99 protein-coding genes, 1 tRNA gene, 1 other RNA gene and 1 pseudogene are annotated in these 112,477 nt (G+C 70.3%); 66 read left to right on the top strand and 36 right to left on the bottom strand.

Annotation, left to right across the window (positions count from 1 at the left end; all coding sequences use genetic code 11):
• Positions 1-32: 32 nt before the first annotated feature.
• From V5F75_RS00770 to V5F75_RS00755, 4 genes are all read left to right on the top strand, one after another.
• Positions 33-107, top strand: a tRNA-Gly gene (locus V5F75_RS00770).
• Between the two features lie 345 nt (positions 108-452).
• A complete protein-coding gene (locus tag V5F75_RS00765) occupies positions 453-1,442 on the top strand; it encodes an aldo/keto reductase (protein ID WP_394034284.1) in 990 nt (329 codons plus the stop codon).
• Between the two features lie 76 nt (positions 1,443-1,518).
• On the top strand, positions 1,519-2,259 hold the full coding sequence (locus V5F75_RS00760; protein ID WP_394034283.1) for an SDR family oxidoreductase: 741 nt from the start codon (positions 1,519-1,521) through the stop codon (positions 2,257-2,259).
• Between the two features lie 397 nt (positions 2,260-2,656).
• On the top strand, positions 2,657-3,874 hold the full coding sequence (locus V5F75_RS00755) for a (R)-mandelonitrile lyase (RefSeq protein ID WP_394034407.1): 1,218 nt from the start codon (positions 2,657-2,659) through the stop codon (positions 3,872-3,874).
• A 130-nt stretch (positions 3,875-4,004) separates the two neighbouring features.
• On the opposite strand, the gene V5F75_RS00750 is transcribed toward V5F75_RS00755, so the two are convergent.
• Together V5F75_RS00750 and V5F75_RS00745 are read right to left on the bottom strand one after the other, a co-directional pair.
• Positions 4,005-4,703, bottom strand: a complete 699-nt coding sequence (locus tag V5F75_RS00750; protein WP_394034282.1) for a RibD family protein — start codon at positions 4,701-4,703, stop codon at positions 4,005-4,007.
• Between the two features lie 68 nt (positions 4,704-4,771).
• Positions 4,772-5,842 carry an NAD(P)-dependent alcohol dehydrogenase gene (locus V5F75_RS00745; RefSeq protein WP_394034281.1) on the bottom strand — a complete coding sequence of 357 codons (1,071 nt, stop codon included), beginning with the start codon at positions 5,840-5,842 and terminating at the stop codon, positions 4,772-4,774.
• A gap of 116 nt (positions 5,843-5,958) precedes the next feature.
• On the opposite strand from V5F75_RS00745, the gene V5F75_RS00740 reads away from it, so the two are divergent.
• The gene (locus V5F75_RS00740) at positions 5,959-6,852 is read left to right on the top strand and encodes a LysR family transcriptional regulator (RefSeq protein ID WP_394034280.1); all 894 of its coding nucleotides are present in this window, start codon (positions 5,959-5,961) and stop codon (positions 6,850-6,852) included.
• A gap of 114 nt (positions 6,853-6,966) precedes the next feature.
• Positions 6,967-7,496, top strand: a pseudogene (locus tag V5F75_RS00735) (molybdopterin cofactor-binding domain-containing protein); the annotation flags it as partial.
• A 53-nt stretch (positions 7,497-7,549) separates the two neighbouring features.
• Here the strand turns inward: V5F75_RS00735 and V5F75_RS00730 are convergent.
• Positions 7,550-8,128 carry a TetR/AcrR family transcriptional regulator gene (locus V5F75_RS00730; RefSeq protein ID WP_394034279.1) on the bottom strand — a complete coding sequence of 193 codons (579 nt, stop codon included), beginning with the start codon at positions 8,126-8,128 and terminating at the stop codon, positions 7,550-7,552.
• A gap of 110 nt (positions 8,129-8,238) precedes the next feature.
• Between V5F75_RS00730 and V5F75_RS00725 the strand changes: the two genes are divergently transcribed.
• Both V5F75_RS00725 and V5F75_RS00720 read left to right on the top strand, forming a co-directional pair.
• Positions 8,239-9,030 (top strand): SDR family NAD(P)-dependent oxidoreductase, encoded by a 792-nt coding sequence (locus tag V5F75_RS00725; protein ID WP_394034406.1) that lies wholly within the window; start codon positions 8,239-8,241, stop codon positions 9,028-9,030.
• A gap of 365 nt (positions 9,031-9,395) precedes the next feature.
• The gene (locus tag V5F75_RS00720) at positions 9,396-10,472 is read left to right on the top strand and encodes a 3-hydroxyacyl-CoA dehydrogenase NAD-binding domain-containing protein (RefSeq protein ID WP_394034278.1); all 1,077 of its coding nucleotides are present in this window, start codon (positions 9,396-9,398) and stop codon (positions 10,470-10,472) included.
• A gap of 108 nt (positions 10,473-10,580) precedes the next feature.
• On the opposite strand, the gene V5F75_RS00715 is transcribed toward V5F75_RS00720, so the two are convergent.
• On the bottom strand, positions 10,581-11,810 hold the full coding sequence (locus tag V5F75_RS00715; RefSeq protein ID WP_394034277.1) for an amidase: 1,230 nt from the start codon (positions 11,808-11,810) through the stop codon (positions 10,581-10,583).
• 110 nt (positions 11,811-11,920) lie between these two features.
• Between V5F75_RS00715 and V5F75_RS00710 the strand changes: the two genes are divergently transcribed.
• The gene (locus tag V5F75_RS00710; protein ID WP_394034276.1) at positions 11,921-12,712 is read left to right on the top strand and encodes a TetR/AcrR family transcriptional regulator; all 792 of its coding nucleotides are present in this window, start codon (positions 11,921-11,923) and stop codon (positions 12,710-12,712) included.
• Between the two features lie 32 nt (positions 12,713-12,744).
• Entirely contained in the window at positions 12,745-14,367 is a 1,623-nt protein-coding gene (locus V5F75_RS00705; RefSeq protein ID WP_394034275.1) for a gamma-glutamyltransferase family protein, read from the top strand.
• A 49-nt stretch (positions 14,368-14,416) separates the two neighbouring features.
• Here V5F75_RS00705 and V5F75_RS00700 read toward each other — a convergent pair whose 3' ends face one another.
• The 4 genes from V5F75_RS00700 to modA all read right to left on the bottom strand — a co-directional run bounded on the left by V5F75_RS00700 (position 14,417) and on the right by modA (position 17,859).
• The gene (locus tag V5F75_RS00700) at positions 14,417-14,938 is read right to left on the bottom strand and encodes a MarR family winged helix-turn-helix transcriptional regulator (protein WP_394034274.1); all 522 of its coding nucleotides are present in this window, start codon (positions 14,936-14,938) and stop codon (positions 14,417-14,419) included.
• A 344-nt stretch (positions 14,939-15,282) separates the two neighbouring features.
• On the bottom strand, positions 15,283-16,338 hold the full coding sequence (modC, locus tag V5F75_RS00695) for a molybdenum ABC transporter ATP-binding protein (protein WP_394034273.1): 1,056 nt from the start codon (positions 16,336-16,338) through the stop codon (positions 15,283-15,285).
• The gene (gene modB, locus V5F75_RS00690; RefSeq protein WP_394034272.1) at positions 16,335-17,018 is read right to left on the bottom strand and encodes a molybdate ABC transporter permease subunit; all 684 of its coding nucleotides are present in this window, start codon (positions 17,016-17,018) and stop codon (positions 16,335-16,337) included. Before modB ends, modC begins: the two co-directional genes overlap by 4 nt.
• A gap of 34 nt (positions 17,019-17,052) precedes the next feature.
• Entirely contained in the window at positions 17,053-17,859 is an 807-nt protein-coding gene (modA, locus tag V5F75_RS00685) for a molybdate ABC transporter substrate-binding protein (protein WP_394034271.1), read from the bottom strand.
• A gap of 267 nt (positions 17,860-18,126) precedes the next feature.
• Here modA and V5F75_RS00680 point away from each other — a divergent pair, with 267 nt between their 5' ends.
• Complete coding sequence (locus V5F75_RS00680; RefSeq protein WP_394034270.1) at positions 18,127-18,822, top strand: adenosylcobinamide amidohydrolase; 696 nt, start codon at positions 18,127-18,129, stop codon at positions 18,820-18,822.
• A 7-nt stretch (positions 18,823-18,829) separates the two neighbouring features.
• On the opposite strand, the gene V5F75_RS00675 is transcribed toward V5F75_RS00680, so the two are convergent.
• Positions 18,830-19,519 (bottom strand): fumarylacetoacetate hydrolase family protein, encoded by a 690-nt coding sequence (locus tag V5F75_RS00675; RefSeq protein ID WP_394034269.1) that lies wholly within the window; start codon positions 19,517-19,519, stop codon positions 18,830-18,832.
• A 225-nt stretch (positions 19,520-19,744) separates the two neighbouring features.
• Here V5F75_RS00675 and V5F75_RS00670 point away from each other — a divergent pair, with 225 nt between their 5' ends.
• Positions 19,745-20,728: an LLM class flavin-dependent oxidoreductase gene (locus tag V5F75_RS00670; RefSeq protein WP_394034268.1), complete on the top strand. Its 984-nt coding sequence runs from the start codon at positions 19,745-19,747 to the stop codon at positions 20,726-20,728.
• An 8-nt stretch (positions 20,729-20,736) separates the two neighbouring features.
• Here the strand turns inward: V5F75_RS00670 and V5F75_RS00665 are convergent, their stop codons facing one another.
• Positions 20,737-21,075, bottom strand: a complete 339-nt coding sequence (locus tag V5F75_RS00665; protein ID WP_394034267.1) for a Rieske 2Fe-2S domain-containing protein — start codon at positions 21,073-21,075, stop codon at positions 20,737-20,739.
• A 308-nt stretch (positions 21,076-21,383) separates the two neighbouring features.
• Between V5F75_RS00665 and V5F75_RS00660 the strand changes: the two genes are divergently transcribed.
• The 5 genes from V5F75_RS00660 (at position 21,384) to V5F75_RS00640 (ending at position 29,652) form a co-directional block, all read left to right on the top strand.
• Entirely contained in the window at positions 21,384-23,114 is a 1,731-nt protein-coding gene (locus V5F75_RS00660; RefSeq protein WP_394034266.1) for an ABC transporter permease, read from the top strand.
• Between the two features lie 17 nt (positions 23,115-23,131).
• Complete coding sequence (locus V5F75_RS00655; protein WP_394034265.1) at positions 23,132-24,496, top strand: ABC transporter ATP-binding protein; 1,365 nt, start codon at positions 23,132-23,134, stop codon at positions 24,494-24,496.
• Positions 24,497-24,640: 144 nt separating this feature from the next.
• A complete protein-coding gene (locus V5F75_RS00650; protein ID WP_394034264.1) occupies positions 24,641-25,720 on the top strand; it encodes an HlyD family secretion protein in 1,080 nt (359 codons plus the stop codon).
• A gap of 10 nt (positions 25,721-25,730) precedes the next feature.
• Complete coding sequence (gene rbbA / locus V5F75_RS00645) at positions 25,731-28,475, top strand: ribosome-associated ATPase/putative transporter RbbA (protein WP_394034263.1); 2,745 nt, start codon at positions 25,731-25,733, stop codon at positions 28,473-28,475.
• A 1-nt stretch (position 28,476) separates the two neighbouring features.
• On the top strand, positions 28,477-29,652 hold the full coding sequence (locus V5F75_RS00640) for an ABC transporter permease (protein ID WP_394034262.1): 1,176 nt from the start codon (positions 28,477-28,479) through the stop codon (positions 29,650-29,652).
• A gap of 89 nt (positions 29,653-29,741) precedes the next feature.
• Here V5F75_RS00640 and V5F75_RS00635 read toward each other — a convergent pair whose 3' ends face one another.
• The 3 genes from V5F75_RS00635 to V5F75_RS00625 form a co-directional block, all read right to left on the bottom strand.
• A complete protein-coding gene (locus V5F75_RS00635; RefSeq protein ID WP_394034261.1) occupies positions 29,742-30,188 on the bottom strand; it encodes an RrF2 family transcriptional regulator in 447 nt (148 codons plus the stop codon).
• A 69-nt stretch (positions 30,189-30,257) separates the two neighbouring features.
• Positions 30,258-30,875, bottom strand: coding sequence for a septation protein A (locus V5F75_RS00630; RefSeq protein WP_394034260.1), 618 nt, complete (start codon positions 30,873-30,875; stop codon positions 30,258-30,260).
• Between the two features lie 88 nt (positions 30,876-30,963).
• Positions 30,964-31,635 (bottom strand): biosynthetic peptidoglycan transglycosylase, encoded by a 672-nt coding sequence (locus V5F75_RS00625; protein ID WP_394034259.1) that lies wholly within the window; start codon positions 31,633-31,635, stop codon positions 30,964-30,966.
• A 114-nt stretch (positions 31,636-31,749) separates the two neighbouring features.
• On the opposite strand from V5F75_RS00625, the gene V5F75_RS00620 reads away from it, so the two are divergent.
• Positions 31,750-32,724, top strand: a complete 975-nt coding sequence (locus tag V5F75_RS00620) for a polyprenyl synthetase family protein (protein WP_394034258.1) — start codon at positions 31,750-31,752, stop codon at positions 32,722-32,724.
• 48 nt (positions 32,725-32,772) lie between these two features.
• A complete protein-coding gene (locus V5F75_RS00615; protein WP_394034257.1) occupies positions 32,773-34,146 on the top strand; it encodes a flavin monoamine oxidase family protein in 1,374 nt (457 codons plus the stop codon).
• A gap of 94 nt (positions 34,147-34,240) precedes the next feature.
• Here V5F75_RS00615 and V5F75_RS00610 read toward each other — a convergent pair whose 3' ends face one another.
• Complete coding sequence (locus V5F75_RS00610; protein ID WP_394034256.1) at positions 34,241-34,936, bottom strand: sulfite oxidase-like oxidoreductase; 696 nt, start codon at positions 34,934-34,936, stop codon at positions 34,241-34,243.
• A gap of 237 nt (positions 34,937-35,173) precedes the next feature.
• Here V5F75_RS00610 and trxA point away from each other — a divergent pair, with 237 nt between their 5' ends.
• On the top strand, positions 35,174-36,109 hold the full coding sequence (trxA, locus tag V5F75_RS00605; RefSeq protein WP_394034255.1) for a thioredoxin: 936 nt from the start codon (positions 35,174-35,176) through the stop codon (positions 36,107-36,109).
• A 26-nt stretch (positions 36,110-36,135) separates the two neighbouring features.
• Positions 36,136-36,804 (top strand): LON peptidase substrate-binding domain-containing protein, encoded by a 669-nt coding sequence (locus V5F75_RS00600; protein ID WP_394034254.1) that lies wholly within the window; start codon positions 36,136-36,138, stop codon positions 36,802-36,804.
• A gap of 65 nt (positions 36,805-36,869) precedes the next feature.
• Here V5F75_RS00600 and V5F75_RS00595 read toward each other — a convergent pair whose 3' ends face one another.
• Entirely contained in the window at positions 36,870-37,217 is a 348-nt protein-coding gene (locus V5F75_RS00595) for a hypothetical protein (protein WP_393988168.1), read from the bottom strand.
• Between the two features lie 51 nt (positions 37,218-37,268).
• Between V5F75_RS00595 and V5F75_RS00590 the strand changes: the two genes are divergently transcribed.
• On the top strand, positions 37,269-38,345 hold the full coding sequence (locus tag V5F75_RS00590; RefSeq protein WP_394034405.1) for an RluA family pseudouridine synthase: 1,077 nt from the start codon (positions 37,269-37,271) through the stop codon (positions 38,343-38,345).
• Positions 38,346-38,454: 109 nt separating this feature from the next.
• A complete protein-coding gene (gene rpoH, locus V5F75_RS00585) occupies positions 38,455-39,438 on the top strand; it encodes an RNA polymerase sigma factor RpoH (protein WP_394034253.1) in 984 nt (327 codons plus the stop codon).
• Positions 39,439-39,496: 58 nt separating this feature from the next.
• On the opposite strand, the gene V5F75_RS00580 is transcribed toward rpoH, so the two are convergent.
• The 4 genes from V5F75_RS00580 to V5F75_RS00565 all read right to left on the bottom strand — a co-directional run bounded on the left by V5F75_RS00580 (position 39,497) and on the right by V5F75_RS00565 (position 42,156).
• On the bottom strand, positions 39,497-39,958 hold the full coding sequence (locus V5F75_RS00580) for a DUF1178 family protein (RefSeq protein ID WP_394034252.1): 462 nt from the start codon (positions 39,956-39,958) through the stop codon (positions 39,497-39,499).
• Positions 39,955-40,839, bottom strand: a complete 885-nt coding sequence (locus tag V5F75_RS00575) for a carbon-nitrogen hydrolase family protein (protein ID WP_394034251.1) — start codon at positions 40,837-40,839, stop codon at positions 39,955-39,957. Before V5F75_RS00575 ends, V5F75_RS00580 begins: the two co-directional genes overlap by 4 nt.
• A 182-nt stretch (positions 40,840-41,021) precedes the next feature.
• Positions 41,022-41,279 carry a glutaredoxin 3 gene (gene grxC / locus V5F75_RS00570; protein WP_394034250.1) on the bottom strand — a complete coding sequence of 86 codons (258 nt, stop codon included), beginning with the start codon at positions 41,277-41,279 and terminating at the stop codon, positions 41,022-41,024.
• 67 nt (positions 41,280-41,346) lie between these two features.
• Positions 41,347-42,156 carry a ComF family protein gene (locus V5F75_RS00565; protein ID WP_394034249.1) on the bottom strand — a complete coding sequence of 270 codons (810 nt, stop codon included), beginning with the start codon at positions 42,154-42,156 and terminating at the stop codon, positions 41,347-41,349.
• A 251-nt stretch (positions 42,157-42,407) separates the two neighbouring features.
• Here V5F75_RS00565 and mutL point away from each other — a divergent pair, with 251 nt between their 5' ends.
• Complete coding sequence (mutL, locus tag V5F75_RS00560; protein WP_394034248.1) at positions 42,408-44,312, top strand: DNA mismatch repair endonuclease MutL; 1,905 nt, start codon at positions 42,408-42,410, stop codon at positions 44,310-44,312.
• A 469-nt stretch (positions 44,313-44,781) separates the two neighbouring features.
• Here the strand turns inward: mutL and V5F75_RS00555 are convergent, their stop codons facing one another.
• From V5F75_RS00555 to tkt, 7 genes are all read right to left on the bottom strand, one after another.
• The gene (locus V5F75_RS00555; protein WP_394034247.1) at positions 44,782-45,570 is read right to left on the bottom strand and encodes an inositol monophosphatase family protein; all 789 of its coding nucleotides are present in this window, start codon (positions 45,568-45,570) and stop codon (positions 44,782-44,784) included.
• Between the two features lie 123 nt (positions 45,571-45,693).
• The gene (locus tag V5F75_RS00550; RefSeq protein WP_394034246.1) at positions 45,694-46,974 is read right to left on the bottom strand and encodes a tetratricopeptide repeat protein; all 1,281 of its coding nucleotides are present in this window, start codon (positions 46,972-46,974) and stop codon (positions 45,694-45,696) included.
• The gene (locus V5F75_RS00545; protein ID WP_394034245.1) at positions 46,971-47,606 is read right to left on the bottom strand and encodes a thiamine phosphate synthase; all 636 of its coding nucleotides are present in this window, start codon (positions 47,604-47,606) and stop codon (positions 46,971-46,973) included. The genes V5F75_RS00550 and V5F75_RS00545 overlap by 4 nt, the downstream gene beginning before the upstream one ends.
• Before the next feature lie 124 nt (positions 47,607-47,730).
• On the bottom strand, positions 47,731-48,756 hold the full coding sequence (locus V5F75_RS00540; protein WP_394034244.1) for a class I fructose-bisphosphate aldolase: 1,026 nt from the start codon (positions 48,754-48,756) through the stop codon (positions 47,731-47,733).
• Positions 48,757-48,880: 124 nt separating this feature from the next.
• Positions 48,881-50,083, bottom strand: coding sequence for a phosphoglycerate kinase (locus V5F75_RS00535; protein WP_394034243.1), 1,203 nt, complete (start codon positions 50,081-50,083; stop codon positions 48,881-48,883).
• A gap of 19 nt (positions 50,084-50,102) precedes the next feature.
• Positions 50,103-51,113, bottom strand: coding sequence for a type I glyceraldehyde-3-phosphate dehydrogenase (gap, locus tag V5F75_RS00530; protein ID WP_394034242.1), 1,011 nt, complete (start codon positions 51,111-51,113; stop codon positions 50,103-50,105).
• A gap of 105 nt (positions 51,114-51,218) precedes the next feature.
• Positions 51,219-53,210, bottom strand: coding sequence for a transketolase (tkt, locus tag V5F75_RS00525; protein WP_394034241.1), 1,992 nt, complete (start codon positions 53,208-53,210; stop codon positions 51,219-51,221).
• Positions 53,211-53,639: 429 nt separating this feature from the next.
• Here tkt and V5F75_RS00520 point away from each other — a divergent pair, with 429 nt between their 5' ends.
• From V5F75_RS00520 to V5F75_RS00495, 6 genes are all read left to right on the top strand, one after another.
• Positions 53,640-53,945 carry a DUF4164 domain-containing protein gene (locus V5F75_RS00520; RefSeq protein ID WP_393988969.1) on the top strand — a complete coding sequence of 102 codons (306 nt, stop codon included), beginning with the start codon at positions 53,640-53,642 and terminating at the stop codon, positions 53,943-53,945.
• A 6-nt stretch (positions 53,946-53,951) separates the two neighbouring features.
• Positions 53,952-54,335: a cell division protein ZapA gene (locus V5F75_RS00515; protein ID WP_394034240.1), complete on the top strand. Its 384-nt coding sequence runs from the start codon at positions 53,952-53,954 to the stop codon at positions 54,333-54,335.
• Positions 54,336-54,413: 78 nt separating this feature from the next.
• A non-coding RNA gene (gene ssrS / locus V5F75_RS00510) (6S RNA) lies at positions 54,414-54,567 on the top strand.
• 102 nt (positions 54,568-54,669) lie between these two features.
• Positions 54,670-55,212: a 5-formyltetrahydrofolate cyclo-ligase gene (locus tag V5F75_RS00505; protein WP_509212129.1), complete on the top strand. Its 543-nt coding sequence runs from the start codon at positions 54,670-54,672 to the stop codon at positions 55,210-55,212.
• 3 nt (positions 55,213-55,215) lie between these two features.
• Positions 55,216-56,040, top strand: coding sequence for a TIGR00282 family metallophosphoesterase (locus V5F75_RS00500; RefSeq protein WP_394034238.1), 825 nt, complete (start codon positions 55,216-55,218; stop codon positions 56,038-56,040).
• Positions 56,041-56,197: 157 nt separating this feature from the next.
• A complete protein-coding gene (locus V5F75_RS00495; protein WP_394034237.1) occupies positions 56,198-56,947 on the top strand; it encodes a YebC/PmpR family DNA-binding transcriptional regulator in 750 nt (249 codons plus the stop codon).
• A 128-nt stretch (positions 56,948-57,075) separates the two neighbouring features.
• Here the strand turns inward: V5F75_RS00495 and V5F75_RS00490 are convergent, their stop codons facing one another.
• Positions 57,076-57,534, bottom strand: coding sequence for a MerR family transcriptional regulator (locus V5F75_RS00490; RefSeq protein ID WP_394034236.1), 459 nt, complete (start codon positions 57,532-57,534; stop codon positions 57,076-57,078).
• A 532-nt stretch (positions 57,535-58,066) separates the two neighbouring features.
• Here V5F75_RS00490 and V5F75_RS00485 point away from each other — a divergent pair.
• From V5F75_RS00485 to rfbH, 13 genes are all read left to right on the top strand, one after another.
• Complete coding sequence (locus tag V5F75_RS00485; RefSeq protein WP_394034235.1) at positions 58,067-60,859, top strand: hypothetical protein; 2,793 nt, start codon at positions 58,067-58,069, stop codon at positions 60,857-60,859.
• An 82-nt stretch (positions 60,860-60,941) separates the two neighbouring features.
• Positions 60,942-61,466 carry a crossover junction endodeoxyribonuclease RuvC gene (gene ruvC, locus V5F75_RS00480; protein WP_394034404.1) on the top strand — a complete coding sequence of 175 codons (525 nt, stop codon included), beginning with the start codon at positions 60,942-60,944 and terminating at the stop codon, positions 61,464-61,466.
• Between the two features lie 88 nt (positions 61,467-61,554).
• Positions 61,555-61,986 (top strand): anthrone oxygenase family protein, encoded by a 432-nt coding sequence (locus V5F75_RS00475; protein WP_394034234.1) that lies wholly within the window; start codon positions 61,555-61,557, stop codon positions 61,984-61,986.
• A 66-nt stretch (positions 61,987-62,052) separates the two neighbouring features.
• Positions 62,053-62,670 (top strand): Holliday junction branch migration protein RuvA, encoded by a 618-nt coding sequence (gene ruvA / locus V5F75_RS00470; protein ID WP_394034233.1) that lies wholly within the window; start codon positions 62,053-62,055, stop codon positions 62,668-62,670.
• 209 nt (positions 62,671-62,879) lie between these two features.
• A complete protein-coding gene (ruvB, locus tag V5F75_RS00465; RefSeq protein ID WP_394034232.1) occupies positions 62,880-63,920 on the top strand; it encodes a Holliday junction branch migration DNA helicase RuvB in 1,041 nt (346 codons plus the stop codon).
• Between the two features lie 56 nt (positions 63,921-63,976).
• On the top strand, positions 63,977-64,492 hold the full coding sequence (gene ybgC / locus V5F75_RS00460) for a tol-pal system-associated acyl-CoA thioesterase (RefSeq protein WP_394034231.1): 516 nt from the start codon (positions 63,977-63,979) through the stop codon (positions 64,490-64,492).
• 381 nt (positions 64,493-64,873) lie between these two features.
• Positions 64,874-65,647, top strand: a complete 774-nt coding sequence (gene rfbF, locus V5F75_RS00455) for a glucose-1-phosphate cytidylyltransferase (RefSeq protein ID WP_394034230.1) — start codon at positions 64,874-64,876, stop codon at positions 65,645-65,647.
• Positions 65,647-66,738 (top strand): CDP-glucose 4,6-dehydratase, encoded by a 1,092-nt coding sequence (gene rfbG / locus V5F75_RS00450; protein ID WP_394034229.1) that lies wholly within the window; start codon positions 65,647-65,649, stop codon positions 66,736-66,738. The genes rfbF and rfbG overlap by 1 nt, the downstream gene beginning before the upstream one ends.
• A 183-nt stretch (positions 66,739-66,921) precedes the next feature.
• The gene (locus V5F75_RS00445; protein WP_394034228.1) at positions 66,922-68,706 is read left to right on the top strand and encodes a thiamine pyrophosphate-binding protein; all 1,785 of its coding nucleotides are present in this window, start codon (positions 66,922-66,924) and stop codon (positions 68,704-68,706) included.
• 79 nt (positions 68,707-68,785) lie between these two features.
• Positions 68,786-69,730: an NAD-dependent epimerase/dehydratase family protein gene (locus tag V5F75_RS00440; RefSeq protein ID WP_394034227.1), complete on the top strand. Its 945-nt coding sequence runs from the start codon at positions 68,786-68,788 to the stop codon at positions 69,728-69,730.
• Positions 69,723-70,127, top strand: a complete 405-nt coding sequence (locus V5F75_RS00435; RefSeq protein WP_394034226.1) for a GtrA family protein — start codon at positions 69,723-69,725, stop codon at positions 70,125-70,127. The genes V5F75_RS00440 and V5F75_RS00435 overlap by 8 nt, the downstream gene beginning before the upstream one ends.
• The gene (locus V5F75_RS00430; protein WP_394034225.1) at positions 70,124-71,095 is read left to right on the top strand and encodes a glycosyltransferase family 2 protein; all 972 of its coding nucleotides are present in this window, start codon (positions 70,124-70,126) and stop codon (positions 71,093-71,095) included. The genes V5F75_RS00435 and V5F75_RS00430 overlap by 4 nt, the downstream gene beginning before the upstream one ends.
• A gap of 160 nt (positions 71,096-71,255) precedes the next feature.
• A complete protein-coding gene (gene rfbH, locus V5F75_RS00425; RefSeq protein ID WP_394034224.1) occupies positions 71,256-72,623 on the top strand; it encodes a lipopolysaccharide biosynthesis protein RfbH in 1,368 nt (455 codons plus the stop codon).
• A 253-nt stretch (positions 72,624-72,876) separates the two neighbouring features.
• Here the strand turns inward: rfbH and V5F75_RS00420 are convergent, their stop codons facing one another.
• Entirely contained in the window at positions 72,877-75,840 is a 2,964-nt protein-coding gene (locus V5F75_RS00420; RefSeq protein WP_509212128.1) for an acyltransferase family protein, read from the bottom strand.
• A gap of 713 nt (positions 75,841-76,553) precedes the next feature.
• On the opposite strand from V5F75_RS00420, the gene tolQ reads away from it, so the two are divergent.
• The 13 genes from tolQ to V5F75_RS00355 all read left to right on the top strand — a co-directional run bounded on the left by tolQ (position 76,554) and on the right by V5F75_RS00355 (position 91,124).
• On the top strand, positions 76,554-77,237 hold the full coding sequence (gene tolQ, locus V5F75_RS00415) for a protein TolQ (RefSeq protein WP_394034403.1): 684 nt from the start codon (positions 76,554-76,556) through the stop codon (positions 77,235-77,237).
• Positions 77,238-77,240: 3 nt separating this feature from the next.
• Entirely contained in the window at positions 77,241-77,699 is a 459-nt protein-coding gene (gene tolR / locus V5F75_RS00410) for a protein TolR (RefSeq protein WP_394034222.1), read from the top strand.
• Positions 77,700-77,709: 10 nt separating this feature from the next.
• On the top strand, positions 77,710-78,696 hold the full coding sequence (gene tolA / locus V5F75_RS00405; RefSeq protein WP_394034221.1) for a cell envelope integrity protein TolA: 987 nt from the start codon (positions 77,710-77,712) through the stop codon (positions 78,694-78,696).
• 117 nt (positions 78,697-78,813) lie between these two features.
• Positions 78,814-80,151 (top strand): Tol-Pal system beta propeller repeat protein TolB, encoded by a 1,338-nt coding sequence (tolB, locus tag V5F75_RS00400; protein ID WP_394034220.1) that lies wholly within the window; start codon positions 78,814-78,816, stop codon positions 80,149-80,151.
• 415 nt (positions 80,152-80,566) lie between these two features.
• Positions 80,567-81,058: a peptidoglycan-associated lipoprotein Pal gene (gene pal / locus V5F75_RS00395; protein ID WP_393988991.1), complete on the top strand. Its 492-nt coding sequence runs from the start codon at positions 80,567-80,569 to the stop codon at positions 81,056-81,058.
• 294 nt (positions 81,059-81,352) lie between these two features.
• Complete coding sequence (gene ybgF / locus V5F75_RS00390) at positions 81,353-82,303, top strand: tol-pal system protein YbgF (RefSeq protein ID WP_394034219.1); 951 nt, start codon at positions 81,353-81,355, stop codon at positions 82,301-82,303.
• A complete protein-coding gene (gene tilS / locus V5F75_RS00385; protein WP_394034218.1) occupies positions 82,290-83,303 on the top strand; it encodes a tRNA lysidine(34) synthetase TilS in 1,014 nt (337 codons plus the stop codon). Before ybgF ends, tilS begins: the two co-directional genes overlap by 14 nt.
• 170 nt (positions 83,304-83,473) lie before the next feature.
• On the top strand, positions 83,474-85,396 hold the full coding sequence (gene ftsH / locus V5F75_RS00380; protein WP_394034217.1) for an ATP-dependent zinc metalloprotease FtsH: 1,923 nt from the start codon (positions 83,474-83,476) through the stop codon (positions 85,394-85,396).
• Between the two features lie 278 nt (positions 85,397-85,674).
• The gene (locus tag V5F75_RS00375; protein ID WP_394034216.1) at positions 85,675-85,986 is read left to right on the top strand and encodes a YtcA family lipoprotein; all 312 of its coding nucleotides are present in this window, start codon (positions 85,675-85,677) and stop codon (positions 85,984-85,986) included.
• Positions 85,987-85,988: 2 nt separating this feature from the next.
• The gene (mdtN, locus tag V5F75_RS00370) at positions 85,989-87,041 is read left to right on the top strand and encodes a multidrug transporter subunit MdtN (RefSeq protein WP_394034215.1); all 1,053 of its coding nucleotides are present in this window, start codon (positions 85,989-85,991) and stop codon (positions 87,039-87,041) included.
• Positions 87,025-88,920: an FUSC family protein gene (locus V5F75_RS00365; RefSeq protein ID WP_394034214.1), complete on the top strand. Its 1,896-nt coding sequence runs from the start codon at positions 87,025-87,027 to the stop codon at positions 88,918-88,920. Before mdtN ends, V5F75_RS00365 begins: the two co-directional genes overlap by 17 nt.
• Positions 88,921-88,925: 5 nt before the next feature.
• The gene (locus V5F75_RS00360; RefSeq protein ID WP_394034213.1) at positions 88,926-90,581 is read left to right on the top strand and encodes a TolC family protein; all 1,656 of its coding nucleotides are present in this window, start codon (positions 88,926-88,928) and stop codon (positions 90,579-90,581) included.
• 3 nt (positions 90,582-90,584) lie between these two features.
• Positions 90,585-91,124: a hypothetical protein gene (locus V5F75_RS00355; RefSeq protein WP_394034212.1), complete on the top strand. Its 540-nt coding sequence runs from the start codon at positions 90,585-90,587 to the stop codon at positions 91,122-91,124.
• A gap of 60 nt (positions 91,125-91,184) precedes the next feature.
• Here V5F75_RS00355 and V5F75_RS00350 read toward each other — a convergent pair whose 3' ends face one another.
• Entirely contained in the window at positions 91,185-91,946 is a 762-nt protein-coding gene (locus V5F75_RS00350; RefSeq protein WP_394034211.1) for a DUF1796 family putative cysteine peptidase, read from the bottom strand.
• Between the two features lie 418 nt (positions 91,947-92,364).
• Between V5F75_RS00350 and V5F75_RS00345 the strand changes: the two genes are divergently transcribed.
• The 10 genes from V5F75_RS00345 (at position 92,365) to V5F75_RS00300 (ending at position 103,718) form a co-directional block, all read left to right on the top strand.
• Positions 92,365-93,642 carry an amidohydrolase/deacetylase family metallohydrolase gene (locus V5F75_RS00345; RefSeq protein ID WP_394034210.1) on the top strand — a complete coding sequence of 426 codons (1,278 nt, stop codon included), beginning with the start codon at positions 92,365-92,367 and terminating at the stop codon, positions 93,640-93,642.
• On the top strand, positions 93,639-94,493 hold the full coding sequence (locus V5F75_RS00340) for an alpha/beta hydrolase (protein ID WP_394034209.1): 855 nt from the start codon (positions 93,639-93,641) through the stop codon (positions 94,491-94,493). The genes V5F75_RS00345 and V5F75_RS00340 overlap by 4 nt, the downstream gene beginning before the upstream one ends.
• On the top strand, positions 94,493-96,913 hold the full coding sequence (locus tag V5F75_RS00335) for a xanthine dehydrogenase family protein molybdopterin-binding subunit (protein ID WP_394034208.1): 2,421 nt from the start codon (positions 94,493-94,495) through the stop codon (positions 96,911-96,913). Before V5F75_RS00340 ends, V5F75_RS00335 begins: the two co-directional genes overlap by 1 nt.
• On the top strand, positions 96,910-97,776 hold the full coding sequence (locus V5F75_RS00330) for an FAD binding domain-containing protein (protein WP_394034207.1): 867 nt from the start codon (positions 96,910-96,912) through the stop codon (positions 97,774-97,776). Before V5F75_RS00335 ends, V5F75_RS00330 begins: the two co-directional genes overlap by 4 nt.
• Positions 97,773-98,966 carry a xanthine dehydrogenase family Fe-S subunit gene (locus V5F75_RS00325; RefSeq protein ID WP_394034206.1) on the top strand — a complete coding sequence of 398 codons (1,194 nt, stop codon included), beginning with the start codon at positions 97,773-97,775 and terminating at the stop codon, positions 98,964-98,966. Before V5F75_RS00330 ends, V5F75_RS00325 begins: the two co-directional genes overlap by 4 nt.
• Positions 98,967-99,065: 99 nt before the next feature.
• Positions 99,066-100,175: an ABC transporter substrate-binding protein gene (locus tag V5F75_RS00320; RefSeq protein ID WP_394034402.1), complete on the top strand. Its 1,110-nt coding sequence runs from the start codon at positions 99,066-99,068 to the stop codon at positions 100,173-100,175.
• Positions 100,176-100,326: 151 nt separating this feature from the next.
• Positions 100,327-101,199, top strand: coding sequence for a branched-chain amino acid ABC transporter permease (locus V5F75_RS00315; protein ID WP_394034205.1), 873 nt, complete (start codon positions 100,327-100,329; stop codon positions 101,197-101,199).
• A complete protein-coding gene (locus tag V5F75_RS00310; protein ID WP_394034204.1) occupies positions 101,196-102,227 on the top strand; it encodes a branched-chain amino acid ABC transporter permease in 1,032 nt (343 codons plus the stop codon). The genes V5F75_RS00315 and V5F75_RS00310 overlap by 4 nt, the downstream gene beginning before the upstream one ends.
• Positions 102,224-103,021, top strand: coding sequence for an ABC transporter ATP-binding protein (locus V5F75_RS00305; RefSeq protein WP_394034203.1), 798 nt, complete (start codon positions 102,224-102,226; stop codon positions 103,019-103,021). The genes V5F75_RS00310 and V5F75_RS00305 overlap by 4 nt, the downstream gene beginning before the upstream one ends.
• Complete coding sequence (locus V5F75_RS00300) at positions 103,014-103,718, top strand: ABC transporter ATP-binding protein (protein WP_394034202.1); 705 nt, start codon at positions 103,014-103,016, stop codon at positions 103,716-103,718. Before V5F75_RS00305 ends, V5F75_RS00300 begins: the two co-directional genes overlap by 8 nt.
• 125 nt (positions 103,719-103,843) lie before the next feature.
• On the opposite strand, the gene V5F75_RS00295 is transcribed toward V5F75_RS00300, so the two are convergent.
• From V5F75_RS00295 to V5F75_RS00265, 7 genes are all read right to left on the bottom strand, one after another.
• Entirely contained in the window at positions 103,844-104,674 is an 831-nt protein-coding gene (locus tag V5F75_RS00295) for an ABC transporter ATP-binding protein (RefSeq protein ID WP_394034201.1), read from the bottom strand.
• A complete protein-coding gene (locus tag V5F75_RS00290) occupies positions 104,671-105,519 on the bottom strand; it encodes an ABC transporter permease (protein ID WP_394034200.1) in 849 nt (282 codons plus the stop codon). The genes V5F75_RS00295 and V5F75_RS00290 overlap by 4 nt, the downstream gene beginning before the upstream one ends.
• Positions 105,520-105,581: 62 nt before the next feature.
• Positions 105,582-106,577, bottom strand: a complete 996-nt coding sequence (locus V5F75_RS00285) for an ABC transporter substrate-binding protein (RefSeq protein WP_394034199.1) — start codon at positions 106,575-106,577, stop codon at positions 105,582-105,584.
• A 58-nt stretch (positions 106,578-106,635) separates the two neighbouring features.
• A complete protein-coding gene (locus V5F75_RS00280; RefSeq protein ID WP_394034198.1) occupies positions 106,636-108,111 on the bottom strand; it encodes an aldehyde dehydrogenase family protein in 1,476 nt (491 codons plus the stop codon).
• Complete coding sequence (locus V5F75_RS00275; RefSeq protein WP_394034197.1) at positions 108,108-109,721, bottom strand: GMC family oxidoreductase; 1,614 nt, start codon at positions 109,719-109,721, stop codon at positions 108,108-108,110. Before V5F75_RS00275 ends, V5F75_RS00280 begins: the two co-directional genes overlap by 4 nt.
• Before the next feature lie 309 nt (positions 109,722-110,030).
• Positions 110,031-110,570, bottom strand: a complete 540-nt coding sequence (locus V5F75_RS00270) for a MarR family winged helix-turn-helix transcriptional regulator (RefSeq protein WP_394034196.1) — start codon at positions 110,568-110,570, stop codon at positions 110,031-110,033.
• Between the two features lie 145 nt (positions 110,571-110,715).
• Positions 110,716-112,089, bottom strand: a complete 1,374-nt coding sequence (locus V5F75_RS00265; protein ID WP_394034195.1) for a GGDEF domain-containing protein — start codon at positions 112,087-112,089, stop codon at positions 110,716-110,718.
• Positions 112,090-112,477: the final 388 nt, after the last annotated feature.

Below are 112,477 nucleotides of genomic sequence, written 5' to 3'. Positions count from 1 at the left end.
AGGCATGGGCCTTGGCTATGGTGCATCCCATCGCGGGCGTAGTTCAGTGGTAGAACGACAGCTTCCCAAGCTGTATGTCGTGGGTTCGATTCCCATCGCCCGCTCCAATTTTCCAAAAATATATCAACGTGATACGACCGCTCTTGCAGGCTGGATGGCTGCCGGAGGTGGAACGAAGGGTGCGCATTCGGCGGAAGCGCGGCAGAGAAGCCCGAAAATCCCAAAAATCGATCTTCCTTCGTTGGTGGCCCGCGATCCGGTCATGGACCCGCTCGCGGCCACGCCGGCATCGCGTCTGGACGCCATTCGCCGAGGAGATGCGCGGCCGGGGACTAATGAACCCCGCGTATAAGTTCATGCGGTATTGAACGCCTAATCGCCGGCCAGGACACCTCCTATCTTCCGTGCACCGAAGGCCCGTCCTGGCCTTTGGATCCACGGAAAGACAAGCCATGCAGAAGCGCACACTCGGCAAGGGCGGCCTTGAGGTCTCGGCTCTCGGCTTTGGCTGCATGGGGCTGAATTTCAGCTATGGCCACTCCCTGGGCAAGGACGAGGCCATCGCGCTGATCCGCAGGGCGGTGGACCTCGGCGTGACCTTCTTCGATACGGCCGAAGTCTATGGCCCCTTCACCAATGAGGAGATCGTCGGCGAGGCCCTGCGTCCTGTCCGGGACCGGGTGGTGATCGCCACCAAGTTCGGCTTCAATATCGTTGACGGCAGGATGGCGGGCATGAACAGCCGGCCGGAGCACATCAAGGCGGTTGCCGATGCCGCGTTGAAGCGCCTCGGCATCGATGCCATCGACCTGTTCTACCAGCATCGCGTCGATCCCGACGTGCCCATCGAGGAGGTCGCGGGGGCCGTCAGGGAACTGATCGCGGCGGGCAAGGTGAGGCATTTCGGCCTGTCCGAGCCTGGTGCTCAGACCGTGCGCCGCGCCCATGCCGTCCAGCCGGTCACGGCGCTGCAGAACGAATATTCCCTCTGGACGCGCGGCCCCGAGAACAATGGCATCCTTGAGACCTGCGAGGAGCTCGGTATCGGCCTCGTGCCCTACAGCCCCCTCGGCAAGGGGTTCCTGACCGGCACGATCGGCAGGGATACGAAGCTCGACGAGAACGACTTCCGCAAGATCCTGCCGCGCTTCACTCCAGAGGCCATCGAGAAGAATCTGGCGCTGGTGGACCTCCTGAAGCGCATCGCCGCCGGCAGGAAGGCGACGCCGGCCCAGATCGCGCTCGCCTGGCTCCTGGCGCAGAAGCCGTGGATCGTGCCGATCCCCGGCACCACCAAGATGAACAGGCTCGAGGAAAACCTCGGCGCCGTGAACGTGGAGCTGACCGCGACCGATCTTGCGGAGATCAGGACGGCGCTCGGCGAGATCGACATCGAGGGCGAGCGCTATCCCGAGCAGCTCATGGCCACCACCGGCCGTTGAGCCGGGGGCGGCCGGATGGAGGGCCGATCGCCATGTCCGGCTCACCGTCCCACGGCATGAACAAAGGAGCAGCGCCATGAGCAACAACATTGCAGGCAAGGTCGTGGTCATCACCGGCGCCAGCAGCGGCCTCGGCGCGGCCACCGCACGGCATCTCGCTGCCGAGGGCGCAAAGCTCGTCCTCGGCGCGCGCCGGCTCGACCGGCTTCAGGCGCTGGCCGGAGAGCTCGGCCTGCCCGCCGCGGCGGCAGTCGCGACCGATGTCACCGACGCCGCCCAGGTGAAGCACCTCGTCGACACCGCCGCGGCCGTGCATGGGCGGCTGGACGTCATTCTCAACAATGCCGGCCTCATGCCCCATTCGCCGCTGGAGCGCGGCAAGATCGATGACTGGGACCGCATGATCGACGTCAACCTCAAGGGCGTGCTCTACGGCATCGCCGCCGCCTTGCCGCACATGACGGCGCAGAAGAGCGGCCACATTATCAACGTGTCCTCGGTCGCCGGCCACAAGGTGCGGCCGGGCAGCGCCGTCTACGCCGCCACCAAGGCGGCGGTGCGCATGCTCTCGGAGGGGCTGCGCCAGGAGGTGAAGCCTTACAACATCCGCACCACCATCATCTCGCCCGGCGCGGTCCGCTCCGAGCTGCCGCAGAGCGTCACCGAGGCGGATGTCGCAAAGGGCATCCGGGACTTTTACGAAGCGGTGGCCATCCCCGCCGAGAGCTTCGCGCGCATGGTGGCCTTCGCCATCGGCCAGCCGGATGAGGTGGATGTGAACGAGATCCTGTTCCGCCCCACGGCGCAGGAGCTGTGACGCCGATGCGCGTGGCGCGATCGGAGGCGGGACGAAGACGCCAGGGCCGGGAGCTTTCCCTGCGACGTGGCGGTGGCATCGGCCAGGGCGATGCCGTGCGCGGTGAGATGGGAAGGCATGGCGGGCGCGTGCTCGTGTCTCCGCCGCCGCCTTCATCGTCGCCAACCCCATTGCCCGCGCGCTCGCGGATTTCCCCTGAGCGGACGGGCGCGGTTTCGGCGCAGGCCGGCGCCGTCCATTGCGGCATCGGCATCCTCGGCTTCGCGCTGGCCGGGGGGCTTGCCGACCGCCCGCTCCGGCCCAGGGGCCGGGTGATCGTGCGAGCCGGCATCGGCAGCCTCCCGTGCACGCGGCTTCCGCCCGCAGGCCGCCCAGATTTTCAGAGGAACGCATGAGCATGAAGAGCATCGCCACCGGCGTCGCGGTCGCCGCCCTTTCCGCCACCGGGGTCGAGGCGCAGGACAGCCGGCGCGCGCGTGTGGCCCCGCCCGCCGTCTATGAGGTGGCGCCCGGCCTCGGCCACTTCACCGACGACGTGCTGTTCGGCGAGGTCTGGAGCCGCCCCGCGCTCGCCTCGCGCGACCGCAGCCTCATCACCCTCGCCGCGCTGATCTCGACCGGCAGGACGGCGCAGATCGCCGCGCACGTCCGCCGCGCCCTCGACAATGGGGTGAGGCCGGACGAAATCGGCGAGCTGATCACCCAGCTCGCTTTCTACTCCGGCTGGCCGAACGCGATCTCTGCCGTCACGGAGGTCAAGACGGTGTTCGATGAGCGCGGCATCGGCCCGGTCGCGCAGAGCGCTGCGGATCGCATCGCGCCAGAAGCCGCGGCGGAAGCGGCCCGCGCCGCGACCGTCGAGAGCGCCGTCGCGCCCACGGCGCCCGCCCTGGCCGAGCTGACCAACCGCGTGCTGTTCGCAGACCTGTGGCGGCGGCCTGATCTCGCCCCGCGCGACCGCAGCCTCGCGACCATGGCGGCGCTGATCGCCATCGGCCAGCCCGAGCAGCTCCCGTTTCACGCCAACCGGGCCATGGACAACGGCCTGACCCCGGCCGAGGTTGCCGAAGTGCCTGCGCATCTCGCCTTTTACGCGGGCTGGCCAAGGGCCATGTCCGCCGTTCCGGTCCTGAAGCTCGTGCTCGCCGGCCGTGGGGCGGCGCCGGCCAAACCGGTGGACGAGGGGGGCCTGCGCATCGTTCGCGACGCTCCCGAGGCGGGCACCGAGGGCGCGCCGGATTATTTCACGGGCAAGGTGCGCATCTTCGGGCGTTACCAGGGCGACGCGCCCGCGCGCATCGGCGGTGCCGTGGTCGCGTTCTCGGCGGGCGCGCGGACGGCCTGGCACACCCATCCGCTCGGCCAGACGCTCTACATCGTCTCCGGCCGGGGCTGGGTGCAGAAGGAGGGTGGCCCGATCGAGGAGGTCCGGCCGGGCGACGTGGTGTGGATCGCGCCCAACGTGCGCCATTGGCACGGCGCGGCCGCCGATGCGGCGATGACGCATTTCGCCATCGCCGAAGCGCTCGACGGAAGCGTGGTGACCTGGATGGAGCAGGTGCCGGACGCGGTCTATGGCGCCGGGCCGGCTCCCTCGGGCGGCGCGCGCGACTGACGCTGCCGGGGCGGGCGGGCGCGTTTCCTGGAGCATTTTCAAGCGAAGTGGATGCCGGTCCGGGTGAAGAAGATGCGTAAATTCAAGAGCCTAGAGCGCTATCCATGAGCCGGTGCGAACGGAAAGTGCCCTAGCCTGCGCCGACCGCGTAGCGCAGGTGCACGAGCCCGTGCTCCAGGGGCGTGCAGGAGGTCAGCGAAAGCTGCACCTTGCCGGACAGCCCGTCCTCGTCCGCAACCACGACGGATGGGCTGTCCGGACTGCCATCAAGGGCGGGCGCCAGGAGCAGGCTCAGCTCATCCACCAGTCCGGCCGCGAGGAAGGCGCCGCTGGTGGCGGCTCCGCCTTCGAGCAGCAGCCTGCGAACGCCGAAGACGCGGCCCAGCGCGTCCAGCATCGCCGCGAGGTCCAGCTCGCGGGTTTCCGAGACGAGATAGGACGCGCCGTCCGATGCCAGCTCGGCGAGATGGCTGTCGGGCACGTCGCGCCCGAGCAGCACGACGATGTGGTCGCCGTCCATTTCGCCGCCGGCGAAGTGGAGCTTGCCCGAAGGGTCGAGGGCGACGGCGAGGCTCGCGGCGTGCGGCGCGGCCAAATGGCAAGGGCGTTCTACCGCGCCGTGCGCGGACGGCGGGTGCGCGACGGCGCTCGTCATCTCCGCCATGGTCACGCGGCCCACGAGCCAGGCATCGCCTTCAAGCTGCTCGTGCACCTGCTGATAGGTGGCCGACCACTGGCCGCGCGTGCCGTCCGGGCTCGCGCTCCAGCGGCTCGGATGAAGCCGGCCGTCCAGGGACGAGATCATGTGGCAGATGACGTAGGGCTTCATGAGGGAGCACCCGGGAAGGGAGGAGCGGCACGCCAGCGGGCTTTCCGCGGCGGCGCCCTGGGGATGGCCTACGCCGCGGCCTGCGGCGCCGGGAGAGTGGCCATGTCGATCACGAAGCGATAGCGCACGTCGGCGCGCTCCAGCCGCGCGAAGGCGGCGTTGATCTCGTCCATGCGGATCATCTCCACGTCGGGCAGCACGCCGGCCTTGGCGCAGAAGTTCAGCATCTCCTGCGTCTCGGCGATCCCGCCGATGGGCGAGCCGGCGATCCGCCGCCGGCCCAGCAGCAGCGGCACGGTCGACGGCTCGTCGAGCGGGCCGACCTGTCCCACCAGCACCAGGGTGCCGTCCACATCGAGGAGGGACACATAGGGGTTGATGTCGTGCTTCACCGGCACGGTGTCGATGATGAGATCGAAGCCGGAGGCGGCCTTTCCCATGGCCTCGGCGTCGCTGGAGACCAGCAGCCGGTCGGCGCCGAGGGCGAGCGCATCGGCCTCCTTGTGGCGGGTCCGGCTCAGCACGGTCACGTCCGCGCCCATGGCCGCGGCGAGCTTCACCGCCATGTGCCCGAGCCCGCCGAGGCCGATCACGCCCACGCGGCTGCCCGGCCCCGCATTCCAGGTGCGCAGCGGCGAATAGGTGGTGATGCCGGCGCACAGCAGCGGTGCCGCCTTCGAGAGGTCCAGGCCGTCGGGCACGCTGAGCGCGAACTCCTCCCGCACGACGAGGTGCTTGGAATAGCCGCCATGGGTGGGAGCCGCGGGCGCGCACGAGAAGCGGTCGGTGTCGCTGTAGGTCTGCACATTGCCCTTGCGGCAGAGCTGCTCCAGCCCCTTGCGGCACTGGTCGCATTCCTGGCAGCTGTCCACCATGCACCCGACCGCCACGTGATCGCCGAGCTTGTAGCGCTTCACCGCGCCGCCGACGGCGATCACGCGGCCGATGATCTCGTGGCCGGGCACCAGGGGGTAGCGGCTCCAGCCCCAGTCATTGCGGGCCTGGTGGAGATCCGAGTGGCAGACGCCGCAATAGAGCACTTCCATGGCCACGTCGTTCGGGCGCAGATCGCGTCGCTCGAAGTCGAAGGGAGCGAGCGGAGCGTCCGCCGCGCGCGCGGCGTATCCGGTGGTCTTCATGGCGGGTCATCCTTGTTCGAGCCGCCAGCGCCGTGCAGCTCAAAGATAACCTACTCGTGAGCCATTCAGGGGATTAGCCGCCATAAACTGCATGAAGCTATGTTCGGAGTTCATGAATGCGGCGCGAGGACCTGGTCGATCTCAACGCCTTCCTCGTGGTGGCCGAGGAGAGCAGCTTCACGCGCGCCGCCGCCCGGCTGGGCACCTCCCAGTCCTCGCTCAGCCACACGGTGCGCCGGCTGGAGGCGCAGCTCGGGGTGCGGCTCCTCACCCGCACCACCCGGAGCGTGGCGCCCACGGAGGCCGGCGAGCGTCTTCTCCGCGCGCTGAAGCCCGCGCTGGAGAGCATCGGCGCCGAGATCGCCTCCCTGAGCGAGCTCCGCGAGAAGCCGGCCGGAACGATCCGCATCACCACCTCCCAGCACGCCGCCGACACCGTGCTGTGGCCGGCGCTCGAAAGGCTCCTGCCCGACTATCCCGACATCCATGTGGAACTGAGCCTCGATTCCAGCCTGACCGACATCGTCACCGCGCGTTTCGATGCCGGGGTAAGGCTGGGCGAGGCGCTGGCGAAGGACATGGTGGCGGTGCGTATCGGTCCCGATCTGCGCATGATCGTGGTGGGGTCGCCCGGCTATTTCGAGCGGCATCCGGTGCCCCGCACGCCCCACCACCTCGCCGAGCATCCGTGCATCAACCTGCGCATGCTCACCTCGGGCGGCCTCTATGCCTGGGAGATGGAGAAGGACGGGCGCGAGATCCGGGTGCGGGTCGAGGGGCAGCTGACCTTCAACACCGTGCCCATGATCGTCAGGGCCGCCGCCGCCGGGTTCGGGCTGGGCTTCGTCATGGAGGATCAGGCCGCGGCGTACCTTGCGGACGGGCGGCTGGTGCGCGTGCTGGAGGACTGGTGCCCGACGTTTCCGGGCTATCACCTCTACTATCCCAGCCGGCGCCAGCCTTCCGCCGCCTTCGCGATGCTGGTGGAGGCGTTGCGCTACCGGGAGTGACGCTGGGTCACTCATGAATGCGCATCGACACGCGGGACAAGCTCGACGGCTCGCTGATCTATGGCGTCGATTACACCCTGCCCGGCATGCTGGTGGCGGTGCCGAAGGCCTGCTCGCCGCCGGCTGACGGCGAAGCATCCCAGGCACCTGGCAGTGCTCGAAGCCGCCGCCAAGGGCATAGGCTGGGAAACCACGCGGCCGGCCGAGGGCCGGGCGCGCGGCCTCGCGCAGGTCATGGGTTTCGGCAGCTATGTGGCGGCGGCGGAAGTGTCGGTTTCCGCCGGCAAGCTGAAGATCCACCGCATCGTCGCAGCCACCGACCCCGGCCACGTGGTGAACCCGCAGCAGGTGGAGGCGCAGGTGGCGGGATCGTTCGTCCACGGGCTTTCGGCCATGCTTTATGACGGGTGCCGGTGAAGGACGGGCGCATCGAGCAGTCGAGTTTCGACACCTGCAATGTGATGCGCCTCGACGAGATGCCCGATGTCGAGGTGATCGCGGTGCCCTCCGGCGGCTTCTGGGGCGGGGTGGGCGAGCCCACCATCGCCGTGGCCGCCCCGGCGGTGCTCAATGCCGTGTTCGCGGCGACCGGCAAGAGGGTGCGCGACCTGCCGCCCAGGAACGTCGATCTTGGCGCCAGCTGAGGTGATCGGCCGCCCCATGCGGAGGAGCCCCCGCCGCACGGCGCGCGTGCCGGTCAGGTGCCGTCCGGGCCCTGGCCGGTGCGGGCGTCGATCCAGGCGCGGGTCTGCGCGAGCAGCTCGTTTGAAAACTCCGGGTCGTCCACGGCGCGGGCGAGGATCATGGCGCCCACCATGGCCGCCCAGCTCCCGATGGCGGCGCGCCGCCGTTCCGCGGCATCGCCTTCCGGCAGCGCCGCGCCGATGCGGTCGATCTGCGATCGCACGCCCGCCGTCATGGCCGCGCGCGCCGATGGCGTCTGGTGGCGGGTGTCGGCGGCGAGGCAGGCGGTCGGGCAGCCCTCATCCGGATGGTCGCGATGCCGCGCCGAAAGATAGGCGTCCATGAAGGCGGCAAGACCCCGGCCTTTGCCCCCGCTTTTGCCGTCGGTCGCGGCGAAGGCATGGACGAGGGTCTGGGCGATGAGGTCGTCCTTCGAGGCGAAATGCCCGTAAAAGCCGCCATGGGTGAGGCCGGCGGCCTTCATCACTTCCGCCACGCTGACGGCATCGAACCCCTTCTCCCGGAAGAGGCTGGCCGCCGCATCGAGGATGCGGAGGCGGTTCTGCGCCATCTGATCGCGACTGACTCTCATTTCAGGCTCCGCACGAAGGTCATTGACAATTAGATGATGGGTGTCATGTTTGGTGCATTATCATGATGCTCATCATGAATATACGACCACCCTCTCGCTGGAGCAATGCCATGGCAGCCCATCCCTCCATTCTCATCACCGGAGCGTCCTCGGGTATCGGCGCGACCTATGCCGAGCGGTTCGCGCGCCGGGGGCATGACCTCGTGCTCGTGGCCCGGGACGCGGCCCGAATGGAGGCGCTGGCGGCGCGGCTGCGCGCGGAGGCGCGCATCTCCGTCGATATTCTGCCCGCCGATCTCACCGCGCCCGAAGAGCTTGCCGCGGTGGAGGCGCGCCTGCGCGAGGACAGCCGGATCGGCATTCTCGTCAACAATGCCGGCGCGGCCCTGAGCGGCGCATTCGTCGACCAGCCATCCGATGCCGTCGCGCGGCTGGTGGCCCTCAACACCACGGCCGTGGCGCGCCTCGCCAGCGCCGTCGCTCCTCGGCTGGTCCGGGCAGGGGAGGGTGCCATCATCAATATCTCCTCGGTCGTCGGGCTGGCGCCGGAATTCGGCATGGCGGTCTATGGCGCCACCAAGGCGTTCGTCCTGGCCCTATCCCAGGGGCTCAGCCTGGAGCTGGGCCCGAAGGGGGTCTATGTCCAGGCGGTTCTGCCGGCGGCGACGCGCACCGAGATCTGGGAGCGCGCCAGCATCGACCTCAACGGGGTCCCGGGGGTGATGGCGGTGGGCGAGCTGGTGGATGCCGCTCTGGTGGGCTTCGACCGTCGCGAGGCGGTGACGATCCCGCCGCTCCACGATGCCGGGCAGTGGGAGGCCTATCAGGTCGCGCGTCTGGCCATGCTTCCCGGCTTCGCGCAGGAGCACCCCGCGGAGCGCTATCGCGAAGATCGCGCGTGAACGCGCCTGACCCGTCCGTGCCCGGAGACGACCGGGCGGCGTGACGACCGGCGGGCGCGGCCTCCGCTGGCGGTGCGGGACATGCCCTCACGGCGGGCGATCGGGGCGGGTCGCGGCCCTCATCGAGGCGCGCGCGATCCGGCCCGTGGTGGATCGGATCTTCCCGTTCGAGGCCGCCGGCGCGGCGCCGGCCCATGTGGATAAGGCAGAGGCGAGGCTGTCGTCAGAGACGAATCGCGAGCGCGGCGCGAGGAGGCGCCGCCGGGCGCGCCTTTCCCGTGGTGGAGCCGCCTCCAGGTCATCGACGCGCGGCCGAAGCTGGCGTAGACCCGGCGCAGGTTCCATCCGCCTGAAGGAGCGTAGCCATGGCCGAAACCTCCCATCATCCCGTCCGCCGCGTTGCCGTCATCGGCGCCGGCACCATCGGCGCGAGCTGGGCGGCGCATTTCCTGGCCCATGGGCTCGACGTGGTGGTGAGCGATCCCGCCCCGGGCGCGCAGGCGCACACCCAGCATCTCATCGACGGCGCATGGCCGGTGCTGCGCGCCCTCGGCGCCACCCAGGGCGACCCGAAGGCCTGGCGCTTCGAGCCCGACCCGGTGAAGGCCGTGGAGGGCGTGGACTTCGTGCAGGAGAACGCGCCCGAGCGCTACGAGGTGAAGCAGAAGCTGCTGCCGCTGATCGACGCCGTGCTGCCGCGCGAGGTGGTGATCGCCTCCTCCTCTTCCGGCCTGCTGGTCACGCGCATGTCGGAAGGCTGCCGCTTCCCGGATCGCTGCGTCATCGGCCACCCGTTCAATCCGCCCCACCTCATTCCGCTGGTGGAGGTGGTGGGCGGCCAGGAGGCGAGCCGCGCCGCCATCGATGCCGCCATGGCCTTCTACAAGGCCATCGGCAAGCGGCCCATCGAGATCCGCAAGGAGGTGACCGGCCACGTGGCGAACCGCCTCCAGGCCGCCCTGTGGCGCGAGGCCATCTATCTGGTCCAGGAGGGCGTCGCCTCGGTGGCCGACGTCGATGCGGCGGTGAGCGAGGGGCCCGGCCTGCGCTGGGCGCTCATGGGCCCGCACATGACCTTCAACCTCGGCGGCGGCCAGGGCGGCCTCGCCCACTTCATGGAGCACCTGCTGCCGGCGGTGGAGACCTGGTGGGCCGATCTCGGCACGCCAAACATGACGCCCGAGCTGCAGAAGGCGCTGGTGGACGGCGTGAAGGCCGAGGCGGACGGCCGCTCCATGACCGAGCTCGCCCATTGGCGCGACCGGCTGCTCACGCAGATCCTCACCCTGCGCGCCGCCGAGAGCGCCGAGGCGGAAGCCGCAGCCGTGGATGCCCGCCTCGACGAGGCGCTGGAAGAAACCTTCCCAGGCAGCGACCCGGTCTCCGTGACCCGGCAGACGCCGGAGGAGGACATCGAGGGCGACCCCTCCGCCGAGCGCTGAGCGCGCCGCGCCGCCGGACGGGGCACGGGCGGCCGGCCCCTTCCGGATCGTCGTTCCGAGGCGGGCCTCGGAACGACGCCCTCCATGCCGCGTGTCAGCGCTTTATGGTCAGCCGGCGCAGACGGCGGTGGCGAGCGCGAGGAGGGCGAGGTCGCTGCCGCGCCGCGCCACCAGGGAGAGGCCGATGGGTGCCCCTTCCACCCGCGCCAGCGGCAGCGACACCTGCGGCAGGCCGGCGAGGCCGGCGGGGCACAAAAGGTTCATGGCGAGGTGGCGGTAGGCCACCTCCGTGTCGGCTGCGGCCGATCCCCTGAGCGGGGCGATGCGGGGCGTGGTGGGCAGCAGCAGCACAGTGCCCTCGGGCAGCAGGGCATCCGTGCGCACCCGCACCGCTTCGCGCACCGGGCGCGCGGCGGCCGCCTCGGCGGGGGGCTGCGTTTCGGCCGCCGCGAAGCGCTCCCGCACGCCGGGGCCGAACGTGGGCCGCGTGGCCTTCACCCAGCCGCCGACGCTCTGCCAGATCTCCTCCGCCTGGAGCGCGCGGAAGGCGGCCGACCACGCCGAGAGACCCTCGGGCGCCAGCACGACGCCCTCGGCCGGCGCCACCGCCGCCTCCACCCGTCGCACCGCTGCGGTGAGGGCCGCGCGCACGTCCTCGGCCAGCAGGGCGAAGGCATCGGTGGCGATCAGCAGGCGGGTGGGCATGGCCTCAGGCCCGCCTTCCCCCAGCAGCACCCGGCCCACGGCGGCGAAGACGCCGGGATCGCGCGCGAACCAGCCCACGCAATCGAAGCTGGGCGCGAAGGGGGCGATGCCCTGCGCCGGCACCCGCCCGTGGGTGGGCCGCATGCCCAGGATGCCGCAATAGCTCGCCGGCACCCGCACCGAGCCGCCGCAGTCGGAGCCCAAAGCGAAATCCACGAGCCCGGCCGCCACCGCAGCCGCCGAGCCGCTGGACGAGCCGCCCGGCACGCGATCCGGCGCCGCGCTGTTGAGCGGGGTGCCGTAATGCACGTTCTCCCCGGTGAGGGAGTAGGCGAGTTCATCGGATATGGTCTTGCCGGCCACGCTGGCGCCGGCCTCCAGCAGCCGCGCCACGGCTGCCGCATGGGCGGCGGCGGGCGCATGGGTGCGCGCCCATTCGGGATGGCCGTTGCCGGTGACCGTGCCGGCGACATCGAGCACGTCCTTCACCGCGAAGGAGAGCCCGGCCAGCGGCCCGCCCGCCGCCCCCGGCACATGCACGCGCGGGCCCGGCACGAAGGCGCCGGCCGCCTCCGCCCCGGTGGGCGAGGCGGAGGGGAGGGGGGTGCGATCGGCGGAGGGCGTGCCGGACATGGCGTGATCCCGGAGCTGGAGGCGTGGAGCGGACCGCCGGCAGGGCGGGCCATCGGCACCGGAGCGCGGCGCGCCGGTGCCGCGTGACATGTAAGTAAATTTTTGCATATATGTCGAGAGCCGTTCACGACCCGCCAGCGGAGGCGACGCTGCCCAAGACCCGCGAGCCGCCCCTTTCCATTGCCGCGCCGGCGGCGCCCGCGCCGCGATCCGCATCCCGGCCGGCCCGCCCGCGTGACGCCGCCGCGACCCGCGCCCGCATCCTCGCTGCCGCCCGCGAGGCGTTCGCGCGCGAGGGCTTCGCCGGGGCGCGGGTGGAGCGCATCGCCGGCGCGGCCGAGACCAACGTGCAGATGATCTACCGCTATTTCGGCGACAAGGAGGGCCTCTACCGCGCGGTGCTGGAGGCCACCTATGCGCACCTGCGCGCGCTGGAGCAGGGGCTGGACCTTGCCGCTCTGCCACCGCTGGAGGGCGTGCGGCGGCTGGTGGAATTCACCTTCGACTATCTGCGCGACACGCCGGATTTCGTCGCCATCATCCGCAACGAGAACATGGCCGGCGCGGCCTTCGCCCGGCAGCTGCCGGGGCTGGGCGCCTCGGTGCGTCCGCTGCTCGATGCCATCGGCGGCCTCCTGGCGCGCGGGCGCGCCGAAGGCGTCTTCACCGTCGCGCCGGATGCCGCGGGGCTCTACATCACCATCCTCTCGCTCTCCATCACCCACGTGGCCCAGCGCGACACGCTGTCCGCCTTGTTCGGCTTCGATCTGGGAGATGCCGCCTGGCTGGCGCGGCGCCGGGCGGAGGTGGTGGAGGTGGTGCTTTCCTATCTCACCGCCCCGCGCGGCCCCTCTCCCGCCGCCGCGTCCGCCAAGGCCGCGCCGCGCGTGCGGCGGCCCTGAACCCTTTCCGTCCCTTCCGCTCCGGAGCCGAGATGACGCACTTCGACTGGACCGCCGGCTATCCCTCCCGCCGCCTGCCCGTGTTCGGCAGGAACGCGGTGTCCACCTCCCATCCGCTGGCGGCCCAGGCGGGGCTCGCCATGATGTGGAAGGGAGGCAATGCGGTGGATGCGGCCATCGCCTGCGCCGCCGCCATGACGGTGCTCGAGCCCTGCAACAACGGCCTCGGCTCGGATGCCTTCTGCCTCCTGTGGGACGGCACGCGCCTGCATGGGCTCAACGCCTCCGGCCGGGCGCCGGCGGGCTGGAGCCCCGATTATTTCCGTGCCCGCTACGGCGCCGAGGCGAAGCGCCCGCCCCAGCGCGGCTGGGATGCGGTGACCGTGCCCGGCGCCGTGGGCGGCTGGGCCGCGCTCTCGGCGCGCTTCGGACGCCTGGCTTTCGCCGATCTGCTCGCGCCGGCCATCGAGATCGCGGAGCGGGGCTATGCGGTGCCGCCGGTGGACGCCGTGAAATGGGAGATGGCCGCCGCCCTGCCGGACCTCGCGCGCCAGGAGGGCTTCGCGCAGGCCTTCCTGCCCCGTGGCCGCGCGCCGCGCGCGGGCGAGCTGTTCCGCATGCCCGGCGCCGCGCGCGCCCTGCGGGCCATTGCCGAGACCCGGGGCGAGGCCTTCTATCGCGGCGAGATCGCCGCGGCGCTGGCGGGGCGGGCGAAGGCGGCGGGCGCCGCCCTCGGCGCCGCCGACATGGCCGATTACGCTCCGGAGTGGGTGGAGCCCATCGCGCAATCCTATCGCGGCTACACGCTGCACGAGCTGCCGCCGAGCGGGCAGGGCCTCACCGCGCTGATGGCGCTCGGCATCCTCTCCCGCTTCGACCTGGGCGCCCTCGATCCCGACGGGCCGGACGCGCACCACCTGATGATCGAGGCGGTCAAGCTCGCCTTCGCCGACGTCTACCACCAGGTGGCGGACCCCGCGCACATGCGCGTCCCGGCGGAGGCGCTGCTCGACCCCGCCTATCTCGACACGCGCGCCGGCCTCATCGACATGGGGCGCGCCCAGCCGTTCGCGCCCGGCAATCCGGTGCGCGGCGGCACCATCTATCTCTCGGCGGCCGACGCCTCGGGCATGATGGTGAGTTTCATCCAGAGCAATTTCAACGGCTTCGGCTCGGGCGTGGTGCTGCCGGAATGGGGCCTCTCGCTGCAGAACCGGGGCCACGGCTTTTCGCTCGATCCCGAGAGCCCGAACGTGGTGGGCCCGCGCAAGCGCCCGTTCCACACCATCATTCCCGCCTTCCTCACCCGCGACGGCGCCCCCGTGATGAGCTTCGGCGTGGTGGGCGCCAACATGCAGCCCCAGGGCCATGTGCAGACCCTGGTGCGCATGCTCGATTTCGGCCAGAACCCGCAGGCCGCCTGCGACGCGCCGCGCTGGCGCTTCAACGCCGGCCTCGCCCTCGATATCGAGGCCGCCATGCCGCAGGCCACCCGCGCCGCTTTGGCCGCGCGCGGCCACAGGCTGACGGTGAACGCCGACCCCTATCACGATTTCGGCGCCGGCCAGTTCATCTGGCGCATGGGCGATCCGGCGGCGGAGGGCTATGCGGCGGTGAGCGACCCGCGCCGGGACGGGCAGGCCGTGGCGTTCTGAGGCGCGGGCTGAACCACTTGGCACCAATCAAAGACCGGGGCCGATGGCCTCAGCCGAGATCGAACTTCGACCGGCGGGCGGCGTGCGCCTCCACGATCTTCTTCATGGCGCCGATGAGCGCGGCCTTCTCCTGCGGGCTCAGCATCTCCACCGTGGCGGCGTGGGCTTGGCGGGCGGCGCCCTCCATCTGCTCCAGCAGGGCGCGGCCTTCGGCGGTGAGCGAGCAGCTCTGCGAGCGCCGGTCGGTGGCGGAGGTGGAGCGCCGCACGAGGCCGCGCGCCTCCAGCCGCTTCAGCGCGCCGGTGGTGGTGGTGCGGTCGAGGGCGACGAGGCGCGAGAGGGTGGTCTGGTCCGCCTCCTCGCGGCCGGCGAGGGCCGAGAGCAGGGAATATTGCACCGGCGTCACGCCGAAGGGTGCGCACAGCTCGGCGAACAGGCTCACATGGATCTGGTGCACCCGCCGGGCGAGGAAGCCCGGCCGCTCGAACAGGGCCCAGTCCGTCTCCGGGCGGGTCTCGGGTTCCGCCGCGCGGGATGGGGCCTCGCCCTTCGCTTTCCTGGATGCCGCCATGCTCTCCCCCTGCCGCCCTCCGGCGCGCGGGCTGCGATCGGGCCCGCAAGCTGCCCAATACCCTGCCGGGCGGGCGCGTGCCAGAGCCGGCCGCCGCGCGCGATGCCGCGCCGTCTTTCCAGCGCAGTGACGGCGGCGCGTGTGGAAAGAGGGGCCAAAGCTCCGGGGACGGAGCGGGGCGCCGTGCGCCCGGTGCCTAACCCGACGTCGGGGAAGTCTTCACGGTGCCGCGGGAGGCATTCCCGGATCATGTCCGACAAACACGGGTTCGTCGCACATGATCCAAGTGTTCGTCTCATCTGAACTCCGGGTGCGAAGCCGCCGCGCTTCTGCTGGACTTGCCCTCAGAGCACCTGCACGCCGATGGACTTGAACAGCGCCAGCACCGGCTTGCCGGGCTGGATGTCGAGATCGTGCCGGGAATCGGGCGTGAGCTGGGAGAGGAACAGGGTGTCGCCCACCGCGACCTCGGCCAGCGCCATGGTCTTGTCCTCGGTCTCGCGCACGTTGCGCACGGTGCCGGCGATGACGTTGTTGGTGCTGATGGCCTGGGGCTCCTTCAGCGCCAGCGCCACCTCGCTCGCGGGGATGCGCACCCGCACCGGGGTGCCGGGCGGCCGGTCCATGATCGGCACCAGGATCTTCACGCCGCCGGCGTCGATCTCGGTGAGCCAGCGCGCGCCGTCGTGCCGGCCGATCCGCGCGGAGAGCACCGCGCCGGCGTTGGTGCCGGTGGAGAAGGGCAAATCGGCGCGCGCCAGCACCTCCCCCACGGGGCCGGCGGCCTCGATGTGCCCCTTGGAGATGAGCACCAGCGTGTCCGCCAGCCGCGCCACCTCCTCGATGGAATGGGTGACGATCATGATGGGGATGTGCATCTCGTCGTGCAGGCGCGCGAGGAAGGGCATGATCTCCTGCTTGCGCGAGGCGTCGAGGGCCGCCATGGGCTCGTCCATCAGCAGCAGGCGCGGCTGGCTGAGCAGGGCGCGGCCGATGGCGACGCGCTGGCGCTCGCCGCCGGAGAGCCGGCCCGGCCGCCGGTCGAGCAGGTGGCCGATGCCGAGCAGCTCCACCGTCTCGTCGAACTTCACCGGCCCCTCGGGGGCGCGGCGCATGCCGTAGCGCAGGTTGCTCCCCACCGACATGTGGGGGAACAGCCGCCCGTCCTGGAAGACGACGCCGATGCGGCGCTCCGCCGGCGCCTTGTCGGAGAGCACGTCGCCGTCGAGGACGATGCGCGCGGTGTCGGCCTTGAGCAGGCCCGACACGGCGGACATCACCGTGGTCTTGCCGCAGCCCGAGGGGCCGAACAGCGCCACCACGCCCGGTGTCGGCGCGCTGAAGGCGACATCCAGCGAGAAGCTGGGAAAGTCGTGCTTGACCGTGACGTCGAGGCTCATGCGCGCAGCCGCTTTCCGACCCATTCGCCGATGAGCAGGCCGGCCACGGCGAGCACCACCGAAATCAAGGAGAGGCGCGCCGCCGCGTCCTCGCCGCCCGGGGTCTGCAGGGCGGTGAAGATGGCGAGCGGCAGGGTCTGGGTCTGTCCCGGAACGTTGGAGGCGAAGGTGATGACCGCGCCGAACTCACCGAGGCTCGCCGCATAGGCGGTGATGGCGCCGGAGACGACGCCCGGCGCCATGAGCGGCAGGGTGACCGAGAAGAAGCGGTCCACCGACCGCGCGCCGAGGGTGCTCGCGGCATCCTCGAGCCCGCGGTCCACCGAATCGAGCGAGAGCCGGATCGCCCGCACCATGAGCGGAAAGCTCATGACCGCGCACGCCAGCGCCGCGCCGTTGGCGGTGAACACCAGGCGGATGCCGAACCAGTTGTTGAGGAACTGGCCGATGGGGCCGCGGATGCCGAACACCACCAGCAGCATCCAGCCCACCACCACCGGCGGCAGGACGAGCGGCAGGTGCACGAAGATGTTGAGGGCGGTCCGGCCGGGAAGGCCGGGCCACCGCAGCAGCAGCGACACCATGATCGCCAGCGGCAGGCCCATGGCGACCGCCTGGGCGGCCACCACGAGGCTGAGGCGGACCGCCTGCCACTCTTCCGCGCTAAGGCTGAAGTCCATGGAGAATATTCAGATCAGGATCGCGTCGCCGCTCTCACTTGACCTCCGAGAAGCCGAGCTTCTTGTAGACTTCCATGGCCTCCGGCCCCACCAGGAAGGCGAGCACGGCGCGGGCGTCGGGGGTGTCCTGGGCGGTCACGATCACGAACGGATAGGTGACGGGCTCATGGGACTCCGCCGGGAAGGTGCCCACCACCTTCACGCGGGTGGAGACGGCGGCGTCGGTGCCGTAGACGATGCCCAGCGGGGCCTCGCCGCGCTCCACCAGCAGCATGGCGGCGCGCACGCTGTCGGCGCGGGCGAGACGGGGGCCGATGGCATCCCACTGGCCCATCCAGGTCAGGGCCTGCTGGGCGTAGAGGCCCACCGGAACGTGCGCCGGGTCGCCGGTGGCGAGGCGGCCGTTGGCCCCGAGCAGGGCGGCGAGATCGGTGGTCTTGGTGATGTCCACCTTCACGGTGCTGTCGTTGGGGGCGATGAGCACGAGATCGTTGCCCAGCGGCGACACGCGGGTGGACTTCACGAGCAGGTTGCGCTCGATGCCCCAATCGGCCCAGCGCTGGTCGGCCGAGATGAATACGGCGGCCTGGGCCCCCTGCTCGATCTGCCGGATCAGGGTGGAGGAGGCGGCGAAATTGAACTGCAGGGGCGCATTGCCCTTGGCCACCCAGATCTCGTTCACCTGGCGCATCGCATCCGACATGGAGGCGGCGGCGAAGACGGTCTGGGTGGTGGTGACCTTGGCCGGGACGGGCGCCGGCCTGGCTTCCTCGGCGGAGGCGATGGAAGGGAGCGCAATGGAGAGGCAAAGAAGAGCGGCTGAGAGCAGTCGGAAGGCCATCGGAATGTCCTGAATTATATTCAGATGAATATAACTTAGGGCAGGCCGCCAGTATCTGCCAACCGCATTTCACACCGGAACCGCCCGCCTGCGACCATTGTCGCATGCTTCCCGCGGCCCGGCGGCGCGGCGATGGACACGGCGGCGGTGGCCGGGCATGGTGCGCCCCCGTCCATTCCCGCATCGGTTCCCCGTGATTTTCCTCCGCCTTCGCATGCCTCTGCGCCCCCGCCGCTGCCGGATGCCTGCGCGCCCCGAGGCGGCGCGATGAGGGCCCCCGCGCGCCCCCTGTTCGCCGTCGAGCCGGCGCGGCCGCTGCTGGTGGCGCGCTTCGCGCGGGAGCAGCGCATGGTGTCGTGGTCCATCACCCGGCCCGGCTTCGTCACGGCCCGCGCGGTGGCCTGGCTCGAGGTGCGCAATGCCGATTTGACGGCCGATCTCGACGTGCCCGAATGGTTCTCGGCGCGCCTTGCCGCCGCCGGCCTCGGTGCCGCCGTGGGGCTGCTGACCTCCCGCAATGTCGATCATCACCACGTCGCGCAATGCACGGTGGAGGGGGTGACGGCGGCGTGCCTCGTCACCCTCGGCCTCAACAACGGGGAGCGGGTGGGCGCGCGCTTCTCGCCGGAGGCCGCCGCGCGGCTCTCGGCCGGCACGGTGAACATGCTGGCGGCGGTGGACGTGCCGCTGACCGATGCGGCCCTGCTCGAAGCCTCCTCCATCGTGGTGCAGGCACGCACCCGCGCCATCCTGGAGGCGGACTTCCGGCGTCCCGGCGCCGCCGAGGCGGTCTCGGGCACCGGCACCGACTGCGTGGTGATGAGCGCCCCGGCGGCGGGCGCGGGCCTGCCCTATGCCGGCCTCCACACCGCGGTGGGCGAGGCGGTGGGCGCCGCGGCGCTCGCCGCGACGCGCGAGGCCGCCGCCGTGTGGCTGGCCGACCCCGCCCGCCTGGTCTTCTGAACCCCGCTCAGGCGAAGCGGATGTCGAGGGTGCCGACCCCCTCCACGCCGCCTTCCAGCCGGTCCCCGCGCGCGATGTGGCCGACGCCCGCCGGGGTGCCGGTGAAGATGAGGTCGCCGGGCGCGAGGCGGAACAGGGTGGAGAGGGTGGCGATCACTTCCGGCACCTTCCAGATCATCTGGTTGAGGTCGCCCTGCTGCTTCAGCGCGCCGTTCACGTCGAGGAAGATGCGCCCGGAGGAGGGGTGGCCGATGCGGCTCGCCGGCACCAGCGCCGAGCAGGGCGCGGCATCCTCGAACGCCTTGGCCGGCTCCCAGGAGCGGCCCATCTTCTTCAGCTCCGCCTGCAGGTCGCGGCGGGTGAGGTCGAGGCCCACGGCATAGCCGTAGACATAATCGAGCGCGCTGCTCGCGGGAATGTCTGTGCCGCCGGATTTCAGCGCCACCACGAGCTCGATCTCGTGGTGCAGGTCGTTCGTGCCCTTGGGATAGGCGGCGGTGGCGCCGTTCGGCACCAGCGTGTCCGGGTTCTTCTGGAAGAAGAAGGGCGGCTCCTTGTCCGGGTCGTGCCCCATCTCGATGGCGTGGTCGGCATAGTTGCGGCCGACGCAATAGATGCGGTGGACGGGAAAGAGCACGCTCTCGCCCGCCACCGGCAGGGTCGGGACGGGCAGGGGGGGAAACGCATACTCGGCCATGGGCAAGCTCCGGGCAAAGCGGGAGGTTCCTGATTAGGAGCTTCCGCCGTCCGAGGAAAGCGCGCGCCGCCGTGCGGGCGTGTGCGACCGCGACGCCGCTGACGGCCTTCCTATATTCATATACATATAACGTGTGGGCGTTTGCCTCATGATGCGCATCCGGTCCGCGGCGCGGCGGCCGGCTTCCCCCGGTGCCGCGCCGCCTTTTTGCTTTTGGAGATTGCCATGCAGTTCGGCCTTTTCTGCACCTATGAGAATCCGCGGCAGGACTATGTCTCCGCCTATGCGGAACAGGCCGAGCTGGTGCGCCTCGCGGAGGACCTGGGGTTCGAGGAGGCCTGGGTGGCGGAGCACCACTTCAACCCCGGCGCCGCGAGCCCTTCGTGCCTGGCGCTCCTCGCTTATCTCGCGGCGCTGACATGCCGCATCCGCCTCGGCTCGGCGGCGGTGCTGCTGCCGTTCCGTGATCCCATCACGGTGGCCGAGGACGTGGCGAGCGTGGACATCCTCTCGCGCGGGCGGCTCAACCTCGGGGTGGCGCGGGGTGGGCCGTTCCCGGTGCAGAACAAGCATTTCCGCGTGGACAAGGACGCGTCCCGCGCGCGGACGCTGGAGGCGCTCACCGTCATCGAGAAGCTGCTCTATGAGCCGGTGGCGCACTTCAAGGGCGCGTTCTTCACCCTCGACGGGGTGGAGCTGGTGCCGAAGCCGGTGCAGGCGCCCATCCCCACCTTCCTCGCCACCGCGACGCCGGATGCGCTGCAGCTGGCGGCCGCGCGCGGCTACGGCGCCATGGCGGCGCCGCCCTTTCCCCTCGACGGCGTGCGCGAGAGCCTGCGCCTCTACCGCGAGGCGGCCCCCGGCACTGATCCGCGCCTCACCCTCATCCGCTTCTACCACGTGGCCGCCACGCGGGCGCAGGCGGTGGAGGAGGCAAAGGGCTTCCTGAAGCCGTTCGTGGAGCGCATGCAGAGCGTGACGCAGCAGGCCGCGCCCGGCTGGACCCCCTGGTTCGCCCTCGACCGGATGATCGCGGATTCCCTGGTCGGCACGGCGGCGGACGTGGAGGAGAAGATCGCCGCCATCGGCGCCGACCTCTCGCCCCGCGCCCTGCTGCTGAAGCCCCTGAGCCCCGCCTTCGCCAAGCGCCGGGCCGACATCGAGCTGTTCGCCCGCGCGATCCGCCCGCGCCTGCCGGCCGCCGCCTGAGCTGAGGCTCAGGCCGGGGTACGCGGCGCCTTCGCCGGCCCCACGTCCACCTGGATCTCATCGCCCTCGATGCGCAGCGGATAGGGGTGGAGCGCGTTGCGGACAAGGTGCGTCACGCACTTGCCGTTGGCGGCGTCGAACCCCCACTGGTGGTGGGGGCAGGTGACGGTCTTGCCGTCGAAGGTCGCCCCCTCCATGGGCACGTCCGCGTGCGGGCAGCGGCCGCGATAGGCGGCGAGGGCGCCCCCCGCCGGCCACAGCAGCATCACGCTCTTGCGCCCGGCGTGGAAAAGGCCCATGCCCCCCTCGCGCACGGCATCGGTGTGACAGATAAAGGTGAAAGCCATCGCGGTCGCCTTCCGGAAAGGGAATTCCGCATGGGGACACGCAATTTGCGGACCATTGCCGGGCCGGCGGCGCGCGCGGCCCTCCGTCGCGGGCGGGTGTGCGGGAGCGCGGCCTCGCCATCCCCCTCCGGCTCCCGTCCGGCGGGCAATTGCGCCGGTGCCGGCCGCGGGCGGGCCCTCGGGCCGCCGCCGGGGGGTGGGCCGCGGGTCTGCGCGCACGGCCGTGTCTGTGTTCGGTCTGTTACACGCCCTACGTATGCTCCCACGCATTCAGGGCTTTCCGCTTCCTCCCACGCCTCGGCCCCACCATGACGCGCTTTCAGCATCCCTCGGCCGTCGGAGTCGTCGCCCGCCACGCGCCGAACCTCTGGGACGGGCTGGCGTTCAGCCTGATCTTCGGCGTCATCATCCTCATCTCCCACGGCGGGAGCGAGACGCTGGTGCCCATTTCGGCCCTCGACCAGAATCCGGTGTCGCTCGATCCGGAGATGCTGCCCGAGTACGCCCTGCGCACCACCCTGCGGATGCTGGCGGCGATGGCGGCCTCGGTGGCGTTCACCCTGCTTTACGGCGCGCTCGCGGCCAAGAGCCGGCGTGCCGAGATGGTGCTCATCCCCATCCTCGACATCCTGCAGTCGGTGCCCATCCTCGGCTTCCTGTCGTTCACCGTCGTGGGCTTCATGGCGATGTTTCCGGGGCAGGTGATCGGGGTCGAGCTCGCCGCCATCTTCGCCATCTTCACGAGCCAGGCCTGGAACATGGCCTTCAGCTTCTACCAGTCGCTGAAGACCGTCCCGCACGACCTCGAGGAAGCCTCCCAGGCGTTCCACCTCTCGTCATGGCAGCGTTTCTGGCGCCTGGAAGTGCCGTTCGCCATGCCGGGCCTGGTGTGGAACGCCATGATGTCCATGTCGGGGGGCTGGTTCTTCGTGGTGGCGTCGGAGGCCATCTCGGTGGGCAACGTCACCTACACCCTGCCGGGCATCGGCTCCTACGTGGCGCTCGCCATCCAGCACAGCGACCTTGCCGCCGTGGGCTGGGCGGTGGGGGCCATGCTGGTCGTCATCCTGCTCTATGACCAGATCCTGTTCCGGCCGCTGGTGGCCTGGGCGGACCGGTTCCGGGTGGAGCTGTCCGCCGGCGCCACGGCGCCCAAGTCGTGGCTGCTGGACGCCATGCGCCGCGGCCGGCTGCTGCGGATCGTCCTTTCCCCCGTGGGGGCGGCGCTTGCCTGGACCGCCCGCCAGCGCTTCGAGGCTCCGGTGCCGCAGGCGGCCCGCGCCGCCCTCGGCCGCCGCTGGGCGGACTGGGCCTGGATCGCGATCGTGCTGGCGATAACGGCCTATGCGCTGGTGTCCATCGCGCGGTTCGTGGCCACCGAGCTGGCCTGGAGCGACCTGGCCCACGTGGTCTGGCTCGGCTCGCTTACCCTGGTCCGGGTGCTGGTGCTGATCGCCCTGGCGAGCCTGATCTGGGTGCCCATCGGCGTGTGGATCGGCCTGAGGCCGCGGGTGGCGGAGCGGGTTCAGCCGCTGGCGCAGTTCCTGGCGGCGTTCCCCGCCAACATCGTGTTCCCGTTCGCGGTGGTGCTCATCGTGCAGTTCGGGCTCGATCCGGACATCTGGCTGTCGCCGCTGATGGTGCTGGGCACCCAGTGGTACATCCTGTTCAACGTGATCGCCGGCGCCAGCGTGTTCCCCAACGACCTGAAGGAGGCGGCCGCCACCTTCCATGTGGGCGGCTGGAACTGGTGGCGGAAGGTGATCCTGCCGGGCATCTTCCCCTATTATGTGACGGGCGCCATCACCGCCAGCGGCGGCTCCTGGAACGCCTCCATCGTCGCCGAGGTGGCGAGCTGGGGCTCCACCACGCTGAAGGCGCAGGGCATCGGCGCCTATATCGCGGATGCCACCACGGCGGGGGACTATCCGCGCATCGTGCTCGGGGTCGCCGTCATGTCGGCCTATGTGCTCCTGTTCAACCGCCTGCTGTGGCGCCCCATGTATGTGCTCGCCGCGCGGCGCACGCGGCTCGACTGATCGCAGGGGAGGTTCCCATGACCAACGGCATCTCCAACGGCACCCCCGGCAGCACGGCCGCCGGCAGCGCGGCCGCGGTGGACCCCTCGTCCCTGGTCCATCTCGCCGGCGTGCACCAGATCTACCACAAGGGCGACAACGCCGACCTCGTGGTGCTCGACGACGTCTCCCTCGACATCCGGCGCGGGGAGATCGTGGGCCTGCTCGGCCGTTCCGGCTCGGGCAAGTCCACCCTGCTGCGCATCATCGCCGGCCTGCTGCGTCCCACCGACGGCGACGTGCGCTGGTGCGGCCAGCCGGTGACCGGCCCGTGCGACGGGCTCTCCATCGTGTTCCAGAGCTTCGCGCTGTTCCCGTGGCTCACGGTGCAGCAGAACGTGGAGCTGGGCCTGGAGGCGCTCGCCGTGGACGCGGCCGAGCGGCGCCGCCGCGCGCTGGAGGCCATCGACCTCATCGGCCTCGACGGCTTCGAGAATGCCTATCCCAAGGAGCTGTCCGGCGGCATGCGCCAGCGGGTGGGCTTCGCCCGCGCCCTGGTGGTGCATCCGCGCCTGATGCTGATGGACGAGCCCTTCTCCGCCCTCGACGTGCTCACCGCCGAGACCCTGCGCACGGACATCATCGACCTGTGGTCCGAGGGGCGGCTGCCCATCGAATCCATCCTCATGGTCACCCACAATATCGAGGAGGCGGTGCTGATGTGCGACCGCGTCCTCATCTTCTCATCCAACCCCGGCCGGGTCGCCACCGAGCTTCGGATCGAGCTGCCGCACCCGCGCCACCGCACCGATCCCGCCTTCCGCCGGCTGGTGGACGACATCTACGGCCGCATGACCCAGTCGCCGCTGGAGCCGCGCAGGATCACGGCGGGCGACGCCGGGGCGGGCATCGGCATGGGGCTGTTGCTGCCGGAGGTTTCCACCAACGTGCTCTCCGGCCTCATGGAGACGGTCGCCGCCTCGCCCTTCGGCGGCCGCGCCGACCTGCCAGAGCTGGCCGAGACGCTGCGGATGGAGGTGGACAAGCTCTTTCCAGTGGTGGAGGCGCTCCAGCTTCTGCGCTTCGCCGACCTCGCCAACGGCGACGTGACCTTGACCGAGGAAGGGTTCCGCTTCGTCGCCTCCGATGTGGACGACCGCAAGCGCCTGTTCGCCGAGCACATGCTGGCCCATGTGGCGCTCGCCGCCCTCATCAAGCGCGTGCTCGACGAGCGGCCGGCCCATCGCGCTCCGTTCGCGCGCTTCGCCGGCGAGCTCGAGGACTACATGTCCGAGGAGTTCGCGGAGACGACGCTGCACACCGCCATCTCCTGGGGGCGCTACGCGGAGCTGTTCGGCTACGACGCCCAGGCCCGCCAGTTCAACCTGGACAACCCCGCCTGAGGGATGCGCGCGGGCGGCGGGTGATGCCGCATTGCGGTATCGCCGGGAAGTGTGGGAGAAGAGGACAACCCTCCGCTGCGGATCGCGGCGCCGCCTCCCCGGCGCGCCCGAACCCGCGCCGCCTGTCCGGGAGACATTTCGTCGATGAAGCGGACCCTGTCGTTCATCGTCCTGTTCCTCGCCGTGATCGCCCTCGGCGGCTATGGCGCCTATTACCTCGCATCCCGCTCCCGCGCGCTGCCGTCGGGCTTCGCCTCTGGCAACGGCCGGGTCGAGGCCACCGAGGTGGACGTGGCCACCAAGGCCCCCGGTCGCGTGCTCGACGTGCTGGTGGAGGAGGGGGATTTCGTGAATGAGGGCCAGGTGGTGGCCCACATGGACGTGGCGGAGACCGCCGCCGCCCTGCGCACCGCCCAGGCGCAGGAAGTGCAGGCCATCAAGTCCCGCGATACGGCGACCCACGTGGTGGAGCAGCGCAAGGGCGAGCTCGACCTCGCCACCAAGGAGCTGGAGCGCCAGACCACCCTGGTGGAGAAGGGCTTCACCACCGAGCAGAAGGTGGATCAGTACCGCACCACCAAGCTCACCGCCCAGGCCGCTTTGGCGGCGGCGGAGAGCAGCCTCGCCGCCAGCGAATCCGCCATCCGCGGCGCCGAGGCGGAGGTGGAGCGCCTGACCCGGCTGGTGCAGGACGGCACGCTGGTGGCGCCCAAGTTCGGCCGCGTGCTCTACCGCCTGGCCGAGCCCGGCGAGGTGCTGGCGGCGGGCGGCAAGGTGCTGACCCTGCTCGACCTTTCCAATGTCTACATGACCGTCTTCCTGCCCGCCGCCGACGCCGGCCGCCTTGCCCTCGGCGCCGAGGCGCGGCTGCTGCTGGAGCCGCTGCCCGACCGGGCGGTGCCGGCCAATGTGTCGTTCGTCTCGGCCCGCGCGCAGTTCACCCCCAAGCAGGTGGAGACCCAGAGCGAGCGCGATCGCATGATGTTCCGCGTGAAGCTCCGCATTCCCCAGCCGCTGGTGGAGAGGTACATCGCCCAGGCCAAGACCGGCGTGACCGGGGTGGGCTACGTGCGGCTCGATCCCAACGCCCAGTGGCCGAGCTGGCTCGATTCCGACCTGGTGCAGGAAGCCACCGCCACGCAGAAGCCCGAGGCATCCAAGGCCGTTCCGGTGGCCCCCGACGCTTCGAAAGCCACGCCCGCGCCGGCCGGGGCGCCGAAGTGAGCGTCGCCCCATGGAGGAGCCGGCCGTGACCGTTGGCGACCCCGGAGGCGCGTCCGCCGCGGCGCTGCGGCTTTCGGGCATCCGTCACCGCTACGGCAGGACCCTCGCCGTGGACGGCATCGACCTCGCCATCACGCAGGGGGCCTCGGTGGCGCTGGTGGGGCCGGACGGGGTGGGCAAATCCACCCTGCTGGGCCTCATCACCGGCGCCAAGCGCATCCAGGAGGGCCGGGTGGAGGTGCTGGGGGCGGACTTCGCCACCCGCGGCGCGCGCGACCTCGCGCAGCCGCGCATCGCCTTCATGCCCCAGGGCCTGGGGCGCAATCTCTATCCCAACCTCACGGTGGCCGAGAACATCGCCTTTTTCGCCCGCCTGTTCGGCGAGAATGCCGATGCCAAGGGCGCGCGGGTGGCCCCGCTGCTGGAGGCCACCGGCCTCACCCCCTTCGCCGGCCGGCTCATGCGCAAGCTCTCGGGCGGCATGAAGCAGAAGCTGGGCCTGTGCTGCGCTTTGGTGCACGACCCCGACCTCCTGGTGCTGGACGAGCCCACCACCGGCGTCGATCCCCTCTCGCGGCGGCAGTTCTGGGATTTCGTGGAAACCATCCGCGCCGACCGGCCCCACCTCACGCTGCTGGTGGCCACGTCCGACATGGAGGAGGCGGCGCGCTTCGAGCGCGTGGTGATGGTGGACGACGGCCGCATCCTCGCCGACGACAGCCCCGCCACCTTGCTGGAGAAGACCGGCCAGCCCAACCTGGAGCGGGCCTTCATCTCGCTGCTGCCGCAGGACCGGCGCGGCGACGGCGAGGGGGCCGCGCCGAGCGCCCCCATCCCGGACGACGCGCCCATCGCCATCGAGTCGCGCGGGCTCACGCGCCGGTTCGGGGATTTCGTGGCGGTGGACCACGTGACCTTCAAGATCCGCCGGGGCGAGATCTTCGGCTTCCTCGGCTCCAACGGCTGCGGCAAGTCCACCACCATGAAGATGCTCACGGGCCTCCTGCCCGCGAGCGAGGGCGAGGCGCTGCTGTTCGGCGTGCCGGTGGACCCCTCCGACATCGAGAGCCGCCGGCGGGTGGGCTACATGTCCCAGGCCTTCTCCCTCTACGGCGAATTGACCGTGCGGCAGAACCTGGAGCTGCACGCGCGTCTCTTCTCCCTGGAGAAGGAGGCGGCGGCCGAGCGCATCGCCAAGCTCACCGCCGATTTCGACCTCGATGACCACCTCGACGCCCTCTCCGACGGCCTGCCCCTCGGCGTGCGCCAGCGCCTGTCGCTGGCGGTGGCGATCCTGCACGATCCCGAGCTGCTGATCCTCGACGAGCCCACCTCGGGCGTGGACCCGGTGGCGCGCGACAGCTTCTGGGACCATCTGCAGCGCCTCTCGCGGAATGAGGGGGTGACCATCTTCGTCTCCACCCATTTCATGGGCGAGGCGGAGCGGTGCGATCGCATCTCCTTCATGCACGCCGGCCGCGTCATCGCCACCGGCACGCCGGAGGAGCTGAAGGCGGCGCAGAAGGCGCCCTCCCTGGAGGAGGCCTTCATCGCCTACATGGAGATGGGCGGCCGGGAGGCGCAGACCGATGCGCGCCTGCCGCCACCGGCTCCTGTGCCCGCGCGGCGGCAGAGCTTCTCCTGGGCCCGGCTCGGCGCCTATGCCTGGCGCGAAAGCCTGGAGCTGCGGCGTGATCCGGTGCGCCTCGCCTTCGCGCTGCTCGGCACCGCCCTGCTCATGATCATCTTCGGCTACGGCATCACCCTGGACGTGGACAAGCTGCGCTTCGCCGTGCTCGACCGCGACCAGACCGCCGAGAGCCGCGCCTATATCGACGGCTTCGCCCACTCCACTTATTTCGTGGTGGAGCGGCCCATCACCGACCCCGCCGACCTCGACCGCCGGCTGAAGGCCAACGACATCGCCTTCGCCATCGAGCTGCCGCCGAGCTTCGGCGCCGACCTGAGGGCCGGGCGGCCCACCGAAGTGCTCGTCACCATCGACGGCGCCATGCCGTTCCGGGCCGAGACCATCCAGGGCTACGTGCAGCAGGTGCACACCCAGTTCCTCCAGCAGACGGCGGAGGCGGCGGGGGGCACGCTCGCCACCCCCGCGAGCCTGGAGATGCGCTACCGCTACAACCAGTCGTTCCGTTCCGTGGATGCCATGGTGCCGGCGGTCATCGCGCTCATGCTCATCTTCATCCCGGCCATCCTCACCGCGCTGGGGGTGGTGACGGAGAAGGAGCTGGGCTCCATCACCAACCTCTATGTGACGCCGGTGACGAAGCTGGAATTCCTGCTGGGCAAGCAGGCACCCTACGTGGCGGTGGCGGTGTTCAACTTCTTCGTCATGGTGGGGCTCGCGCTGTTCCTGTTCGGGGTGCCGCTGAAGGGCTCGTTCCTGGGGCTGCTGCTGGGGGCGATCGTCTATGTGCTCGCCACCACCGCCATCGGGCTCGTCTCCTCCACCTTGACCAACACCCAGGTGGCGGCCCTGTTCGGCACCGCCATCGGCACCATGATGCCGGCCACCCAATTCTCCGGCCTGCTCCAGCCGGTGGCCACCCTCGAGGGGGCGGCCTGGGCGGTGGGCACCTTCTTCCCCACCACCTATTTCATGCGCATCAGCGTCGGCGCCTTCACCAAGGGGCTGGGCTTCATGGAGCTTCTGCCCTTCATCCTGGTCACGGCGGCGTTCTGGCCGGCGCTGCTGCTGCTGGCGCACACCATCCTGCGCAAGCAGGAGACGTGAGATGGCGACACCCGTTCACGCTCCACCGCCCCGCAGCCTCAAGGCCCGGCTCGCCGCCCGCGCCGGCAACGTCTGGCAGCTCCTCGTCAAGGAGCTCATCAGTCTGTGGCGGGACCGGGCGCTGCTGATCCTCGTGCTCTATGCCTTCACGGCGGCCATCTACATCCAGGCCAACGGCATGAAGCACGACCTCAACCGCGCCACCGTGGGCGTGGTGGACGAGGACAATTCGGCCCTGTCCCACGCCATCCTGGATGCCCTGCTGCCGCCGCGCTTCCAGCCGCCGGTCTCGCTGCAGCCCGGCGAGGTGGACAAGGGCATGGACGCCGCCCGCTACACCTTCGTGCTGAACTTCCCGCCCGATTTCCAGTCGGACGTGCTGGCGGGCCGCACGCCCACGGTGCAGCTCCTCATCGATGCCACCGCGCTGATGCAGGCGGGCCTCGGCGCCACCGACATCTCCGGCATCTTCCAGCAGGAGGTGAGCCGCTTCGTCTCCCGCACCGGGCGGGATGCGGCGACGCCGGCGGAGCTGAAGATCCGCGTCGCCTTCAATCAGGGGCTCGAATCCTCCTGGTTCACGGGCACCATGGGCCTCATCACCAACGTCACCATGCTCTCGGTGCTGCTCGCCGGGGCGGCGCTGATCCGCGAGCGCGAGCACGGCACGCTGGAGCACCTGCTGGTGCTGCCGGTGCGCCCGTCCGAGATCATGCTGGCGAAGATCCTCGCCAACGGCGCGGTCATCCTGGTGGGCACCGCCTTCTCCATCGTGGTGGTGCTGAAGGGAGTGATGGGGATGCAGATCGCCGGCTCGGTGGGCCTGTTCCTGGCGGGGACCGCGCTCTACCTGTTCTTCTCGGCGGCGCTGGGCATCTTCCTCGGCACCCTCTCCGGCTCCATGCCGCAGTTCGGGCTGCTGTTCTTCCTGGTGGTGCTGCCCATGAACATGCTCTCGGGCGGCTTCACGCCGCTGGAGAGCATGCCCCAATGGCTGCAGGCCGCCATGCAGGCCTCGCCCTCCACCCAGTTCGTGGCGTTCGCGCAGGCCATCCTTTACCGCGGGGCGGGCATGGAAACGGTGTGGCCGCGCTTCCTCGCCACCTTCGCCATCGGCATGCTGTTCTTCTCGGTGGCGCTGGCGCGCTTCCGCAAGTTCCTCGCCGCCCAGCAGTGAGCGGAGGACGCGCGGAACCATGCCGTGGGCCTTCCGGCCCGCGCTGCGCCTGAGCGGAACCCGCCGGCCGAAGGCCGGGGCCGCTGCTCTCAGATATAGTCCACGAAGGATGTGAGCGCCTCGTGGGAGAGGTCGCGCATCTGGGCGAGGGTGGTGGTGTCGAGCACGGTGCCGATGGCGTCGCGCACCCGCACCATCATGAGCCGCACCTCGCAGGTGGAGACGTCGCAGTCCTCGCACGGCTCGTAGGCGTTGCGGCTGGCGCAGGGGAAGGGCGCGAGCGGCCCGTCGAGGGCGCGGATCATGTCGCCCACCAGGATGTCCTCGGCCGGCTTGGCGAGGCGATAGCCGCCGAGCTTGCCCTTCTTGCTGGCCAGGAAGCCGGCATTGCGCAGCTCGCCCAGGATCACGTCCAGGAACTTCTTGGGGATGTTGTTGGCCTCGGCGATGTCGGCCACCTGGGTGGAGCCGCCCGCCGGCAGGCGCGCCAGGTGCACCGCCGCCTTCAGACCGTACTTGCCCTTTTTCGTCAGCATTCCACGCCCTCTGGTCGGCTTATGGGGATCGCGGGCGCGCCCGTCAACAGGCTTGGGTCCCGCCGGCCGTCAATTCTGCCGCGGAAGGCTCTCCGCGCCGTCCTTCAGCTCGTAGCGCGACATGAGCGGCGCCTGGGCCATGGCGAAGGCCAGGGTGAGCGGCAGGTAGCCGAAGGTCTTGAAGGCGACCCAGGTATCGGTGGAGAAGCCGCGCCACACCACCTCGTTCACCACCGCCATCACCAGGAAGAACACGCCCCAGCGGATGGTGAGCGCCCGCCAGCCCTCGTCGGTCAGCCTCACCATGCCGTCGAACACGTAGGGCAGCAGTGGCTTCTTCGCGACGAGGCCGCCCAGAAGCAGCAGCCCGAAGGCGGCGTTCACCATGGTGGGCTTCAGCTTGATGAAGTGGTCGTCCTGCAGCCACAGGGTCAGGGTGCCGAACACCAGCACCACCGCCGCCGACACCAGCGGCATCACTGCGATGCGGCGGGCGAGCACCCACATGGCGGCGAGGGCGGCGAAGGTCGCCACCATGAAGGCGCCGGTGGCCACATAGATGCCGCCATAGGCATTGGCGGCGAAGAACAGCACCAGCGGGCCCAGTTCCAGGCCGATCTTCAGCATGGGGCTCATGGCGGGGCGGGGCGAGGCCGCGGTGTCGGGCGAGGGCGCGTCAGCAGGCATGGGGGGCGGAGTCTCCTTGGCGCCCATGTGGCGACAAAAGGCGGCACAATCAAGCTCCCCGCCGCACCGCGCGCCATTTCGCGCGCTCTCAGTCGCGCAGCCGGAGGCAGGCGATCATGTCCGGCGCCTCGCGGGGCACGCGCGCCTCCAGCCGGGCGGCGAGGCGCTGCACGCCGGGGCTGGGATTGCCGGCGCTGCGGCGCACGGGGTTGGGCAGCATCACCGCGAGCAGCGCGGCCTGCCCGGCGCCCACCCGCGCCGGCGGCAGGCCGAACGCCGCGCGCGAGGCCGCCGCCACGCCGAAGGTGCCGTCCGGTCCCCATTCGGCGATGTTGAGATAGATCTCCATGATGCGCCGCTTGCTCATGACCAGGTCGAGCCACAGGGCGAGGGGGATCTCCAGCAGCTTGCGGGGCACCTCCGGGCGCTGCCACAGGAACAGGTTCTTCACCACCTGCATGGTGATGGTGGAGGTGCCGCGCAGGTCCTCCAGGTCGTCCGCTTTCTCCACCACGTTGCGCATCTCGGTGATGTCGATGCCGATGTGGCTGCAGAAGCGCGTGTCCTCGGAGGCCACCACCGTGCGCACCAGGGTGGGCGACATCTGTGAGATGGGCGTCCAGATCCGCTCCACCCGCTGCCCCGTCGCCAGCCGGTAGAGCATGAGCGTGGAGGCGGGGTTCGAGAAATTGTAGAGCACCGACAGCATCAGCGGGATGGCGAGGAGCGCCACGCAGAGCTGTGCCAGGAAACGGATCATCGCACATCCTCTCGCGCGGGCCGGCGCATCGGTGCCGGGGGCGCCCGCCCGTGTCTTGACCTTGCCCCCTGGTTGGGGCACCCCGGTCGATGCGTCAACCGGGTGGCGGCGCGCATGGTTTCCCGCCGGCGCCGCGCGGCCCGTCCTGCCCGAAGGTTCCCCGTGACCACCTCCCTCGCCCTCCGCCTCGATGCCGCCGCCGCCGTGACCGAGGCGCGCCTCGCCGCCGCCCTCGCCGATGCCGCCCTTCCGGGAGAGGGGACGCGGCCCGTGCGCCTGCTGGCGGCCATGCGCCACGGCGCGCTGGGCGGCGGCAAGCGCCTGCGCCCTTTCCTGGTCATCGAGGGGGCGGCGCTGTTCGGCCTTTCCGCCGCCCACGCGGCGGCGGCGGCGGCCGCGGTGGAGTGCGTGCACTGCTACTCCCTCATCCATGACGACCTGCCCGCCATGGACGACGACGACCTGCGGCGCGGCAGACCCACCGTCCACCGGGCGTTCGATGAGGCCACCGCCATCCTCGCCGGCGACGGGCTCCTGACCCTGGCGTTCGATCTCCTGGCGGGCGAGGACGCCCACCCCGAGCCGCGGGTGCGGGTGGAGCTGGTGCGCATGCTGGCCCGCTCGGCCGGGCTCGGCGGCATGGTGGGCGGGCAGATGCTGGACCTCGCCGCCGAGGGCCGCTTCGACGGCGGCCGTCCGCTCGCCCTGCCGGCGGAGGAGATCCGCCGGCTGCAGGCCATGAAGACCGGCGCCCTCCTGCTGTTCTCGGCTGAGGCGGGGGCCGTGCTGGGCGGTGCGGGCGAGGCGGAGCGCGCCGCGCTCGCCGCCTATGGCCGCGCCCTCGGCGCCGCCTTCCAGATCGCCGACGACATCCTGGACGTGGAGGGCACGGCCGACGCGGTGGGCAAGAAGGTGGGGAAGGACGAGGCGGCCGGAAAGGGCACCCTTGTCTCCCGCCTGGGCCTCTTGGAGGCGCGCGCCGTGCTCGCAGCCCTGGTGCGGGATGCGGAGGAGGCTCTTGCGCCGTTCGGCCCGCGCGGCGCCATCCTCAAGGCGGCGGCCCGCTTCGTGGCCGAGCGCAAGAGCTGAGCGCGCGGCCTCTCGCCCGGCGGCGGGCGGCATGCTAGCGTGCACGCCGTGTCCACGCTCTCTTCCGATCCTCTCCGGCGCGCCCTCGGCCGCCCGCTCGACCGCCGCCGCCTGCTGAGGGCCGGCGCGGCGCTGGCGCTCGCCGGCGTGCCCTACGGCGCCCTCGGGCAGACCGGCCAGCCGGACGTCATCGTCATCGGCGCCGGTGCCGCCGGCATCGCCGCCGCCCGCAAGCTGGCCGAGGCGGGGGTGAGCTACACCCTCATCGAGGCCTCCCGCCGGGTGGGCGGGCGCGCCTTCACCGACAGCCAGCCGTTCGGCGTGCCCCTCGATCTCGGGGCGAACCGGCTCGATTTCCCCGCCTCGACCCCGCTGCCCACCCTCGGCCGGGCGGCGGGTTTCGATCTTTCCGCCGCGCCGGAGGCGGGACGCCTCTATCTCGGCGGCAAGGAGGCGCGGGACCCGGAATACGAGGAGTTCGTGGGCGCCGTGCGCCGTGCGGAGCGGGCCATCGTGGCGGCGGGGGATGCCGGGCGCGACCTGCCGGCCGCCCGCGTGGTGCCGGACCTCGGCCCCTGGTCGGATGCCGCCCGCTTCGTGGTGGGCCCCTTCCTGCGCGCGAAGAATCTCGACGCCATCTCCACCGTGGACGTGGCCCGCGCCGAGGACCGCGGCCGCGCCGAGGTCTGCCGCCAGGGCGTCGGCGCCCTGGTCGCGAGCCTCGCGGCGCCGCTGGCCGTGCAGCTCGATTCCGCCGCCCGCTCGGTGGAGCTGGGCGGCCGGCGCGCGGTGGTCGCCACCGGCCGGGGCAACCTCGTCTCGCGCTATGTCATCGTGGCGGCGCCGCCCAGCGTCATCGCCGCGGGCAAGCTGCGTATTCCCCAGCTTCCGGCCCGGCAGCGGGCGGCGGTGGAGCGCGTCACGCTCGGCAGCTTCGACCACGTCGTCTTCGAGTGGCCGGGCGCGCCCGGAGGCTTCCTGCCGGACGAAACCGTCTATTTCCGCCTCCAGGGGTCCCAGGGCTATGCGCTGCGCACCCGCCTCGCCGGCACGGCGCTCTACAGCCTGGATGTGGGCGGGGCGTTCGCGGAGCAGCTCGAGAACGCCTCGCCGCAGGGCGTGCGCGCGGTGCTGGCCGAGGCCATCGGCCGCGAGTTCGGCGCCGACGCCGCCCGGCGCATCGGCCGCGTGCACCACACCGCCTGGGGGCGGGAGCCGTTCGCCCTCGGTTCCATGTCGTGCGCCCAGCCGGGCGCCGGCAACATGCGCCGCGCCTTCCTGGAAGTGGTGGCCGGCCGCCTCGTGTTCGCGGGCGAGCATGCCCACGAGACCCTGTGGGGCACGGTGAGCGGGGCGTGGCAATCGGGCGAGCGGGCGGCGGGGCAGGTCATCGCCCTGCTGAATGGCGAGAAGCAGGGCTGAGCGCGGGGCGCCGAGGGCTCGCGGGAGTCACTCCAGCTTATTGTGACCACGCACTTTCTTCACGCGAGCCGGTATCCGCGCCGCTTGAAAATGCCTAGTCGTCCGAATAGCGCTCCTCGGCCCAGGGCTCGCCGCGCATATGGTAGCCGCGCCGCTCCCAGAAGCCGGGCCGGTCGGCGGTCAGGAACTCGATCTTGCGCAGCCACTTGGCGCTCTTCCAGAAATAGAGGTGCGGCACCACCAGCCGCGCCGGCCCGCCATGGAGGCGCGTCAGCGGCGCGCCCTCCCAGGAGTGGGCGAGCAGGGCCTGCGGATCGGCGAAGTCCTCCAGCAGCAGGTTGGTGGTGTAGCCGTCGTGGCTGCGCAGCATCACGGCCCGGGCCTCCGGGCGCGGGCGCACGAGGTCGAGCAGGGTCCGGGTCGAGACCCCCTCCCACGCATTGTCGTAGCGCGACCATGTGGTGACACAGTGGATGTCGCTGACGAGGTGGCTCTGCGGCAGGGCCAGGAAGGCCTCCCAGTCCCAGGAGGTGGGGGCGTCCACCGCGCCGGCCACATCGAGCCGGAAGGCGGAAAGCGGCACGTCCGGCTGTTCCCCGAGGTCGAGCACTGGCCAGTCCCGCACCAGATGCTGGCCGGGTGGCAGCCGCGCCTTTCCGGGCGTGGCGGGCGCACCGGTGATGAAGCGCCGCTCCTCGGCCCAGCGGGTCTTGGTGGTGGTCAGCTTGCTGGGCGCGGCCGGTCCCGCACCGGCGGGGGAGGGGAGGTCTTCGCCGGTCTTCTCGCTCATGGGGGCGGCTCCTGACAGGGCGATTTCTGGAGAGGTGATCCTGATCGACTATAGTCTATCATGCGGGTGGCCGATGCGGCATCGCCCGCCCGCGCGCGACTGCCGCCGGGCTTTGGGATTACGCTCGGGCGGGGAACAGGCTAGAAGGCGGGCGAGGCGATTGCGCCGCGCCGCGCGCGCCCCATCTATGGGCGAGGCGTGGCCGCGGGGTCGCGGGCAGGGATCGAGGAGCGACACATGCTGTTCAATCAGCCGGGCGCCAGCGGCGCGGCAGCGGGCGCGGGCAATGGCGGGGCGGCTCCCGCGGGCGACATCATCGATGTCACCACCGAGAGCTTCATGAAGGATGTCATGGAGGAGTCCAAGCGCCGTCCGGTGCTGGTGGACTTCTGGGCGCCCTGGTGCGGCCCCTGCAAGAGCCTCGGCCCGCTCCTGGAAAAAGTGGTGAAGGCGGCCAAGGGCAAGGTGCGCCTCGCCAAGATGAACATCGACGACCACCCGGTGATTCCCGGCAAGCTCGGCATCCAGTCCATCCCCACCGTCTATGCCTTCGTGAACGGCCAGCCGGTGGACGGCTTCATGGGCGCCCTGCCGGAGGGGCAGGTGAAGGACTTCGTGGACCGCCTGACCGGCGGCGACGAAGGCGACAATCTGGCGGAGGTGCTCGCCTCCGCCGAGGCGGCGCTGGCGGAGAACGATCTCGCCGGCGCGGCCGAGATCTTCGCCGCCGTGTTGGGCGAGGACCCGGCCAATCTCGCAGCCCTTTCCGGCCTCGTGCGCACCCAGGTTCAGGCCGGCGCCCTGGAGCAGGCCAAGGCCACCCTCGCCACCGTGCCGGCCGACAAGGCGGGCGACCCCGCCATCTCGGCCGCCCGCGCCGCGGTGGAGCTGGCCGAGCAGGCGGCCTCCCTGGGCGACCTCGCGACGCTCCAGGCCAAGGTGGACCTCGACCCGGCCGACCATCAGTCGCGGTTCGAGCTCGCTCTGGCGCTGAACGCCCGTGGCCGGCGCGAGGATGCGCTCATCCACCTGCTCGACATCGTGAAGCGCGACCGCGCCTGGAACGAGGACGCCGCCCGCAAGCAGCTCCTGCAGCTGTTCGAGGCGTGGGGACCCACCGATCCGCTCACCCTTTCCGGCCGCAAGAAGCTGTCGGCGATCATGTTCGCCTGAAGGCGCCCACCGAGGAAAACTGCCCCGTGGCCTCCCACACGTCATATCTGTCGCCGGCGGACCTGCCGCCGGTGATCCCGGTGTTTCCGCTCACCGGCGCCCTGCTGCTGCCGCGCGCGGAACTGCCGCTCAACATCTTCGAGCCGCGCTATCTCGCCATGGTGGACGCGGCGCTCGGCGGCTCGCGCCTCATCGGCATGGTGCAGCCGGACGATGCGGCGCCCGCCACAACCCACGGCCCCGCCTTGCACAAGGTGGGCTGCCTCGGCCGGCTGACCGAGTTCAGCGAGACCGGGGACGGGCGCTATCTCATCACCCTCACCGGCATCTGCCGCTACCGGATCGTGGAGGAGCTAGACGTCACGACGCCATACCGGCAGGTGCGCATCGACGCCGGGCCGTTCGCGTCGGATTTCGCGCCGGCCGGCGAGGCGGAGGTGGACCGCGGCGCGCTGCTGGAGGCGCTCGCCGCCTTCCTCGACGCCAACAAGCTGGAGGCGGACTGGGACGGCATCCGCGAGGCGGGCACCGAGATGCTGGTGAACACCCTGTGTGTCATGTCGCCTTACGGCGCCCTGGAGAAGCAGGCGCTGCTGGAGGCCGAGACGCTGAAGGCGCGCGCCGACATGCTGGTGGCCATCACCCAGATGCTGCTGGCCCGCATGCCGGGGGACGGCGAGGGCTCGCTGCAATAGCGCCGCCGCCTTCCCCCCGCGAGGAGAAGCGGGGAAGAAGGAGGGTGTGTTACAAGGGCCCCGCCTCAGGGCTCCGCGGCGAAGCGCAGGCGGCCGGCGGGGGAAAGGGTGCGCAGGTCGAAGGTGCGCAGCTCGGTGGCGCCGTTGACGTCGAGCACCACCAGCACCACGTCGCCGGAGACGGCGGTGGAGGTGATCTTCGCGCCCTTCGGCAGCAAGGCGGTGACCTCGCCGGTGGCGAGCGGCTTGCCGCGCATCATGCGATAGCTGATGACGCCCAGCACCGCGGCCACGCCCAGCACCATGATGAGCATGGACACGCTGGAGAAGCGCCGGAACTTGGAGATGACCCGCTCCTGCTCCGGCGTCAGCGCCTCTTCGGGGGTGTCGGACGGGGGCGGGCGGTGGAACATGAGCGACCTTTGGCGGACCTGTGTTGAATGAAGAAGACCGACGCACGCATCATGGACGAGAACGTCGCGGACGACATCCTCGATGCCGAGCTGGACGCGGCCGCCGGCGCGGGACCGGCGCCTGAGCTCACCCTGGCGGCGGAGGCCGGGGACCAGGGCGCGCGGCTCGACCGTGTGCTCGCCCGCCTCGCGCCGGACCTCAGCCGCACCCGCATCCAGCGCCTCGTGGCCGAGGGCCGGGTGCGCTGCGGCGGGCGTGTGGTAGGCGACGCGGCCGGGCGGGTCAATGCCGGCGACGTCTTCACCGTGCTGCTGCCGCCGCCCGAGCCGGCCGAGCCGGTGGCCGAGGACATCCCGCTCGCGGTGGCCTACGAGGACGCGCACCTCATCGTCATCGACAAGCCGGCGGGGCTCGTGGTGCACCCGGCGCCGGGCCATGCCGCAGGCACGCTTGTGAACGCCCTGCTCCACCATTGCGGGGAGAGCCTCTCCGGTATCGGCGGAGTGCGGCGGCCGGGCATTGTCCACCGCATCGACAAGGACACCTCCGGCCTGCTGGTGGTGGCGAAATCCGACAAGGCGCACCAGGGCCTTGCCGCCCAGTTCGCGGACCATGGCCGCACCGGTCCGCTGGAGCGGGCCTATCTCGCCTTCGTGTGGGGCGTGCCGGAGCCGCGCGGCACGGTGGATGCGCCGCTCGACCGCCACCCCACGCACCGCCAGAAGATGGCGGTGCGCACCGGCGGGCGGCACGCCATCACCCACTGGGAGGTGCTGGAGACCTTCGCGGGGGCGGACGGCACGCCGGTGGCGAGCCTGCTGGAATGCCGGCTGGAGACGGGCCGCACCCACCAGATCCGCGTCCATATGGCGCATGCGGGCCATCCGCTCCTGGGCGACGAGGTCTATGGCCTGGGTTTCCGCACCAAGGCGGCCCGGCTCGGCGCGGAGGCGCGCGCGCTGCTGCAGCATCTCAACCGGCAGGCGCTGCATGCCGCCCGCCTGGGCTTCGCCCATCCGGTGACCGGCGGGCACCTCTCGTTCGAGAGCCCGCTGCCGGCGGACCTTTCCGCCCTTCGCGACGCATTGTCGATTTCGCACCGCACTCGCGCCGACGTGAGGGATTGAAACCTATTCCCCGGCGAATGTGTTCTGTATGGTTGAGAGTTGCGGCGGGCGACACGCGGCCGCGCGCGGCTGCCCGCTTCGGGGGTCGCTGGAACGGGAGGAATCCTCCATGGCTCAGGCCAAGACCATGACCATCCCCTCGGCCGAGGGGGGGCTCACGCGGTATCTCGAAGAGATCCGGCGGTTTCCCATGCTGGAGCCGCAGGAGGAATATATGCTCGCCAAGAGCTGGCGCGAGCACGGGGACCGCGACGCCGCTCACAAGCTGGTGACGAGCCATCTGCGGCTCGTGGCGAAGATCGCCATGGGCTATCGCGGCTATGGCCTGCCCATCTCGGAGGTGATCTCGGAAGGCAATGTGGGCCTCATGCAGGCGGTGAAGCGTTTCGAGCCCGAGAAGGGGTTCCGCCTCGCCACCTATGCCATGTGGTGGATCCGCGCCTCCATCCAGGAATACATCCTGCGCTCGTGGAGCCTCGTGAAGATGGGCACCACGGCGGCGCAGAAGAAGCTGTTCTTCAACCTGCGCAAGGCCAAGAGCCAGATCTCCGCCCTCGAGGAGGGCGACCTGCGGCCGGATCAGGTGGCGCAGATCGCCACCAAGCTCGGCGTGAGCGAGCAGGAGGTGGTGGACATGAACCGCCGCCTCGGCGGCGATGCCTCCCTCAACGCTCCCATCCGGGAGGATTCCGAGGGCGGGGAGTGGCAGGACTGGCTGGTGGACGAGCGCCTCGACCAGGAAGAGCAGCTTGCCGAGAGCGAGGAGCTGGACAACCGCCGCGCGGCCCTCGCCGGCGCCCTCTCCGTGCTCAACGCGCGCGAGCGCCGCATCTTCGAGGCGCGCCGCCTCTCCGACGACCCCATGACCCTGGAGGACCTTGCGGCCGAGTTCGGCGTCTCGCGCGAGCGGGTGCGCCAGATCGAGGTGCGCGCCTTCGAGAAGGTGCAGAAGGCGGTGATGGACCGCATGCGCGCGACCGAAGGCGGCGAGGACGACGAGATGCCCCTTTCCGAAGGGAAGGCGCCGCGCCCGGCGGGGAAATCCGCCTCCGGCAAGGTGGCCGCGGGCAAGGCTGCTCCAGCGACGGTGTGATCTTAAGAGCGGTTTCGCCCGGGCACGACTGGCCGCGCGGCGCCCTTGCCGTCGGGCCTCAGTTCCGTTCGTCGGGCAGGAGCGGCAGGGGGAATACCTCGATCTCATCCTCCCGCAGGGACTTGACCTCCTCCTGGGTCGCCTCCCCATAGATGGAACGATGCTCCACCTCGCCCTCGTGCATCTTGCGGGCGAGATCGGCGAACGCGCCGCCCACGTAATCCGAGTTGCTCACCACGTGCTCGCGCACCTTGCGCATGAGGTCGCGCAGCGCCGTCTCCGGCTCCGACATCACGGAGAGGGGCGCCGTCTCCGCCTCGGGCGCCGGCTGCGCCGCCGGGGCCAGCGGCTTGTCGGTGCGGGCCACCGCCGGCGCCATCATCGCCTTCTCCACGCCGGTGGAGCCGCACGCGGGGCAGGCCACCAGCTGGCGCGCGCGCTGGTCCTCATAGCTGGACGACGAGGGGAACCAGCTCTCGAAACGGTGCCCCTCGGCGCACTGCAGCGTGTAGAGGATCACGAGGCGCTCCCGACCACGTGCAGCCGCCCGGAGGGCTGGCTGTCCGCCACCTCGAAGCGGCGGCCATTGGCGAGGGAGGGAATGCGCGCGCGGGCCGAGGCCACCTCCTTCAGGTCGATTTCCGCCAGCAGCACGCCGGGATCGGTGCCGCCCTCGGCGATGACGCGGCCCCAGGGGTCCACCACCAGGGAATGGCCGTAGGTGTCGCGCCCGTTCTCGTGGCGCCCGCCCTGGGCGGCGGCCAGCACATAGGCGCCGTTCTCGATGGCGCGGGCGCGCAGCAGCACGTGCCAGTGGGCCTCGCCGGTGGGGCGCGTGAAGGCGGAGGGCACGGTGAGCACCTTGGCCCCGGCTTCCGCCAGCGCGCGATAGAGCGCGGGGAAGCGCAGGTCGTAGCAGATGGAGAGGCCGACGGGGATGCCGTCCACATCGGCGGTCACTGCCCGCTCGCCCGGGCGGTAGGCGTTCGATTCGCGATAGCTCTCGCCGTTGCCAAGGTCCACGTCGAACATGTGGATCTTGTCGTAGCGGGCGGAAATCTCGCCTTCCGGATCGATGAGGAAGGCGCGGTTCACCGCCTTTGTGTCGGAAACCTTGAGGGCGAGGGAGCCCACGTGCAGGTGGATCTTGAGCTCGCGGGCCAGTTCCCTGAGCCCGGCGAGGGTGGCATCATCCCCCTCCTGCGCGAGCAGCGAGAACAGGCGCTCGCGGTCCAGCTCCATGATGTTGGTGGTCTCGGGCGTCTGCACATAGCGCGCGCCGTCCCCCGCCGCCGCGCGGACGAGGGCCGCGGCCGCATCGAGATTGGCGGCGGGATCGCGGCCGGTCCGCAACTGCACCAGGCCGACGCGCAGGGTTTGGGCGGTGTCGAGGGAGGTCATTCAGCTTGCCTTCGCGATCCGGCGGGCCGCGGCGCGCCTGGTGTGCGGACATGGCCGGGGCAGCGCCCCATCCTCTTGCAAGATAGTGAGAGCCTTCGCCTTTTGCACGGGGGCCGGAAGCGGGGACCGATCACATCCCGAGGGGGAGAAGGAGCGCGGCGGCACCCCGCCCGCCGGGGCGCTCAGGCCGCCGCCAGGGGGTCGAGCTCGCCGGCGCGGTCGAGGGCATAGAGGTCGTCGCAGCCGCCCACATGGGTGTCGCCGATGAAGATCTGCGGCACGGTCGTGCGCCCGCCGGCCCGCCGGGACATCTCCTGCTGGCCTTCGGCGTCGGTGGTCACGTCGATCTCGGTGAAGGTCCAGCCTTTGCGGCGCAGCAATTCCTTGGCGGAATGGCAATAGGGGCACCAGCTCTTCGTATAGATCTCAATCGGCTTCATGGGGCGTCACATTCGGGGCCTGTGGGACGGCGGAAGCGCCGTCATGAAAGTGACGTATCATAAGGCTTCAGGGGAAGTCGACAACACGCGCAAACGTGAGCGCGTCCACGCCGGCCGCCCCCGCGCGCCGCAGCGTGCGGGCGCAGGCGTCGAGGGTGGCCCCGGTGGTGTAGACATCGTCCACCAGCAGCACGCGCCGCCCCGGCAATTCCGATGCTGCATCGCCGCACGGGGCGAAGGCTTCCGCCACGTTCTCCCGCCGCTCGCGGCGGCCGAGGCGGGTCTGCGAGACGGTGGAGCGCCGGCGGCGCAGCAGGTCCGCGCGCACGGGCGCGCCATCGGGCGGCGCGAGGCGGCGCGCCAGAACGGCGGCCTGGTTGAACCGCCGTCGCCACAGTCGCAGCGGATGCAGCGGCACCGGCACGATGAGGTCCGCCTGCGCGATCAGCTCCCGCCCGGCGAGCGCCATCAGCCGCGCCATGGGCAGGGCGGCGTCCATCCGGTCCGCGTATTTCAGGCCGTGCACCAGATCGCGCCCGCCATGGGTGAAGAGCACAGCCGCGCGGGCGCGATCGAAGGACGGCGGATGGGCGATGGCCTCTGCGGAAAGGTGGGGCGGGGCGTCTCCCCACTCGTCGTCGGCGCCGCGAGGGAAGGGCAGGCCGGTGCGCGCGCAGAAGGGCGGCGTGATGAATTCGAGCGCCCCCCAGCAGGCGCCGCACAGGCCGCCGGCATCCGCCGTCACCTTCCCGCAGGCGACGCAGGTGGGCGGCAGCGCGAGGCCGAGCAGCTCCGTGCCCAGGCGCCGCGCGGCCTGCAGGAGGCGCGGGCCGAAGCGCGGGGCCTCGCGTTTTGGTGGCTCCGAAGGCTCGTCCATCAGGTCCGGTGTCGGCGCATGGTCCGCGCGGGATGATGCGCGCGCCGCGCGGGCGCTGTAAAGCCGGGGGGACGGCGCCCCGCGTTCGCCCGCCGGAGCATTCCCCGTTTGACGGCATCGGGGAAATGCTCGCGATTCTTGAGTTGACGCGTTTTCCTGACGCGAACCGGGACCCACTTCGCTCGAAAACGCTCCGCCGCCGTGATCCGCGCTACAATCTTCTCTCCCTTCGCCTGAGTCGCCCGGTACCCATGACCATCCGCCGCCTGCCCCCCGTGCTCATCGATCGCATCGCCGCCGGCGAGGTGGTGGAGCGCCCGGCCGCCGTGGTGAAGGAGCTCATGGAAAACGCCATGGATGCCGGCGCCCGCGCGGTGGAGGTGGTCATCCGCGGCGGCGGGCGCGATCTCGTGCGCATTACCGATGACGGCGGCGGCATGGGGCCGGACGACCTCGCCCTGTGCGTGGAGCGCCACGCCACCTCCAAGCTCGCGGGGGAGGACCTGCTCGCCATCTCCACCCTCGGCTTCCGGGGCGAGGCGCTGCCCTCCATCGGCGCGGTGGCGCACCTGACCATCGCCAGCCGGCCGAAGGGCGCGCCCCATGCCTTCGAGGTGCGGGTGGATGGCGGGGTGGTGACGCCGCCGCGCCCGGCCGCGCTGGGCGAGGGCACGCGGGTGGAGGTGAGCGATCTGTTCTTCGCCACCCCCGCGCGGCTGAAATTCCTGAAGTCTGACCGGGCCGAGACGGTGGCTGCGGTGGATGTGGTGCGTCGCCTCGCTTTGGCGCGCCCGGACGTGGCGGTGACGCTGGTGGCCGAGGACAAGCCGGCGCAGGTGTGGCCCGCCCGCGGGCGCGACGCGGAGGGGCGCGCCGCCCGCCTCGCCGACGTGCTGGGCGCCGAGACCGGGCGCAATGTCATTTCCGTGGAGGGGGAGCGCGGCGGCGTGGTGCTGGAGGGGCTCGCCGGCCTGCCGAGCTATTCCAAGGCCAATTCCCTCAGCCAGTTCCTGTTCGTGAACGGCCGCCCGGTGCGCGACAAGCTGCTGATGGGCGCCATCCGCGGCGCCTATGCGGACCTTCTCCCCTCCGACCGCTACCCCGTGCTCGCCCTGTTCTTTTCCCTCGATCCGCGCGAGGTGGACGTGAACGTGCACCCGGCCAAGACCGAGGTGCGCTTCCGCGACGGCGGCAACGTGCGCGCGCTCATCGTGCGCACCCTCACCGATGCGCTGGCGGCGCGGGTGCCGCGCACCGCCGGCACCATCGCCGACCGGCTGGTTTCCCTCGCCCGCGCGCCGGAGCTGGAGGAGGCTCCCGCGCTATCAGGCGCCCCGGCGCGCCCCGCCTTCGCGCCCGGCGCCTGGGCGCGGGCGGAGGCCCTGCCGCGCGGCGGCTATGACTGGCGCGCCTCGCCCGCCCGCCCGCCGGAGGTGCCCGCCGGGGCGGATGCGGTCGCCGAGGCGGCGCGCGCGGCCTATGCTCCGGGCGCTTCGGCGCAGGGCGCCTTCGACATCGCGCCCCCTTCCGCTGATGCGCGGGCGGACGCGGCGCCCGTGGAGCCGGGCGACCTCGACCGGCCGCTGGGCGCGGCGCGGGCGCAGCTGCACGAGACCTATATCGTGGCCCAGACCCGCGAGGGGCTGGTGCTCGTGGACCAGCATGCCGCCCATGAGCGGCTGGTCTATGAGAAGCTGAAGGCGGGGCTGGGCCGCGAGGGCGTCGCCCGCCAGGGCCTGCTCATCCCCGCCGTGGTGGACCTCGACCCTGCGGAGGCGGAGCGGCTCGCCGAGAAGGCGGCCGATCTCGCGGCCCTGGGCCTGGTGGTGGAGCCCTTCGGCCCCGGCGCCGTGCTGGTGCGCGAGGTGCCGGCCCTGCTGCGGAATGCCGACGTGACGAAGCTGGTGCGCGACCTCGCCGAGCACACGGCCGAATGGGACGATGCGCTGCCGCTGGAGCGGCGCCTGCTGCACGTGGCGGCCACCATGGCCTGCCACGGCTCCGTGCGCGCCGGGCGCCGGCTGCGGGTGGAGGAGATGAACGCGCTGCTGCGCGAGATGGAAGCCACGCCCAATTCCGGCGAGTGCAACCACGGCCGCCCCACCTTCGTCACCCTCTCCCTCAAGGACGTGGAGAAGCTGTTCGCCCGGCGGTGAGGGCGCGGCGGAGAGGGGCGGAAACCCGGCCTCGTCGTGCCGGGTCGATGTCGTGCCGGTTCGATGCGGCTCCGGGGCATTTGGCGCGGATGGCTCCCGTGCCGGCGTGCATGGGCCACGCGGTGGGCGCGCCGGTGCCGGGCGCGGCGCGGCTTGTCGGCCGGCCTGTTTCACACCCACCGGCTCCGCGTCCTATTGATTGTCGGCCCGGTCTGTCATCCGGGACGGGAAACGGGTGCCGGGCGGGGCAAAGCGGCGTCTTCGGGTGCGGTTCCGGCGCGCGAGAATGCCGCGCGGGGGGAATGGGGGGAAATGAGCAAAGCCCTCGCCCCGGTGTTCCGCCCCTGTCATAGGCCGGTGCCGGGCGGATGTCGCTCACACGCCGCGGGCGCCTGACCAAAAGACCCGGGCGCTACGCTCAGGCCCCTTGGCGTCGAGGCACGCGGCCGGCGGCGGCGCGCCGGCCGGCTCAGGCGCTCTTGAGCAGGCGCAGGAGGTCGCGGTGGATCAGCTCGTTGCCGGCGAGCACGTCGCCCTTCTCCAGGGCCTTGTCGCCGCCGTCCATGTCGGAGGCGAAGCCGCCCGCCTCGCGCACCATCACCAGGCCGGCCGCCATGTCCCACGACGCGAGCTTGCGCTCCCAGAAGGCATCGAAGCGCCCGGCCGCCACCCAGGCGAGGTCGAGCGCTGCTGAGCCGGTGCGGCGCAGGCCGGCCACCTGCTTCTGCACCACGGCGAGCTCGCGGTTGAACTGCTCGTGGTCGCCGCGGCCCATGTGCGGCAGGCCGCAGCACACCACGCACTCGGCCAGCTTGCGGCGGCCGGCGACGCGCAGGCGCCGGTCGTTCAGGTAGGCGCCCTGGCCGGATTCGGCCACGAACAGCTCGTCGGTGGCGGGGTTGAAGATGACGCCCGCCATGGGCACGCCGTTGCGCACCAGCGCCACCGAGATGGCGAACATGGGAATGCCGTGCAGGAAGTTGGTGGTGCCGTCGAGCGGGTCCACCACCCATTCGTTGGCGTCGTCCGTGCCGTCCACCCGGCCGCGTTCCTCCATCAGGAAGCCGTAGGCGGGGCGCGCCTTCGACAGCTCGGCGAACAGCACCTCCTCCGACTTGCGGTCGGCCGCGGAGACGAAATCCGCCGGTCCCTTGGTGGAAACCTGGAGCTGCTCCACCTCGCCGAAATCGCGGATGAGGGCGCGGCCCGCCTTGCGGACGGCCTGGACCATGACGGTGATGAGGGGCGAGCGGATCATGCGGGGACTCTGGAGTAGGGGGCCGGCGATGCGGCAGGGCCGAGCCGGGCCGAAGCAGCCGGACTGTCGCGCCGACGTGTGCCCGCCTTGAGGGGCGTCGTCAAGGCGCGCGCGCCGCGGTTGTCAGGGTTTGGCCGGCGGCGATGCGGCGGGTTTCGCAGGGGCGCCGGCGGGTGCGGGCTTTCCGGTGGCGCTCCCGCCGGTCGCCGGTGCGGCTGCGGCGGGGGCCTTCGCGCCGGGGGGAAGGGGCGCGCCGTCCGCCGGGGAGAGGTCCGCGCCCCAGCGCAGGGCCTGGATTTCGGCCTTCTCGCGGTCGGCGGGGCTCAGCTTTGCCGTCACCTCGTCCAGCATGGGGTCTCCGAGGCCGCGGCTCTTGGCCATCAGGTGCCAGGTTGCGGCCGCCACCGGATCGGCCGGAGTGCCGCGCCCCGCAGCCAGCAGGCGCGCGTAGCGGTTCTGGGCGATGGCGTTGCCGGCGAGCGCCGCCTTGCGGAACAAAGCGGCGGCGGCCGCCTCGTCCTTCGGCACGCCGACGCCGTTGAACTGCATGATGGCGAATTCCACCTGGGCGGTCACATGGCCGAGCTTCGCCGCGCGGCCCATGAGCTGGGCGGCGCCGGGCGGGTCGCGGTCCACGCCGTTGCCGGACTTCAGCAGCACCGCGAGGGCGTATTGGGCGTCCTCCAGGTCCTTCTCGGCGGCCACCTCGAACCAATGGGCGGCCTTGGGCATGTCCTGGTGCACCTTGCGGCCCTGCATGTAGAGCAGGCCGAGATTGTAGGCGGCGGCGCCGTTGCCCTTCTCCGCCGCAGCGCGGAAGTGCTTGGCGGCCTCTTCCTCGTCGGCCGGCACGCCGTCGCCCGTCAGCGCCATCAGGCCGAGGGCGAACTGCGCGTCGGTGGAGCCGGCGGCCGCCGCCTTGCGGTACCATTCCAGCGCCTTCTTCGGATCGTGCGGCACGCCGAAGCCGTGGGTGTAGAGGTCCGCCAGCAGCGTCATGGCCACCGGGTCCTCCTGCTCCCGCGCCCGCTTCTGGGCGTTCTGGAAGGCGGTGATGTAGAAGCCGCGCTGATAGGCGCCATAGGCGATGTCGCCGCTGCCGCCTGCCGTATCGAGCTGCGGGAAGCGGCCGAGCGCCGCCGGCAGATCGCTGAGCTTGCCCGGCCCCTGGAAGACCGGCCACTCGCCCTTGGGCGCCGCCGCCTTGCCGGCGTCGGTCTTGCCGGCATCACCCTTTCCGTGGTCGCTCTTGCCGTTCTTGGCCTTGGGCGTGTTCTCGGCGAGTTGCAGCGGCGCGGCATGCGCCGCCGGGCCCGCCGGCGACAGGAGAAGCGCGGCGAGAGCGAGCGCCAAGGCGGCGCGCCCGGCCATGGCGCAGGCGCGAAGAACGGGACGGGGCGTCATGGCGCGGAGGCCGGCGCCGGGCCGCCGGTCGAATCGATGGTGGCCTGGGCCGCGCGCACCGCGGCGACCCCGTCGGGCGCGCAGACGCGGCCGGCGCCCAGGGCGATGAAATCCGCCCCCGCGCGCGCCAGCTCCATCACCTCGGTGTCGGAGGAGGCGACCGCCGCGCACGGCACCTCGAACAGCTCGCTCCACCATTCCACCAGCGCGCAGGTATGGGCGAAATCGGCGCCGCTGCCGGCGATGGGACCGAACATCACATAATCGGCGCCGCTCTCGCCGGCCTCCATGGCCGCGTGACGGCCCTCGATGCCGCCGGCACCGACGATGCCGGAGGGCTTCAGGCGGCCGAGGCTGGCCGCGAGCATGGCGGCATCCCCCGCGTGCAGGCCGTCGAGGCCGGCGTCGGCCACGAGGTCCGGCAGATCCTCCACCAGCACCGCGCAGCCCTGTTCCTGCAGCGGCGCGGCGAGCGCCCGCAGGCGGGCGGCATCGGGCGCCTTTCCGTTGTGGCGCACCACGACGGCGGCGACGTCGCCCGCGGCGACCCGCGCCGCCGCCTCCTCCGGCGGGAGGTCGGAAGAGAGGATCAGCATCAGGCGTGCGCGAAGCGGCTCGGCAGATTGGGACATGGCAGGATCGGTCGACCAAGAAAGGGGCAAATTGGCGGCAGGGCCGGCGGGACCGGGCCCCGGCGGGCATGAAAAAGGGCCGGCGATGGCCGGCCCCCTTCGGTTGTGCGACCGGACCGCCGGATCAGGCGGCCTTCTTGCCTTCCTGCTCCGGGGACCACAGGCCCTGCGCGGCCAGCGAGTTCATGCGGGCGCGGTGGGTGAAGGCCGCCTGGGCGGCGGCGACGTTCTCCACCTTGCCGGACCACGCCTTCTGCGGGGCGGCCTGGAGCGCGCGGCCGTAGGAATAGGTGAGCGCCCACGGCAGGCCGCCCAGCTTCACCATGGCGTCGAGGTGGGCGGTGGCCTGCTCGTCGGACTGGCCGCCGGAGAGGAAGGCGATGCCCGGCACCGCGCCAGGCACGCAGTTCTTCAGAAGGCGCACGGTCTTCTCGGCGACTTCCTCGACGGACGCCTGCTTGGCGGCCTTCTTGCCCGGCACCACCATGTTGGGCTTCAGCACCATGCCTTCCAGGCGGACGCGCTGGTGGTAGAGCTGCTGGAAGGTCTCCTTCAGCACGAACTCCGTCACCGCGTAGCAGCGGTCGATGGAGTGGTCGCCGTCCATGAGCACCTCGGGCTCGACGATCGGGACGATGCCGGCCTCCTGGCACAGGGCGGCATAGCGCGCCAGCGCCTGGGCATTGGCCTCGACCGCCCCGCGGGAGGGGATGCCGGCGGCGATGTCGATCACCGCGCGCCACTTGGCGAAGCGGGCGCCGAGCTCGCGATATTCCTTCAGGCGGCCGGCGAGGCCGTCGAGGCCCTCCGTGATGGTCTCGCCCGGGCAGAAGGGCAGAGGCTTGGCGCCCGCATCCACCTTGATGCCCGGCAGCGCGCCGGCCTGCTCGATGAGGGCGACCAGCGGGGTGCCGTCGGCGGCCTTCTGGCGCAGGGTCTCGTCGTAGAGGATCACGCCGGAGATGTAGTTCTGCATCGCCTCGGTGGAGCGGAACAGAAGCTCGCGGTAATCGCGGCGGTTGGCCTCCGTGGACTCCACGCCGATGGCGTCGAAACGCTTCTTGATGGTGGCGGTGCTCTCGTCGGCCGCCAGGATACCCTTGCCGTTGGCCACCATCTTCTGAGCGTTCGCGTCGAGCTCAGCCGTCATGTCTGTTCGTCCTGCCTTGGCCGTCTGTGAGGATCGGGGGATCGTCGGATGGGTCGGTGAGTTTCCACAACTCGCGCGGGTGCGCAAGCGGTGAGGGGCGGCCTTGCGGGCCGCCCCTGGATGGTCATGCGGAAGCCGCGGGCTTCAGCGCCTCGACGCCCGGAAGGGCCTTGCCCTCCAGCCATTCGAGGAAGGCGCCGCCGGCGGTGGAGACATAGGAGAAGTCCTCTCCCGCCTTGGCGTGGTTGAGCGCGGCCACGGTGTCGCCGCCGCCGGCCACGGAAAGCAGGCGCCCGGCCTTGGTGAGGGCCGCCACCTCCCGCGCCACCGCCACGGTGGCGGCATCGAAGGGCGGCAGCTCGAACGCGCCGAACGGGCCGTTCCACACCACGGTCTTCACGCCCTTCAGCTTCTCGTTCACGAGGGCGACGGTGGCCGGGCCGGCGTCGAGGATCATCTCGTCGTCGGCCACGTGGTCGAGGTCGCTCACGCGGTGCGCGGCGTGGGCCTTGAACTCCTGGGTCACCACCACGTCCACCGGCAGCACGATCTCGCAGCCGGCCGCCTTCGCCTTCTCGATGATGGCGCGGGCGGTGTCGGCAAGGTCGTGCTCGCACAGGGACTTGCCCACCTTGTGGCCCATGGCGGCCAGGAAGGTGTTGGCCATGCCGCCGGCGATGACCAGGACATCCACCTTGCGCACGAGATTGCCGAGCAACTCGAGCTTGGAGGACACCTTGGCGCCGCCGACAACGGCCAGCACGGGCCGCTCTGGGGCTTCCAGCGCCTTGGTCAGCGCGTCCAGCTCGCCCTGCATGCAGCGGCCGGCATAGGCCGGCAGCATGCTGGCGAGGCCGGCGGTGGAGGCATGGGCCCGGTGCGCGGTGGAGAAGGCGTCGTTCACATAGACGTCGCCGAGGGAAGCGAGCGCCTTGATGAATTCGGGCGCGTTCTTCTCCTCGCCCGCGTGGAAGCGGGTGTTCTCCAGCACGATCACGTCGCCGGCGGCGAGCCGCGCGACGGCGCTCTCGGCCGCGTCGCCCACGCAGTCGCTGGCGAAGGCGACGCTATGGCCGAGCTGGGCTTCCAGCGCCTTGGCGAGCGGGGCGAGAGACTGGCTCTCGTCCCGGCCCTTGGGCCGGCCGAAGTGGGAGAGGAGCACCGCCTTGCCGCCCTTCTGCGTGATGGCGCGGATGGTCGGCAGGATGGCCTTGATGCGGGTGTCGTCGGTGACGCGCCCGCTCTCCATGGGAACGTTGAGGTCGACCCGGACCAGAACCCGCTTTTCGGCGAGGTCTGCGTCGTCGAGGGTGCGGTAGGCGATCATGTTCGCGCCTCCCGACCGGTCAGCCGAGCTTGCCCATGGCGACGGCGGTGTCGCTCATGCGGTTCGAGAAGCCCCATTCGTTATCGTACCACGAGAGCACGCGCACCAGCGTGCCTTCCAGCACCTTGGTCTGGTCCAGGTGGAAGGTGGAGGAGTGCGGATCGTGGTTGAAGTCGATGGAGACGTTGGGCTGGTCGGTGGTGCCGAGGATGCCCTTCAGCGGGCCTTCCGCCGCGGCGGCGAGGATGGCGGCGTTGATCTCCTCCTTGGTGGTCGCCCGCTTGGCGATGAACTTCAGGTCCACCACGGAGACGTTGGGGGTCGGCACGCGGATGGAGGTGCCGTCCAGCTTGCCCTTCAGCTCGGGCAGCACGAGGCCCACCGCCTTGGCGGCGCCGGTGGAGGTGGGGATCATGGACATGGCCGCCGCGCGGGCGCGGTAGAGGTCCTTGTGCATGGTGTCCAGCGTGGGCTGGTCGCCGGTGTAGGCGTGGATGGTGGTCATGAAGCCCTTCTCGATGCCCACGGCATCGTTCAGGACCTTGGCCACCGGCGCGAGGCAGTTGGTGGTGCAGGAGGCGTTGGAGACCACGAGGTGCTCGCTCGTGAGCTTGTCGTGGTTCACGCCGTAGACCACCGTCAGGTCGGCGCCGTCGGCGGGGGCGGAGACCAGCACGCGCCTGGCGCCGGCGGCGAGATGGGCGGCGGCCTTATCCCGCGCGGTGAAGATGCCGGTGCATTCCAGCGCGATGTCGACGCCCAGCTCCTTGTGGGGCAGCTCGGCCGGGTTGCGGACGGCGGTGACCTTGATGGGGCCGCGGCCGACGTCGATGGTGTCGCCGGCGACCGTCACCGTGGCCGGGAAGCGGCCGTGCACGCTGTCGAAACGCAGAAGGTGGGCGTTGGTCTCGACCGGGCCGAGATCGTTGATCGCCACCACCTCGATATCGGTGCGGCCCGATTCGATGATGGCGCGCAGCACATTACGGCCGATGCGACCAAAACCGTTGATGGCCACCTTGACGCTCATTTTCCATCCTCCATAGCCGGCTTTCCAGCGCGGCTCGATCTTGTGGGCGCGGCCGCGGATAAGCTCCGCGCCGCTGCGAAACGTCGCGCCCGCCGCGCGCGGAACTCAAACCTGCCGGAGCTTGCCGAGGGCGGCCTCGACCACCTTCTCCGCGGTGATTCCGAAATGGGCGAAGAGATCCTTTGCTGGCGCGCTGGCGCCGAATGAGGTCATTCCCACGAAGGCGGCATCCGAACCGACGATTTCGTCCCACCCCATGCGGATGGCGGCTTCCACCGCCACCTTCGCCGGAGCGTCCCCGATCACCTTCGCCCGCTCTGCGGCGGACTTTTCGAGGAACAGTTCGAACGAGGTCACGGAGACCACGCGGGTGGGCACACCCCGGGCCTCCAGAATCTTAGCGGCTTCCACGGCGAGGGAAACCTCGGAGCCGGTGGCGAACAGCGACACCTGGGCCGGCCCGCTCGCGGCGAGAATCTCGTAGGCGCCGGCGGCGCTCCTGTTCTCTTCCGTCGCGTCGGCGCGCAGCAGCGGCAGGTTCTGGCGCGACAGGATGAGCGCGGAGGGGCCGTCGGTCTTCTCGATGGCGATCTGCCACGCTTCCGCCGTCTCCACCGTATCGGCCGGGCGCAGCACGGTGAGGTTCGGAATGGCGCGCAGGGCCGCGAGGTGCTCCACCGGCTGGTGGGTGGGGCCGTCCTCGCCGAGGCCGATGGAATCGTGGGTCAGCACGTGGATGACCCGCGCGCCCATGAGCGCGGCGAGGCGGATGGCCGGGCGGCAGTAGTCGGAGAACACCACGAAGCCGCCGGAGAAGGGCACGAGGCCCTTGTGCAGCGCGATGCCGTTCATGGCGGCGGCCATGCCGTGCTCGCGCACGCCCCAGTGCATGAAGGCGCCGGAGAAGTCGTCCGGGGTGATGGACCTGGCACTCTTGGCCTTGGTGTTGTTGGAGCCGGTGAGATCGGCGGAGCCGCCCAGCAGCTCGGGCATCACCGGCACCAGCACGTCGAGCACGGCCTCGGAGGACTTGCGGGTGGCGACGGCGCCACCGGCCGCGACCGCCTTGGCCTTGGCTTCCACCACGGCGGCGAGGAAGCCCTCGGGCAGGGTGCCGGCGGTGCGGCGCTCGAATTCGGCGCGGAGCTCGGCGGGGGCGGCGGCGAGGCGCTGCTCCCAGGCCGCGCGCTCGGCCGCGCTGCGGGCGCCGGCGGTGCGCCAGTCGGCGGCGACGTCCTGCGGCACCTCGAACGGGCCGGCCTCCCAGCCCAGAGCGGCGCGGGTGGCGGCCACCTCGTCCTTGCCCAGGGGCGAGCCGTGCACCTTCTCGGAGCCCGCCTTCTTGGGCGAGCCGAAGCCGATGGTGGTGCGGCAGGCGATGAAGGTGGGGCGGTCGGAGGCCTTGGCGGCCTCCACGGCGGCGAAGATCGCCTCGGGGTCGTGCCCGTCCACCTCGGCCGTGGCCCAGCCGGAGGCGGCGAAGCGCGCGAGCTGGTTGGTGGAGGTGGAGACGGAGGTGGGCCCGTCGATGGAGATGCGGTTGTCGTCCCACAGCACGGTGAGCTTGGAGAGCTTCAGGTGGCCGGCGATGTCCGCCGCCTCCTGGCTGATGCCCTCCATGAGGTCGCCGTCGGAGCACAGCACATAGGTGCGGTGGTTCACGAGATCGGCGCCGAAGCGCGCGGCGAGCGCCTTCTCGGCGATGGCCATGCCCACGGCGGTGGCGATGCCCTGGCCCAGCGGGCCGGTGGTGGTCTCGATGCCCTCGGTGACGAAGTTCTCCGGATGGCCCGGCGTCAGCGAGCCGAGCTGGCGGAAGCGCTTGATCTCGTCGATCGTCACCTGCCTGTAGCCGGTGAGATGCAGGGCCGAGTAGAGCAGCATGGAGCCGTGCCCGGCGGAGAGCACGAAGCGGTCGCGGTCCGGCCAGCGGGGCGCGGAGGGGTCGATCTTCAGCACCCGGCCGAACAGCACGGTGGCAATGTCCGCCGCGCCCATGGGCAGCCCCGGATGGCCGCTGTTGGCGGCTTCCACGGCGTCGATGGACAGGAACCGGATGGCGTTGGCCATACGATCGTGGCGGGTGCGGTTCGACATGAGCCCCTCAAAAATTGCGGCAGGCGCGATCGGCCCTCCGGTGGGCCGCGCCCGGCTTCAGGAGCGGATGGGTGGCCGCTCGGCCGGCGCCTGCCATGGCGGCTGTCTAGATAGCAGCGCGCGCGGGGGTGTCAAACGCACATAATCCCCTGCCGTCAAGCAGCTTCTCGCCGAAGCCGCCCGCGCTTGATCGTCGCGGCGATTGCCGGAGCGGCATGGCGCGCGCCGTGCGCGAAAGGAAAGTCGGCGCATGGGTGGTATCATTCTGCATATGGGCTCGGCCGCCGCGCGGCGGCCCGCCGTCCGCGGACGGGCCTGGAGCGGCGTGAACCTCCTGGTAAGGCTGCGGAGAAAAATCATCCGCGCAATCTGGTTGACAACTTCGGGGGTGGTGGCGCGCGGGGGCTCGACTCAGCTACACTTTTAAACATGTACGCGCTGAAGCAACGCCCCCCGCTCGAGGACGCTCCCATCGCGGCAGCGACCCAGCGGCTGCATGCCGCCCTCGATTCGCTGACGGACGCGCTGGATCGCCGGCGCGACGCCGATCGCCATCAGGCGGCGCTTCAGGCCCAGCTCCACGCCCTCGGCAACGACCGGGCACGGCTCGCCGCCGATCTCGACCGCGCCCAGGCGGAAGCCGGCGAGGTGGGCGAGGTGGCGCAGGAGGTGATGCGCCGGCTCGACGTGGCCATGGCCACCATCCGCGACGTGCTCGCGACCCACGGCGGCTGAGCGCCCATGCCTCATGTGTCCGTCACCATCGCCGGTCGCCAGTATCGGATGGCCTGCGACGAAGGGCAGGAAGAGCATCTGGTGCGCCTCGCGCACGACATCGACAGCCGCATCTCCCAGCTGCGCACCGCCTTCGGGGAGATCGGCGACCAGCGGCTGGTGGTGATGGCCGCCATCACCATTGCCGATGAGCTGGCCGAGGCGCGCGGCCGCATCCGCGCCCTTGAAAGCGACATCGAGGGCCAGCGCGACGCCCGCGCTTCCGCTTTGGAGCGCATCCAGGCGAGCGAGGACGAGGTGGCCCGCACCATCGAGGAAGTGGCCGAGCGCATCGAGCGCCTGGTGGCCGAGCTGACCCCGCGCGAGCGGGGCACCATCGGCATGGGGTGAGCGCCACGCGCCGCGATCCCCTGGGATAATCCGCCGGCGGGACTGGCGCCAGCGAAGGAACCTCCCTACATTGGGCGGGCGGGGCTGCGGGGCGCGTTAGGAGACATATCCCCGGGGCCTTATCGATCCTTAAGGGAGCTGTCCCTGACCTCGTCCCAGGACTTGGACACACGGCGCCCACCTACGTTGTAGGTTTCCCGGGATCGAACTCCGACGGCTTTGTGGCTCCGCACGCTCCATGCAGGCAATGCTTCCTCCGCAAGAGCTTCCTTCGAAAGACTTCGGTGCAGAAAAGGCGCGCCTGCGCGCCGCCGCCCTGGCGCGGCGGGCGGAAATGGGCGCGCTCGCCCGTGCCCGCGCGGCGGACGCGGCGGTGGCCCGCGCCATGGCCTCCATTCCGGCCTTCCATGCCCCGCGGGGGCGCCGCATTGCCCTGTTCGCTTCCTTCCGCGATGAGATCGACACCCTGCCGCTCGCGCGCGCGCTGTGGGCGCGGGGGGCGCTGCTGGCGCTGCCGGTGATCGTGGGGCGGGGCATGCCGCTCCTGTTCCGCGCCTGGCACGAGGGGGCGGAGCTGGCGCCGGCCGGTGCCTTCCGCATTCTCACGCCGGGGCCGGAGTGTCCCGAGGTGGTGCCCGACGCTCTCCTGGTGCCGCTCGCGGCCTTCGATCGGCGCGGCCTGCGCATCGGCTATGGGGGCGGCTTCTACGACCGCACCCTCGCCGGCCTCCGGCGGCGCGGGCCGGTGACGGCGGTGGGCTTCGCCTTCGCCTGCCAGCAGGTGGACGCGGTGCCCGCCGAGCCCCATGACGAGGCCGTGGATGTGATGGTAACGGAAAGCGAGACGTTTTCCGCCGCGGCTGACACGGGGTCTTGAGGCATGCGTATTCTCTTTCTCGGCGATGTGATGGGGCGGCCCGGACGGGAGATCGTGCTCGCGCGGCTGCCCGGCCTCGTCTCCTCCTGGAAGCTGGACCTCGTGGTGGTGAACGCGGAGAACGCCGCCGGCGGCTTCGGCATCACCGAGGCCATCTACGACGATCTCCTCGCCGCCGGCGCCGACGCCATCACCCTGGGCAACCACTCTTTCGACCAGCGCGAGGCGCTCGTCTTCATCGAGCGCGCGCCGGCCCTGGTGCGCCCGCTCAACTATCCGCCGGGCACGCCGGGCCGCGGCGCCGCCCTGGTGGAGGCCAGGAACGGCGCGCGGGTGCTGGTGCTCAACGTCATGGGCCGCATCTTCATGGACCCGCTGGACGACCCCTTCGCCGGGCTCGACCGGGCGCTCGAAGGCGCGGTGCTGGGCGAGGTGGCGGATGCGGTGGTGATCGACGTGCACGCGGAGGCGTCCAGCGAGAAGCAGGCCGTCGGCCATTATTGCGACGGGCGCGCCTCCCTGGTGGTGGGCACCCACACCCATGTGCCGACCGCCGATCACCGCATCCTCGCCGGCGGCACGGCGTTCCTCACCGATGCGGGAATGTGCGGCTGCTACGACGGCGTGATCGGCATGGACAAGGAGGAGCCGCTGCGGCGCTTCACCCGCAAGCTGGCGTCGGGCCGCTTCGAGCCCGCGGGCGGGCCGGCGAGCCTGTGCGGCGTGGCGGTGGAGACCGACGACCGCACGGGTCTCGCCCTGAAGGTCGCTCCGGTGCGTCTCGGCGGCAGCCTGGGCGAGGCGCGGCCGGTCTTCTGGGAAGGCTGAACAGCCTTCACGCGCGGCGGCGGCGCGGCAGGCGTCCGCCACCTTGCCCATTTCCCCGGCTCCCGCCTATAAGGCCGGCTCCAGTCAACGCATTCGATCCGAGCGGCGCCGCTTCCGGCGGCGCGCGGGATCGTTCTACCAGGGGATGGTGACGGCCATGGCCGGGCATTCGCAATTCAAGAACATCATGCACCGCAAGGGCCGTCAGGATGCGGTGCGCTCCAAGCTGTTCTCCAAGCTCGCGCGTGAAATCACGGTCTCGGCCAAGATGGGCCTGCCCGACCCGAACATGAACGCGCGCCTGCGCGCGGCCATTCTCGCCGCCCGCGCCGAGAACATGCCGAAGGACAATATCGAGCGCGCCATCAAGAAGGCGGCCGGCGCCGACATGGAGAATTACGAGGAGATCCGCTACGAGGGCTACGGTCCCGGCGGCGTGGCGGTGATCGTGGAGGCGCTGACCGACAACCGCAACCGCACCGCCTCGGAAGTGCGCTCCTTCTTCACCAAGTCGGGCGGCAACCTCGGAGAGACGGGCTCGGTGTCGTTCATGTTCGACCGCGTCGGCGTGATCGCGTTCGACGCCAAGAAGGCCGATGCGGACGCCATGATGGAAGCGGCCATCGATGCCGGCGCCGAAGACGTTTCCTCCGACGAGGACGGCCACGAGGTGGTGTGCGCGGCGGAAAACCTCGCGGAAGTGCAGAAGGCGCTGGAGACGAAGTTCGGCGAGCCGCGCAAGGCGGGTCTCGTGTGGCGGCCCCAGAACACCGTGGCGGTGGACGATGAGACGGCGGAGAAGCTGCTGCGCCTCGTAGAAAACCTTGAGGACAATGACGACGTGCAGACCGTGACGGCCAATTTCGAGCTGTCTGAGGCGATGCTGGCCAAGCTCAGCGCCGAGTGAGGCGCGCCCGCCGGCCCGTCTTCACGGGCCGGCGATGGCGGACGCCGGGCCTGATGCACACCGGCGGCATCTGGATGGCGCCCGGCGCTACAGCCTTGCCGTGGCTGAGCGCGCCCGGGCGGATCGGCTCAGGCGGCGAGGCTGTCGGCGATGTTCTTCAGCTCGTGGATGGCCGCATCGATATCGGATCGCTGGCGCTCGAGCTGGGTGAGCTGCCGCAGGCAGCGCTCGCGGGTGAGGGCGAGGCCGCCGGCCGCGCCTTCGGAGGCCGGGGTGCCGGGAATGCCGGTCTTCGCCGCCACCAGGGCGCGGATCTCCGCCAGGGTGAAGCCGAGCTGCTTGCCCTTCAGGATCACGGCGAGACGCTCGCGGTCGGTCGCCGAATAGAGGCGGGTCATGCCGTCGCGGCGCGGCGCCAGGAGGCCCTTGTCTTCATAGAAGCGCAGGGCGCGCAGGGTGGTGCCGAACTCGCGGGCGAGATCGCCGATGGTGAAGAGCTCCTCGGCCGGGGCGGCCGGCGGCATGACGGACCCGGTCGCGGGGGTGTGGCTGGAGGTGTGGCCGAGGTCGTAGGTCGTCGCATCCATGAATGATCACTCCCGTGGCACGGCGCGTGGCGGCACGGCCGTGGAATTGCTGTTCCGCGTGCGGCTCCGGCGCGCCTTCCGGCCGGATTCCGCGGCTTCCCGCTCTGGCCGCGCGGAGGTGGCAAGCCACCGCTCCTGGCGGACATGGGCGCCTGCTTCCCGGCAGGGCGCCGCTTCGAGCAGCGACATGGTGACGGGCGGTGGGAGCAGCCGACCCTGCACGGGTTGCCTGTCGCGGACCCGGGCTGCGTTCACACCGGAGCTTTCGCTCCCGCGACCATGGTCGGAGCGCGGCGGCAACTTCCGCTTCGTCATATGAAATTTTGTAGCCGAACCCCTCGGTGCTTCGGGAGAGTCAACGAGCTACCGTAGGGGAAAGTAACTGTTACCTGAGGCTGAAAATAAAGGGGAATCCACCGCTTAACCCGTCATTTACCATGCCGGCCGGATGCTGGATTGAGCGAATCACGCATTGCGGTCATGGTCAGTCGGCACCCCATCTTGGTGCTCCTTCGGCCGCAGGGAGGCGGGCATGGAGCGGATGGAGCGTACTCAGCGCACGGCATCGACCGCTGCTGCGGCCCTGCCTCTGCGCGGCTTGGGCGGCGGCCGCGGCTGGGACCGGATGCCGGGAGCGCCCGCCTGGGACGCACTGGGCGACGGCGGGCATGGCGGCGGCTTCGGGGGCGGAACGCATCCCACCGAGGTGGAAGCCCTGCGATCCGAGATCGAGGAGCTGAAGGCGCGTCTCGCCCAGGCGGCACCCCGCCGCGCGATGGTCGAGATGGACCGCGCCATCACGCTGCTGCATCACCGGGTGGAGGATATGCGCGGCACCGGCGTGGACGCCGGCCGCGAGGATATGGCCTATCTGGCCGAGGAACTGCTGGAGCTGCGGACCGCGCTCGACGCGGTGCGGGCGCCGGAGCGGTTCCAGGCGCTTCATGCCGGCGTCGAGATGCTCTCGCGCAAGGTCGATCTTCTGGCCGTCCGCGCCGTCGATCCGGTAGAGGTGGCGCGGCTGCAGGCGCAGTCCTCCGAGCTGAAATCGCTGGTGGTGCGGGCCGTCTCCGGAGCGGGCCTGCAGCCCATCGCCGAGCGCCTCGCCGCCTGCGCGGAGGACGTCTCCCGCACCAGCGCCGAAACCGCCCGCCGTGTGGCCGAGGCCACTTCCGCCTTCGCGCGCAATGCGGAGGAGCTCATCACCCGCGTCAGCGCCTATGAGGCGAGCGTCCGCGAGGAGCAGTCCACGACCGCGAACGGGCTGCGGCGGGACGTGGAAGCCGGCATGCACGGCATCCACGATCGCCTCGACAAGGTGGGTGAATACCTGTCGTCCCTGGGTCCGGCGGTTGGCGCGGAGCTGAGCGGCCACATTGCCGAGCTGGCCGCCCGGCTGGAGGGGGCGCGTGGCGGGGAAGCCGGCGCGGGCCCGCTGGCCGAGGTGGTGGAGCGCCACCTGATGGCGCTGACGGATCGTTTCCAGGACGCCCATGCGCGCCTTGAGCGGCTGGACGGAATCGAGAAGAGCCTCTCCCAGGTGATGGAAGAGATGCGCCGGGTGCGCGACACGTCCGGCGGCGTCAGCCAGGAGGCGGTGGACGCGGCGGTGGAGGCGGTGAGCCGCAAGGTTTCCGCCGATGCGCAGGGCCCGGCGGTGGTGGGCCTCAAGCGCGGGCTCGCCGCGCTGGAGGCGCGCCAGGACGAGGTGGAGCGCCGGGCTTCCGAGCTGCTGGGCGAAAATCTCGCCTCCGCGCTCGATGAGCGCACCGTGGTGCTCGGCCGCGCGGGGGAGGACCTCTGGGTGCCCCATCCGCCGGAGCAAGACGTGGTGGGCGAGACCCACGAGCCGGGCGTGGCCTTTGGCGCCGATGGCCGGGAGGATCATGATCGGCAGGCCGCGTGGCCGCCCGAGGCGGAAGAGCCAGTGGCGGCTGCTGCATCCTGGTACCAGGAGGCGCCTGAGCCCGCCGTCCACGATGCCGCGACCCAGGATGCCGCGCCCCAGGCTGTGCTTCAGCAGGAGCCGCTTCACCAGGAACCGCTGCGCCAGGAGCCTTTTTCCCGGGAGCCTTTTGCTCAGGAGCCGCTGTTCCGCGAGGCGCCCTCCCACGACCCCTTCGCCCATGATCCGATGGCGTTCCGGGCGGCGGCCTATGATGAGCCAGCCCCTGCGGAACCGCTCCGGGCGGAGCCGTTCCATGCCGAGCCGCCCCATTTCGAGCCCCGCCGGGCGCGGGAGGCGGAGCCCTTCTTCGCCACGGCGGCCTCCGACCTCTGGGGTGAGCCCTCCGCCACCCGCCGCGCGAAGAAGATCACCCGTGGGCGCAGCACTCCAGCCGATGTTCAGGGCGAGGCCCGTGGCAAGGATGCGCGGCCTCGCGCGGATCGTCGCGGGGGGCCCGCGCGCCGCCCGCTCGCGGCGCGCCTTTCTCCGGCGGTGATCGCCGCCGCGGCGGTTGCGGTTCTGGCCACGGCCTCCGTCGCCGCCGCCTGGAGCCATCGCGAGGCCATCGCCTCCCAGGCGCTCCAGGTGGTTGCCCGGCTGCAGGCGGGCACGGCGCCCGCGCTGAAGCCGGTCGTGACCGGCGAGGCGCCGCGGTCCACCGCCGGCCTGCCGACGCCCACCGGGCCACAGGCCCTGCGCACGGCCGCGCTCGAAGGCAATCTCGCGGCCGCCTACGAGGTGGGCGTGCGCCTAGCCGACGGCGTGGGCATCGCGCCGGATATCGACGCGGGCATCAAGTGGCTGGGCTATGCGGTATCCCGCGGCTATGCGCCCGCCGGCTACCGCCTGGGCAGCCTCTATGAGAATACGCTGCATAATATGGACGAGGCCTACCGCTACTATAAGTGGGCGGCGGAGCAGGGCAACGTGCGGGCCATGCACAACCTCGCGGTGCTCTACAGCCAGGGCATCGACGGCCCGCCCGACTGGAACGAGGCGCTCAAGTGGTTCCGCAAGGCCGCGAACCTCGGCCTGAAGGACAGCCAGCACAATCTGGGCATCATCTTCGCGCGGGGCTTCTCCGGCACCAGCGATCTCACCGAGGCGCTCACCTGGTTCAACATCGCCGCCCGCCAGGGCGACCAGGACAGCGCCGAGAAGCGCGACGCGCTCGCCCGAGAGGCGGACCAGCAGGTGCTCGCCAGCGCCCGCAAGGCGGCCGATGCCTTCGTGCCCAAGCCCCTCGACCAGGTCGCGAACGTCGTCACCGTGCCGCCGGAATGGAACGCGAGCGAGGCCGGCGAGCATATCGCCGCCAACAACATCGCCGGCGGCAACGTGCTGTTCTCCGGCAACCTGCTGGCGAGCAAGCGCTGAGGGGCCTCGCCCCCGGCACGCGGACCTCCCATTCCCGCGCCGGGGCTTTTCCCGGCGCCAGCGGCGGGGCACCCTGATGGCCATGACCGTGACCCCGATTCGTCCCCGCGCCGTGCGCATCCTCGGCCTCGACCCCGGCCTGCGCCGAACCGGCTGGGGGGTGATCGAGGCGGAGGGCCCGCGCCTGCGCTATGTGGACTGCGGCGCCATCCTGCCCCCGGAGGACGCGCCCATGGGTGCCCGCCTCGCCGAGCTGCACCACGGCCTGATGGCGGTGCTCGACCGCTACGAGCCGGACGAGGCGGCGGTGGAGGAGACCTTCGTGAACATGAATCCTTCCTCCACCCTGAAGCTGGGGCAGGCGCGCGGCGTGGTGCTGCTGGCGCCGGCCCTGAAGGGGCTGAGCGTGGCGGAATATGCGCCCACCCTGGTGAAGAAGAGCGTGGTGGGCGCCGGCCGCGCCGAGAAGGCGCAGATCCGCATGATGATCTCCATCCTGCTGCCGCAGGCGGCGCCCAAGAGCGAGGACGCCGCCGACGCCCTTGCAGTCGCCGTCACCCACGCCCATCATCGCGGCGCCGCGGCCCGCGCGCGCGATGCGCTGTAGAGCGCCCTCGCGCGAAGCGGAAACCGGCTCGCGTGAGGAAAACGCATCAACTCAATGGCCTGGAGCGGGGACGGCGGGGGACCGGTGGATGATCCTGGGGCATCTGGCGCTTCTGGTGGCGGCCCTGTTCACCGGAGCCGCACTCTATATATGCATCGCGGAGCAGCCGGCGCGGCTCGGCCTGCCGGCGCCGGCCGCGCTGGATGAATGGCAGGCGGCGGAGCGCGGCGGCGGCGCCATGCGCGCGGGCCTTTCGTTCGCCGGCTTCGCCCTGGGGCTCGCCGCCTTCTGGCAGGCCGGCAACTGGCAATGGCTCGCGGGCGGGGTGCTGATGCTGGCGACCTGGCCTTTCACCCACATCGGCATCACGCCCACCAGCGTGCGCCTGCGCGCTGCCCGCACGCAGGATGCGGGCGAGGAGACGCAGCGCCTGATGGCCAACTGGGGCCAGCTCCACATGGTGCGCACCGGCCTCGGCGCGGTGGCGAGCTTCGTCTTCCTGTCCGCCGCCGTGGCCTGACGCGATGGCCGCCATGACGACGCATCCGCGCCCGGCCGCGCCCGCCGCCTGGGCCAAGGAGCCTTTATGATCGGCAAGCTCAAGGGGGTGGTGGACACCATCGCCGAGGACCATCTCATTCTCGACGTGCACGGGGTGGGCTATCTCGTGCACTGCTCGGCGCGCACGCTGCGCGACCTGCCGCGCGCGGGCGAGGCGGTGAGCCTCGTCATCGAGACCCACGTGCGCGAGGACATGATCCGCCTCTACGGCTTCGCCACCGAGGGCGAGCGCGAGTGGTTCCGCCTGCTGCTGAGCGTGCAGGGCATCGGCACCAAGATCGCGCTCGCGGTGCTCTCCACCCTGCGTCCGGCGGAGCTGGCCCAGGCGGTGACGCTGGCCGACAAGACCACGGTCGCCCGCGCCCAGGGCGTGGGGCCGCGGGTGGCCACGCGCATCGTCACCGAGCTGAAGGACAAGGTGCCCGGCGGCTTCGCCGCGGACATGGGCCTGCCCATTATCGCGGGCGATGCGGCCATCGTCGGCGAGGGCGGGGCGGTGGCGGATGCCCTCTCGGCGCTCGTCAACCTCGGCTATGCCCTGCCGCAGGCCAACGTCGCCATCGCCGCCGCCATGCGCGCGGCGGGCGAGGACGCCACCACCGAGAAGCTCATCCGCCTCGGCCTCAAGGAGCTGGCGAAATAGAGCGTTTTCGAGCGAAGTGGGAACCGGTTCGCGTGAAGAAAACGCGTGAATTCAAAGATCCGGAGCATGTCCCCCGATTCCGGGAAACGGGGACATGCTCCAGGCGCGCGGCGGGGCGGATTGGCGATCCGCGCGCTTCGCGTCTACCTTGAGCCCTCAAGCGCGACTCGACGGGTGGCCCGCCGCCCCCGCTGCGACAGGCATTCCACATGAACACCCGCCTCATATCGGGCGAAAAGCGCGAAGACGACGCCGAGCTCCACCTGCGGCCCCAGATGCTGGGCGAGTTCGTGGGGCAGGCCCAGGCGCGCGCCAACCTCGACATCTTCATCAAGGCCGCCCGCGCGCGCGGCGAGGCGCTGGACCACGTGCTGTTCGTGGGCCCGCCCGGCCTCGGCAAGACCACGCTTGCCCAGATCATGGCGCGGGAGATGGGGGTGGGCTTCCGCTCCACCTCCGGCCCGGTCATCGCCAAGGCGGGGGACCTCGCGGCCATCCTCACCAACCTGGAAGAGCGCGACGTGCTCTTCATCGACGAGATCCACCGCCTCGCCCCGGCGGTGGAGGAGATCCTCTATCCCGCCATGGAGGATTACGAGCTGGATCTCGTCATCGGCGAGGGGCCGGCCGCGCGCTCGGTGAAGATCTCCCTGCCCAAGTTCACGCTGGTGGGCGCCACCACGCGCTCCGGCCTGCTCACCACGCCGCTGCGCGACCGCTTCGGCATTCCCGTGCGGCTCCAGTTCTACACGGTGGAGGAGCTGGAGAAGATCGTGGTGCGCGGCGGCAAGGTGCTGGGCATCGCCATCGCGCCCGACGGCGCCACCGAGATCGCCCGCCGTGCCCGCGGCACGCCGCGCATCGCCGGCCGGCTGCTGCGCCGGGTGCGCGACTTCGCTTTGGTGGCGGAGGCCGACGCCATCGACCGGAAGATCGCCGACCGCGCGCTCTCGGCCCTGGAAGTGGATGGCGCCGGGCTCGACGCCATGGACCGGCGCTACCTCACCGTGATCGCCGAATATTACAACGGCGGCCCGGTGGGGGTGGATACGCTGGCCGCCGCCCTTTCCGAACCGCGCGACGCCATCGAGGAGATCGTGGAGCCCTACCTCGTGCAGCAGGGCTTCATCCAGCGCACGCCGCGCGGGCGGATGCTGACCGCCATCGCCTTCCGCCACCTCGGCCTGCCCGAGCCCCGGCGCGATCTCGACAATCCGGGAAGCTTGCCTTTGTTCGATGAGGAGGGCTAGGTGTGCCGCCGGTAGGGGCGGCCGGCTCGGCCGCCGCGGGAAGACGGGACGAGGGCATGAAGACGGACGTTTCGGGCGAGCGTACGGTGGCGCCGGGCGAGCTTGAGGCCCATCCGCATCTGGCGGGACGGCTCATTCCGGGCGGCCATGTGCTGACGTTGCGCGTCTACTACGAAGATACCGACTTCTCCGGCATCGTCTATCACGCCAACTACCTGAAGTTCATGGAGCGCGGCCGCTCCGATTACATGCGCCTGCTGGGCGTGGTGCAGGGCGAGCTGTTCGCCCAGGCGGCGGAGGAGGCTCCCGGCTTCCATTTCGTCGTGCGCGCCATGCAGATCGACTTCCTGAAGCCGGCCAAGATCGACGACGTGCTGCAGGTGGTGACCCTCTCGAAGGACGTGGCGGGCGCATCCATCACCCTGTCGCAGCAGGTGAAGCGGGGTGACGAACTGCTGATCTCGGCGACGGTGCGGGTGGCCTTCGTCTCCCAGGGCCGCGCCAAGCGCATCCCCGACGCTTTGCGGCAGGCGACCCTGGCAGACGCCAGAGCGACGGACGCGGCGGGGTGAAAGGGCGTGTCTTCCCTTGGATTTTTCATGGCGAAGATATGTATCCGAATGATCCTATAGGTTGTGTATGTTAATTTAACAACCAATACTTCTACGTCTCCCGTCCTGCGATGTCGTCGAGAGGGCATTCTTGGCCATGGTTTGTCCTCTTCCTTGCGGTCTGTTGTTACCGTACGGATAGGATTGAATGTCCTTATTGGACGGCGGCCTGCACTCGAAGATTGACTGTAATTAAGCGTTGTGATAGCTGAGGCTGTTTTCTTGGAGGTATGTATTTTTTCTAAAATACTATGAAGATAAGGGTTTGGTCTGAATCGGTCTTTTATCGCGCTGTTCGGCGTTTTGCTGTGGCTCGATGTGTCTAATGCGTGGGGGCGGTGGATGAAGGCTGTTATCTTGGCGGGAGGTCTTGGGACCAGGCTGAGCGAGGAGACGCTGGTTCGTCCCAAGCCCATGGTCGAGATCGGGGGCTATCCGATCCTCTGGCACATCATGAAGATCTACTCGCATCATGGCATCCATGATTTCGTGATCTGCCTTGGCTACAAAGGCTATATGATCAAGGAGTATTTCGCCAATTACGCCCGGCACATGTCGGACATAACGGTCAATCTGCGCAGCGGCTCCATCGAGGTTCACAGGAACGATTCCGAGCCGTGGTCGATCTCCCTGATCGACACGGGCGAGAACACCATGACCGGAGGGCGCCTCCGTCGCGTGCTCCCCTATGTGAAGGACGAGGACTTCTGCCTCACCTACGGCGACGGTGTGTCAGACGTGGATGTCGGCAAGTCGATCGCGTTCCATCGTGCCCATGGCGGCATCGCCACGGTGACCGCGACCTATCCTCCCAAGCGCTTCGGCCATCTCGACATCGTTGACGGGCAGGTCCGCAACTTCAAGGAAAAGCCCGACGGCGAGGGCGGCTTCATCAACGGCGGCTTCTTCGTGCTGTCGCCGGAGGTCGAGCGCTACCTTCCTCCCGACGACAGCCTGATTTGGGAGCGCGAGCCGCTGGAAACTCTCTCGCGCGACCGGCAGCTCTATGCCTTCGAGCACACCGGCTTCTGGCAGCCGATGGATACCCTGCGCGACAAGACCTACCTGGAAGAACTCTGGGCGAGTAGGGCTGCGCCGTGGAAGGTCTGGGGCTGATGGCACCGGAATTCTGGCGCGGCAAGCGTGTTCTCGTCACCGGCCACACCGGCTTCAAGGGGGCGTGGCTGTCGCTGTGGCTGGCGCGGGCCGGCGCGATCGTGACGGGCTACGCCCTCGCGCCCGCCACGTCGCCGTGCCTGTTCCATCTCGGCAGGGTCGAGGATCGCGTCACCAGCGTGATCGGCGATATCAACGACCGGCCCCTGCTGGAACGTGTCGTCGCCGAGGCCCGGCCGGAGATCGTGCTGCACCTGGCGGCCCAGGCGCTGGTGCGCGATTCCTATGTCGATCCCATCAACACCTTCGCCACCAACGTCACCGGGGTCGTGACCCTGCTGGATGTGGTGCGGAGGGCGCCTTCGGTGGCGGCGGTTCTCGTCGTCACCAGCGACAAATGCTACGAGAACAACGAGTGGGTGTGGGGGTACCGGGAGGTGGATCGCCTCGGCGGGCGTGATCCCTACAGCGCCAGCAAGGGGTGTGCGGAGATCGCCGCCCAGTCCATGCAGCGCAGCTTCTTCCAGCCGTTCGCGCCGAACGGCCACGCTGCGCGCATCGCCACCGTGCGGGCGGGCAATGTGATCGGCGGCGGCGACTGGTCGGACAACCGCCTCGTTCCTGACATCGTGCGCGGATGCCTCGGCACGGAGGGGGCCGTCCGCCTGCGCAGCCCCTCGTCGCTTCGGCCGTGGCAGCATGTGCTGGAGCCGCTGGGCGCCTATCTGCTGATCGCCGAGCGTCTCGTGACGGCGCCGCAGGGGATCGACGAGGGCTGGAACATCGGCCCCGATCCGGGCGACGACCGGGCGGTGCTGGAGGTGGCGCGCGCCATGGTTTCGGCCATCGGCGTCGGGCGGATCGAGATCGAGGAAGACCCCTCCGCGCCGCACGAGGCGCGGCTGCTGCGCCTCGACTGCTCGAAGGCCAAGGCGCTCCTGGGCTGGCACCCGAATCTCCGGTTCGAGGATTCCATTCGTCTCACCGCCGAATGGTATGCCGCCTGGCACAAGGGCGAGGACATGGCGGCCTTCACCGACCGGCAGATCGAAGCCTATGCCGCCCTCGTCACGGGGCCCAGCGCCGGCTGACGCCGTCGCTGGCGACGGCGTATCGAGGTTGGAACGGCAGCGGGAAGGCCGGTAGGAGCGCGAGGGATTCGCAAGCCCTCGCGGACGCGCTCAGGCAAGTCGCGCGCGGAATGCGCCAGGCATGATGACGGGCAGCGGGCGATGATCGAGGGAACGCGGGGCCGCGTGGGAGAAGGCAAGACCATGAAGATGACGGGATCGGAATATATCGCCGAGTTTCTGGCCCGCGTCGGTGTGCGGCATGTCTTTACCCTCACGGGAGGCGCCTGCGCCTTCCTGATCGACGCTGTCGGGCGCCACAAGGATCTGGAGCTGATCTGCTGCCAGCACGAGCAGGCGGCGGCCATGGCCGCCGACGCCGTGTGGCGGGTCAGCCGCCGGATCGGCGTCACCATGGCCACCTCGGGTCCGGGCGCCACCAATCTCATCACCGGCATCGCCAGCTCGTTCTTCGATTCCATCCCCTCGCTCCACATCACCGGCCAGGTGAACCAGCGCGAGAGCACGGCGATGCACGGCGCGAACGTGCGCCAGTCCGGCTTCCAGGAGACCAAGATCGTCGACATGGTGCGCCCCATCACCAAGTATGCGGTGATGGTGCGCACGGTCGATGAGCTGCGGGACGAGCTCGCCAAGGCCTATGAGATCGCCCTGTCCGGCCGCATGGGGCCGGTGCTGATCGACGTGCCCATGGACATCCAGCAGGCGCAGATGGAGGCGGACTTCTCCGCCCTCGAGGCTCCCGCGGCAGCGCCGTCGTTCCCGGCGGCGAAGGGCGTGGCGGCGGATCTCAACGCCCTTCTCGCCAGGGCCCGGCGCCCGGTGGTGCTCTGGGGCGGCGGCATCGCCATGGCGGGCGTCGAGCGGGAGTTCTGCGCATGGCTGGACGCCAGCGGCCTGCCGTTCGTCTCGAGCTGGGCGGGCCTCACCGCCTTCGATCACGACCTTCCCGGCTACCTGGGCCAGATCGGCGTCTACGGGAACCGCGGCGCCAATTTCGCGCTCCAGAATGCCGACGCCGTGATCGTGATGGGCAGCCGGCTCGACAATCGCCAGCGCTCCGGCAACGCGGCCAATTTCGCCACCGGCGCCGATGTCTACGTGCTGGACGTGGACCAGGAGGAGCTGAGCAAGTACGGCGGCGGCCGCTATCGTGGCACGTGCATCGACCTGCGCGCCCTGCCGCAGATCCTGCCCGAGGTGCGGGTGCCCGTGCTCGACGCCGAGTGGCTCGCCTATGTGCGCGAGATGAAGCAGGAGTATTTCGGACGCGAGGTCAGCGCCTCCGCCCGCAAGCACAACAGCCTCTCGCCCTATGAGGTGATCCGCCGCATCAGCGAGATCGTGGCGCCCGACGCCGTCGTCGCGGCCGATACCGGCGCTGCCGTGTGCTGGCTCCACCAGGCATTCAAGGTGAAGCACCACAACCTCTTCACCTCCGGCGGCAACTCGCCCATGGGCTATGCCCTGTGCGCCGCCATCGGCGCCAAGCTGGAGGCGCCGGAGCGGCAGGTGATCGCCTACACCGGCGACGGCGGCTTCCAAGTCAATCTCCAGGAGCTGCAGACCGTCAAGCACCTGCAGCTCGACATCCCCGTCGTCATCATGAACAACGGCTGCTACGGCATCATCAAGCAGTTCCAAGACAGCTACCTGGGCAGCCGCTACACCGCCTCGCACGATGGCTACAGCACGCCAGACTTCGGTCGCATCGCCCATGCCTACGGGCTCGGCTACGTGCGGGTGGAGGATCTCGGCCAGCTCACGCCGGAGATCTTCCGCCAGGGAGCGGCCATTATCGACGTGATCCTCTCCGACCAGACTTTGATCGAGCCGAAGCTGGAGATGGGGCGGCCCATCAACGATCAATATCCCTATCTCAGCGACGCCGCCTATGCGCGCGGCAACCGCTACGTAGATTACCCCCGCCCGGAGACCATCAAGGCCCTGGCGGACGCAGAGAAGTGAGGGCATCGGCCGGACATCGCGCGGGGCGGGCGCCGCGCGCGCAGGGGTCCGGGCGCGGCCGCCAAAGCGGGAACGTGGGATGAAGCTGTTCGTCACGGGGGCCGGCGGTTTCGTCGGCGCCGCGCTGGTCCGGCAGGCGTTGCGCGCGGGGCACGAGGTCGCCGCTTTGGTGCGGCCCGGCGGCAACGTGGACCGGCTCGCCGACGCGGACGGCCGCCTGGAGATCGTGCAGGCGGATATCCGCGATGCCGAGGCCATCGCGGGCCTGCTCGCAGAGGTGCGGCCCGAGGTGGTGGTTCATGTCGCCTGGAGCGGCGTCAGCGGCGCGGCGCGGTTCGACCGGCTCCAGCTCACCGACAATGTCGAGGCCACCTGCGCCCTCATGGACGGCGCCATCGCCGCCGGTGTGAGCAAGTTCGTGGGCATCGGCTCCCAGGGTGAATACGGGCTGCTGGAAGGCCGGGTGGCGGAGGACAAGCTGCCGGAGCCGACCACCCTCTACGGCGCCTCCAAGGTGGCGGTGCTGCATCTGAGCCGCCAGCTCGCCGCCCAGGCGGGCATGTCCTTCGCGTGGCTGCGTCTGTTCTCCACCTATGGGCCTGACGACAATCCGCGCTGGCTGATCCCCACCCTCGTCGAGCAGATGCTGGATGGCGCGCGGCCAAAGACCACGCTCGGCACCCAGAAGTGGGACTATCTCTTCATAGACGACACCGCCTCCGGCATCCTTGCCGCGGCGGTCACGCCGGGCGCGCAGGGCGTGTTCAACCTCGGCGCGGGCGTTGCCGTGCCGGTGCGCCGGGTGGTGGAGACCATCCGCGACCTTGCGGCGCCGGACCTGGAGCTGGTGTTCGGCGAGATCCCCTTCCGCCCGGACCAGATCTGGCACATGGAGGCCGACATCGACCGTCTCGTCACGGCGACGGGCTGGCGGCCGCAGGTCGATCTCGAGGCCGGGCTTGCGCGGACCGTGGAATGGCATCGCGCGCGCCGGGCGGCGGCCGGGCAGGGCGCGCATGCCTAGCTGCGCCACGTCCCTCCTGGGCAGCCTGCAGAACCGGCGCTTCGTGCGCTTCATCGGTGTCGGCGTGCTGAACACCGCGTTCGGCTATCTGGTGTTCCTCGGTGGCCTGTTCCTCGGCCTCGGGCCCGCGGTGGCGCTGGCGATCGCGAATGTCCTCGGCGTGTGCTTCAATTTCTTCACCACCGGCCGGCTCGTCTTCAGCAATAGGGATAACGGGCGGATCTTCCGGTTCATCCTCGTCTACGTTCTCGTCTATGCGGGAAACGTGGGGCTGTTGAAGGCGGGTGAGGCGCTCGCGGTTCAGCCCGCGGTGGCGCAGCTTCTGATCCTGCCGGTGGTGGTGGTGGCGAGCTTTCTGCTCATGCGCGCTTTTGTCTTTCGGGAGGCGGCACAGTGAAGACGATCTCGGTGGTTTCCCCTTGCTTCAACGAGGAGGAAAATGTCCGCGCCTGCTATGAGACGGTGAAGGACATCTTCGCGCGCGAGCTTCCCGAATACCGGCTGGAGCACATCTTCGCGGACAATGCCTCCACCGACCGCACGGTGGAGATCCTGCGCGAGATCGCGGCCGAGGATCGCAGCGTCAAGGTGATCCTGAACGCCCGCAATTTCGGCCCCTTCCGCTCCCTCTTCAATGGCCTGCGCTACGCCACCGGCGATGCGGTGCTGGTGTTCCTGCCCGTGGACCTGCAGGACCCGCCGGAACTGATCCCCGAATTCGTGCGGCATTGGGAAAACGGGGTGGAGGTGGTGGCCGGCGCCCGCGAGAACCGCGAGGAGAGCTTCGCGCTGCGCACCTGCCGGGGCATCTTCTACAACATCGTCAACCGGCTTTCGGATTTCGAGATCCCGAAGAACGTGGGCGAGTTCCAGCTCATCGACCGCAAGGTCTGGGAGGCGGTGGTCGACAATCACGACCACTATCCCTACATCCGCGGCATCATCGCCTCGTGCGGGTTCCGGCGGATCATCGTTCCCTATACCTGGCGGGCGCGCAAGCGCGGCATTTCCAAGAACAACATCATGCGCCTGATCGATCAGGCGCTGAATGGCATCTTCTCCTTCACCAACGCGCCCATGCGGCTGTGCACGTTCGTGGGTTTCGGGCTTTCGGCGGTCTGCATTCTCTATGCGCTGCTGTCGCTGCTGTCGTTCGTGTTCGCGCCCCATCTCGCCCCGCGCGGAACGATGACCATCATCGTGGCCCTCTTCTTCCTGTCGGGCGTCCAGCTCGCCTTCATCGGAATGCTGGGCGAATACGTCACCTCCATTCACTCGCAGGTGCGCCGCGGGCGCCTCGTGATCGAGCGGGAGCGGCTGAACGTGGATGCGCCGCCGGCCTTGCAGGCGCAGCCGGACGCCTAGGTTCCGGCTTGCGGGACGATGTGCGACACGTCACAGAAGCGAGGGGCCACGGCTCGTCGAACGTTGGAAAAATCGGCCCGCGGCGGGCCGCGGGCGCGAAAGGGCGGCAGGGCCGCCCTGTGCCCCGGAGCGCGGGTGCGCAGGCGGAAAGGGATTGAAGATGACGTCAGCTACAGCCGATGAGCGCGGCCGGTCGCCGGAACAGGTGCGCGCGGAGATCCTCGCGCTGGTGGAAGAATACCATGCTTTGGCCCACGCGCGACGGCCGTTTCAGCCGGGGCATTCGCCCGTTCCCGTCTCGGGCCGCGTCTACGACCACACCGACATGCAGTCGCTGGTGGATTCCGCCCTGGAGTTCTGGCTCACCACCGGCCGCTTCAACGAGCAGTTCGAGACGGATCTGGCGCGGCGCATCGGCGTCAAGCGGTCGATGACCGTGAATTCGGGCTCCTCCGCCAATCTCGTGGCCTTCTCCGCGCTCACCTCGGGCCTGCTGAAGGACCGCCGCCTGGAGGCGGGCGCGGAGGTGATCACCGCCGCCACGGGCTTCCCCACCACGGTCAATCCCGCCATGCAGTGGGGCATGGTGCCGGTGTTCGTGGACGTGGACATTCCCACCTACAACGTCACGCCGGAACTGGTGGAAGCCGCCATCACGCCGCGGACGCGGGCGATCATGGTCGCTCACACCCTGGGCAATCCGTTCGATGCCGCGCGCATCGCGGAGATCGCCAAGCGGCATGACCTCTGGCTCATTGAGGATTGCTGCGACGCCCTCGGCGCCACAGTCGACGGGCGCCATGTGGGCACTTTCGGCGATGCCGGAACGCTCAGCTTCTATCCCGCCCACCACATCACCATGGGCGAGGGCGGGGCGGTCTTCAGCAACAACGCCGTGCTGAACCGCGCCATGGAATCGTTCCGTGACTGGGGCCGCGACTGCTATTGCGGCCCGGGTCAGGACAACACCTGCAAGCTGCGCTTCGAGTGGCAGCTGGGCGAGCTGCCCTTCGGCTACGACCACAAGTACACCTACTCGCATCTCGGCTATAATCTGAAGATCACCGACATGCAGGCGGCGGTGGGTGTGGCGCAGCTCGCCCATCTCGACGGCTTCATCGCCGCCCGCCGGCGCAACTTCGCGCTGCTGACCGAGGGGTTCCGGCAGCTCGAGGAGTTTTTCATCCTCCCCGAGGCGACGCCCCGCACCGATCCCTCCTGGTTCGGTTTCGTGCTGACGGTGCGCGAGAACGCGCCCTTCAGCCGCGACGACCTCGTGGCCTATCTCAACGAGAAAAAGATCGGCACGCGCCTGCTGTTCGGCGGCAACCTGATCCGCCAGCCCTACATGAAGGGGCGAAACTTCCGCGTGGTGGGCGATCTCGCCAATGCCGACCGGATCATGAACCAGACCTTCTGGATCGGCGTCTATCCGGCCCTCGGTGCGGCGGAGATCGACTACATGGTCGAGACCGTCGCCGGCTTCTGCCGCGCCCCCGTCACCCGCGAGCTGCGCCGCAAGCGGTGATGGCCTCGTCAGCCGGGTGAAGGCGGTGCCTCCCGGCTGATCCTCGGGAAAGGTCACGGTGACGGGAGCGATACCGGCTCCCGTCCGCCTTCCTATCGCGAGTGTGTCGGTTTCCCTCGGAAGATGGGCGGGACATTCGCGGCCCAGGTCCACGCACGGGTGCTGCTGGTAAGAGCGCGTCCGCCTCGCCAGTAGGCACCACGCCCTCCCTGCTCGCGTTTGCCGGCTTGAATCCGCTCCTGTGGCGCGGGCGTCAGCTGGATTTGGCAACTTGCGCTTGAAGCGCCTTCAGCCTCTGCTCGAAGAACGGATTGGGCTGGGCGGAGGTGTCCTTCTCAACGGCCTTCCGGTAGGCGTCCAGGGCCGCTTCGCGCTCGCCGGCATCCTCCAGCACCAGTCCGCGATAGAACCAGGTGTACGGGCTTTCGGGGCGAAGCTGCGTGCATGCTTCCAGAAACTTGCGGCCATAGCTGCGCGCATTGGCGTCGACCGATGCCTGAAGCGCGGAACATGCGTCCACCGGCGGCGCGCCCGACGATGCATCCGCAGCTTCCAGGAGCTTGGGCAGATTCAGCAGGTCCTGGACCGACACGCCGCCTGGGGCATTCAGAGCTGCGATTTGTTCTCTCGTATAGGCTTTGTACAGCGTGCCGTCGGGGTGAAATACCCATACGTAATCGTAGGCTGCGGGGTCATAATTTTCGGGAGTGAGAAATGTCACCCCTTCCGAAAGCTTCCCTTGGAAAGGAGGATACTCCACGACCGAGAAGTTGATAGTGCGACCCTTCTTGAGTTCATCAAGCGAGCGCGGATGAGCGAAGGGACTGAAAGGAAAAGATATGCCCGTGACCAGCACGCGTGAGGTCTTGTCGGTCGGCAGTTCGCGGATTTCCTTGCGAAGGGCGCGCCAGAGATTCCGCTGGGTGCTCTCCTGAATGAGAACCCAGCTCCCTCCCGCATAAGCGTCGCGGTTCAGCTTCGGGTTGAGCAGGAGCAGGACGGCGGCGGCAGTGGCGACACCGAGAGCCAGGACCTGTCTGCGCACGATCAGAGCCAGCAGGAGGATTGGCAGGAAGAGGAGATACGCACCACTCCAGGAGTATCCGGCGAAGAAGTGATTGGGCAGAACGGAGTTCGGTAGCCACGCGGCCGCGCCTGCGGCCGCCGCCATGAGGCCGAGCGTCGCCGGGCCGCGCCATCCCTCCCGGCGATGGAGCCGCCATGTCGCGGCAAGCAGCAGCACGAGGCTCGCCGTCAACGCCGCGCTGGATCCGAGCGAGGCGTAACTCCACCATTCCCTGAGAACGGACGGGGGAGAAATGTCCACTTGGTAGGCGTTGCCGCCGGCCTGACCGAAAAACACCGAGCGGCCGCGGATTCCCAGGCCGAGGGCAAACCCAAGCGCCGCGATCAGCGTGGCGGCGGGCAGCAGCCTCCATGTCCAGGTACGCCAGCGCGACAGTGGTACATAAGCTGCCGCGACGCCCAGCGCGGAAAGGGCATAGGTTTCCTTTGAAAGGAAGGCCAGGAGAGCGAGCAGGAAAAGCACGTAGGTCGCCATGAAGAGGCTTTTGTCCTTCAGGCCCGCGAAGCTCAGTCCGCCCAGCATCAAGAAGAAGAACGACGTCTGCGCCCACACATCCTGCGAATAAAATATGTAGAATCCCGGTGCGGAGTACAGGGTGAAGAAATAAAGGGTCGATGCTGCCAGGACCGCCGGGACGTTCTGGATGCCCAGGGCGCGGCGAAACGCAAAGACCGCGAGTGCACCGTTAAGGATGGTGATGGCAGCAATGATCCCGATGCCGATCCGCATCGGCGCGTTGCCGATCATCGCGAGGGTGTAGACGCCGACGGGCCGCGCCCAGGACAGGTATTTCAGGCCCTCGACGGGGTCGGCGCGCAGGTTCGTGGCGAGGTAAAAGTCGCTGTGATGAGGCCAGAAGGGATCGAAATAGCCGGGGTAGACGAATTTCAGGACAAGGGCGAAGACCAGCGCCGACAATCCGGCGCACGCCCCGAATTCCAGGATGCTGCTCCTGTGCTTCATCAGCCTTTCCCGGAGTCGTGCAGCGACTGTGTGGAGCGCGCGCCAAGCCTCGCGCGCATAGACAAGGCGATCTCGCATCACGTTTCGTCCCCAGCGCACCGCCGGGCGTTCGACGAGAAGGCTGGACAAGGAGCCAAGAGCAATAGCGATGGCCATTGCTGACAACTGGTTCTGCCAGATCTTCGACGCGGGAAACACGTGGAAGAGGCTTTGCTGGATGGGGAAGCCGTAAAGATAGACGCCGTAGGAGGCATCAAGAGGAAGCTTCAGCCGCGTCACCACGAAATCCGCCGATGCGATGACAAGCACGGAGTAGAACAGGGCGATATAGAAGCTCAGCTGAGCCAGAACGGGTTGGGTGGTGAGCCAGTAGAGCAGCCAGAGGCCGGCGGCCGCCTCTATCCGGACGGTCAATCTGTGGGACAGGAGCGCAAAGAAAATTCCGATGAGGAAGCAAGGCAGCAGCCAATAGGACTCATCGGCCCCGTTGAATCCGCCGATCAGGCCCGGGGCGAAGAAGTAGACGCCGAAAACCGCAGCGGTGACCGCCAGCGCCAGCCACCTGTTGGTAAACGCCCCCAGGGCCAGCCCGATGAAGACATAAGTATAGCACAGCCACTCCCACGGCAGGGTCCAGAGCGAGCCGTTCACGCCGTAGCGGCTCGCTTCGAAGACCCCGGGCAGGCGCCACTGTATGTCACGCAGGATGGAATTGTTTATCAGGTAGCGGTATATTTCCGCTGATGACAGGTATTCAATCCAGCCCTTTGACGTAAAGGCCAAGCCAATCACAAAGACAGTGATTATGTTGCATACAATCAGGGCCGGAAAGATACGGAAAACGCGCTTTGCGACGAAGCTGGCCGGCGAGGCGTCCCGGAACAGGGCATGTGTGACCAGAAGGCCGCTGATGAAGAAGAAGACCTTGACCGCGAGCGATCCGGAGTAATCGAAATGTACCAGCCTCTGGACGAAATCCGTCCCCGTGGGCTGAGGGGAGAGCGCGTATGCATGGCCGAATATGACCGCACAGGCCGCGATAAGACGGATCAGGTCGAAATTGTTGTTGGCTGGCAGAAGAATATCGTCGACCGTGCGGGCGCTTCTCCCCCAGGGCAAATCCGTCGCGGACCGCAACTGCTCCATTCCACGCTCGCTCAGTGTCATGCTCGAATATCTGGCCGCGTCACGCGCGCGACGGACCGGTGATGACCTGCCTCGCGGGCGGGCGGCGCACGTCAGCGGAAGCTCCGGCCCATCGTGCGCCGATTGGGGCTCTTCGCCGCCAGCTGCCGTGTGATATCGACCGTTCGCGTTCGGTTAGGTTCTTAGCGAACTCGGTCTCTTCGCGCACGCACAAAGTGTCGGTCGCGGCTAGCGGGGAGCATTCCGCGCGGGCACGGGAGCTGCTGGTTGGGGGGGGCTCAGCTCCGGGCCGGTTTCCAGGGGCTGCGCCCGAATCGCGCCGGCCGGTTACCGCTAACCTCGCCTTAAGCCTGTTCGTGCCTAGGTTCCCGTCGAGCGTCGCGGCGATTTCTTCGCGCTGCAGCACGAAAGAGCGCTCCCGTCAAAGTTTGGACAGAGTCCCCCGGTCAAACACCGGGACACTTTGGGCAGACGGGCGGAGTTGTCCCGCGCGGCGGTCGTCGCCGCGCGCAGCGGAGCCGAGAATGAACGATCAGATGAGCAGGCGCGGCGGGGCGCCTGCGATTGCGTCGCCTCTTCCTGCCCGGGTTCCGGCCGCGGCGGGCCGTGCCCTGCGCCCGCTGGCGGTGGTGTTTCTCCTCGCGCTCGGCCTGCTGGTGGCGGGCATCGCGCCGGGCCTGGCGCAGGACATGGGCACCGTGCCGCCGCCGGGCGGGGCCATCGGTGCCGCGCCCATGGCGGCGCCGGCGGGCGACATCTCCTTCCTCGGCCTCTTCCTGCAAGCCCACTTCGTGGTGAAGCTGGTGATGCTGGGCCTCATCGCCGCCTCCATCTGGGTGTGGGCGATCATCATCGACAAGATCATCCTCTACGGCCGCAACAAGCGGGAGATGGACCAGTTCGAGCAGGTGTTCTGGTCGGGCCAGAGCCTCGAGGACCTCTACCGCACCCTTTCCGGGCGCACGAACCACGGCATGGCCGCCATCTTCGTGGCCGCAATGCGGGAGTGGAAGCGCACCTACGAGGGCGGCGCGCGCTCGTTCGCGGGCCTCACCCAGCGGCTCGACAAGGTGATGAACGTGACCATCGCCCGCGAGATGGAGCGGCTCGAAGGGCGGCTCCTGGTGCTGGCGACGGTGGGGTCGGCGGGCCCCTTCATCGGCCTGTTCGGCACGGTGTGGGGCATCATGACCTCGTTCCAGTCCATCGCCGCCTCGAAGAACACCTCGCTCGCGGTGGTGGCGCCGGGCATCGCGGAGGCGCTGTTCGCCACCGCCATGGGCCTCATCGCGGCCATTCCCGCGACCATCTTCTACAACAAGTTCATTTCCCAGGCGGGCCGCCAGGGCCAGCGCCTCGAAGGGTTCGCGGACGAGTTCTCCGCCATCCTCTCGCGGCAGATCGACGAGCGGAGCTGACGCATGGGCATGGGTGGGGCAGGGGCTTCGGGGTGGCAGAGCCGGCGCTCGCGGCGCCGCGCGACCCACGTGATGGCCGAGATCAACGTGACGCCCATGGTGGACGTCATGCTGGTGCTGCTCATCATCTTCATGGTGGCGGCGCCGATGCTCACCGCCGGCGTGCCCATAGACCTGCCGCAGACGCAGGCGAGCGCCGTGAACCAGGACAACAAGGAGCCCATCACCCTCTCGGTGAACGACAAGGGCCAGGTGTTTCTGGGCGAGAGCGAGATCAAGTCCGAGGACCTCGTGACCAAGCTGCAGGCCGTGACCCAGGCGCGGGGCGGCATGGAGGAGCGCATCTTCGTGCGCGCCGACAAGAAGGTGGACTACGGCTCCGTGATGAAGGTGATGGGCCGTCTTTCCGGCGCCGGCTTCAAGAAGGTGGCGCTGGTCACCGAAGTGGATCAGGGGAGCTGAAGTCAAGGCCATGAAACCGGGCCTCGCGGCATCGACGGTCGCCCATGCGGCGATCATCATCCTCACCCTGGTGTCCTTCACCGGGGCGAAGCCGTTCGAGCCGATGCCGGAATCCATGCCGGTGGACGTCATTTCCGCGAGCGACTTCACCAAGCTCACCAAGGGCGCCAAGACCGCGCCGAAGGCGGAGAAGCCGCAGCAGGTGGCGGAAAAGGTGGCCGAGCCGACCCCGGTGGAGGACCCCCGCCTGAAGGTGAGCAAGGACGCGCCGGTGGAGGCCACCACCCCGCCGCCGCCCGCGCCCGCCCCGGCCCCCAAGGTGGATACGCCGCCCGAGCCGCCCAAGCCGGTGGAAGCGCCGCCCAAGCCGCCCGCGCCCCAGAAGGCGGTGGAGGCGCCGCCCAAGGCCGAGCCCAAGGCGGATGAGGCGCTGAAGAACGAGCCCAAGAAGGAAGAGAAGCCGAAGGAAGAGCAGCCCAAGGAAGAGGCCAAGGTGGCCCCGACCCCGCTGCCGCCCAAGAAGCCGGCGCCTCCGCCGCCCAAGCCCGTGCAGGCGCAGCAGACGCCCTCGCGCGAGTTCAACAGCGACCAGATCAAGGAGCTGCTCGACAAGCGCACGCCCACCCGCCAGGTGGCGAGCGCGAGCCAGACCTCCACCACTTCCTCCCTCGGCGCGCCTTCCGGCCAGGCGGCGACCCTGAGCATGAGCGAGATCGACGCTTTCCGCGCTCGCATGCGGCAGTGCTGGAACACCACCGGCATTCCGCCCGAGCAGCGGGTGTTCGTGGACCTGCGCGTGGATCTCAAGCCGGACGGCATGCTCCAGACGGAGCCGGTGGTGATGCAGGGCAGCCCGCCGCCCTACGGCCCGGTGGTGGCGCGCACGGCCATCGCCGCGCTGGTGCGCTGCCAGCCCTTCACCATGTTCCGCAAGGAGACCTATGCCCAGTGGAAGAGCATGGATCTCACCTTCCGGCCGCAGGAGTTTGATCGGTAGGCGCGTAATCCGTCATGGCGCGGTCGCGCGTCATCTTCTATGTCCCCATCATGATGGCCGCCGCGCGGCTTGTCCCGCAGCGGAGCGGCCGAACCCACCAGAGGCCCCGATACCGTGATGTCCCCCTTCGAACGCTTCGGACCCGCGCTGAGCCGCCGCCGCTTCGTCGCTGGCGCCGGCGGCCTCCTCGCCGCCGGCGCCGCCTTCCGCGCCCTGCCGGCGGCCGCCGCCACGAAGGTCGACATCACCTCCGGCACGCCGCAGCCGATCCCCATCGCCGTCACGGACATGCTGGGCGAGACCGAGCAGGGGCGGGCCATCTCCGGCGTCATCGCCTCGGACCTGAAGCGCTGCGGCCTGTTCGCGCCCATCGATCCGAAGGCGTTCGTGGAGCAGATCACCAATCCCGACACGCCGCGCTTCCAGGACTGGCGGGTCATCAACGCGCAGGCGCTGGTCACCGGCCGCGTCTCGCGCCAGTCGGACGGCCGCTTCCAGGTGATGTTCCGCCTGTGGGACGTGGTGGCGGGCCAGCAGATCGCCGGCCAGCAGTTCGTGGCGCAGCCGGAGAACTGGCGCCGCATCGCCCACATCATCGCCGACGTGATCTACGAGAAGCTGACCGGCGAGAAGGGCTATTTCGACACCCGAATCGCCTTCGTGGACGAGAGCGGGCCGAAGGAGCGCCGCATCAAGCGCCTCGCCATCATGGACTGGGACGGCGCCAACGTGAGCTATCTCACCCGCGGTGATTCGCTGGTGCTGACCCCGCGCTTCTCGCCCACCAGCCAGGAGCTCACCTACATGTCCTACGCCCAGGGCGAGCCCCGGGTGTACCTGCTCAACATCGAGACGGGGCAGCGGGAGGTGGTGGGCAATTTTCCGGGCATGAGCTTCGCGCCGCGATTCGCGCCCGATGGCCAGCGCGTCATCATGAGCCTGCAGCAGGGCGGCAACGCCAACATCTTCGTCATGGACCTGCGCTCCAAGGCCACCACCCGCCTCACCGACACGCCGGCCATCGACACCGCGCCCTGCTACGCGCCGGACAGCCGGCAGATCTGCTTCGAGAGCGACCGCGGCGGCACCTCGCAGATCTATGTGATGAATGCGGACGGCTCCAACCAGCACCGCATCTCCTTCGGCAACGCGCGCTATTCCACGCCGGTGTGGTCTCCTCGCGGCGACTGGATCGCCTTCACCCGCCAGGCGGAGGGGCGATTCGCCATCGGCGTGATGCGCCCCGACGGATCGGGCGAGCGCGTGCTCACCGAGGGCTACCACAACGAAGGCCCGACCTTCTGCCCCAACGGGCGGGTCATCATGTTCTTCCGCGATCCGGGCGGCGCCTCGGGCCCCTCGCTCTACATGGTGGACGTCACCGGCTACAACGAGCAGCGCGTGCCGACGCCGAGCTATGCCTCCGACCCCGCGTGGTCGCCGCTGCGGTCCTGATTCGCTGTGCCGCTGTCGGGTTGGCGCGCGGCGACTGTGGCCGCGCGGCCACAAGTGGAAACGGCATCGACCTCGCCCCCTCCTGCGCACAAGGTTGCCATGATGCCGCCACGGGGCGGCATCACTGAAGGGGATGTCCAAGGCCGGCGCCGCGATGCGGCGGGCCTTTTGTTATCAAGGCGATGGGAGCGGCCCCGCAGGCGGGGCCAGCCGGTGGCAGGGCATGCCGCCGGGCGGCTCGCTATGGCCTGGAGAAGGGCGCGACTGGGCGTCAACGGCTTGGAAACCATAACGCTCAGTATTCGTCCTGGTTTCAGCTTGAGCGCGCGCGACGGTGTGCGTGCGGAACATTCGCTTAACCGGCGGGCGGCTAGATCATCCCATCCGGTCTGCGTGAAGATAAGGAGACACCGGAATGCGTTTTCTTGAGGTTGTTCGCGGCTTCCGGTTCGCGGCTCTGTTCGGTTTCGCGCTGGCGCTCGCCGCGTGCGCCAACAATCAGAATCAGGGTGCGGGCTATGGTGGCGCCGGTGGCCCTCCCGGCTCGCCGCAGGAGTTCGTGGTGGCGGTGGGTGACCGCGTGTTCTTCGAGAGCGATCAGACCGACCTGACCCCCCAGGCCCGTGCCACCCTCGACCGCCAGGCCCAGTGGCTCCAGCAGTGGAACCGCTACACCTTCACCATCGAGGGTCACGCCGACGAGCGCGGCACCCGCGAGTACAACATCGCCCTCGGCGCTCGTCGCGCCCAGTCCGTGCGTGACTATCTGGCGGCCCGCGGCATCGACCCGGCCCGCATGCGCACCATCTCCTACGGCAAGGAGCGCCCGGTGGCGATCTGCAACGACATCTCGTGCTGGTCGCAGAATCGCCGCGCCGTCACCGTGCTGAACGCCGGCGGCGCCTGAGCCGCCGACGCCGAAGACCGGATGCGACCGAAGCCGGCGCCGCAAGCTGCGCCGGCTTCCGCATTTCTGCGGTGCACCGCGCCCGAGCGCCAGTCGGCGGGTCACACTTTGGACGCGATCGCCCCCCTATGCTGCGCGGCACGCGTGGATGCGTCTTTGTGTTTCGGGCCAAGCCGTTGGGCCGCTCGCGGGTTTCGCCGGCCTTGTCGCCGAAGGCGGAACAGCGGCGTGTCCCGACGAATCGCGCCTGGACGCCGGATGCGATCGGCGGTGCCATCAGCCCTTGCGAGCCCCATGCCTTCGATTTCGCCCTTCATCCGCAAGATCCGCGCGGTGGCGCCCGCGGCGGTCCTCGTCCTCGCCTTCGCGGGGCCGGCCGCGGCGCAGCAGGACAACAACATCTTCGGCAACCTCTTCAAGCCGCCGGCTCCGGTGCAGGACCCGAGCCACGGCGCCGAGGCTTCCGAGGCCGCCATGCGGCTCGACCGCATCGAGAGCGCGATGCGCAACCTCACCGGCCAGATCGAGCAGCTCCAGTTCCGCAACCAGCAGCTCGAAGCCCAGGTGAAGCGCCTGCAGGACGATGCCGACGCCCGCGCGGGCGGCCACGCCGGCACGCCCGCCATGGCGCCGCAGCCTGCGGCCGCCGCGGCGAGCCGCCCGGCCGTCGCGCCCGCCGTGCCGCTGGCACCGGGGGCGGGCGGCAAGCGCTCGGACGCGTTCGATCCCGGCGCGGACCCGGCCGCGCCCGGCGCGCCGCAGACCCTCGGCTCGCCCGCCAGCGTCTCGTCCGGCGTCACCCGTCCGGTTCCGGGCGCGGCGGTCGCCGGCGGCACCCAGGTGGCCGCGCTGCCTGCGGGCGGCTCCCCGCGCGAGCTTTACGACCAGGGGCAGGCCCAGCTCCAGCGCCAGGAATACGGCGCGGCCGAGCAGACCTTCCGTCAGGTCATCCAGGCCAATGCGGGCGACCGCATCATCCCGGACGCCACCTTCATGCTGGGGGAGAGCCTGTTCCTGCGGCAGAGCTATGGGGATGCCGCCGCCTCCTTCCTGGAGGTATCCACCAAATATCCCAACTCCGTCCGCGCGCCCGAGGCGCTGCTGCGGCTCGGCCAGTCCCTGGCCGGCCTCGGCGAGAAGGAGACCGCCTGCGCCACCTTCCTGGAGGTGGACCGCAAGTATCCCCGCGCGCCATCCGCCATCCGCCAGGCGGTGGAGCGCGAGCAGAAGCGTGTCGGCTGCTGAGGCCCCCGCGCTCGGCGATGACGAGCGCGACCGCCTGCTCGCGGGCTTTTCTTCTTATTCCCACATCCTGATCGCGGTTTCGGGCGGCCCCGATTCGACGGCGCTGCTGTGGCTCGCCGCCCGCTGGCGCGCGGCCCGTGCCGGGGGGGCGCGCCTGAGCGCCGCCACCGTGGACCATGGCCTGCGCCCCGAGGCCGCCGCCGAGGCGGATGCGGTGGCGCGGCTCTGCGCCGGGCTCGGCCTTCCCCACCGCACCCTCGCCTGGGAGGGGCCGAAGCCCGCCCATGGCATCCAGGCCGCAGCGCGGGAGGCGCGCTATGGCCTGCTCCTCGCCGCCGCGCGCGAGGCCGGGGCGGGCGCGCTCGCCCTCGCCCACACCGCCGATGACCAGGCGGAGACGGTCCTCTTTCGCCTCGCCCGCGGGTCGGGCCTCTCCGGCCTCGCCGCCATGCGGGAGGTGTCGGAGCGCGGGGGCGTCGCCCTGCTGCGCCCGCTGCTGGAGGTGCCGAAGGCGCGGCTGGTGGCGACCCTGGAGGCGGCCGGCGTGCCGTTCGTGCGCGACCCCGCGAACAGCGACCCCCGTTATGCCAGGGCCCGCCTCAGGCGCCTGGCCCCCGCCCTGGCGGAAGAGGGGCTCGATGCCCGCCGCCTCGGCACCTTCGCCCGTCGGGTGGCGCGGCTCGATGCGGCCGTCGAGGCCGCCACCGACGAAGCCGCCGCCCGGCACCTGATCGCGGCGCCCGGCGCGCGGCGCATGGCCGCGGACGCCCTGGCGGCGCTGCCGGAGGAAATCGCGCTGCGCCTGCTCGGGCGATGCGTCGCGGCCATGGCGTGCGAGGGGCCGGTGGAACTCGGCAAGCTGGAGGCGCTGGCCGGCGCGCTGCGCGCTCATCTGGCGGGGGGGCGCGGCGCCTTTCGCCGCACCCTGGCGGGTGCGCTGGTGGCGGTCCGGCGCGGCGAGGTGATCGTGACCGCCGCGCCGCCGCGCCGTGGCACATGAGCCCTGGCCGCGATTTCACGTCCGTTTGCCTTGGCAACGCCGGAGTGCGCACCTAGATTATGCGGGAGACGGTGCGTGAGGTGTGGCCGCCGGCGGCGCCCTGTGGGATATCCATTCCCCAAGGGCAGCTGGAGCGAAGCAGCGCTTTCGACTGTCCCCACGAGGGTTCAATGAACGCCAACCTACGAAATTTCGCCCTTTGGGTGATCATCGTCCTGCTGCTGCTCGCTCTGTTCTCTTTGTTCCAGAGCCCGGGCCAGCGCACCAGCTCGAACGATATCTCCTTCTCGCAGCTCCTGTCGGACGTGGATCTCGGCCGCGTGCGCGACGTCGTGATCGAGGGGCCGAACATCTCCGGCACCTTCACCGACGGCCGCCAGTTCCAGACCTACGCGCCGAGCGACCCCTCGCTGGTGCAGCGGCTGTACGGCAAGGGCGTGCAGATCACGGCCCGTCCGCCGTCGGACAACGTGCCGTGGTTCGTGAGCCTGCTGGTCTCCTGGCTGCCCTTCATCGCGCTGATCGGCGTGTGGATCTTCCTCTCCCGGCAGATGCAGGGCGCGGGCGGCAAGGCCATGGGCTTCGGCAAGAGCCGCGCCAAGCTGCTGACCGAGGCGCACGGCCGCGTCACCTTCGAGGACGTGGCCGGCATCGACGAGGCCAAGAGCGACCTCACCGAGATCGTGGAATTCCTGCGCGACCCGCAGAAGTTCCAGCGCCTGGGCGGTCGCATCCCGCGCGGCGTGCTGCTGGTGGGCCCGCCCGGCACCGGCAAGACCCTGCTGGCGCGCGCCATCGCCGGCGAGGCCAACGTGCCCTTCTTCACCATCTCGGGCTCGGACTTCGTGGAGATGTTCGTGGGCGTGGGCGCGAGCCGCGTGCGCGACATGTTCGAGCAGGCGAAGAAGAACGCCCCCTGCATCATCTTCATCGACGAGATCGACGCGGTGGGTCGCCACCGCGGCGCCGGCCTCGGCGGCGGCAATGACGAGCGCGAGCAGACCCTCAACCAGCTGCTGGTGGAGATGGACGGCTTCGAGGCGAACGAGGGCATCATCCTCATCGCCGCCACCAACCGTCCGGACGTGCTCGACCCGGCGCTGCTGCGTCCCGGCCGCTTCGACCGCCAGGTCATCGTGCCGAACCCGGACGTGGTGGGCCGCGAGCAGATCCTGAAGGTGCACGCCCGCAAGATCCCGGTCGCGCCCGACGTGAACCTGAAGACCATCGCCCGCGGCACCCCCGGCTTCTCGGGCGCGGACCTCGCCAACCTCTGCAACGAGGCGGCGCTCATGGCGGCCCGGCGCAACAAGCGCATGGTCACCATGCAGGAGTTCGAGGACGCCAAGGACAAGGTGATGATGGGCGCCGAGCGCCGCTCCCTCGTGATGACCGAGGAAGAGAAGATGCTCACCGCCTACCACGAGGGCGGCCACGCCATCGTGGCGCTGAACGTGCCGGCGACCGACCCGGTGCACAAGGCCACCATCATCCCCCGCGGCCGCGCCCTGGGCATGGTGATGCAGCTGCCGGAGCGCGACAAGCTCTCCATGAGCTATGAGCAGATGACCTCGCGCCTCGCCATCATGATGGGCGGGCGCGTGGCGGAAGAGCTGATCTTCGGCCATGACAAGGTCACCTCCGGCGCCGCCTCCGACATCGAGCAGGCCACCCGCCTTGCCCGCATGATGGTGACCCGCTGGGGCTTCTCCGCGGAGCTCGGTACCGTGGCCTACGGCGACAACCAGGACGAGGTGTTCCTGGGCATGTCGGTGTCGCGCCAGCAGAATGTGTCCGAGGCCACCTCCCAAACCATCGACCGCGAAGTGCGGCGCCTGGTGGATGAGGGCTATGCGGAGGCCAATCGCATCCTGACCGAGAAGGGCGTCGATCTCGAGACCCTGGCCAAGGGCCTGCTCGAGTACGAGACCCTCTCGGGCGATGAGATCGTGGACCTGCTGAACGGCAAGGAGCCGAACCGCGAGAGCGTGACCGAGCCCTCCAATCCGCGCGGCTCGGCCATACCGACGCCCAAGAACCGGCCGAGCCCGGGCGGCGCCGGCGGCTCCATCGAGCCCCAGCCGCAGGCCTGACGCGGCATTCCGCGGACGGATGGAAGACACAAGGGCCGGTGGGTTCACCCCACCGGCCCTTTCTTTTGCCGGTCCACGCGATCCGGCCGACCGCCTGCGCAGGGCGGGGTTGTGCACCGCTGACAATGCGGCAGGCCGCGCGGCTTGTTCCGGCCGGCGGCTTCCGCTACCAATTCGTTAAGCTTTTACCGTTCGCCGGTCCGTGCCGAGGGTTGCCGTCGTTGACTGATCTCCTGCGTCAAGGAAGGCGCCGCGCTGCGGCAGGCCGGTTCGCGTCCATGGCGGCACGCCGGAGCGGGTTCCGCGGCTGGAATGCCGGCGCGGCGGGCCTGCGCGGCGGGGCAGCCTGCGCCGCGGCGGGGCTTCTTGCCGGCTGCGCGCCGCTGGGAGCGCCGACCATTTCCTTCTTCGGGGCCTATTTCCCCTCCTGGCTCGCCTGCACGCTCGCGGGCATCCTGGGCGCGGTGGTGGTGCGGGTCGCGTTCATACGCATGGGAGTGGATGACGTGCTGCCTTTCCGCCTGCCGGTGTATGCCAGCATCGCCGCCGGCCTGGGCTTCCTCGTGTCGCTGCTGAGCTTCGGGCGCTAGCCGTGGGTGAGGAGGACAAGCCCCACCCGCACCAGCGGCGCCTGGGCATCATCGTCGCGGTGGCGGCGGTGGCGGCCTCGGCCATCTTCGGCTGGCGCTATTTCCGCAATGCCGAGCTCAACCCCCTGTCTCAAGATGCGGTGCTGACCGCCGATTCGGCCGCCATCGCCGCTGCGGTGCCGGGCCGCATCGTCTCCTTCGGGGTCAGGGAAAACGGCGCCGCGCGCAAGGGCGAGCTGCTGTTCGCGCTCGATCCCGCCACCTACCGCCTGCAGGTGGAGCAGGCGGCGGCCGACCTGCGCATGGCCGAGGCCGCCCTGGCGGACCGCGAGCGCGCCGTGGCGGCCGAGCGTTCCAACGCCGTGATCGCCCGCGAGCAGGTGACGCGCGCGCGCTCCAATCTCGATCTCGCCACCCAGACCCTCGCCCGGCTGGAGGCGCTGCGGCCCAAGGGCTACGTGAGCGCCCAGCAGGTGGACGACGCCGCCACCGCCAAGCGCGACGCCGAGATCAGCCTCAAGCAGGCCCTGCAGCAGCAGGCGGCGGCGGATGCGCTGGTGAGCGATGTCGCGGCGGCCACCGCCCTGGTGGCGGCGCGTCGCGCGGCCCTGGGGCTGGCGGAGCGCGCGCTGGCCGATACCGAGGTGCACGCGCCCTTCGACGGCAAGGTGGTGGGCCTGACGGCGGCGGCGGGCGAGTTCGTGGTGCCCGGCCAGTCCGTGTTCTCGCTCATCGACACCGGCGCGTGGTTCGCCTCGGCCGGCTACCTGGAAACCGAGCTTTCCGGCATCGCGGTGGGCAATTGCGCCACCGTCTATGCCCTTGCCGACCGCACGCGCGCCATCCGCGGGCGGGTGGACAGCATCGGCTGGGGCGTCGCCTCGGAGGAGCTCATCAACCTGCCGCGCAAGCTGCCCATCGTGCCCAAGACGCTGGACTGGGTGCGGGTGGCGCAGCGCTTCCCGGTGCGGGTCCGCCTCATGGAGCCGCCGGACGAGCTGATGCGCGTCGGCGCCTCGGCCACCGTGACCGTGCATCATGGAACAGGCTGCTGAATCCCCCTGGCGGGACCTCGCCCGCCAGGCCTGGCGCGATCTCCAACCCTTCCCCGGCCGCTTCGGCCTCACCTGGCGGGTGGCGCTGCTGTGCGCCATCGTGGCCGGCATCGCCATGGTGTTCAAGGTGCCGGAGGCGGCCATCGGCTGCTATCTGGTGATCTTCCTGGCGCGGCCGAGCGGGGCGGAATGCGTGGGGCAGGGGCTCGGCCTCATCGTCCTCGTGAGCGTGGTGGTGCTCCTCATGGCGCCGCTGATCCAGGCGACGGCGGATTTTCCGCTGCTGCGCATCGCCATCATCGCCCTCACCTCGTTCGCCTTCGTGTACCTGGGGGCGGCTTCCCAGCTCGGGGAGACGGGCTCCATCATCGCCCTCGTCATCGGCTTCATCCTGACCCTGGTGGACCAGCTTCCGGTGGGCGAGATCGCCACTCGCGGCCTGCTCTATGCGTGGCAGATGGCGGTGATGCCCATGGTGGCGATGATCGTCTTCAACATGGTGCTGGGCTCGTCGCCCCATCGCCTGCTGCGCGAGAGCGTGGCGCGCCGCCTCTCCATCGCCGCCGCCGCGCTGGAGGGGCCCGCCGGCCGCGCGCGTCTCGAAGGGGAGCTGGGCTCGGGCCTCGCCGATGGCGACCAGCAGGTGATGCTCGCCCGCCTGTTCCACACCACGCCCGCGGCGGCCGTGACGTGGCTCGCAGGCGCAGCGACGGCGAGCTACCGGCTGCTGCTGGCGGTGGCCGCGCTGCCGGCGGAGCTTTCGGCCGAGGCCAGGGTCGCGCTCGCCGCCCGCTGCCGCGCGGCCGCCGCCACCATCGCCGCCGGCCGGCGCCCCAAGGCCGAGGACGACGGGGCCACCGCCGCCGATGCCACCTCCGCCGAGGGCATGGCGCGCGCCGTGCTCGACGGGTTCGCCCGGCCGAACGGCGGCACCGATGCCGTGGCCCGCAAGCCGCCTTTCCTGGCGCCGGATGCCTTCACCAATCCCGATTACCAGCGCTATGCGCTGAAAACGACGGCGGCCGCCATTTCCTGCTACATCATCTATTCGCTGATCGACTGGCAGGGGATCCACACGGCTATGATCACCTGCTATGTGGCCGCTCTCGGCACGACGGGCGAGACCGTGCACAAGCTGGCGCTGCGCATCTCCGGCTGCCTCGTGGGGGCGGCATTGGGGTTCGGCGCCATCTTGTTCGTCATTCCGCACCTCACCTCGGTGGGCGGGCTCATGGCGCTGGTGTTCGCCGGCATCCTGGTGGGCGCCTGGGTCTCCACCGGCAACGAGCGCATCTCCTATGCCGGGGTGCAGGTGGGCCTTGCCTTCCTGCTCACCATCCTCAACGGCTTCGCGCCCAGCCTGGACATGGATTCGGGGCGGGACCGCGTGGTGGGCATCCTTCTCGGCAATGTGGTGGTCTATGTGATCTTCACCGGCATCTGGCCCAAGAGCGCGATGGTGGATGTGCGCGAGCGGCTGGCGTTGGCGCTCGCGGCGCTGTCGCGCCTCGCGGCCATGGCGCCCGCCGCGCGCATCGAAGCCACCGCCGATGCGGCCGAGGTCGCGGTCGAGATGGAGAAGGTCGAGGACCAGCTCATGCTGCTGCCGTTCGAGCCCGCCTCCCAGCGCCCTTCGCCCGCCAGTGTGGCGCGGATGCGAGGGCTCGTGGAGGAGATCCGCGCGATGCTGCCGGCGCTCGTGTTCTCGCGGGCACCGGAGGAGGAGCTGTCGCGCCGGCTCGCCCGCGTGGCGGAGCAGGTGGCGCCGCGTGCCGGCGCAAGCCGGGGTGGCGAGACGATCGAGGCCGGGGACGTTGGCCTCGTCACGGGCAGCCTCGCGCCGCGCGTCGGTCGCATCGAGCGGCTGGTGGCGGGGTGATGGCCATGGCGCATATTCCGCAGCGCTGGCGGGAGCTGGGCAGGGCATCCGCCGCCCGCCTCGCGTCCGCCCTTCCGGCGGTGCGTGCCGGGCTCGTCGGGCTCTCCTGCCTCGCGCTCTCTGCCTGCGCGCTGAGCGCCCTCGAGACCGCGCCGAGCGCGCCGTCGGAGCCGTGGACGCCGCCGGCCCAGGCGGCTTCAGTCCAGGCCGCTTCGGCCGAGGCCCCATCGCACCAGGACGCACCGGCTCAAGGCCCCGGCGGACCGCAGGAGCAGGCGGCCGCCGGTGCGTCGGCGCCGCCGGTGCGTGACTTCAGCGTGGCGCCCGAGCCGGCGGTGGCGGAGATGAAGGCGACTCCCGACATCGCCCGCGACCGCCCCTACGGCCTGTCCGAGCTGATCGACATCGCCCAGAACCAGAATCCCCAGACGCGGGTGGCCTGGCAGCAGGCGCGGCAGGCGGCGCTCGCCACCGGCATGGTGGAGGCGACCTTCCTGCCCTACATCTCCGCCAACGTCATCGGCGGCTACCAGAAGCTCTCGGCGCCGCTGCCGGTGCAGGTGGGCAGCGAGAAGAACCTGACCACCTCCATCGACGGCATTTCCCCGCAGATCGCGCTGCAATGGCTGGTGTTCGACTTCGGCCAGCGCAATGCCCTGGCCGATGCCGCCCGCCACAATGCCAACGCCGCCAACGTGCTGTTCAACGGCGTGCACCAGAAGATCATCTTCGACGTGACGCGGGCCTATTTCCTCTATGGCGCCGCGCGCAGCCGCGTGGGCCTCGCCGAGCAGAACCTCGCCAACAGCCGCAGGATCGAGGATGCCGCGCAGGAGCGCATGCAGAAGGGGCTCGGCACCACGGTGGAGGTGGCCCAGGCCCGCCAGCAGGTGGCGCAGGCGCGCTTCGGCCTGGTGCAGGCCCAGGGGGGCGAGCGCGACGCCTACCAGGGGCTGCTCGCGGCCATGGGCGTCTCGCCCATGACGGAGCTGAGGGTGAAGGTGGCGAACGGGCGGCGCCTGCCGGAAAGCGTGGACGTGCCGACCGAGAAGATGATCTCCGCCGCCCTGGCCCGGCGGCCGGATGTGCTCGCGGCCTATTCGGTGGTGAACGCCACCCGCTCCGGCATCACGGCGGCGGAGGCGGCCTTCATGCCCAAGGTGTTCCTGGGGGCGGTGGCGGCCACGGGCAACACCTCCCTCAGTGCCACCGGCCTGCCCACCATCGGCCAGCAATCCTCCGCCTCGGGGGTGATGGTGGGCGCCACCATGCCCATCTATGACGGTGGCCTGCGGGCGGCGCAGCTCAAGAATGCCGAATCCCTCGCCGACGCCACCGAGGCCACCTTCCAGAAGGCCAAGGACGCCGCCGCCCGCGAGATCGTGGTGAGCGCGCACACGCTGCGCTCGGCCCTCGCCTCCTATCGCGCGGCGACGGCGCTCGCGGAGGCGGCGGCCGTGACCTACGACGCGGCGCTCGATGCCTATCGCTCGGGCGTGGGCAACATCACCGTCGCCACCGCCGCCGACAGCGGCCTTCTCACCGCGCGGCAGGCGCAGGCCGATGCCCACGCCGCCTCGCTGGTGGCCGCCGCCAACCTCGCCTTCGTGCTCGGCGCCATGACCTCGCGCGAGGTGCCCGCAGCCCTGGTGGACCGCTGACCCATGCCCTTCGATGCGCGCTCCGGATCACCCGCCGATCTTCCGCCCCGCCGCCGCGCGCGGTGCAATCCCTTCTTCGGGGCGATGCGGCTGGCGTTCCGCATCGTGGTCGGCATCATCATCATCGTGGACGAGCTGGTCCGCCCGCTCTACGAGCCGCTGGTGCGGTGGGTGGAGGCGCTGGCGTTGGTGCAGCGCTTCGAGCGCTGGGTGGCGGGGCTGCCGCCCTATGCCATCCTGGCGCTCATCGGCGTGCCCTATGCGGTGGTGGAACCGGTGAAGTTCCTGGCCCTGGTGCACATGGCCAACGGCCATGTGCGGACCGGCACCATCGTGCTGGTGCTCGCCTATCTCGTCAGCTTCGTGCTCATCGAGCGCGTCTACACCGCCGGCCGCGCGCAATTGATGCAGGTGCCCTGGGTGGCGTGGGTGATCGTGACGTCGGGGCTGGTGCGGGACCGGCTCTATGCGTGGCTGCGGCTGCCGGAGCTGAAGGCGCGGGCGCGGGTGGTCTGGCGCTGGGTGCGGCTGCGCCTGCGGTGACTTCGGGGCCCCGCGCCATCGGCGCCGGTGTTCAATCCGGGCGCGGCGCGGGCCTCGGTCTCAGCCGGGCGGCCTGCGGCGCAGCAGCCGGCAGAGGGCCTGGAACCGGCCGGCGACGGGCGCGAAGGTGGCGGCAAGGTCGGAATGGTCCGCCTCGCCCCGGCGCGCGGCGCGCACGCCGAGCCGCCACAGCATGAGCGTCCAGCCGAGTCGCGAGCCGAGCCCGCGGTGTCCCGGCAGGCGGGGGGCCGGCGCCTGCAGCAGCGCCGGGTGCGCCGGCACCGGGGGATGGCCCACCAGCAGCAGGCGGTAGCCGGGCGAAAGGCGGGAGAGGCGCGCGTGCAGCGCCTCCAGCACGGGCGCGAGGGCTTCCGGGGTGCCGGGGTCCGTGCCCGGCAAATGGTTGCGGACGAACAGGGTGTGCCCCTGCGCGCAATCCGCCCGCAGCCGCCGGTCGAGGGCCGCATATTTCTCCTGGAGGGCGGCGGAGATCGCTTCCAGCGGCTGGTCGAGCCCGGCCTCGTCGTGGCGGAATTCATGCATGTGCACGGTGCCGCCGAGGCGCGAATAGAGGGCGGGCACGCCGTCATATTCATCCACGCGGCTCAGGTGCCCGAGGGCGAATGCCGCGTCCGCGCCCGCATCGAGCAGCGCCGGAAGGCCGCCGAGCGGCAGCACCCACCAGTCGAAGGGATAGGCGCGGTCCGATCCGCTGAAGCAGCGGAGCTGATAGGCCACCTCGCAATTGCCGCCGAGGCTCACCATGCGGTCGAAGCGCGGCAGGCGTCCCGCCGGCGGGCGAGGCGCTCCCCCGTCGTCCATTCCGTCCGCTCCCAATCTCGCCGGCCGCGCGCGCCCTGGTTCGCGCGGAAGGTGGCAGATCACGCCTGTGCTGTCACGCTTGGCGGTCCGCTGCGGGCGGGCGGGTGCACTTGGCATGCAAGCTGCCCATGAAGGCATCGGCATGCCGAAAAAATACGCATAATACGTCGTATTCCGCGAGGCGCCCGCCGCAATCGGGTATCCACTGGGCATCCTGAGCCGTGTGCATACGCGCCGTCGCGTCCCGGGAAAGCCTGCCGGTGGCTGCCTTTCCCGCTGTCCGGTCATCGGCCGCGGGGCGCGTGACGGCGCTTCTTTTGACTTGGATCAACTCCTGGCACGGCCTCTGCATAATGTGATGCGAAGCATACTTCGCAATCACGCGGCCACGCGCCGCGCATCGAGGACGGAGATCTTGATGGGTGAGGCAGTGGGTTACGACACGGTTCTGAAGGGCGGGCGCGTGATCTGCCCGGCTTCCGGGCGCGACGGCGTGTTCGACGTGGCGGTGCGCGACGGGCGCATCGCCGCCATCGAGGAAACCATCCTTCCGGCGAGCGCCGCCACCGTGGTGGATGTCTCGGGCAAGCTGGTGCTGCCGGGCATGATCGACACCCACGGCCACTGCTACCAGTATGTGAGCGGCCGCTTCGGGCTCGATCCGGACATGGTGGGCGTGCATTCCGCCGTCACCACGGTGGTGGACCAGGGCGGCGCCTCCTGCATGACCCTGCCGGGCTTCCGCAAGTTCATGGTGGAGCCCAAGAAGACGCGTGTGCTGTCCTTCCTGTCCGCCTATCTCGTGGGCGGCCTGGAGGGCCATTACTACCCCAACCTCTACAGCCCCGACTGCGTGGACGTGGACGCCACCGTGCGCGCCGCCATCGCCAACCGCGACCTCGTGCGCGGCATCAAGGGCCATGCGGAGATCGGCGGCTTCGCCCGCTGGGGCATCACCGTGATGGTGATGGCGGCCGAGATCGCGCGGCGCGCCGAGATCCCGCTCTATGTGCATTTCGGCGCCCTGTGGGGCCTGCCCGAGAACGGCACCAACGGCGAGGACGCCGACACCATCCTCGACCGCGTCATCCCGCTGCTGAAGGAGGGCGACATCCTCGCCCACCCGTTCACGCGCAATCCCGGCGGCTTCGTGAACCGCGAGGGCAAGGTGCACGATGTCATCAAGGCCGCCCTCGACCGCGGCCTGAAGATCGATGTCGGCCACGGCAGCCACTTCTCCTACCGCATCGCGTCCAAGGCCATCGCGGCGGGCGTGGTGCCCCACACCCTGGGCGCCGACATGCACGGCTACAACACCCATGTGCCCGCGCCCGCCGGCACCCCGGCCGAGCACCCCGACGACGAGAACCATCCGTTCCGGGGCCAGGCGCGCTTCAGCCTCACCCAGGCCATGAGCTCGATGATGGCGCTGGGCCTCCCGCTGGAGCAGGTGGTGCCCATGGTCACCGCCAACCCGGCGCGCATGGTCGGCATGTCCGACAGCCTCGGCGCGCTGGAGGTGGGGCGCATCGCCGACATCTCCGTGCTCGACGACAATCGCGGCCGCTTCCTGCTGCGCGACAACGAGGACACGAAGGTGGTCACCGACCGCCTGCTGACGCCGGCCTTCTGTCTGCGTGCCGGCGCGCGCTTCGATGCCGACGCGCCCATCCTGCCGGAAGCGGTGGCGGCGTGAGCGCGCCCGCGCCCGCCAAGGCGCCGCAGGAGGCCTGGGACACCCTGTCCCAGGCCGAGCGGGACGCCGCCTACAACAACAACGCCGCCGTCGCGGACAGCGCGGCCTGGGTGGCCGCGCGCGACGTGGCCGCCGCCGCCTATCGCGCCGCGCATCCCGCGCGGCTCGACATTCCCTACGGCGCCGGCGCGCGGCAGAAGCTGGACCTCTTCCCCGGCGCGGCGGGCGCCCCCACCCTGGTGTTCATCCACGGCGGCTACTGGCAGCGCAATTCGCGCGAGGTGTTCGCCCACTATGCGCAGGGGCTTGCCGCTCACGGCTGGTCGGTGGCGCTGCCGAGCTATGCGCTGGCGCCCGAGGCCCGCCTCGCCGACATCGTGGCCGAGATCGGCTTCGCACTCGATCTTCTGGCCCGTGACGGCGCGGCGCTGGGCGCGGGCGGGCCGCTCGTCCTCTCCGGCTGGTCGGCCGGCGCGCAGCTCGCGGTGATGCACCTCGGCCATCCCGCCGTGGCGGCGGGCCTCGCCATCTCCGGCGTGTACGAGCTGGCGCCCCTGCGCGACACCTTCCTGAATGCGGCGCTCCAGCTTTCCGACGGGGAGGTCGAGGCCCTCTCGCCGCTGCGCCTTGCGCCTGCGGCCAAGCCGCTGACCATCGCCTACGGCACCGCCGAGGTGCCGGCGCTGGTGCACGATTCCAAGGCGCTTGCCGCGCATCGCGCGGCGGCGGGCGTGCCCACGGCGCTGCTGCCGGTCGCGGGCGCCAACCATTTCTCCATCCTCGACGAACTGCGCGATCCGGCCGGCCTGCTGGTGCGCGCGGCCCTCGATCTCGCCGGCGGAGGACATTGATGAGCGATCCCGTCACCCAGCCGGGCGAGGGCGTCGGCGCCCGCCTGCCCCGCAAGGAAGACGACCGGCTGATGCGCGGGCGCGGCCAGTACATCGCCGACATCCGCCTGCCGGGCATGCAGGATGTCGCCTTCGTCCGCAGCCCCCTGGCCCATGCGCGCATCCGCGCCATTCGGGTGCCGGAGGACCTGAAGGGCCGCGTCTTCACCGCCGCCGATCTCGACGGGGTGAAGCCCATCCGTGCCGTCTCGGGCCTGCCGGGCTTCAAGGTGTCGGAGCAGCCGGTGCTCGCCACCGGCAAGGTGCGGCAGGTGGGCGAGCTCATCGCCATGTGCCTCGCCCCCACCCGCGCCGAGGCGGAGGACATGGCGGAGCGCGTGGAGCTGGAGCTGGAGGAGCTGCCCGCCCTCCACGACATGCTGGAGGCGAAGAAGCCCGGCGCCGCGCTGGTGCACGAGCACTGGGGCGACAACGTCTTCCTCGAAAGCCTGGTGAACGTGAACATCGAGGCCGCCTTCGACGCCCCGGTGAAGGTTTCGCGCACCATCTCCACCGCGCGCCAGTGCATGGCGCCCATCGAGGGCCGCGGCACCATCGTGCATCTCGATCACCGCATGGACCAGCTGGTGGTCTACACGGCGAGCCAGATGCCCCACATCGTCCGCTCCGGCCTCTCCGAATGCCTGGGGCTGGAGGAGGGGCAGATCCGCATCATCTCCCCGGATGTGGGCGGCGGCTTCGGCTACAAGGCCATCCTGCTGGCGGAGGAGGTGTGCCTGGGCTGGCTGGCGCGCCGGCTGGGCACGCCGGTGCGCTGGCTGGAAGACCGGCGCGAGCACCTCACCGCCAACGCCAATTGCCGCGAGCACCATTACGACATCACCCTCTACGCCGAGCGCGACGGCACCCTGCGCGGCATCGATTGCGAGGCCACCGTCGATAGCGGCGCCTATTCGGCCTATCCCTTCTCCGCGTGCCTCGAAGCCGCGCAGGTGGCCTCCATCCTGCCGGGGCCCTACGATTTTCCCGCCTATCGCTGCCGCACCTGGTCGGTCGCCACCAACAAGTGCCCGATCCTGCCCTATCGCGGGGTGGCGCGCACCGGCGTGTGCTTCGCGCTGGAAGTGGCGCTCGATGCCCTGGCCGCCGAGCTGGGCCTGCCGCCGGAAGAGGTGCGCTTCAGGAACCTCGTGCGCCCGGACCAGATGCCCTTCGACAACATTACGAAGAAGCATTTCGACAGCGGCGACTACCCGGAAGCCCTCACGCGCGCGCTGAAGGCCATCGACCCCGCCAAGGTGCGCGCCCGGCAGGCACGGGGAGAGGCGGACGGCCGGCGTATCGGCCTCGGCCTCTCCATCTATTGCGAGCAGGGGGCGCACGGCACCTCGGTCTATTCGGGCTGGGGCATTCCCATGGTGCCCGGCCACGAGCAGGCGGGCGCGCGCCTCACCCCGGACGGCGGGCTGGAGCTGCGGGTGGGCGTGCATTCCCACGGCCAGAGCCTGGAGACCACGCTGGCCCAGGTGGCGCACGAGATCCTGGGCATTCCCGTGGCCCGCACCCGCGTCTTCTACGGCGATACGGCCATGACCCCCTATTCCACGGGAAGCTGGGGCTCGCGCGTGATGGTGATGGCGGGCGGGGCGGTGGCCACCGCCTGCTCCGAGCTTTCCGAGCGCATCCGCCGCATCGGCGCCCATATGCTCCAGGCCGACCTCGCGGACGTGCGCTTCGAGGCGGGCCGCGTCATCGGGCCGAACGGCGACGTGGGCGTGAACGAGATCGCCCACACCTGGTATCGCCGGCCGCAGGACCTGCCCGCCGATGTGGACGGCGGCGGCCTGGAGGTGACGGCCGGCTACAAGCCGCTGCGCGACAGCGGCACCTTCAGCTACGCCGCCCACGCGGTGGTGGTGGCGGTGGACCCCGAGATCGGGGAGGTGGAGCTGCTCGAATACGTCATCGTGGAAGACGGCGGCGTGCTCGTGAACCCCATGGTGGTGGACGGGCAGATCTACGGCGGCCTCGCCCAGGGCATCGGCACCGCGCTCTACGAGGAGATGCGGTTCGACACCTCCGGCCAGCCGCTGGCCTCGACGCTGGCGGACTACCTGCTGCCCGGTGCGCCCGAGGTGCCCACCCCCTTCATCGGCCACATGGAGACGCCTTCGCCCTACACCCGCTTCGGCGTGAAGGGCATCGGCGAGGGCGGCGCCATCGCGCCCCCCGCCGCCATCGCCAATGCCGTGAACGACGCGCTGCGCCCGCTGGGCGTGGAGATGCTGCATTCGCCCGTCACCCCCCGGCGCATCGTGGAGAAGGTGCTCGCGGCCCGCGTGGCGGGCGCCGCCGAAGAGAACGGCGCCGGCAAGGACGACGCAGGCAAGGACGACGCCGGCAAGAGGAGCGCCGCATGAAGCCCGCCCCGTTCCAGCTTGTCCGCCCGCGCACGGTGGAGGCCGCCGTGGCGCTCCTCTCCGAGGGCGGGGAGGGCGCCAAGGTGATGGCCGGCGGCCAGTCCCTCGGTCCCATGCTGAACCTGCGCCTCGCCCAGCCCGCGCTGGTGGTGGACATCTCCGGCATCGCCGAGCTGAAGACCGCGCAGGAGGAAGAGGGCGCGGTCGTCTACGGCGCCCTCGTCACCCATGCCGACGTGGAGGACGGCCGTGTGCCCGACGTGGGCGCGCATGTGCTGCGTCGGGTGGCCTCGGGCATCGCCTATCGTGCCGTGCGCAACCGGGGCACCATGGGCGGCAGCCTCTCCCACGCCGATCCGGCGGCCGACTGGGTGAACGCGCTTTCGGCCCTGGGTGCCGAGGTGGAGATCGCGGGGCCCTCCGGCCGGCGCCGGCTGGCGCTCGGCGCGTTCCTCACCGGCGCCCTCTCCACGGCGCTGGAGGACGGCGAGCTTCTGGCGGCCGTGCGCGTGCCCAGGGTGCCGGCGGGCGCCCGCTTCGGCTACGCCAAGCACTGCCGCAAGGTGGGCGAGTTCGCCCATGCGGTGGGCGCGCTGCTGGTGGACCCCGCTGCGGGAACCGCGCGCGCCCTGATGGGCGCCATCGACGCTCCGCCGCTGGTGCTGGCCGATGCGCGCGACCTGTTCGGCGGCCGCATCGACGCCGGCTTCGCCGGCCGCTTCGACCCCACCGCCGCCGCTGCCGCGCTCCATGAGGCCGGCGTCACCGATGCGGTGGACCGCCATGTCCATGTGGAGGTGCTGCGCCGCGCGGTGCGGCAGGCGGAGGGCCTTCTCACCCCCGACAGCAGGAGCGCCGCATGAACGCCCGGATCCGCGTTTCCGGCGCGATGGAGACCGTCGCCCTCACCCTCAACGGCCGCGCGGTTGCGGTCGAGGTGGAGCCGCGCACCAACCTCGCCGATTTCGTGCGCGACGGCTGCGACGCCACCGGCACCCACATCGGCTGCGAACACGGCGTGTGCGGCGCCTGCACCATATTGGTGGACGGCGAGCCCGCCCGCGCCTGCCTTTCCTTCGCCGCCGCCTGCGCGGGAGCGGAGGTGACCACCATCGAGGGCCTGGACGACGACGAGGTGACGGCCGAGCTCCGGGCCGCCTTCAACCGTGAGCACGCCTTGCAGTGCGGCTTCTGCACGCCGGGCATGCTGGTGTCCTCCCGCCACCTGGTGCTGCGCCTTTCCGAGCCGGACGAGGCGCGCATCCGCCTCGGGCTCGCCGGCAATCTCTGCCGCTGCACCGGCTATGCGGGCATCGTGAAGGCGGTGGCCGGCGTCATCGCCGATCGCCGGGCGCGGGGCATCGCGGCCGGCGCCGCGCCGCGCACCCTCGGGCCCGTGGGCGCGCGGGCGGGGGGCGGCGGCGCTCCGGCGAGGACGGCCGAGGCCGCGCCGGTTGCCGCGGCGTCGGCTGCTTCCGCGCCGCGCGATCTCGCGGACGGCTTCAAGCCCGCCCAGGGCTTCGAGCAGAGCTTCGAGGTGGCCTTCCCGCCGGCACGGGTGTTCGCCTTCTTCGCGGATATCCGGGAGGTGGCGGCCTGCCTGCCGGGGGCGGTGGTGGATCGCGTGCCCGAGCCCGAGCGTGTCGAGGGCGGCATGAAGGTGAAGCTCGGCCCCATCTCCACCACCTTCCGCGGCACCGCCCGCGTCACCCGCGACGATGCCGACATGAGCGGCGTCATCCTGGGCGCGGGGGGCGACGGGCGCTCCTCCACCCAGGGCGAGATCCGCTACCGGGTGCTGGAGGGCGCCGCGCCCGGCACGGCGCGGGTGGAGCTCGCGGTGGGCTACACGCTGAAGGGCCCGCTCGCCCAGTTCGGCCGCCCCGGTCTCGTGCGCGAGGTGGCGGGCCGGCTCATCGCCGCCTTCTCCGCCAATCTCGACGCGCGCCTGAAGGGCGCCCCCGCGCCGGCCGCCGCCGAGGGCGGGCTCGATCCGGTGCGCCTCCTCCTCTCCGTGCTCGGCCGGCGCCTGAAGGCGCTGTTCGGCCGCTAGAGCATTTTCGTGAACCAAGTCCCGAGTGCCCCGAAAGACTGGAGCTTCAAGATGCAGTTGACCCGCAGGACCACGTTGGCCGCCATTGCCTTCTCGCTGATGTGCTCCACGGCGTTCGCCGCCGACGACACCATCAAGATCGGCGTGAACCAGCCGCTCACCGGCGCCTTCGCCGCCTCCGGCACCTATGTGACCAACGGCGCCAAGATCGCCGCCGACGAGATCAACGCCAAGGGCGGCGTGCTCGGCAAGAAGATCGAGCTCGTCATCGAGGACAACAAGAGCAACCCCACCGAGGCCGCCGCCGTGGCCGAGAAGCTCATCACCTCCGACAAGGTGCCGGTGATGATGGGCGCCTGGGGCTCCAGCCTGACGCTGGCCACCATGCCGAAGCTCGAGGAATATTCCGTGCCGATGCTGGTGGAGACCTCCTCCTCCGGCAAGATCACCGCCTCGGGCAACCCTTATGTCTTCCGCATCGCGCCCCCCTCGGCGGTGGAGGCGGAGGCGTTCGGGCCCATCGCCGGCAAGCTCGGCGTCAAGAAGGTGGACTTCCTCGTCATCAACAACGACTGGGGCCGGGGCGCCGCCGCCGACTTCTCCAAGATGCTGAAATCCAAGGGCATCGACGTGGGCCTCGTCGAGACCATGGACGCCTCCTCCCAGGACATGAGCGCCCAGCTCGCCAAGCTGAAGGCCTCCGACGCCGACACCATCATGATCACCGCGGCGGTGGACCAGCTCACCCTCGTGTTCAAGCAGATGGCGGCGCTGGGCCTCAAGAAGCGCATCATCACCACCGGCGGCTCGCAGAACCCGGACCAGATCGTCGCCCAGGCCGGCCCGGCGGCCAGCGGCACGATGCATCTCGTCACCTTCGCGCCCTGGTGGCCCGAGAAGAGCCCGAACCCGCAGGCGGCCGAATACTTCATCGGCGAGTGGAAGAAGCGCGGCTACGACTTCGCCGGCACCACCGAGAGCTTCCGCGGCTATGATGGCATCCGCACCATCGCGGCCGCGATCCAGGCCGGCGGCGCCGCCGACCCCGCCTCCATCAGGAAGGGCTTCTGGATGGTGGACCTGAACGGCCTCAACGGCCCCATCAAGTTCCAGAAGGCCGGGCCCGAGGGCAAGGAGAGCGGGCAGAGCAAGCCCGAGGTCTACCTGATCGAGATCGCCGACGGGAAGATCTCGCCCGTCAAGCTCTGAGCCGGCATTCCCGCCCGATCCCTCCCCTCACGGGGAGGGCGGGGCGGGGGCGGGACGCCCTTCTGCCCTGACCGGGCGTTCCCGTCTCCCCGCTTTCCCGCGGCGCGGCACCGCCGCCGCGCCGCCCCGAACGACCACACGGACAGGCCGGATGGACCAATTCCTGCAACACCTCGTCAACGCGGCGGTGCTCGGCGGCACCTACGCGCTCCTCGGCATCGGCCTCACCTTGATCTTCGGCATCATGAACGTGGTGAATTTCACCCACGGGGCCGTCTATACCTTCGGTGCCTATGCCATGTACCTGGCCGCGGTGGCGCTGGGGCTGAACTTCTTCGTCGCCCTGCCGGTGGCGGTGGTGGCGGGCCTGCTGCTGGGCGCCCTCATCGAGTTCGCCCTGCTGCGCCCGCTGCGCCGCTCCGACATCGACACCACCATGCTGGTGATGATCGGCGCCGGCATCATCCTGCAATCGGGCACCTTGTGGATCTTCGGCGGGGTGGCGAAGGCGGTGCCGACGCCGTTTCCGGCCGAGCCGCTGGTGATCGGGCCGGTCTCGCTCTCCTACGTGCGGCTGTTCGTGTTCCTGGCGGCGCTGGCGTTGATCGCGCTCACCTATTTCACCATCAACGGCACCAAGCTCGGCCGCGCCATGCGCGCCACCTTCCAGGACCACGACACGGCGGCGCTGATGGGGGTCAACGTCTCCCTCATCTACACCGCCACCTTCGCCATCGGCTCGGCGCTGGCCTCGGCGGCCGGGGCGCTGCTCGGGCCGGTCTACGTGGTGTTTCCGCAGATGGGCGACCTCGCGGCGGTGAAGGCGTTCGCCATCGTCATCCTGGGCGGGCTCGGCTCCATTTCCGGGGCCGCCATCGGCGGCTTCATCCTGGCGTTCGCGGAGGAGATCGGCGCCGGCTACATCTCCTCGGGCTATCGCGACGCCATGGGCTTCCTCATCATCATCGCGGTGCTGCTGGTGAAGCCCACCGGCCTGTTCGCCCGCGCGGAGCGGATCGGATGACGCGCCTCATCGCCCCCACCGTCCTCGTGGTCCTGGCGGCGCTGCCGCTAGTGCTGAACGACCCCTACCTTCTCAACGCCCTCGTCATCACGGGCATCTTCACCATCTGCGCCATGAGCCTGAACCTGCTGCTGGGCTTCACCGGGCAGCTCAGCCTCGGCCACGTGGCCTTCTTCGGCATCGGCGCCTATGTGAGCGCGCTCACCGCCCTGGGCTTCGATGTCGGCCTGCCGTTCGGCCTGCGGGTGACCTATGGCGGGGGCGACCCCATCGTGGGCTTCGTGCTCGCCATCCTGGTCACCGGGCTCGCGGGCTACCTCATCGGGCGGCTGTCGTTCCGGGTGCGGGGCGCCTATTTCGTCATCGTCACCATCTCCTTCGCCGAGGTGGTGCGGCTGGTGGCGCTGAACTGGGTGGAGCTGACCCAGGGCCCGCTGGCCCTCACCTCCATCCCCAACATGACCCTGCCGCTGCCCGGCCTCGGCGAGGTGGCGCTGCGCACCAAGGTGCAGAACTACTATCTGGTGCTGGCGGTGGCCGTGGCGAGCTATCTCGTCATCGCCCGACTGGTGGGCTCGCGCTTCGGGCGGGCCATGCGCGGCCTGAAGGAGAACGAATCCCTCGCCCTCTCCCTCGGCATCAACGCCACCCGCACGCTCACCGTCGCGGCCACCGTCTCGGCCGCCATGGCGGGGGCGGCGGGCAGCCTCTACGCCCACTACATCCGCATCATCGATCCGGACGTGTTCCTGTTCTCCTACACCGTCACCATGGTCATCATGGTGGTGGCGGGCGGCAAGGGCACGCTTGCCGGGCCGCTGGTGGGCGGGCTCATCTTCGGCCTGCTGCCGGTGGCGCTGCGGCCGGTGATGGCGCCCGAGGCGCAGTGGATCGTCTACGGCGCCATCCTCATCGCCATCCTGTTCATGATGCCGAAGGGCATCGTCCCGGCGTTGGAGGCCCTCGGCCGCCGGCGGGCCCCGAAGGCGGCGCCGGGAAAGCCCATTGAGGCGGGAGCCCGGCCATGACCACCATCCTCAACGTGGAGCACGTGGGCATGCGCTTCGGCGGGCTCACGGCCATCTCCGACCTGCACTTCGACGTGCACGAAGGCGAGATCCTGAGCCTGATCGGCCCCAACGGGGCGGGCAAGACCACCGCCTTCAACATCATGACCGGCTTCCTGAGGCCCACCCAGGGCCGGGTGGTGTTCCGCGGCCGCGACCTCGCGCAGACGCGGCCCAACGAGATCACGCGCCTCGGCCTCGCCCGCACCTTCCAGCGCACCAGCGTGTTCTCGGACGACACGGTGGCCGACAACGTGCTCATCGGCCTCCACCGCTTCGGCGCGCCGCGCCTGGTGGACCTTTTCCTGCCCACCCCCGGCGCGCGGGCGGCGGAGAAGGCGGCGCGCGCGCGGGCGGAGGAGATCATCGACCTCGTCGGCCTCACCCACCGGGCGCAGGAGAAGGCGGGCTCGCTCTCCTACGGCGAGCAGAGGCTGGTGGGGTTCGCCCTGGCGCTCGCCACCGAGCCGCGGATGCTGCTGCTGGACGAGCCCGTCTCGGGCATGAACGCCTCGGAAACGCAGGGCTTCGTGCGCCTCATCCGCAAGGTGCGGGCGGAGGGCGTCACCATCCTGCTGGTGGAGCACGACATGCCCATGGTGATGGAGGTCTCCGACCGCATCGTGTGCCTCAACTACGGCCGGCTGATCGCGGAAGGCGCGCCGGCCGAGATCCGCAACGACCCCGCCGTCATCGAGGCCTATCTCGGCAAGAGCGCGGCGCGGCTGGAGGAGAAGGAGGCTGCCCATGCTTGAGATCAGGGATCTCGTCTGCGGCTACGGACAGGTCATGGCCCTCCGGGGCATCTCGCTCACCGTGGAGCGCGGCCAGCTGGTGGCGCTGGTGGGGGCGAACGGCGCCGGCAAGTCCACCACGCTGCGCGCCATCTCCGGCCTGGTGCCGGCCCGCTCGGGCGCGATCCTCCTCGACGGCGAGGACGTGACCCGCGCCGGGCCGCAGAAGATGCTGCGCCTCGGTGTCGCCCACTGCCCCGAGGGCCGGCGCGTGTTTCCGCACATGAGCGTCGCCGACAACCTCGCCATGGGCGCCTATCTGCGCGGCGGCGATGCCAGCCTGCGCGAGGATTACGCGCGCATCTACGAGAGCTTCCCGCGCCTCGCCGAGCGCCGCCACCAGATGGCGGGCACCCTTTCCGGCGGCGAGCAGCAGATGCTGGCCATCGGCCGGGCGCTCATGTCGCGCCCGCGCCTGGTGCTGTTCGACGAGCCCTCGCTCGGCCTCGCGCCCAACATCGTGGAGCAGATGTTCACCATCATCGGCTCCATCCGCGACGCCGGCACCACGGTGCTGCTGGTGGAGCAGAACGCCTTCGCGGCGCTGGAATTGTGCGACCACGCCTATCTCATCGAGGCCGGCCGCATCGTCATGGCCGGCGCGGGGGCGGAGCTGATCGGCGATCCCCACGTGCGCGCGGCCTATCTCGGCGGCTGAGGCGCGGCCCACGGCCAAGGGTCGAAGGCGGGGCGGGAGAGATCCCGCCCCGCTTTTTCGTTCGCGGGCGAAAAAAAGCCGGCGCCAAGGCGCCGGCAGTTCGTGCAACCCCGAGGGATCGGCGATCAGGACGGCAGGCGCTGGGCCGCCTCGCGGATGGCCTTCAGCACCTTGTGCTGGAGGGCGATGAAGTTCTCGCTTTCCACGATGTCCGGCGTGCGCGGGCGCGGCAGGCCCACATGGAAGGTCTCGCGCACGCGGCCGGGGCCGATGCCCATCACCACGATGCGATCGGAGAGGTAGACCGCCTCCTCCACGTCGTGGGTCACGAACAGCACGGTCAATTTGTGCTTCTCCCACACCTCGATCAGCAGCGCCTGCATCTGCTGGCGGGTGAGGGCGTCGAGGGCGCCGAAGGGCTCGTCCATCAGCAGCATCTTCGGCCGGTAGGAGAGGGCGCGGGCGATGGCCACGCGCTGCTTCATGCCGCCGGAAAGCTCGCTGGGATAGGCATCGGCGAAATGCTCCAGCTTCACGAGGGCGATATGCTCCTGCGCCACGCGGCGGCGCTCGGCGGCCTCCATGCCGGCGGCCTGGAGCGCGAACTCCACGTTCTGCCGGGCGGTGAGCCAGGGCAGGAGCGTATAGGACTGGAACACCACGCCCCGGTCGAGCCCGGCCTCGAACACCGGCGCGCCGTCGATGCGCACGGGCGAATAGTCCCCCGCGCCGGCGGTGGGATCGTCGAAGGTCTCCAGCCCGGCGACGATGGACAAGAGCGTGCTCTTGCCGCAGCCCGAGGTGCCCACCAGCGACACGAACTCGTTGGTGGCGAGGTCGAGATTGATGTCGCGCAGGATCTCCTTCTGCTGCGCGCCGACGCCGAAGCTCTTGTTGAGATGCCGGATCTCCAGCTTCGGGGCGGGATCTGAAATGGCGAGCGCGGGCGCGGTCATCGTCCCCTCGTGGTGTAGCGGAAGAGGTGGGTGGCGGCCGCCTTCATGAGCTGGTCGGTGATGAGGCCGAGCAGGCCGAGCAGCAGGATGTAGCCGAAGATGGTGTTGGTCTGGAAAAACCGCTGCGCCACCACGATGCGGTAGCCGAGGCCCGAGGTGGCGGCCACCAGCTCCGCCACCACCAGCCAGGTCCAGGCCCAGCCGAGGCTGATGCGCAGGGTGTCCCAGATGCCGGGCATGGCGCTGGGCAGGACGATGCGGCGGATGATCCTGGCGTCCGAGAGGCCGAGCGTGCGGCCGAGGCCGATGAAATCCTTCGGCACGCGCTTCACCACGTCCATCACCAGCAGCACCTGCTGGAAGAAGGTGCCGATGAAGATGATGAGGAACTTCTGCGCGTCCCCTGTGCCCACCCACAGGATGGAGAGCGGCACGAAGGCCACCACCGGCATGTAGCGCACGAAGTCCACCAGCGGCTCGATGGCGGCTTCCCACGTGAAGTAGCTGCCCACCAGCAGGCCCAGCGGAATGGCGAGCGCCGAGGCGATGAGGAAGCCCACCGCGATGCGGTAGATGGAGACGCCCATGTCGGTCCAGAGCGTGCCGTCCGCCGCGAGCTTGCCGAGCTGGGCGATGACGCTCACGGGCGAGGGCAGGAAGATGGGCCGCACCACGCCCGCCGCCGCCGCCGTCACCCAGGCGAGGGCGATGGCCGCGAACACCGCGAAGGCGATGCCCACGAAGCGGCTGCGGCTGATGGGCGCGCGCAGCCCTCCGCGCCGCCTTGGGCGGAGGCGCGGACCGGTGCCGGTGGACGGCGGGGCGGCGTTCGGGGTCGGGCTCATGGCGGGTCGGGCCACGTTCGCTTCGCCTGTGCTGGGGCCGCTGAGGCCGCCGTCCAGCGCCGTCACGGGACGGCCTTCACGAAATCGACGATGACGATGTCGCCCGCCGCCACCGGCTTCTCCAGCAGGCCCGCCTTCTGCGAGGCATCGGCCACGTCGCCGAGGGTCTTGGTGGAGAAGGTGCCCGGCAGGGCGTCCTTGTTCTGGGCCATGGAATAGAACACCACGCCGTCGAACGCGGTCTTCAGCTCGTCCACGCTGGCGCCCACCGCCTTGGCGATGATGGCGCGCCCGCCCGCCACATCCGCATTGTAGTCCTTGAGCGCGGCGTCCCACGCCTTCATGAGGGCGAGCACCTGGCCGGGCTTCTTCTTCATCACGTCTTCACGCACCACCAGCACGTCCGAGATGAGGCCGGGGTTGACGCCGGCGCTGTAGAGCAGCTTCAGCTTGGAATCCTGCTGCCTGGCGGTGGAAAGGTAGGGCTCGTAGGTGACGGCCACCGGCACCTGCCCGGCGATGAGCGCGCCGCCGGCATTGGCGGCGGGCATGGGCACCTGCTCGATGTCGGCGATGGACATGCCGTTGGCGGCCAGCGCGTATTGCAGCAGCACGTCGGAGGTGGCGCCCTGCTCGTAGGCCACCTTCTTGCCCTTCAGGTCCTTGATGGAGCCGATCTCGGGGGTGGAGAGGATGGCGTCCGCGGTGGTGGAGAAGTCCAGCAGCGCCACGATCTTGATGGGCAGGCCCGCCGCCTTCATGCTCAGCGCCGCATTGGTGGGCACCGCCGCCACGTCGAGCGCGCCGCTGGCCACCGCCGCGTTGATGTCCTTCTGCTCGACGAAGTTCTCGATCTTGACGCTGGAAAGGCCTTCCTTCTTGTAGAGGCCCTTCTCGGCCGCGATGTGCAGCGGGCCGTAGCCCAGCCAGGGCTGCACGCCCACGGTGAGGGCGCCGGCCTCGGGCTTCGCCGGGATCTCGGCGGCGCGCGCCGGCAGCGCGGCGAAGGCGACGAACGCCGCGAGAAGGGCGCTCTTCATGATCGGGGCAGACATCATGCGAAACGGTCCTGTGTTGTGCTGCGCGCTGGCAGCGTTGAAAGGGTCTTGAGGGGGATCAGAAGGAGAACTCGCGCCGGCCCATCTGGATGGTGATCCACTTCTGCTCGGTCAACTCTTCCCAGGAGGAGCGCCCGCCCTCGCGGCCGAAGCCGGAGTTCTTCACGCCGCCGAACGGCACGTGGGGCTCATCCGAGATGGTGCAGTCGTTCACGTGCACCATGCCGGATTCCAGCCGCAGCGAGAGATCGAACGCCTTCTGCAGGTCGTTGGTGATGACGGCGGCGGAGAGGCCGTAGGCGGTGTCGTTGGCCACCTTCAGCGCCTCCTCGGAATCCGCCACGCGGATGAGCGAGACCACGGGGCCGAAGCTCTCCTCGTGGTAGATGCGCATCTCCTCGGTCACGCCGGTGAGCACGGTGGGCTGGAAATAGCGCCCCTCGTGGGTGCCCCCGGTGAGCACCTGCGCGCCCTTGGCGGTGGCGTCGGCGAGTTGGGCGTCGATGAAGGCGCACTGGCTCTCGCGGATCAGCGGGCCGATGACGGAGGTGGCTTCGCGCGGGTGGCCCACCGGCACCGTCTTGGCCTTGGCCACGAAGCGCTCCACGAAGGCGTCGAAGATGGGCGCCTCCACGATCACCCTGGAATTGGCCATGCAGACCTGCCCCTGGTGCAGGAACACGCCGAAGGCGGCGGCATTCACGGCATAGTCGAGGTCGGCGTCCTTCAGCACGATCAGCGGGCTCTTGCCGCCCATCTCCAGGCAGAACTTCTTGAGATGCTTGGCGGCTTCCACCGCGAGATGGCGGCCGGTGCGGGTCGAGCCGGTGAAGGTGACCACCTTCACGCGCGGGTCGGCCATCATGATGTCGCCCACCTCGGCGGGCACGCCCGGCACCACGTTCAGCACGCCCGCCGGCAGCCCCGCCTCCTCGAACAGGTCGGCGATGAGGGCGCCGGAGATGGGCGTCTCCTCGGAGGGCTTGAGCACGAAGGTGTTGCCCGCCGCCAGCGCGAACGCGATCTTCTTCATGGAGAGCAGGAAGGGCGAGTTGAAGGGCGCGATGCCCGCCACCACGCCCAGCGGCCGGCGCACCGACATGGAGATCTGCCCCGGCTGGGTCACCGGCATGGTCTCGCCCATCACGTGGCGCACGTCGCCGGCGGCGCTGCGCAGGCAGTCGGTGACGTAGTCGATCTCCCACAGGGCCTTGTTGAACACCGAGCCGCACTCGTCGATCAGCATGTCGCGGATCTCCGGCGTGCGCTGCTCGATCACCTCGGCGACCTTCAGGAGCATCTTCTCGCGGGTGCTGGCGAGGCTGGATCCCCAGGCGGCGAACGCGGCATGGGCGGCATCGATGGCGCGCGTCACTTCCTCGGCGCCGGCCTGCTGGGTGCGCGCGAACACGCTGCCGTCGGCGGGGTTGAGGCTGTCGGCCGTGATGTTGCGGCTGGAGGCCACCCATGCGCCGTCGATGAACAGCTTGTAGGTGCGCACGCCGTCGATGACGTCGTAGGAAGCGGGATTCATGCGGAGGCTCCGTGGCGTTCCGGGGCTTTCAGGGCGGAGGAGGAAGAGAGGTCGCGGGCGATCAGGTCCGCCGCGCGCGCGCCGATGAGCACGCAGGGCGCCAGCGTGTTGCCGCCGGAGATGGCGGGCATGATGGAGCCGTCCGCCACCCTGAGGCCGGCGATGCCGTGGACCTTCAGCGAACCGTCCACCACCGCCATGGCGTCGCGGCCCATTTTGGCGGTGCAGGTGGCGTGGAAATAGGTGCCCGCCGCGTTGCGCAGGAAGGTCACCATCTCCTCCGGCGCAAGCGGGCCCGGCATCAGCTCGCGCTTCACGAACGGCCTCAGCGCTTCCGAATGGCCCATGGCGCGGCAGATCTCGATGCAGCGGATAAGGGCCGTCACATCCTCCGGCGCGCTGAGGAAGTTGGCCTCGATGCGCAGCGGGTCGTCGGGGCCGGCGCCGGTCAGCAGCACCTGGCCGCGGCTCTTGGGGCGCAGCAGGCCGGGCGCCAGGGTGAAGGCGCGGGCGGGGTCCACCGGCAGGTCGTAGGCGGGCCGGGTGATCTCGGAGCCGAAGGCGCACTCCTCCAGCATGGGCTGGAGATCCGGCGCGGGGAGCGAGGGGTCGCTCTTGCAGAAGAAGGTGAACTCGGCCGAGTTGTTGCGGGGCGGCTCGGGCGTGCGATACTCGAACACGCAGCCGGCGACCAGGATGTGATCCTGCAGATTCTGCCCCACGCCGGGCAGGTGCCGCGCCAGCGGAATGCCGAATGCCGCCAGATGCGCCGCATCGCCCACGCCGGACTGCATGAGCACCTTCGCGGTGTTGATGGCGCCGAGGGAGAGCACCACCTCGTGCCGGGCGCGGACCGTGCGGACCACGCCGGCATGGTCGAATTCCACCGCCGTGGCGCGCCCGTTCTCGATCACCACGCGCCGCACGCGGGCGCCGGTGACCACCGTCAGGTTCCCCTGGTGCCGGCGCGGCGCCACATAGGCCGAGGCGGTGGTGATGCGCGAGCCGTCGCGCGCGATGTTGACGTTGGCGATGGCGGCGCAGCCGTCGCCGGCCACGGCTTCGGCATTGTGGTCCGCCACCTTGGGAATGCCTTGCTCGCCCGCCGCCTCCAGCAGGCCATGCACCACCGGCACCGGGTCTTCCGGCAAGGTGATACGCATGGGGCCGCCGGTGCCGCGCAGGGGCGAGGCCGGGCCGTCCCAGTCCTCGATGCTCTTGTAGATGGCGACGGCGGAATCATAGCTCCAGCCGTCGTCGCCGCTTTCGGCGGCCCACAGGTCGAAATCGCTCTTGTGGCCGCGGGCCCAGACGAGGCCGTTGATGGCCGAGCCGCCGCCCATCACCCGCCCCATGGGCAGCGGCGCGCGGCGTCCGTTGAGCCCGGCGCAGGGCTCGGAGCGGAAGTCCCAGTCCCGCTCGGAAGCGATGTTGCGCATCCAGATCCTGGGGTTGCGCACCTCCTCCACGTCGCCTTCGCCGCCGGCTTCCAGCAGCAGCACCTTCAGGTGCGGATCGGCGGCCAGCCGGCCCGCCACCACGCAGCCGGCGGCGCCACCGCCGCAGACCACCACATCAAAGCCTTCGTGAAAGGCCGTCGCATCAACCATCGGCAGTTCCCAGAGCCTCGTCCGCGGCGCGGAAGATCGTCAGTATACCGCCGAGTTTTGCATGCACCGTGCCATGTCCGGTGCTGACGCCATCATTCAAGCAAAATCAAATGGTTATGGAGGGTGTGCGTCGGCCATTGGTCGCCAGAGGAAAGCCAAGGCGCAGGTGCGTGCCCAGGAGATGCGCATAATGCGTCGCTTTTGCGTGCAGGGGGCGCTGAGCTGGTCAAATTCCAATCAGAGGCCGTCGTGGCAGAGCGTGTGCCGCATCCGCAGGCAGCGCCTTGCATGCAGGGGATGCGGGCAAGCTCACGCCTCGCTCAATCCCCCCACCGGCGAGCGGCTCACGTCGTTGTTGGCGGCCACCAGCAGGCGCAGGGCCTGGAGGAAGCGCGCGCGCTCGCCGGGCGGCAGGGCCTCCACCGTGCGGGCATGGGCGCGCGCCGCGCCGTCCTGCACCCGCTCCAGCAGGGCGCGCCCGGCCTCGGTGAGGTCCACCAGCTTCATCCGTCGGTCGCGGGGCGAGACCGTGCGCGTCAGCAGGCCCCGCGCCTCCAGGCGCGCCGCCACGTCGGCGATGTTGGTGCGGTCGAGCCCCACGGCACGCGACAGGGCGATCTGTTCCGCCCCGCCGATCTGGTCGAGCGCGGTGAGCACCGAATATTGCACGGGGGTGATGCCCTCGGCGGCGCATTCCTCCGCGAACAGCGCCACATGGATCTGGTGCAGGCGGCGGATGAGGAAGCCGGGGCGGTCCTCGAGGTCGCGGATGCGCCAGTCGGTGGCGTCCTGCTGGCGGCCGCGGGCAGGGCGGAGGGCGCCGTCTCGAACGTCTGAGGATTTCGCCATGGGGGTCGCGCCCTCCCGCGTGCATGGCCCGCGCGGGGGCGTCGAGGCTTCCTCCGGTGCCGGGCGGTGGGGCCCGCCCCTCGGGAGCGAGCCACGCGAGGGGTACAACGAAACGCCGGGCAGGGCCATACCCCGGCGCGGGGGCTCAGAGCGCGCCGGCGGGCGCCTCGCGCGAGATCACGGTGCGGTTCCGCCCGCCCTGCTTGGCGGCATAGAGCGCGCGGTCGGCGGCGTCCACGAGCTGGATGTAATCGGGATGGCCGCTATAGGTGGCGACCCCCACGGATGCGGTGACCTGGATGTGGCTGCCGTCGGAGAGGCGCAGCTTGCGCTCGGCGAGGCGCGTGCGCACCCGCTCGGCGATCTCGTAGCCGTCGTCGATCCCGGCTTCCACGAGCGCGATCAGGAATTCCTCGCCACCGTAGCGGAAGACGAAATCGTTGAAGCGCACGGTGTCCATCACCACGTCCGCCACCTGCTGGAGCACCAGGTCGCCGGTGGAATGGCCCCAGCGGTCGTTGATCTGCTTGAAGTGGTCCACGTCGATCATGAGGATGGTGAACGGCGTGCCGGTGCTGCTGGCGATGGAGATCTCGCGCCCGAGGATGGTGGGCAGGAAGCGGCGGTTGAGCGCGCGCGTGAGCGGATCGCGCCCGCCCTCCACGCCGGCGACGCTCTGGAACAGGTCCGAGAGCACGAACTTGATCTCGTCCACCAGCGTGCGCAGCCGCGCGAGCTGGGCTCGCAATTCCTCTCCGCCCTTGCTGCGTGCCTCCTGGAGCTTGGGCAGCACGATGTTGTCGATCTGTTTCAGGTTCCCGTAGATGACATCGAGACCGGCGGCACCCTGGAAGATAAGGCCCGCGCGGTGGTGGAACCACAGCCCGAAGGCGGACTTGCCGAGGGGCGTCAGATCGCTGTTGGAGCTCGGGTCGAGAAGGGGAAACAGGACCGATTGCAGCCACTCCATGAGGGCGGCGTTCTGCGTCTCCCGCGTCACCGAGGTGTCCTGCCCGACGGCGAACAGGCGGAAAGCCTCGTCCACCTGCGCGCGGCGCATGCTGCCCTGCATGTAGGCCTCGCTCATGAGGCCCATGGCCCAGTCCATGCGGGAATCAAGGAAGATCAGCGCCGAGGCGAGCGCCGCCCGGTCGAGGTCGCTGCCCACCAGCAGGCCGGAGATCTCCGCCTTCAGCAGTGCCGCGCCCTTGATGACCAGCCCGAACGGCAGCTTCACGCGCGCATGCACCTCCCCGATCTTCCTCTGTGCGTCGGCGTCCATCTCCTTGAAGAGGTTCGCCAGCCATTGCCGCAGGGAATGGACGAGCCGCGTCTCCACCATCTGGTGGCTCAGGAAGGCGGCGCCTTCGGGGTCCTCCAGGAAGGTGTCGTAGAAGACCTCGACCAGCTTTCCAGCATGGGTGGCGATGAGCTGGTCGATGACGGCGCGCGTGTCCTCGGAGGGCTCGGGCGGCGCATACCAGCTCGCGGCCGGGCCGCTCGCATGTTGGCTCTGCATGGTGACCCCCGTCCTTCTGTGCGAAACGGCGGGCGGTGGAGCTGCGCCTTCCGGCCTCCCGCCTCGCCTGTTTCGAATGGCGCCTGTTTCGGCGATGACGATAGGTTTGCCTTTCGTCGAAGCGCAAGGTTCCGTTGCGGAATCGTCCGGCGGGGGACGCCGCCGCGCGGCGATGCGGGATGCCGGATCGTATCGCCTCCGGCCCGGTTTCTGCCCGCTAGCGCGAGCGTGGCCGCATGGGCCGGCGGCCTTCGTCTTCCGCCGGGCTCGTCTTTTGCTCCGGCTAAGGAACCGCCGGCTGCCGGGGGTGCTCTCAGGATTTGAAGTGTCGAGGACCGATCTTGTGCGGTGCCTGGAATGTGTCCGTCACATGAATTCCATTATTTGC

It is taken from the genome of Xanthobacter albus (assembly GCF_043194895.2).
GTDB lineage: Bacteria > Pseudomonadota > Alphaproteobacteria > Rhizobiales > Xanthobacteraceae > Xanthobacter.
Note: the sequence above shows the minus strand (reverse complement) of the source record. Positions and strands in the feature narration are given on the sequence as shown.

Excerpts from the sequence above, each read along its gene's own strand:
- V5F75_RS00765 (WP_394034284.1), top strand. The coding sequence starts at position 453 with ATGCAGAAGCGCACACTCGGCAAGGGCGGCCTTGAGGTCTCGGCTCTC.
- V5F75_RS00760 (WP_394034283.1), top strand. The coding sequence starts at position 1,519 with ATGAGCAACAACATTGCAGGCAAGGTCGTGGTCATCACCGGCGCCAGC.
- V5F75_RS00755 (WP_394034407.1), top strand. The coding sequence starts at position 2,657 with ATGAAGAGCATCGCCACCGGCGTCGCGGTCGCCGCCCTTTCCGCCACC.
- V5F75_RS00750 (WP_394034282.1), bottom strand. The coding sequence starts at position 4,703 with ATGAAGCCCTACGTCATCTGCCACATGATCTCGTCCCTGGACGGCCGG.
- V5F75_RS00745 (WP_394034281.1), bottom strand. The coding sequence starts at position 5,842 with ATGAAGACCACCGGATACGCCGCGCGCGCGGCGGACGCTCCGCTCGCT.
- V5F75_RS00740 (WP_394034280.1), top strand. The coding sequence starts at position 5,959 with ATGCGGCGCGAGGACCTGGTCGATCTCAACGCCTTCCTCGTGGTGGCC.
- V5F75_RS00730 (WP_394034279.1), bottom strand. The coding sequence starts at position 8,128 with ATGAGAGTCAGTCGCGATCAGATGGCGCAGAACCGCCTCCGCATCCTC.
- V5F75_RS00725 (WP_394034406.1), top strand. The coding sequence starts at position 8,239 with ATGGCAGCCCATCCCTCCATTCTCATCACCGGAGCGTCCTCGGGTATC.
- V5F75_RS00720 (WP_394034278.1), top strand. The coding sequence starts at position 9,396 with ATGGCCGAAACCTCCCATCATCCCGTCCGCCGCGTTGCCGTCATCGGC.
- V5F75_RS00715 (WP_394034277.1), bottom strand. The coding sequence starts at position 11,810 with ATGTCCGGCACGCCCTCCGCCGATCGCACCCCCCTCCCCTCCGCCTCG.
- V5F75_RS00710 (WP_394034276.1), top strand. The coding sequence starts at position 11,921 with ATGTCGAGAGCCGTTCACGACCCGCCAGCGGAGGCGACGCTGCCCAAG.
- V5F75_RS00705 (WP_394034275.1), top strand. The coding sequence starts at position 12,745 with ATGACGCACTTCGACTGGACCGCCGGCTATCCCTCCCGCCGCCTGCCC.
- V5F75_RS00700 (WP_394034274.1), bottom strand. The coding sequence starts at position 14,938 with ATGGCGGCATCCAGGAAAGCGAAGGGCGAGGCCCCATCCCGCGCGGCG.
- modC (WP_394034273.1), bottom strand. The coding sequence starts at position 16,338 with ATGAGCCTCGACGTCACGGTCAAGCACGACTTTCCCAGCTTCTCGCTG.
- modB (WP_394034272.1), bottom strand. The coding sequence starts at position 17,018 with ATGGACTTCAGCCTTAGCGCGGAAGAGTGGCAGGCGGTCCGCCTCAGC.
- modA (WP_394034271.1), bottom strand. The coding sequence starts at position 17,859 with ATGGCCTTCCGACTGCTCTCAGCCGCTCTTCTTTGCCTCTCCATTGCG.
- V5F75_RS00680 (WP_394034270.1), top strand. The coding sequence starts at position 18,127 with ATGAGGGCCCCCGCGCGCCCCCTGTTCGCCGTCGAGCCGGCGCGGCCG.
- V5F75_RS00675 (WP_394034269.1), bottom strand. The coding sequence starts at position 19,519 with ATGGCCGAGTATGCGTTTCCCCCCCTGCCCGTCCCGACCCTGCCGGTG.
- V5F75_RS00670 (WP_394034268.1), top strand. The coding sequence starts at position 19,745 with ATGCAGTTCGGCCTTTTCTGCACCTATGAGAATCCGCGGCAGGACTAT.
- V5F75_RS00665 (WP_394034267.1), bottom strand. The coding sequence starts at position 21,075 with ATGGCTTTCACCTTTATCTGTCACACCGATGCCGTGCGCGAGGGGGGC.
- V5F75_RS00660 (WP_394034266.1), top strand. The coding sequence starts at position 21,384 with ATGACGCGCTTTCAGCATCCCTCGGCCGTCGGAGTCGTCGCCCGCCAC.
- V5F75_RS00655 (WP_394034265.1), top strand. The coding sequence starts at position 23,132 with ATGACCAACGGCATCTCCAACGGCACCCCCGGCAGCACGGCCGCCGGC.
- V5F75_RS00650 (WP_394034264.1), top strand. The coding sequence starts at position 24,641 with ATGAAGCGGACCCTGTCGTTCATCGTCCTGTTCCTCGCCGTGATCGCC.
- rbbA (WP_394034263.1), top strand. The coding sequence starts at position 25,731 with ATGGAGGAGCCGGCCGTGACCGTTGGCGACCCCGGAGGCGCGTCCGCC.
- V5F75_RS00640 (WP_394034262.1), top strand. The coding sequence starts at position 28,477 with ATGGCGACACCCGTTCACGCTCCACCGCCCCGCAGCCTCAAGGCCCGG.
- V5F75_RS00635 (WP_394034261.1), bottom strand. The coding sequence starts at position 30,188 with ATGCTGACGAAAAAGGGCAAGTACGGTCTGAAGGCGGCGGTGCACCTG.
- V5F75_RS00630 (WP_394034260.1), bottom strand. The coding sequence starts at position 30,875 with ATGCCTGCTGACGCGCCCTCGCCCGACACCGCGGCCTCGCCCCGCCCC.
- V5F75_RS00625 (WP_394034259.1), bottom strand. The coding sequence starts at position 31,635 with ATGATCCGTTTCCTGGCACAGCTCTGCGTGGCGCTCCTCGCCATCCCG.
- V5F75_RS00620 (WP_394034258.1), top strand. The coding sequence starts at position 31,750 with ATGGTTTCCCGCCGGCGCCGCGCGGCCCGTCCTGCCCGAAGGTTCCCC.
- V5F75_RS00610 (WP_394034256.1), bottom strand. The coding sequence starts at position 34,936 with ATGAGCGAGAAGACCGGCGAAGACCTCCCCTCCCCCGCCGGTGCGGGA.
- trxA (WP_394034255.1), top strand. The coding sequence starts at position 35,174 with ATGCTGTTCAATCAGCCGGGCGCCAGCGGCGCGGCAGCGGGCGCGGGC.
- V5F75_RS00595 (WP_393988168.1), bottom strand. The coding sequence starts at position 37,217 with ATGTTCCACCGCCCGCCCCCGTCCGACACCCCCGAAGAGGCGCTGACG.
- V5F75_RS00590 (WP_394034405.1), top strand. The coding sequence starts at position 37,269 with ATGGACGAGAACGTCGCGGACGACATCCTCGATGCCGAGCTGGACGCG.
- rpoH (WP_394034253.1), top strand. The coding sequence starts at position 38,455 with ATGGCTCAGGCCAAGACCATGACCATCCCCTCGGCCGAGGGGGGGCTC.
- V5F75_RS00575 (WP_394034251.1), bottom strand. The coding sequence starts at position 40,839 with ATGACCTCCCTCGACACCGCCCAAACCCTGCGCGTCGGCCTGGTGCAG.
- grxC (WP_394034250.1), bottom strand. The coding sequence starts at position 41,279 with ATGAAGCCGATTGAGATCTATACGAAGAGCTGGTGCCCCTATTGCCAT.
- V5F75_RS00565 (WP_394034249.1), bottom strand. The coding sequence starts at position 42,156 with ATGGACGAGCCTTCGGAGCCACCAAAACGCGAGGCCCCGCGCTTCGGC.
- mutL (WP_394034248.1), top strand. The coding sequence starts at position 42,408 with ATGACCATCCGCCGCCTGCCCCCCGTGCTCATCGATCGCATCGCCGCC.
- V5F75_RS00555 (WP_394034247.1), bottom strand. The coding sequence starts at position 45,570 with ATGATCCGCTCGCCCCTCATCACCGTCATGGTCCAGGCCGTCCGCAAG.
- V5F75_RS00550 (WP_394034246.1), bottom strand. The coding sequence starts at position 46,974 with ATGACGCCCCGTCCCGTTCTTCGCGCCTGCGCCATGGCCGGGCGCGCC.
- V5F75_RS00545 (WP_394034245.1), bottom strand. The coding sequence starts at position 47,606 with ATGTCCCAATCTGCCGAGCCGCTTCGCGCACGCCTGATGCTGATCCTC.
- V5F75_RS00540 (WP_394034244.1), bottom strand. The coding sequence starts at position 48,756 with ATGACGGCTGAGCTCGACGCGAACGCTCAGAAGATGGTGGCCAACGGC.
- V5F75_RS00535 (WP_394034243.1), bottom strand. The coding sequence starts at position 50,083 with ATGATCGCCTACCGCACCCTCGACGACGCAGACCTCGCCGAAAAGCGG.
- gap (WP_394034242.1), bottom strand. The coding sequence starts at position 51,113 with ATGAGCGTCAAGGTGGCCATCAACGGTTTTGGTCGCATCGGCCGTAAT.
- tkt (WP_394034241.1), bottom strand. The coding sequence starts at position 53,210 with ATGTCGAACCGCACCCGCCACGATCGTATGGCCAACGCCATCCGGTTC.
- V5F75_RS00520 (WP_393988969.1), top strand. The coding sequence starts at position 53,640 with ATGTACGCGCTGAAGCAACGCCCCCCGCTCGAGGACGCTCCCATCGCG.
- V5F75_RS00515 (WP_394034240.1), top strand. The coding sequence starts at position 53,952 with ATGCCTCATGTGTCCGTCACCATCGCCGGTCGCCAGTATCGGATGGCC.
- V5F75_RS00505 (WP_509212129.1), top strand. The coding sequence starts at position 54,670 with ATGGGCGCGCTCGCCCGTGCCCGCGCGGCGGACGCGGCGGTGGCCCGC.
- V5F75_RS00500 (WP_394034238.1), top strand. The coding sequence starts at position 55,216 with ATGCGTATTCTCTTTCTCGGCGATGTGATGGGGCGGCCCGGACGGGAG.
- V5F75_RS00495 (WP_394034237.1), top strand. The coding sequence starts at position 56,198 with ATGGCCGGGCATTCGCAATTCAAGAACATCATGCACCGCAAGGGCCGT.
- V5F75_RS00490 (WP_394034236.1), bottom strand. The coding sequence starts at position 57,534 with ATGGATGCGACGACCTACGACCTCGGCCACACCTCCAGCCACACCCCC.
- V5F75_RS00485 (WP_394034235.1), top strand. The coding sequence starts at position 58,067 with ATGGAGCGGATGGAGCGTACTCAGCGCACGGCATCGACCGCTGCTGCG.
- ruvC (WP_394034404.1), top strand. The coding sequence starts at position 60,942 with ATGACCGTGACCCCGATTCGTCCCCGCGCCGTGCGCATCCTCGGCCTC.
- V5F75_RS00475 (WP_394034234.1), top strand. The coding sequence starts at position 61,555 with ATGATCCTGGGGCATCTGGCGCTTCTGGTGGCGGCCCTGTTCACCGGA.
- ruvA (WP_394034233.1), top strand. The coding sequence starts at position 62,053 with ATGATCGGCAAGCTCAAGGGGGTGGTGGACACCATCGCCGAGGACCAT.
- ruvB (WP_394034232.1), top strand. The coding sequence starts at position 62,880 with ATGAACACCCGCCTCATATCGGGCGAAAAGCGCGAAGACGACGCCGAG.
- ybgC (WP_394034231.1), top strand. The coding sequence starts at position 63,977 with ATGAAGACGGACGTTTCGGGCGAGCGTACGGTGGCGCCGGGCGAGCTT.
- rfbF (WP_394034230.1), top strand. The coding sequence starts at position 64,874 with ATGAAGGCTGTTATCTTGGCGGGAGGTCTTGGGACCAGGCTGAGCGAG.
- rfbG (WP_394034229.1), top strand. The coding sequence starts at position 65,647 with ATGGCACCGGAATTCTGGCGCGGCAAGCGTGTTCTCGTCACCGGCCAC.
- V5F75_RS00445 (WP_394034228.1), top strand. The coding sequence starts at position 66,922 with ATGAAGATGACGGGATCGGAATATATCGCCGAGTTTCTGGCCCGCGTC.
- V5F75_RS00440 (WP_394034227.1), top strand. The coding sequence starts at position 68,786 with ATGAAGCTGTTCGTCACGGGGGCCGGCGGTTTCGTCGGCGCCGCGCTG.
- V5F75_RS00435 (WP_394034226.1), top strand. The coding sequence starts at position 69,723 with ATGCCTAGCTGCGCCACGTCCCTCCTGGGCAGCCTGCAGAACCGGCGC.
- rfbH (WP_394034224.1), top strand. The coding sequence starts at position 71,256 with ATGACGTCAGCTACAGCCGATGAGCGCGGCCGGTCGCCGGAACAGGTG.
- V5F75_RS00420 (WP_509212128.1), bottom strand. The coding sequence starts at position 75,840 with ATGACACTGAGCGAGCGTGGAATGGAGCAGTTGCGGTCCGCGACGGAT.
- tolQ (WP_394034403.1), top strand. The coding sequence starts at position 76,554 with ATGGCGGCGCCGGCGGGCGACATCTCCTTCCTCGGCCTCTTCCTGCAA.
- tolR (WP_394034222.1), top strand. The coding sequence starts at position 77,241 with ATGGGCATGGGTGGGGCAGGGGCTTCGGGGTGGCAGAGCCGGCGCTCG.
- tolA (WP_394034221.1), top strand. The coding sequence starts at position 77,710 with ATGAAACCGGGCCTCGCGGCATCGACGGTCGCCCATGCGGCGATCATC.
- tolB (WP_394034220.1), top strand. The coding sequence starts at position 78,814 with ATGTCCCCCTTCGAACGCTTCGGACCCGCGCTGAGCCGCCGCCGCTTC.
- pal (WP_393988991.1), top strand. The coding sequence starts at position 80,567 with ATGCGTTTTCTTGAGGTTGTTCGCGGCTTCCGGTTCGCGGCTCTGTTC.
- ybgF (WP_394034219.1), top strand. The coding sequence starts at position 81,353 with ATGCCTTCGATTTCGCCCTTCATCCGCAAGATCCGCGCGGTGGCGCCC.
- ftsH (WP_394034217.1), top strand. The coding sequence starts at position 83,474 with ATGAACGCCAACCTACGAAATTTCGCCCTTTGGGTGATCATCGTCCTG.
- V5F75_RS00375 (WP_394034216.1), top strand. The coding sequence starts at position 85,675 with ATGGCGGCACGCCGGAGCGGGTTCCGCGGCTGGAATGCCGGCGCGGCG.
- V5F75_RS00365 (WP_394034214.1), top strand. The coding sequence starts at position 87,025 with ATGGAACAGGCTGCTGAATCCCCCTGGCGGGACCTCGCCCGCCAGGCC.
- V5F75_RS00360 (WP_394034213.1), top strand. The coding sequence starts at position 88,926 with ATGGCGCATATTCCGCAGCGCTGGCGGGAGCTGGGCAGGGCATCCGCC.
- V5F75_RS00355 (WP_394034212.1), top strand. The coding sequence starts at position 90,585 with ATGCCCTTCGATGCGCGCTCCGGATCACCCGCCGATCTTCCGCCCCGC.
- V5F75_RS00350 (WP_394034211.1), bottom strand. The coding sequence starts at position 91,946 with ATGGACGACGGGGGAGCGCCTCGCCCGCCGGCGGGACGCCTGCCGCGC.
- V5F75_RS00345 (WP_394034210.1), top strand. The coding sequence starts at position 92,365 with ATGGGTGAGGCAGTGGGTTACGACACGGTTCTGAAGGGCGGGCGCGTG.
- V5F75_RS00335 (WP_394034208.1), top strand. The coding sequence starts at position 94,493 with ATGAGCGATCCCGTCACCCAGCCGGGCGAGGGCGTCGGCGCCCGCCTG.
- V5F75_RS00330 (WP_394034207.1), top strand. The coding sequence starts at position 96,910 with ATGAAGCCCGCCCCGTTCCAGCTTGTCCGCCCGCGCACGGTGGAGGCC.
- V5F75_RS00325 (WP_394034206.1), top strand. The coding sequence starts at position 97,773 with ATGAACGCCCGGATCCGCGTTTCCGGCGCGATGGAGACCGTCGCCCTC.
- V5F75_RS00320 (WP_394034402.1), top strand. The coding sequence starts at position 99,066 with ATGTGCTCCACGGCGTTCGCCGCCGACGACACCATCAAGATCGGCGTG.
- V5F75_RS00315 (WP_394034205.1), top strand. The coding sequence starts at position 100,327 with ATGGACCAATTCCTGCAACACCTCGTCAACGCGGCGGTGCTCGGCGGC.
- V5F75_RS00310 (WP_394034204.1), top strand. The coding sequence starts at position 101,196 with ATGACGCGCCTCATCGCCCCCACCGTCCTCGTGGTCCTGGCGGCGCTG.
- V5F75_RS00305 (WP_394034203.1), top strand. The coding sequence starts at position 102,224 with ATGACCACCATCCTCAACGTGGAGCACGTGGGCATGCGCTTCGGCGGG.
- V5F75_RS00300 (WP_394034202.1), top strand. The coding sequence starts at position 103,014 with ATGCTTGAGATCAGGGATCTCGTCTGCGGCTACGGACAGGTCATGGCC.
- V5F75_RS00295 (WP_394034201.1), bottom strand. The coding sequence starts at position 104,674 with ATGACCGCGCCCGCGCTCGCCATTTCAGATCCCGCCCCGAAGCTGGAG.
- V5F75_RS00290 (WP_394034200.1), bottom strand. The coding sequence starts at position 105,519 with ATGAGCCCGACCCCGAACGCCGCCCCGCCGTCCACCGGCACCGGTCCG.
- V5F75_RS00285 (WP_394034199.1), bottom strand. The coding sequence starts at position 106,577 with ATGATGTCTGCCCCGATCATGAAGAGCGCCCTTCTCGCGGCGTTCGTC.
- V5F75_RS00280 (WP_394034198.1), bottom strand. The coding sequence starts at position 108,111 with ATGAATCCCGCTTCCTACGACGTCATCGACGGCGTGCGCACCTACAAG.
- V5F75_RS00275 (WP_394034197.1), bottom strand. The coding sequence starts at position 109,721 with ATGGTTGATGCGACGGCCTTTCACGAAGGCTTTGATGTGGTGGTCTGC.
- V5F75_RS00270 (WP_394034196.1), bottom strand. The coding sequence starts at position 110,570 with ATGGCGAAATCCTCAGACGTTCGAGACGGCGCCCTCCGCCCTGCCCGC.
- V5F75_RS00265 (WP_394034195.1), bottom strand. The coding sequence starts at position 112,089 with ATGCAGAGCCAACATGCGAGCGGCCCGGCCGCGAGCTGGTATGCGCCG.